Genomic DNA, 115,078 nt, shown 5'->3' on the forward strand with positions numbered 1-115,078 from the left:
CCAAGCCCGGATCACCCTGTACGCGCCGGCCGAGACCGCCGCCGAACGGATCCCGCCCACCGTCGGTGTCATCGAGGCCGTCGACCCGCACAGCTGCCTTCTCCATACCGGATCCAACTCACTCGACCAACTCGCCATCTACGTCGCACTGTTCGGCTTCCGCTTCCGGATACACCAGCCACCCGAACTGATCGCACACATCCGAGACCTCACCGCCCGACTCACCGACGCCATCGACTGACTTCCCATCGCCTGCGCAGGACGCTGGAGCCGGAACGGGCGACCGGCGCTCCGGCCCGGGCGGCGCCGACCCCATGATCACTGTGGGGCGTGGGCCCGGCCCTCGTACTGGCTTGAGCGCCCGCGAGCGGGTCGGCCGGTCAGCCGGCGAAGAGTTGGGTGAGCTTCAGGAGCAGCTGGTAGACGCCGTAGCCGAAGGGCAGAACCACCCAAGCCCAGGCCAGAATCATCAACGGGATGTGCCGCGCCGTCTCTCCCTGGTCCGCCATCATGAGCCTCCCTGTCGCGTGAGCAAAGTCTCCTGTGGGCCCATCTCCGCGACCTGAGGCTCGTGGAAGCGGGGGTTCACCGGGCGGATCAGCTCGTTGGCCAGGAAGCCGACGACCAGTAGCCCGATCATGATGTAGAGGGACGTCGTGTAGAGCGCGGGTCCCGTCCTGCCCGCGGCCTTCTGCGAGTCGGCGATGGCGTTGATGATCAGCGGGCCGAGGACGCCCGCGGTCGACCAGGCGGTGAGCAGCCGGCCATGGATGGCTCCCACCTGGTAGGTGCCGAACAGGTCCTTGAGATACGCAGGGGCGGTGGCGAAGCCTCCCCCGTAGAAGGACAGGATGCCGATCGCGCAGAGGATGAACACGAAGTTGTGCGCGTTTCCGGCGAGCGCGATGGTCAGGTACAACAGGGCGCCGACGCCGAGGTAGACGCGGTACATGTTCTTGCGGCCGATCAGGTCCGAGGTCGAGGACCACACGATCCGGCCCGTCATGTTCGCCAGGGACAGCAGGGCCACGAAGCCGGCCGCCGCGCCGACCGAGACCGGTGTGGCCGTGTTCGCGAAGAAGTCGCGGATCATGGGCGCGGCCTTCTCCAGGATGCCGATGCCCGCGGTGACGTTGAAGCAGAGGACGACCCACAGGCACCAGAACTGCGGGGTGCGGATCGCGTTGCGGGCCGAGACGTTCGCGGTGGTGATCAGTGCTCGCGCGGCGGCCTTCGCGGGAACCCAGCCTCGCGGGACCCAGCCGACCGGCGGGACGCGGACCAGCAGCACGCCCATGGACATGAAGACCGCGTAGACCAGGCCGTGCACCAGGAAGGTCGTGGCTATGCCTCCGGTGTCGGTGCCGAAGGTGCCGAGCATCTGCGTCGACCATGGCGAGGCGATGAGCGCTCCTCCGCCGAAGCCCATGATGGCGATGCCCGTGGCCATGCCGGGCCGGTCGGGGAACCATTTCATGAGCGTGGACACCGGCGAGATGTACCCGATGCCGAGGCCGATGCCGCCCACGAAGCCGTACCCGAAGACGACCAGCCAGTACTGGCTGGTGGACACACCGAGGGCGGCCAGTAGGAAGCCCGAGGAGAAGCAGATCATCGAGACGAACATCGCCCAGCGCGGACCATTACGCTCGACCATCGGTCCGCCGAAGGCGGCCGACAGGCCGAGCATGACGATCCCCAGTTGGAACGGCAGAGCGCTGCCCGTGCCCGAGACGTGCAACGCCGACTCCAGCGGCGGCTTGAACACGCTCCACGCGTAGGCCTGGCCAATGGCGAGGTGCACCGAAAGGGCTGCCGGGGGGACGAGCCAGCGGCTCCAGTTAGGCGGTGCCACCGTACGTGAACGGCTTAGAAAGCCGCCAGGGGCGGCCAATATCGGCTTTTGACCATCTTCGGACATGAAAGTGCAGTATGTCGTAGATAATGTCCGAGTGTCCATAATGGGATGCGGTTGCTCCAGCGCCGCACCTGTGGCCATGCTCACAGTCACGGTCGACCGCTCCGAAGGCCGCACCATAGCAACGTCGCGGGCGACGACCAGGACCGCCGCCATCACGCGGTCATCAAGCCGCACGTGTTCGTCTACCCGAGGTCGGATCATACGATCTCCCGCGGATGTTCCCCTCGGCAGCCGATCGGACGATCGTCACCGGACGACCCTCAGGGGCGAGGACCCCGTCGACCCATCGCCCGGGGATCGCGCAGCGTGCACGATGGCGTATTTTCGGACAGGACTGATGGCCAGGAGTGAGGTATCGGGTGTCTAAAAAGGGTCCGCTGCGGGACGCTGGCGACGAGGATCTGCGGGTCGGATCACCGAAGGAGTGGGCAGCAGGAGTGCCTGCGGTGGTCCACTCGATGGTGATGTCCTACGCGCAGATGGGTGTCAAGCGTACGTTCCTGACCTTGGCACGCGTGAACCAGAAGGACGGCTTCGACTGTCCGGGCTGCGCGTGGCCCGAGGGGCAGCATCGCAGCCCGGCCGAGTTCTGCGAGAACGGCGCGAAGGCCGTGGCCGAGGAGGCCACCCTCCGCCGGGTCACCCGCGACTTCTTCGCCGAGCACACCTTGGACGAACTGGCTCAGCGCACGGACTACTGGCTGGGCCAGCAGGGCCGGCTCACCGAGCCGATGCACAAGCCGGTCGGCTCTGACCGCTATATGCCGGTGACGTGGGACGACGCCTTCGCCATCATCGCCAGGGAGCTTCGCGCGCTCGACAGCCCAGACGAGGCGTTGTTCTACACGTCCGGGCGCACCTCGAACGAAGCGGCGTTCCTCTACCAACTCCTGGTACGCCGGCTCGGGACGAACAACCTGCCTGACTGCTCCAACATGTGCCACGAGTCCAGCGGCTCGGCGCTCACCCAGACACTGGGCATCGGCAAGGGCACGGTCTCGCTGGACGATCTGTACAAGGCCGACCTCATCTTCGTGGTCGGGCAGAACCCTGGCACCAACCATCCGCGTATGCTGTCGGCGCTCGAGAAGGCCAAGGGGAACGGCGCGCGCATCGTCGCGGTGAACCCCCTGCCAGAGGCCGGGCTGCTGCGCTTCAAGAACCCGCAGCGGGCGGGCGGAGTGCTCGGGCGAGGCACGACGCTGGCCGACCGGTTTCTGCAGATCCGTCTCAACGGTGACCTTGCGCTGTTCCAGGCCATGTCACGGCTCCTGCTGGAGGCGGAGGACGCGTCTCCAGGTTCAGCGATCGACCGCGAGTTCATCGAGGCCCACACCCACGGGTTCGACGACTGGGACAGGGACATCCGCGACCTCGACTGGGCGGACGTCGAGGAGGCCACCGGGCTGCCCCGGACGGGCATCGAGGACACGGTCCGAGACGTGCTCGGGGCCAAGTCGGTGATCGTGTGCTGGGCGATGGGCCTCACCCAGCACAAGAACTCCGTCGCCACGATCCGGGAGGTCGTCAACTTCCTGCTGCTGCGCGGCAACGTAGGGCGGCCGGGGGCGGGGGTCTGCCCGGTGCGGGGACACTCCAACGTTCAGGGTGACCGCACGATGGGCATCTACGAAAAGCCCTCGGCGGCGTTCCTCGACGCGCTCCGCGACGAGTTCGGCTTCGAGCCTCCCCGGCACCACGGCGCGGACGCCGTGGAGTCGATCAGGGCTCTGCGAGATGGCCATGCGAAGGTGTTCCTCGCGATGGGCGGCAACTTCGTCGCCGCGACGCCGGACACGGCGGTGACCGAGGCGGCGATGCGCCGGGCCCGGCTCTCCGTACAGGTGTCGACCAAGCTCAACCGGTCCCACGCCGTGTGCGGTGCGGAAGCGCTCATCCTCCCGACGCTCGGCCGCACCGAACGGGACGGCGACCAGTTCGTCACGGTCGAGGACTCCATGGGCATGGTCCACGCCTCCCGCGGCCGGATGCGGCCGGCCTCGCCTGACCTGCTGTCCGAGGTGGCCATCGTTTGCCGGCTGGCACGGAAGATCTTCAACTCGAGTGACCATCCCGGCTCTGACATCCCCTGGGAAAGCTTCGAGGCCGACTACGGCGCCATCCGCGACCGCATCGAGCGGGTGGTGCCAGGGTTCGGCGACTTCAACGCCCGAGTCCGTGCTCCGGGGGGTTTCGCCCTGCCCAACGCGCCACGCGACGAACGGCGCTTCCCCACCGAGACGGGCAAGGCCAACTTCACCGTCAACGCCCTGGAGGTCCTGAGAGTCCCCGAGGGGCGGCTCCTGCTCCAGACGGTACGCAGCCACGACCAGTACAACACCACCATTTACGGCCTGGATGACCGCTACCGAGGCGTGCACAGTGGCCGCAGGGTCGTTTTCGTCAACCCCGAGGACCTCGCCGAGCGCGGCATGGCCGACGGCGAGATCGTCGACCTGATCAGCGAGTGGCCCGACGGGGAGCGCAAAGCGGAGGAGTTCCGCATCATTGCCTACCCGACCGCGCGCGGGTGCTGTGCGGCGTACTTCCCTGAGACCAACGTGCTCGTGCCGCTGGACTCCGTCGCGGAAACCTCCAACACCCCCACGTCCAAGAGCGTCGTGGTGCGGCTCGGCCGACGCACCTCGGTCGGCGGCTGATACCCGTCACTGCCGGGGGCTCGTGGGCGGCGGGCAGTTCCTCGTGCGGACGTCCGGCGAGCCGTCGAACGGCCCGCTCGTGTTCGGGTGCGACCAGTTGCGCTTAGGCAAGCCGCCCCGGTGCGCGCCAGGGGCGGCTCGGTCATCCCGATTCTCGGTCTACCTGTGGCCGGTTTACCTGTACCCGGCGGAGGTGATGTTGGCCTGCACCGCGTTCTCGGTGGCGTCCGACGGATAGCCGGAGGGCATCACGCCTTCGTAGAAGGTGCCGGCGGCACCGATGCTGTTGTCGCCGCCGATGCCGAGGATGATGGCGCCTTCCTTCTTCATCGGGTTATAGCCTGCGACGTTGGGGCGCACCCCGTTGTAGAACGTCGACAGGCCGCCCGACTGCGCGTTGCCGCCCCGGATGGCCCAGTGGTTCGGCTCGCCCTTGATGATCGCGGTCAGGTACCGGTGGCTGATGCTCGGATCGCCGGCGTTGTAGCGCTGGTTGACCCCGGAGAACAGGCCGTTCTCCAGGTCGGCCATGATCCAGGGGCCGTTGCCGGCGCCGTAGCCCCAGACCTTGATGTTCCCGAAGTAGATGGCTTCCATGGTGCCGTTGCCGTTGTCACGGCTGTTGGTCTCGGCGTTGCCGTAGTCGAAGCAGCAGCCGCCGTTGTAATGCGTGCCGTCGAAGATGGCGTACATCCCCTCCGGCTGGTCCCCCTTGGCGATGCCGTTGGTGTTGTTGTTGCGGTACCCGGTGCCAGGAGCCACGAAGACGCCGTAGGCCTTCTGGCCGCCGACCATGGTCGGCGCCGCGGTCGCGTTCGCGAGGTTGTCGTACCCGCCCGCGGCCGGGCCGGAGAACCCGCCGGGAGGCGCCTGGGTGAGGCGGTTACCCCGGCCGGACTGGTCGTAAATGATGGTGATGAGGCAGGTCGTGCCGGCACAGAACGAATCCTGCGCGGCGGCGTTGGCGACTCCACCCACGCTCAGGACGCCGATGTCCCGGGTGGTGCTGTCCGAGGAGCGGCGCACCTGGTACAGCGAGCCGTTGTAGGACGCGTACAGAGCACGGGTCGTGCTGTGCGCCGCCACACACGGCGTGCCACCCCCGGCGTAGATATCACACGGCTGCTTGGACGGCGACGGCGACGGGGACGTGGAGGGCGAGACGGTGGGGGTGGGGGACGGGGAGGTGACGCCGCCGGTGCAGGTGACCCCGTTGAGGGCGAAGCTCGCCGGCTCGCGGTCGAGACCGCCGTCCGCGGTGTGCCTTGAGCGCATCTGTCGCCAAGTGGGTGGGTCTTATAGCGTCGAGCCGCGTGGTCGCCCCTCGACCCCGTGGGGAGGTGAGGATGGTGCGGTCGGGTGCGTGTCCTTAGGGGGTTTGAGAGCGTCGACGAGACGGCCGGTGAAGTATGCGGGAGGGCTGCTGGTGAGTGTCGCCGAGGGCGTGCGGTTCGGGGTGCTGGGGCCGCTCAGGGCCGAGGTGGGCGGCCGGCCGGCAGGACTCGGCGGACTCCGTCAGCGGGCCGTGCTGGCGCTGCTGCTGATCGCGCGGGGCAGGATCGTCTCGGCGGAGCGCATCCTCTCCGAGGTGTGGGCGGACTCCCGGCTTCCCTCCATGACGACTCTCCATGGGTACGTCGCCGATCTGCGCAGGACGCTGGAGCCGGAACGGGCGACCGGCGCTCCGGCCCGGTTGCTGGTGCGCGAGGGACCGGGGTACGCCCTTCGCGCGGCCCCCGCCGCGGTCGACGCCGACCGCTTCACCGATCTGGCCGTTCGTGGCCGGCGCGCACTGGAGGGCGGCGAGCCGGAACACGCCGCGGACCTCCTCGGACAAGCCCTCGCGCTGTGGCGGGGCGCGGCCTATGCGGACTTCGGCGGGGCCGCCTTCGCGGCGCCCGACGCGACCCGGCTTTCAGACCTGCGGGCCGCTGTGCACGAGGACCGGCTCGCCGCCGTCATAGCGTCGGGGCGGCACGCCGCTGCCGTAGGCGAGTTGGAGGCCCTGGTCGCCGAGCAGCCGCTTCGGGAGCGCGGCTGGGAGCTGCTGGCCCTTGCCCTGTACCGGTCGGGGCGGCAGGCCGACGCGCTCGCCGCGTTACGCACGGTGCGCAGACGGCTCGCCGATGAGCTGGGCGTCGACCCAGGACGCGGACTGCGCGAACTGGAGGCGGCCGTACTCGCCCAGGACCCGCGGCTGGCCCCGGTACCTGCGAGGCCCAGCCGTGTGTCCTCCTCCCCCGCGCCGCAGGCCGCGGCTGCGGCACCGTCCTCGGGCAATCTGCCGTTCGCGCTGTCCAGCTTCGTCGGCCGCGGCAGCGATCTCGCGGCCGTCGCCGGTCTGCTCGACGGGCACCGGCTCGTCACGCTCACCGGCCCGGGTGGGGTCGGCAAAACCCGCTTGGCCCTGGAGGCCGCGCGCGCCCGTACCGACGCCGACGGGCCCTGGCTCGTGGAAATGGGCGGTCTGCACACACCCGAACTGCTCACCGCCATCATCGCCGCGGCCCTGGGCCTGCCCGTCGCGTCGTCCCCCGATCAGCTGGCCGGGATGCTCATCGACCGCGACCTGCTGATCGTCCTGGACAACTGCGAGCACCTGCTCGCCCCCGCGGCCATGCTCGTTCACACACTGCTGGCCCGCTGCGGCACCGTACGGATCCTGGCCACGAGCCGCGAACCACTGGGTATCACCGGTGAAACCGTCTACGACGTACCTCCCCTGCATGCCGCCACGGAGGCGGCGGAACTCTTCCTCCGCCGCGCGGCCGCCGTCCAGTCCGGCTGGGCGCCCGGGCCGGACGACAGGGAAAGGATCGCCGCCCTGTGTGCGGGGCTCGACGGCATCCCATTGGCGATCGAGCTCGCCGCCGCGCAGTGCCGGACACTGTCCGTCGGCCAGATCGCCGATGCCCTGGAGGACCGCTTCACCCTGCTGGTGGGCGGGTCGGCCGGACGGCCGGACCGCCATCGGACCCTGCTGGGCACGGTCGCCTGGAGCGACCAGTTGCTGCAGCCGGCCGAACGCCGGCTGTTCCACCGGCTGGGCGTGCTCGAAGCCGGCTTCGACCTCGAGGCGGCCGCCGCCGTCGGAGGAGCCACTCCCGTTCTGGCCCCGCTGTCGGCATTGGTCCGCAAATCGCTGGTCACCGCCGAACCCGGCACGGCGCCACGCCGCTACCGGATGCTGGAGACCCTGCGCCAGTACGCCCTGGACGCGCTCTCCCCGGGCGAGCTGGCCGCGGCCCAGGAACGTCACCGCGCCTGGGCCCTGGCCCGGGCGGAGAGCGCCGAACGCCACCTACGGGGCCCGCAGGGCGCGGCGTTGCTGGACGGGCTGAGCCTCGATCAGCCGGAGTTGCGGGCCGCGTTCGCCTCCGCGCTGGCATCGGGTCACGGCGACTACGCGCTGCGGCTGGGCAGCGCGCTCTTCTGGTTCTGGTTCCGCAGGGGTCATGTCGCGGAGGGACTGGCCTGGCTGTCCGAGGCCTTCGCGGCCGCCCCGCAGGCCGGCGCGGGTACCAGGGCGCGTGCCAGGTTCGCCGTCGCGGCACTGCGCTACCTGGCCGGACAGCCGGCGCAGGCCCACCAGGCGGCCCGTACGGCCCTCGAGGAGGCCCGCGAGGCCGGTGACCCGGTGACCGAGGCGTGCGCGACCGCCTACGCCGGCTACCTGGGCTTGCTGGCCCGAGTGCCGATCGACGCCGCGGCCCTCGCCCGCGCGGCCGTCCAGATCGCCCGGCGCAGCGCCCAGGGCTGGCTGGAGGCCGAGACGCTCATGGTCCAGGGCATGGTGCTCCGGGTGCTCGGGGATCTGCCGGGCGCCGACGCGGTCTTCCAGGAGGCGATCGCCGCCGCCCGCGCCAGTGGCCACGAGTGGGTGGCGGACGGGGCCGCCTGGTGCGACATGAAGACCGCCTCCGACCGCGGGGACGGTTCCCGGGCACTGGCCATCGCGGGGGACATCCTGGCCGCGATGGACCGTTACGGTGACATCTCCTTCTGGCTGGTGACGGTGCACAGCGCGGCCCGCGCCCTCGTGCTGACCGGGCACGCCGAGCAGGCGGCCGTGCTGATGGGCGCGGTGGAGGCCATCGGTGAGCGGGCCGGCGTCTCCCCGGCGCTCATGGACCCGCTGGACGGGCCGCGCGAGGCCGCCGCCGTACGTGGGGCACTGCCGCCGGCCGAGTACGAACGCCATGCGGCCCGCGGCCGCGTGCTGTCCCGGCAGGACGCAAGCGTCCTGCTCACCGCCCTGATCGCCGGCAGCTGACTCTGTCGAGCGCCCTGACCGCCGGCCTGATGGCCGGCGGTGCCCCCTGTCGAACGCCCTGCGCACCGGGCTGATCGCCGGCCGCCGGCCCCTGTGCGCCGGCCTCGAACAGTAGAACGGCCTGTCGAGGAGCATCTGTCCTCACTGAGCACAAAGGTCCAACAAAGAACGCCCTGCCACCTCGTGGGCCTCGGCAGTCCGCCTGCTTCCCGTCCCTGACCGGAACCGGCCCGCTGACGCGCTGCCGCCGCGCCGGCGCCGCCATCCAGGGCCCCGCCGCCGACGTGATCAGCGGCGTGAACATGGGCGCCGGATCGATCGCGTGGATTTCTAAGCGTGTGATCTGATATCCGGATTTCGGGAGCTTGTTTATTTGCTTTGCCATGGCCGCCGGTGACGCATTTCCTGCTTCCCGAAATGGGTATTCGAGACTATGCCGCTAAGGTGCGGCATTACGAAAAGGTCTGATTTCATGGACTTCGAGTAGATATAGGAAGCATGTTGATACCTCGCGAGAGCAAATGGGCTCTGGGCCTGCTCGCCAGGGGACGCCCCTGGCCATGGGTCGTCGCGACGGCGATAGCCGGTGGGCTGGTCATGGCGTCCTGTCCTGCGCTGGCCACCGGCCGGCAAGGGACGGAGACATCCGTCGCCCTGCCGGGGAGGCATGTCCGGCATATCACCGATGAACGGCCCTCGGGACACGGCGACCACGGTTTTGGCGGGCGCCGCCACCAGGGTCTCTCCAAACACCGGCACGATCGGCTTCTCGGGCGTCACGACCACGCCCTCTCCGGGCATCGTCACCAAAGGGCCTCAGGACGTCGCCACTATAGGCTCTTCACTCATCGCCATTATCACCTCCTATCGCGTCGCCACCACGACCTCTACGGTCACGGCATTTTCCACGATAGAGACCATTCCTATGACGATAAGGCGCTGAACGATGGAAAGCGTCTAAAGGGACATACGCGCACCGTCGGCGCGTCTGGGGCTAAGGGACCTCGTGGCAACGCCCGTTCAAAGGGGAATCCAGGCTCGTCGAGACCCGCCGGTCGTCCGCGCGAACACGGCCACCAGGGTGATTCGGAAGCGACCAAGCCTGCCGATCCGCCCGGCGCGCCGAGTCCCGGCAGTGACACGGGAGCGACGGGGCCCGCGGGTCCGATGGGACCACCTGGGGCGAGCGGCCCCGCGGGCCCTCAGGGGGTTCCGGGTCCAGCGGGACCACCCGGAGCGACCGGAGCCACAGGCCCACGAGGAATCACAGGCCCCACCGGACCACCCGGAACCACCGGAGCCACAGGCCCACGAGGAATCACAGGCCCCACCGGACCACCCGGAACCACCGGAGCCACAGGCCCACGAGGAATCACAGGCCCCACCGGACCACCCGGAACCACCGGAGCCACAGGCCCACGAGGAATCACAGGCCCCAGCGGACCACCCGGATCGAGAGGACCTCAGGGGCCGTCCGTCCCGGACCCCCGCTTCGGCACGGACACCGCGGGCGCCATGGGCGGCATGGGGGCCGACTGCACCATGGGCGCCGTGTGGCTTACGGCGGGAGCGAGAGCCGGGGCTACGCTGGCCAGCGGGCAAATACTGTCCATCGGGAGGAACGAGGCGCTGTTCTCGCTGCTCGGTACCCTCTATGGCGGTGATGGCAGGACGACGTTCGCGTTGCCCAGCTTGCAGAATGCCGCCCCGAACGGCCTGACCTATGTCATCTGCACGGAAGGCATATATCCTCGCGAGCGGTAAACCTTGATCATGCTCCCCACGGACGCTTCCAGCCGGGCTCGGGCGACCTGCCCGGGCCCGGCTTGCCGCCCATCTGCGCTACTTCTCCTTGACAGTCAGGGAGGCGGCGGCGAGGTCGGCGGGCACCTAGCTCCTGGGCCTGCAGGAGTGGTCGTCTCCGGCCGTGAGCGGCGTGTCTGGGTAGGCGCAGATCAGGCGCCCCTGTCCTTCACTGTCGGCTTGGACGAAGGACCCCGGCGCGTCGCCGCGTTCGGCCCAGGCTTGCAGCGCGTCGAGCATCTGGTCCTGGGCCGATCCGGTGCCTGCGAGGGTGGGATCGGTATGGGAGACGCCAGGGAAGAAGAAGGTGCGCACGAACGAGCGCGTCCCCTTCACTTTCACTCCGTACCGGTCGAACAATCGCTGCTGATAGTTGTAGGAGCCGAACGGCACGATCAGCGGGTCATTGGTGCCGTGATAGATGGCCTTGGCCTCCGCCGGTGACAGGCCGTCCACCCTGAAGGCGTCGAAGTGACACCGGCGCGGCTCGGCGATGACCTGGTCGACGACGCCGTCGGCGCCGTCGCAGGCCGCGACGGCGGCCGCGTTCGCCGCGTCGCGCTTGGCCTGCGACAGCCCGGCCGATCCCAGCAACTGGCCGACCCAGTAGTTGTGCAGCGCTGGTTTGCCGTAATAGCTCTTGGTGAGCTCGAGCGCCCACAGCGTCTGTGCGTGCAGGCTGCGCCCTCGTGCTGACCGGGCACGCCGAGCAGGCGGCCGTGCTGATGGGCGCGGTGGAGGCCATCGGTGAGCGGGCCGGCGTCTCCCCAGCGCTCATGGACCCGCTGGACGGGCCGCGCGAGGCCGCCGCCGTACGTGGGGCACTGCCGCCGGCCGAGTACGAACGCCATGCGGCCCGCGGCCGCGTGCTGTCCCGGCAGGACGCAAGCGTCCTGCTCACCGCCCTGATCGCCGGCAGCCGATCCGTGTGATCCCAGCGGACCCCGACCGTCGGCGCGGCCGCTGACCGGGGCGCCCCACGCCTTGGGCGCCGCTGGGAAAGCCTGTTCCCAGCGACCGCCAAGCGGCCGCGCACATCCTCGTAGTCGTGAACGCGGCGCCGCCCTTCCGGGGCGGCCCGGACGACCCTGGCGCCCCCTCCCAGTGGGGCTGATCCCAGGAGAGGGTGAGGACACCATGAGCGACACCGGTCACCGGCCCACCGGGCACGCCGTCGTCGTCGGAGCGGGGATCGGCGGGCTGCTGGCTGCCCGGGTGCTCAGCGAGACGTTCGACCGTGTCACGGTGATCGACCGTGACGGGCTGCCGGGCCAGGGCGCCCCGCGGCGGGGCGTGCCGCAGGGCCATCACGCGCACGGGTTGCTGTCCCGGGGCTGCGAGATCCTCGACGACCTCTTCCCCGGGCTGACCGCGGACCTGGTCGCGACGGGCGCCTCCACCTGCGACATGCAGAATGACGTCAGCTGGTACAACGAGGGCCGGCGGTTGCACCCGGCGCCTTCGCGGCTGCGCGGCCTGACGGTGAGCCGGCCTCAGCTCGAATGGTATGTGCGGTCCCGGGTCGCGGCCCTTCCCCGCGTGGTGATCCACGAGCGCTGCGAGGTGGTCGAGCCGATCTCCGACGCGGCCGGCGCGGTCACCGGAGTACGCCTGCTGCGCCCCGGCCACGGGCCCGAGGACGTGGCGGCCGACCTCGTGGTGAACGCCACGGGCCGGGGCAACCGGGGCACGGAGTGGCTGCGCCGGCTGGGGTACGAGCCCGCGCCGGAGGAGCGCATCGATTCCCGGCTGGTGTACGTCTCGCGCGAGTACCGGCGTCGGCCGGGCGACGCCGACGTCGTCGCCTTGATCGTGGGGCACAGCACGTCCGTCCCGAGGGGTGGCGTCGCGCTCAGCGCTGAGGACGACCGCTGGCTTGTCACTCTGTTCGGCATGGGCGACGACGTCCCGCCCGTCGACCCGGACGGATACCACCGGTTCGCCGCCCGGCTTCCGGTCCCGGACCTGCACCGCCTCCTGGAGCGCCTGGAACCGCTCGGGGCGCCCCGGCTGATGCGCATCCCGGTGAGCATCCGCCGCCGCTACGAACGGCTCGACCGCTTCCCCGAGGGCTATGTGGTGTTCGGCGACGCTCTGTGCCAGTTCAACCCCTCCTACGGGCAGGGCATGACAGTGGCCGCCTGCGAAGCCGTCGCCCTGCGCGAATGCCTGGCGGACGGCGGACGCGACGGCCTGGCCCGCCGCTTCTTCCAGCGCGCCGCGCGGATCATCGACGTGCCGTGGGACATGTCGGCCGGCGGCGATCTGCGGTTCCCGTCGGTCGAGGGCCCACGCAGCCTGCGCGTGAAGCTGCTCAACGGCTACATCGCACGCCTCCACACCGCCGCCGAGGCGGACCCGGTGGTCGGGCACGCCTTCCTGAGCGTCGCCAACCTCCAGGCCCCTCCGCAGCGTCTGTTGTCGCCCGGCATCCTCGCCCGTGTGCTCCGGCCGCGTCGCGGCGGAACCCCGACCGGCTCCCGGCTCGCGGCCCGGGAAGAGATCCCGGCCGCTCAGTGACCCCCCGGCCCCACCCGGGCCGGGCACCCCGAACCCGAAAACGGTCCCGAAGGGACCCAGAGAAAGGACATTTCCATGATCAAGCGCATCACCGCCGGAATCGTGCTGGCGACCGCGGCCGTTGCCGCCGGGCTGCCGGCCATCGCGGCCCCGGCCTCCGCGGCGACGGCCGGGGCGGGCAACGCGGTCTGGGTCGAGCCGGGCGCCACCAGATCGTTCCTGGTCATGTGCTACTCGTACGCGCCCACGATGCTGACCGACACGATCAGCATCACGGCGGGGACCGGGGTGTCGGTCTCGACCAGCCTGGACACGACCTCCGACGCCTTCAGCCGCGACAAGCTCACGGTGACGGCCACCAACGGGGGCGCCGTCCGCGTGTACGTCTCGGTCAAGGCCACCTGCGCCAGTTGACCGTTCCAATTCCCCCCTTTTTGGGAGGCGGCTCTTCGGTTACCCTCGCATGAGATCTTCAGAATTGTGCGAGGGGGCCGATGGGCCGGGTCGACGCTGTGCGGTTCGGGGTGCTCGGTCCGCTCCGGGCCGAGCTTGACGGACGGCCGGTCGGTCTGGGCGGTCCGCGGCAGCGGGCGATACTGGCCGTCTTGCTGATCGCCCAGGGCAGGATGGTGTCCGCCGAGCGGATCATGTCCGATGTGTGGGAGGGGTCCCCGCCCCCGTCCCCGACGTCCCTCCATGTGCACATCTCGCAGCTGCGCAGGGCGCTGGAGCCGGAGCGGGCGGCGCGCGCCCCCGCCGGACTCCTGGTCCGTGAGGGGCCGGGGTACGCGCTGCGGGCCGATCCGGCCGCGATCGACGCCGAGCGCTTCGCCGACCTGGCCGTGGCCGGGCGGCGCGCCCTGGACTCCGGCAGCCCCGGGCCCGCCGAGGAGCTCCTCACCGAGGCGCTGGCGCTGTGGCGTGGTCCCGCCTACGTCGACTTCGACGGGGCGGGTTTCGCCTTCTCCGAGGCGGCACGGCTTTCGGACCTGCGTGCCACCGCGCACGAGGACCGGCTGGCCGCTGCCATCGACCTGGGCCGTTATGCCACCGCGGTAGGCGAGCTGGAAGCCCTGGTGGCCGAGCACCCGCTGCGGGAACGCGGCTGGGAACTGCTCACCCTGGCGCTCTACCGGTCCGGGCGGCAGTCGGACGCCTTGGCGACGCTGCGCGGCGTACGGGAACGGCTCGCCGACGAGCTCGGCATCGACCCCGGCCCCGCGCTGCGCGACCTGGAGTCGGCGGTGCTCGCCCAGGATCCGCGGCTCGACCCGCCGCCCGCCCGCACCCGCGTCACCGGCACGACCGCCTCCGCCACCCCCCGCACCGCTTCCACCGCACCGGCCGGCCTCCCGGCAGCGGCCGCGCCCGCCGGCAACCTGCCGTTCGCGCTGTCGAGCTTCGTCGGGCGTACGGCGGACATCGCCGCTGTCGGCGGGCTGCTCGCCGAGCACCGGCTTGTCACGCTCACCGGCCCGGGCGGGGTGGGCAAGACTCGCCTCGCGATGGAGACGGCCAGAGGCCGTACCGACGACGCCGACGGGCCCTGGCTGGTAGAGCTGGCCGCCTTGACCTCGGCCGAACTGCTGCCTGCCACCATCGCGGCCCTCGTGGGCATCCCGGGGGCGGCCTCCGGCGAGGACCTGGCGGCCGTGCTCGCCGGGCGGCGGCTGCTGCTGGTGCTCGACAACTGCGAGCACCTGCTGGAGGCGGTCTCCGCCCTCACCGGCGTGCTGCTCAGCCGCTGCGGGGGGCTGCGGGTACTGGCCACCAGCCGTGAAGCGCTGGGCGTGGAGGGCGAGGCGGTCTACGAGGTCCTGCCGCTCGATCCGGCCGGGGACGGCACCGAACTCTTCCGGAAACGGGCCGCCGCGGTGCTGCCCGCATGGTCCCCTGACCCGGGCGATCTGGACCGGATCCCCGGGCTGTGCGCCGGCCTCGACGGCATTCCGCTCGCCATCGAACTGGCCGCCGCGCAATGCCGGATGCTTTCGATCGGCCAGATCGCCGACGCCTTGGAGAACCGCTTCGATGTGCTGATCGACGGCCCGCTCGACCTGCCTGACCGGCATCGTGCGCTGGAGGCCACCGTCGCCTGGAGCCACCGGCTTCTCGAGCCCGAGGAACGGCGGCTCTTTCATCGGCTGAGCGTATTCGCCGCCGGATTCGACCTGGACGCCGCGGACGCGGTCGGGGGCCAGGCTCCCGTTCTGCCTCCCCTGTCGGCCCTGGTACGCAAGTCGCTGGTCAGCGTCGAGCCCGGCACCGCGCCGCGCCGCTACCGGCTGCTGGAGACGCTGCGTCAGTACGCGCTGCGGGAACTCGAGCAGGACGACCTCGCGCAGACCCAGCGACGCCACCGGGCTTGGGTGCTGGCCCGGGCAGAGAGCGCCGATCGCAGGTTGCGCGGCCCGCAGGCGGCCGAGCTGCTGGGCCGGCTGACCCGGGAGCAGCCCGAGTTCCGTGCGGCCTTCGCCTCCGCGCTGGCCGCCGGGGATGGCGACTACGCGCTGCGGCTCGGCGGCTCGCTGTACTGGTTCTGGTATCGCATGGGCCACATCGCCGAAGGACTGTCCTGGATGTCCAGAGCCTTCGCCGCGGCGCCGGACGCCGAGCCAGGGGTCCGGGGACGGGCCCGGCTCGCCGTCAGCGGGCTGAGCTACCTGGCCGGGAGGCCGGCGCAGGCGTACGAGGCCGTCGTGCTGGCCGAGGGCGAGGCCAGGGAGGCGGGTGACCTGATCGTCCAGGCGTCCGCACGGGTCTACCAGACGCACTTCGGCGTGCTCGCCGGAATACCACTCGACGCCCCGGCACTCGCCCGCAGCGGCGTGGAACTCGCCCGGCGTGCCGGAGAGGACTGGCTGCTGGCCGAAGCACTCATGGTGCAAGGCATGCTCGCCCGGGTCCTGGGAGATCTTCCGGCCGCCGCCACCGTCTTGGCCGAAGCGGTCGCGACCGCCGAGTCGTGCGGCCATGACTGGGCCGCCGGCTCCTCGGCGTGGGCCGCGATGAAGACCGCCTGCGATCGCGGCGAGGGTGGGCGTGCGCTGGACATCGCCGCCGGCATCCTTGACGCGCTCGAACGCCACGACGACGTCACCTCCCGGCTCGTCCTGCTCCACACCGCCGCCCATGCCCTCGCGCTGAATGGAGAGGCGGAGCCCGCGGCCGTACTGATGGGCGGGGTGGAGGCCGTTGGCCGCAGGGTGGGCTTCTCCCCCGAGTTGATGGACCCGCTGGACGGCCCCCGCGAAGCCGCCGCCGTACGCGAAGCCCTCCCCCAGGACAGGTACGAACGCCTGACGGCCCAGGGACGCGAACTGGCCCTGTCGGAACTGACCACCTTCCTGGTCGGCCTGCTCAAGCTCCGCTGACCGCCCGGCCCCGGGCACCAGCTGCGTGGTGACAGTTCAGGTCACGCTGTGGCGGGCATCCAGGGGGTTGCCGAGGATGGCCACGAAGGTCTGGGCGCCTTTGAGCGTGCGGAAGCCGCTGACCTTGGTCTTCGTCTTGATCAAGCGGATGGCTTGCTCGGCGATGCCAGCTGGATGGCCTCCGGCCATCCAGACCAGGTCAGGCTGGAAGAATTTCTGGCGGACGCATATGACCTGCTGGAACCGCGGCTTGAACAGCTGGCTGACCCGCTGACCCTTTGCCTGGATGTTGGCCTTCGGCCAACCATCCCGATTCTTGAACAGCACGATCTCGATAATTACGTCTTCCCGCTCGCGAGTCGGCTCACTAAGCGAAGCGGTCGGCATTTCGTCTCTGTATGGTGCAGCAAGCGACATGCCGAGACGTCGCTGACCTCCATCACACGGGCTACGCCCGCTGCGAGGCTGACGACCGCCAGTTACTCATCCGTGGTTCGCACAAGCGCATCAAGCCAGTCAGCCGCCTACAAGCAGCAAATCCAGGAGCAGCTTGTCGACGCCACCGAACTTCCGGACGGCCCGATCGCGTTACAGCTTTGCTTCTGTGTCGGGCCTCGGCGTAGCTGGCCGAACCTATGGAAACCCACCATTGACGCTCTCGATCGGATTCTCGGTCGCACGATAGGCCAGCAGCAGTGGCACCCCCGCGATGGCCGAATCGTCGAGTTAGGGCTGCACTGCCGTGTCGATCCGATGGTAGGCAACAACGTCACGATTGCCATCGAAGCTGCCGCCATCGAGGGGGCCTCACCTACTCGGTGATTGGGACCTCGTCCTGCAAACGAATCGCGACCTCCTGGACGTGCCCTAGAGCCTGTATCGAAGTCCGCTATGGAGTGGGCGTTGGCCTGATGGTTCGAAGCGTGTCGTCAATCGACAACGAGCGCGGTCTCCGATAGGTGGTTCGTCGACCAAACGAACCGAACACCGGAGACCTCGTGGCCACCTCAGCGGTGACGCGGCGGTTCGACCTGACTGACGCACAATGGGCGGTACTGGAGCCGTTGCTGCCGGTGCCGAAGCGATCAGGCCGGCCGTCGTTGTCCAGCAAGCGGCAGCTGATCCATGGGATCCGCTGGCGGGTACCGGTGCGCCCTGGCGGGATGTGCCCCCCTGCTACGGATCCTGGTCGGCGGTGTATGCGCTGTTCCGGCGATTACAGCGCGATGGCACCTGGTCGCGGATCTTGATCGCGCTGCAGGCGCTGGCGGACGCGGCCGGGCGCATCACCTGGGACGTCAGCGTGGATTCCAGCATCGTCCGAGCTCACCAGCACGCCGCGGGCGCACGGAAAAAGGGGATCTTCAAGCTGAGCCGCCCGGTGGGAATTGGGTAGAGCCGGCTGATCATGGGTTGGGGCGGTCCCGCGGAGGATGGACCACCAAGTTGCATCTGGCGTGTGACCAGGGGCAGAAGCCGCTGTCGATCGTACTGACCGCCGGTCAGCGTGGGGATAGCCCGCAGTTCACCGCGGTCATCGACAGCATCCGCGTACCGCGTCTGGGTGGCGGGCGTCCCCGTACCCGTCCGGATCGGGTGCTGGCTGATAAGGCCTATACCTCCAGGGCCAACCGTGCCTACTTGCGGCGGCGGGGCATCAAAGCGACGATTCCCAGCAAGGCCGATCAGGACGTCAGCCGTCGTAAGAAGGGGTCGATGGGCGGCCGGCCACCGACCTTCGACCCCGAGGTCTACAAGCAGCGCCATGCTGTGGAGTGCGGCATCAACCGGCTCAAACGCCATCGTGCGGTCGCGACCCGCTTCGACAAGCTGGCCGTGCGCTACGAAGCCACGGTCCTCATCGCCGCAATCAACGAATGGCTCTAACCGGCTTCTATACAGACTCTAACCGTGTCCGCTTGCGCCAGGTTGGACGCTTACGCTCAGGAGTCAAGTACGGCGGCGACGGCTTCGATCTCAACGAGCTGGTCGTCGTAACCAAGCACGGTGACTCCCATCAACGTGCTCGGTACGTCATGTTCACCGAACGACTCCCGGACTATCTTCCAGGCAGCCCCCAGATCCTCCTGCCGGGTGGACGCGACGAGAACCCTTGTGCTGATGACGTCCTGCAATGATGCGCCAGCGGCAGTGAGGGCCGTCTGCATGTTCTCGATGGCTTTCGCTGCTTGACCTGCGTAGTCCCCAATCGCTGCCGTCGAGCCGTCCTCGTTCAGGGGACACGCTCCGGCGAGGAAGATGAGTCGTGACTCGGCAGGCGCCGTGGCTGCATAAGCGTACTGAGCGACGTCGGACAGAGAAGCGGAGCGGATCAAAGTGATGGCACTAGGCATGGCCACTCAGGTCCTTTCACATCGGGTACAAAGCGACCATGCTGGCATGGGCATGTGACTGCCGCCTCCTATTTTCGTAGGCCAAGCCGCCTGGACCTCGCGGACCGCCCGCAGTCACTCCGCCGCCCAGATGCGGCATGGCGATCGCCACAGGGTGGCCGATCGCCGTTCGAGGGCGATCGGCGGTCCAGGACTTCGTTTCTCAACCCCTTCTTGATCGCCGTGCGCTACGAAGCCACGATCCTCTTGCCGCGATCAGCTCTGATCGACTTCGATACAGGCTCTAGGACCGAGAAATCGCGCCGATCGACGCGGTGACCTGCCTGTGGGCGCGCTACGAGGAGAACCACCAGGACCGGAACGAGCCGCCCAGGGCGGTGAGCGACGAGAACGGCCCTCTGCTCAACCTCGTCCACCCTTGTTCCCGATGAGCACGAACAGTACCCGGACGCTTCTCTCCGTCACGATCTTGGCATCGCGCTTGCACATCACGAACTTTCGGTGCCGGCGCAGCTCGAAGGCGAAAGGGCACGTGGGGACTCGTGAGGGTCGATGTCATTCCTGGGGGACAACTCTCACCTACCGCCTGAATAGGTACCCCAAGGAGCCGCTGCACACCGAATTGACAGTTCGGGAGTGAGCGTGAGCCCATGCGAGGTACCTCGCCGACTCCCTGTGAGCCGCCCGCACGCGGCGTGCGGGCTCTCACTTCGGCCATTGACGGCGCCGTGGTCAGGATCGGCCGAGATGGCGGAGCACCTGTGCGCGGGTCGTGGCGTCGAGGCCGTTGAGCAGTTGGTCGGCGTGGCTGCCCGGCAGTGACTTCAGCAGCGCGGAGACGGTGGCGGGAGATACGTAGCAAAGGACGCCGCACGCCTGCGTCACCGAACGGGCCGCCATGGCCTCGACCAGTGGAGCGGCGGCGGGGCCTGTGGCGAGGACGCCGATGATGCCGGCCGCGGTCCGGGCGTGGGTGTGCGCGAGAATCCTCGCGGCCTCGCCGGGCCGCATGGCGGTCAGGAGCGCGGCGGCCTCGTCGAGATCCATGTAGTCGACGGCCCTGCCGGCCTGGGCCGCTTTCAGCATCTGGAGCACCGAGGCGGTCTCCTGCGGGCTGGCGGCCATCCTGCCCAGCAGCCCGCCGGTGGCCTTGGCGGGGATCACCGTCAGAATGGACGCCGCCTTGCTTCGAGGCATCGCCAACAGGACCGCTCCCGCGACCCGTGACTCGACCCTGGTCAGCACCTCCCGAGCGGCCTCTGGGGACAGCGAGGCAAAGGACCGGGCTGCGGATCCGGCGGACATGCCGCTGACCAGCCTCGCCGCCTTCTCAGGGTCGAGTCCCGTGAGGTTCGGCGACTCCGGCGCCACGGGCCTGGGCGACTTCGGCGGGACGGGCCTCGGCGACTCCGGCGCCATGGGCTTGTGCGACTCCGGCGGGGTGGGCCTGTACGGCTTCGGCGGGGTGGGCTTCGAGGGCGCGGGCTTCACCGGCACGCGCGGCTCGGGTCCGGCAGGGGTGCCGTCGATGATCGACCGCAGGGTGAGCGTGAGCTCGCGCGCGTTCATCCGCTGGTCCGGGTCCTTGTGAAGCAGCCGTACGATCGCGTCGGCCAGCGGCCCCGGGCGGGCCGCCTCAGGAGGAGAGTGGTCGGTGACGGCTCGCATGGTCGCGAGGAGGTCGTCACGGCGGAAGGGCGAGTACCCCTCGAGGGCGTAGAAGAAGGTGACACCGAGAGACCACAGGTCGGAGGACGGTTTCAGGGGGCGTCCTTCGATCCGCTCGGGCGCCATGAACTCGAGGGTGCCGATGAAGCCGTTCTGAGCGGTGAGGGTGCTCTCGCCGCCGATGCGGGCGATGCCGAAGTCCACCAGGAACACCTTGCCGGCCTCCCCGATCACGATGTTGGCGGGCTTCACGTCACGGTGCAGCACGCCCGCGCTGTGCGTGGCGTCCAGCGCGCCGAGCACCCGGATGCCGATCTCGGCCAGCTCCCGCTCGCCGAGCGTACGGTCCTCGATGAGATCACGAAGCGAGCGGCCCTTGATGTAGGCCATGACGATCCAGGGGCGGCCTCTCTCCTCGAACACGTCGTAGATGTCGACGACGCAGGGGTGCTCGATGCCTGCCGCGGCCCGCGCCTCGCGCAGGGCCCGCTCCCGGCGCACCGACAGGGGCTCGCCGTTCTCGGCCATCACGAGCTCCTTGAGCGCGACGTGGCGCCCGAGTCTCTCGTCGGCGGCCAGCCAGACGTTGCCCATGCCTCCCCTGCCCAGCCGCAGCATGAGCCGGTAACGGCTATTGACCAGGCGGGCCCCCGATCCGGACATCATCGGGGCTCAGTGATCGTCTTCTGGGAACAGCTCGAATCCGCGGGAACGCTCGGAGCTGTGCGCCTCCGCGAGGGTGGCGACGCGCGTGTCCGGCATCTCCCGGAGCGCCTCGTCCTCCAGGGTGCCGTGCTCGTGTTCCAGAGTGATCGGCTCGGACAGGGGCGGCCCGGCCTCCGTACGAGGGTCGAGCGGGGTGGTCGCGGTAAGCGGGGGCTCCTGATCCGGGGTGGGCTGCCTGGTCCAGATATCGCGTATCGCCGAAGATCCTCCCTGCGCACCCAGCCGGGCTCCCAGGTTCAGGGTCTCGCGGGCCTGCAGGAGCTCGTTGCGCGCCACGAGGGCGAGCACCTTCTCGTAGTTGCCGGGCTTCTGCATCAGCTTGACCGCCACCGGCAGGCACTCGATCAGCAGGAACAGCAGGAACAGCAGCGCGCGGGCCACGTTGAGGGTGAAGTCCTTGCCGGAGACCTCGTTGAGAGCCCGCAGCCTGATCAGCAGCCCGTTCAGTGTCTGGTTCTCCGCGTTGAACGACGCCTGCAGGTCGCTCTGCTGCCTCACCGCCGCGTCGAGCTGTGCCTGGACCTTGGGCAGTTCTGCCTTGGCCGCCGCGAGCCGGAGGCCCTTCGCGCTCTCGTCGGTGGCGGTGAGCTGCTTCTTGCGGTCGTCGATCTGCCGGTTGAGCTTGTCGACCAGACCTTTCGCCTTCTTGTAGGAGCTCTCACTGGCTCGCGCCAGCACGCCGTCCCCCTTGCGGGGGCAGTCCCGCCCGCCGTAGAGCTGGCACTGCCATTCGTCGTAGTGCTTCTTGGCCTGGGCCTGCTGGGCGTCACGTTCGGCGATCAGGGCTTTGATCTTCGGATCCTTCGCCGGGTCCTGGGGCACCTCGCCGCCCGAGGCGACGACCTTCTCCTGCTCGGCCACGGCCTGGCGGAGCCGCGCGACCTCCTTGCCGACGGTTCCCCGCGCCTGCTGGTCGGTGAACGCGTTGGCTCGCTCCTGCTTGATCTCGACGATCTGGGCGTCGATCTCGGACTTGAAGATCTGGAGGACCAAGGGCGTGGAGATGACCACGCCGAGCAGCACGGCCATGAGAATCCGGGGCACGGCCAGCCGCCATTGGCGCGGCCCGTCGGGCTGGATGGAGCTGACCAGCCATCGGTCGAGGCTCAGGATGGCCAATCCCCACACGAGGCTGGCGGGTACGGCGATGAGGACGCTGACGCCGAGGGCGCTGTACAGGGCGAATGCCATTGAGATGGTGGCCAGCACGCTGGTGGTGAGGACCGCTCCGCCGATGCCTTCGAACTTGCCTCGGTCGGTAGGGCAGCGTTCGAGGATCTCCGGTCGAGCACCGGACAGGACGATTAGCAACCTTCTCATCTATTCTCCCCGCAATGGCGCCGCGTCTGGGACATCCTATTTCGTCCGCACCAGCATCATCACCAGGTGACTGGATTAACCTGTACATGTATCTGGATATGGTCATACCGCAACGCGCCGTGCGAGTGACCACGCATTACAGCGCATCTGGACTCCAGGTCGAGGGGACAAACGTGGCGTTATGGGGAGTAATAGTCGGTTTGTTCCCTACGCTCAGCCGGAGCCGTATTTGACAGAGTCAGGTGAGGACCTCCTCCGCAAGGCCCTCACCGGGGGGATCGCAGAGCTCACCGGTTCCAAGCGCCTCATCGTGTTCGAGATCGCCGCGGAGGGCATCACCGCCTTCGACGTACGCCGCGACGAGACCGGTACGCCACGCGGCCGGGTCGGGCCGGTGATGCCCTGGAAGGACTCCGTCACGTCCTCGGCCGAGCGGGCGGTCGCCATGACCTCGGCCCTGTCCGGCGAAGCCATGGTCATCCTGGTGTGCCCGTCTCCGGACAGCCCGCCGGTCGATCAGGCGATGGAGTCGCTACGGGCCGCACGCCCGGGGGTGCTCACCTTCGCCGAGTCGGGCGTGAGGGTTGCCGAGCTACTCCGCCAGGTCATCGCCGACGAGCCGCTGTGGCAGTCGTACGACCTGGTCGTGCTGCAGCGGCATCCGGTGACGGGCGGGATCCGGTTCGCCGGCCATCCGATGTTCCGGATCGAAGCGCGTCGTGGAGAGCTCGCCGAGTTCGCCGTGGACTGCGAGCCGGGCGACGAGCACGGCACCATGTTCGCGGTCGCGGCCTGGCAGGGCCCCCGGCCTCGCCTGCTGTCGGTTCACGCGGCGAGTCTCCCGCCCGGGCGGCACCGGATCGTCGCGGAGCTGGAGCGGCCGGGACGGGTCCTGTTCCACGAACCGCCGGGACTCGTCAGGTGCGACCGCACCTGGGACGAGCTGGTCGCCTCGGTGCCGCCCCGGCTGGATCGCCCGGCGGATCCGGCGCACCTGATCTGCGCTGTCGAGGTCGGCGGCCCCAGGAGCCAGGTGGCCGAACGGCTCAGCCGCGTCGGCCAGCTCGTCACGGCGATGGCCGACGACCTGTTCATCGGGCTCCGGGTGTCGCTGATCGCCTATGGCACGCACTCGTTCGAACGGAGAATCCCCGACGAACCGGTCCACGTGGCGTGCTGGCAGGTCTCTCCTGAGCAGGCTCAGGACTCCCTGCGGCGCCTTGAGGAGCGTCATGATCTCCGCATGCCCGCGGGCGGAGCCACGGCGCGGGGGTACGCCTACGCGGCGCAGGTCGAGGACATGCTGGCCGAGGTGACGCGCAGGCTCGACTCCGGCAGCCATGTCCGGACGGTACTGCTCACGGTCGGGGACCGGCCACCGCACCCGCCACGCGCGCACCCGTCGGAAATCCTGCCCTGTCCGCACAGGATCGACTGGGAACAGCATGTGCTCCGGCTCGAACGTCACCCCGCCCTGGTGTTCGGGGCGATCTGCGACCAGCCCCCCGAGCGTGCGCACCCCATCTGGTCCCGGCTCGGGCGGGAAGCGCTGGCCCACCTGGACGCCGTGGACGTTCACGGACTCAGCGCCGACCTGGGCCTCACTCCGCCGCAGGTGCAGCGATTCCCTCTCCCCTTCCTCGCGGTGCCGTGACCAGGCATCGACGAAACAGTTCGAATGAGGTCATACATGCCCCTTGAGCATGGACAACCGGCGCACTCCGATCACAACATCGCGATCTGGGGCGCCCCGGGCAGCGGCAAGACCACGTTTCTCGCCGCCCTGAACATCGCGCTCATCCTCAAAGAGGGTCCATGGAAGGTCATCGGCGCCGACGGCCCCTCCCGCGACTTCCTGATCGAGATGACCAGCGTACTGTCCCAGCATCAACGTTTTCCCGAGGCGACCCTGACTCTCGGCCACTACCGGTGGTTTCTGAGCAGACAGCCCGAGAAGAAAGGCAGAGGCTGGGGGTTCGGGCGAAAGCCGTCCCCCGATCACCGGATCGGCCTCGACGTGCTGGACGCGCCGGGCGGCTTCTACCGTGCCAAACGCACCGGTTCCGGAACCGACCGGGAGGAGCTGCTCAGCAATCTCGAACGCAGCAGAGGAATCGTCTACCTGTTCGATCCGATCCGTGAATTCAAGGACGGCGACGCGTTCAATTACCTGCATGGCGTGCTGACCGATCTCGCCGGGCGAATGCTCGCGAAAAACCGGTTCGGCGACGACATGCTGCCCCACCATCTCGCGGTGTGCGTCACCAAGTTCGACGAGCTCAGAATTCTGGAGACGGCGGAGAAGCTGGGACTACTCGCGCCGGACCCCGACGATCCGCACGGCTTTCCCCGGATCGACGACGACTTCGCGGAGGAGCTGTTCCAGCAGCTTTGCAGCGTGTCCGCCACCGGCAACGCGAGGATGGTCGTGCCCGCTCTCAAGCAGTTCTTCCGGCCGGAGCGGATCAAGTTCTTCGTGACCTCCTCGATCGGTTTCTATCTGGACCCGGCGAAGGGGGTCTACGATCCCGACGACCCTCAGAACCTGGTTCCAGAGGCCCCCACGTCCCCGGGCGATTCCCGGAGTACCGGTATCGCACCTGCCGGCAAGTTCCGGATCCGCGGCCAGGCGCACCCGATCAACGTGATGGAGCCGATGCTCTGGCTCGGACAGCGGATGTCCTCCGACCGGCGACGCGGGGAGGCCGGAGGGTGAGCCGTGAGATGAGGGTCACGGCCGAGTGGGCGGTGTGGGGAAAGCGCCCCGGCACGTGGGACGACTACGAGATCCTGCACTGCAGCGAGGGGCAGTTCAGCCACGACGACTTCCGCGAAATCATGATCAAGTGGGCGCCGGGGACCTTGGCGGACCTGCCACAGGTGACGATCAGCTGGGTCAACGGCCGCGGTGACGTCGCGCACGTCGGATTGGCCATCCAGAGCTGGTCCGGTCAGCTGGACGGACTGGGCAGGCCGATCGCCGTCACCACCTACTACTGCGTCCCCTATGCCCAGATCGCCGGCGGGCCGGTGTCCTACGAGGGGCTGTACCGTGCCTTCAGCGAGTGCGCGCTGCCGGTGGACGCCCCGCTCACGCTGAACATCCCGGTGCTCGAACCCCGTGACATCGCCGGCAGGGTCGACGAGACGGCCATGGGAGCGGCGGCGCTGCTGCTCGCCGACGAACCGGTCTGCGTCGTCGGGGGCGAGTTCCTGCCGCTGCCCGATCGGCTGCGGTACCTGGACACCGTGGCGGCGCTTCTCCCCTACGGCCTGCGGACGAGGCTCACGGCCTCCACCTGGACCGACAGCTCGACCAAACACCGGATCAAGCTCTCGTTCGCCAAGCATCCCCTGGAGGGAGCGCGCTCGGTCACCTGGGGGACCCCCGAGAGCGATTCCCACCGCTGGACCGACATCACTCGCCATTACTTCGACCTGCTGACCAGGCGTTCCCCTGGCGAACTCGTCAGGAGGCTCGCCCGGCAGACAGAGCCGGTGTCGTTCAAAGAGGCTCCGAAACGGGCTCTGGCGCTGCTGGACGACTCCACGCACACGCTGGTCCACAGTGTCCCGTCCTCGCACAGGGGCTACGCCATCGAGGACGACCTGCACCAGTGCGCCGACCTGCTCGAAAAGGGGCGGCTCGATGAGGTCGGCGAGATCGTCGAACGACTCCGGTACAACGGCCGCACCCATGAGGCCACCGAAGACGAGCGGGAACGCTACCGGGAGATCGTCGAAGGACGGCTGCTGGCGAAGGGGCGGGCCCTGCCTGCCGACGTGGTGGACGCCTTCTATGGCATGACGCTGGTCCTCGCCTATGGCCGGGTGCTCACCGTCGAGGCCATGGAGAGGGTCCAGGAGGCGGCCGGGCAGTGGAGCCTGCCGCTGATTGAGGCGATGCGGCGCATGCCGGCCGCCGAGCCCGCCGTCTCGGTACGGCTGGCGATGCTCCTCGGCGGTGTCGGGCAGGCCCAGGTGCTGGAGTCGATGCAGACCCCGGACCTGGTCGAGGCCGCCGCGCGGGAACCCTTCGACCCGGCGCTCATAGGTCTCGTGCACGAGCAGCTCGTCGAGCGAGGCGGCGACGGCGGCGGGGAGGATGGGGAGTTGGCCCCGGCGCTGGGCAGGCACGCCTATCTCGCGTCCGCGTCCGCGGCGCTGCACGCGCGGGACCCTGAAGCCCATTTCCACTCTCTGCGGCAACTGCTGGTCGCGGCGTACGGGCGGGGTCTGGACCAGAAGGCGGTCAACGAGATCGTCTCCGGTGTCCTCGACTTGCGATACGCGACGCTGATCACCGCCATGGCCGCCTTGTACGGAAAGGGCGCCGAGCGGGCGCTGGTGAACGCCGTCCAGAGCCGGGCTCAGCTGGACCGCGAGACCAGGTACTACATGCTGGAGCGGTTGTCCGACCCGGCTCCCGAGGTCGCGCCCGAGCCCGAGCCTAGGCGTGGCCATCGGCTGCTCCTCCGCGGGGACAGGCGGCACGAGCGGTCCGCCCGCGGCCACCGCAGGGCCTCGCCACCCGATCGGCTGATCCCGCCGGCAGGCTGGGTTCTGCTCACCCTCCTCGCGGCCGGGGTGGTCGTGGCCGTCGTCGTGATCGTCATTCTCCTGCAAGCACCCCACGGGTAGCGGTTCTCCTGGTGAGGATCTGTTGATGGTACGAGTGACCGCCGAATGGGCGGTGTGGGGCAGGCGCCCGGGTACCCGGGACGGCGACGAGATCCTGGCTTTCAGCCAGGGGCGGTTCAGCCGTGACGACTACGGCGAGATCATCGCCCGGTACGCGACGGGAGCCCCAGTGAACCTGCCGCAGGTGACGATGAGCTGGGTCGGCGGCGGTGCGAGCGCGCACATCGGCCTGGCCGTCCAGTCGTGGTCGGGCAAGAGGGACGGTCTCGGGCGGGACATCGCCGTCATCCGGTACTTCTGCGTGCCCTACGCTCAGCTCGCCGGTGGGCCGGTGTCCTACGAGGCGCTCTATCACGCGCTCGACGGGCGCACGCTTCCGTTCGACGGCCCGCTCACCGTCGAGGTGCCGTCGCTGGACGCCGAGCCGGTCGCGGCGGCTGTCGACGGCACCGCCAGGAGCGCGGCGGCGCTGCTGCTCACGGGGGCTCCGGTCTGCGTCGTGAACGCGGAGGCGGTGCCGCTGCTCAACCGGCTGCGGTTCCTCGACGCGGTGGCGTCGCTGCTCCCGTACGGGTTCAGAAGCAGGCTGACCGCCTCGACCTGGACCGACAGCGCGTCACGGCATCGGATCAGGCTGTCGTTCGCCAGGCATGCCCCGCAAGGGGCCCATTCCATCTCATGGGGCGAAACTGCGCCGATCAGTAAATATCCGGATATCGCCCAGCATTATCACGAGACCCTGGTGAACTGCCGCGATCTCACCGGACTCGTCAGACGCTTCGCGCGGGAGACCGAGCCACAGTCCATGAGGACGGCGGACCTCTCCCATATCCCCGGCCTGGCCGGCGCGGCACCGGCGGCTCGCCCGCCGTCCGCGGCCACCGCGAGCCAGATGGCTGCGACCCAGCCCGCCGAGGATGTGGAGGAGCCGGCCTCGACGCTGACATCGCTCAGCTCCAAGGAACTGATCAAGGTTGCGGTACGCAAGCCCATGGATCCGGAGGCCGTGCGCACGATGTGTTCGGAGCTCGCGAAGCGGGGGGACGATCCGGCCAATCGCGCGGCGATCAGTGAGGCACTTCGGCGGCGCGGACGGCTCGTGACGGCGATCCACCAACTCCATCCCGCCGATCCGGATGGCCAGGTCCGCCGGTTCCACGCCCTTCTGACCGCCGCCTATGGCCCGATGCTCGATCGCCCCGCGTTGGAGAAGGACTTTCTTTCGGAGTCCGGCCCGCCCTCGGTGTCGCTGCTCACCGCGTTGACGATGATGTGCACGCCGGACGCCCGCGTCGCGCTGGTGGAGAGCGTCTTCATGGACCTTCTCGGCCAGGCGGGCCTCACCCGCGACACCCTCGACCAGGTCCGGGCCGACCGGTTCGACTCTCATCGTCGCTTCATCCTCGATCGCCGGCACTGGAGCATGTGACGCGGCATCACCCCCGCCGCCGGTCGAAGGCGACCCCTGACTTCCGCTATGACGCCGGGTCACGATCTGGCACGCGGGATTATCGCATCGGCCATTGATCCGGTGTTGGCGCGAGCGTATGGTCCTCCCAACATTCGAGTACGCCTCATGTTTTGGGGGTTCTCAACATGCACGCACGTCTCCGGCGGACGATCACGGCGGCCTCCGCGCTCGCGATCCTCGCGCTGGCATCCCCCGTCGTGCCGGCATCAGCGGCCACCTACACCAACGACGACTACTGTCTCGGCCAGTGCGCCGACGTGTTGCCGCCCGGCGAGAACGGCAACGCCACCCTGGTGGAGATCCTCGCCAACCAGTCGCTCGGCACGATGCCGCGGCACAGCGACGACCAGCTCGGCAAGTACGCGAACCTCATCTCCGGCTACACCGGCCTGACCGACGACCAGATCGCCGCGTTCTTCAACGACGGCTCCTTCGGCGTGCCGGCCGGGCAGGTGGAGAGCACGACGAGCCCCCGCTCGGACGTGACCATCGTCCGCGACAAGGCCACCGGCGTCCCGCACATCACCGGGACGACCCGCGAGGGCACCATGTACGGCGCCGGGTACGCGGGGGCGCAGGATCGCCTGTGGCTGATGGACCTCATGCGGCACGTCGGGCGCGGCGAGCTGACACCCTTCGCGGGAGGCGCGCCGGGCAACCGGGCCCTGGAGCAGAGCGTCTGGCGCAACTCCCCCTACACCGAGGCCGACCTGCAGGCGCAGATCGACAGGGTGAGGGACTCCGGCACCCGGGGCGCCCAGCTCTACGCCGACGTGCAGAACTACGTGAGCGGCATCAACGCGTATATCGACCACTGCATGGCGAACCGCGACTGTCCCGGCGAGTACGTCCTGACGGGACATCTGGACGCGATCACGAACGCGGGCGGGCCCCAGGACTTCACCATGACCGATCTGATCGCGGTCTCAGGGGTGATCGGCGGCCTGTTCGGCGGAGGCGGCGGAGCCGAGATGCAGTCCGCACTGGTCCGGGTCGCGGCCCGTGCCAAGTACGGGACGGCCGCCGGCGACCAGGTCTGGGCGGCGTTCCGGGCGCAGAACGACCCGGAGGCCACCCTCACCCTGCACAACGGCCAGAGCTTCCCGTTCGGCGGCGCGCCCGGCGCCACCGGGGTCGCCCTGCCCGACCCCGGCACGACGGCTCCGGTGGACATCACCCAGAACGAGCAGGGATCGGCCACCAGCTCGGCCTCTGCGGCCAAAGGCGTCCTGGACGGGCTGACCGTCGACAACTCCAAGCCCGGCATGTCCAACGCCGTCGTGGTCTCGGCCGCCGAGTCGGCCTCCGGGCATCCGATCGCGGTGTTCGGCCCGCAGACCGGCTACTTCACCCCGCAGCTCCTCATGCTCGAGGAGCTCTCCGGTCCCGGCATCCGGGCGCGCGGTGTGGCGTTCTCCGGGCTCAACCTGTACGTGCTGCTCGGCCGGGGCACCGACTACGCCTGGAGCGCGACCTCCGCCGGCGAGGACATCACCGACACCTACGCGCTGCGGCTCTGCGAGCCCTCGGGCGGCACGGTGACCACCGCGTCGAACCACTACCTCTACCACGGCACCTGCACGGCGATGGAGACGCTGAAGAAGACCAACTCCTGGAAGCCCAACGTCGCCGACACGACCTCCGCCGGCTCCTACGACCTGGTGATCCACCGGACCAAGTACGGGCTGGTGAGCTGGCGGGGCACCGTCGGCGGCCAGCCCACGGCGTTCGCCGACCTGCGCTCGACCTACCAGCACGAGGCCGACTCGGCCGTCGGGTTCCAGATGTTCAACGAGCCCGCACAGATGGGGGACGCCGCCTCCTTCGCCGCCGCGGCCTCCGAGATCGGCTTCGCGTTCAACTGGTTCTACGTCAACTCCGCGGACGCCGCGTACTTCATGTCGGGCGACGTCCCGGTGAGGCCGGCGGCCGCGGATCCCAACCTGCCGATGACGGCCGACCAGGCGCACGAGTGGAGCGGCTTCGACCCCGCCACCAACACCGCGACCTACCTGGCGCCCGCCGCCCACCCGCAGACCGCGAACCAGGACTACCTGGTCAGCTGGAACAACAAGCAGGCCAAGGACTTCGGAGCGGCGGACGGCAACTTCAGCTTCGGGCCGGTCCACCGCGTGGACCTCCTCGACGCTCCGGTGAAGGCGGCGCTGGCCGGGACGGGCAAGCTGGACCGCGCGGGCACCGTCAAGATCATGGCCGAGGCCGCGACCACCGACCTGCGCGGCAAGGAGGTGCTGCCGCACCTGCTGCGGGTGATCAACAGCTCGGCCGTGACCGATCCCGCCCTGGGCTCGGCGGTCGCCAAGCTGTCGGCGTGGGCCACGGGCGGCGCCAGAAGGCTCGAGACCTCGCCCGGCAGCAAGACCTACGCGCACGCGGACGCCATCCGCGCGTTCGACGCCTGGTGGCCGAGGCTCGTCCAGGCGGAGTTCAAGCCCGGCCTGGGCGACGGCCTGTACCAGTCGCTGGTCAACGCCCTGCAGATCAACGAGTCGCCCTCCGGCCATCAGCAAGGCGACCTCTCCAGCGTGCCCACCTCGGCCAACGAGGCCCAGACGCACAAGGGCTCGTCCTTCCAGTACGGCTGGTGGGGGTATGTGAGCAAGGACGTCCGGTCGGTGCTCGGCGACCCGGTCGCGGGGCCGCTGCCCGCGAAGTACTGCGGCAACGGCACGGTGGCCGGTTGCCGCACGGTCCTGCTGGACAGCCTGTCGGCGGCGCTCGCCGAACCCGCCACCACGACCTACCCGGCCGACGACGCCTGCGCGGCGGGCGACCAGTGGTGCGCGGACGCCATCCGCCACTCGCCGCTCGGCGGGATCAAGCAGTCGCTGATCTCCTGGCAGAACCGGCCGACCTACCAGCAGGTGGTGTCGTTCCCCGCCCACCGCGGCGACCCGATCGCCAACCTCGCGGCCGGAGGGAGCGCGACCGCCTCCAGCTCGCAGCTCTTCCTGCTGTACCCGGCGAGCAAGGCCGTCGACGGTGACCCGACCAGCCGCTGGTCCAGCGCCTCCAGCGACGACCAGTGGCTGCGGGTCGACCTCGGGTCGTCGAAGCCCGTGGCCCGGGTCGTGCTGCGCTGGGAGGCGGCCTACGGGGCGGCGTACCGGATCCAGATCTCGCCCGACGGCTCCGCGTGGACCACGGTGTACTCCACCACCACGGGAAACGGCGGCGTGGACAACGTGACCTTCGCCCCGGCCACCGCCCGCTACATCCGCATGCAGGGCGTCACCCGCGGAACCTCCTACGGCTACTCCCTCTACGAAATGGAGGCCTACTCCCGCTGACTGGGCGCCCCACCGAGCGGGATAGGGGCGGCCACCCGGCGGAGGTAAGCGATCGCCCCACCAGCCGCAATGCGGGTGGTGGCCCACCAGCCGATCGGGGCCACAACGCGAACAGGGGCTGCAGTGGATCGACTCCACTGCAGCCCCCTGTCCGATTTCACCGCCCGGCCGCCCGGCGGCACCGCTCACACGGCACCCCGGCCGAACCGGGCTAGGCGGCCCCCCTGGGGTTGGGTCAGGCGGTGTTGGGTCAGGCGGTGCGGAGTCGGGCTCCTGTGCGGTCGGCGGCCAGGGCTACGGCGGCGTCGCGGGCGGCGGTGGTCTCCTCGACGATCAGGGTGCGGTCGGCGGCCCGGAAGCGCAGGGTGTACGCCAGGGACTTCTTGCCCTCGCCCACCTGCGACCCGGTGTAGACGTCGAACAGCCGCACCGACTCGAGCAGGGCACCCGCCCCCTCGCGCAGCGCCGCCTCCACCTCGGCCACCGGGACCTCGGCCGGGACGACCAGCGCGACGTCCTGCGTGGCGACGGGGTAGGCCGAGACCGGCTCGGCCTGGATCGGGCCGGGCAGGGCCGCCTCGAGGACGGTCAGCTCCAGCTCCATCGCGCAGGTGCGCGCCGGCAGGCCGTAGGCCTCGACGACACGCGGGTGCAGCTCGCCTGCGTGACCGAGCAGGGTCTCCCCGGCGTACAGCGCGGCGCACCGGCCCGGATGCCAGGGCTCGTGCCGGTCGGCGCGGATCGTGATCTCGACCCCGGCCTCGCGCGCGATCACGCGTGCTGCCTCGATGGCGTCGGCCCAGCTCGCCGGGCGGCCCTCGCCCCACCAGCCGGAGCGGTCGTACTCGCCCGCGAGCACGACGCCCACCCGCAGGGGCTGCCGGGGCAGCGCCGCCGCGATGGTCGCCAGCTCCTGCTCCGAGGGTCTGCGGTCGACCCCGAGCACCGGCGCCTTGGCCGGGGCGTCCGGCTCGGGCCGGTAGACCAGGCCGGACTCGAACAGCGCCACGTCGACGAACCCGCGCCCGACGTTGCGGACCAGGGTCTTCAGCAGCCCCGGCAGCAGCGTGGTGCGCATCAGCGGCTCGTCCTCGCTCAGCGGGTTCGCCAGCCGGACGGTCCTGCGCCGCGCGTCGCCGGCGGGCAGCTGGAGGTCGTCCAGGTCGCGCGTGCTGATGAACGGGTAGGCGAGCGTCTCGACGTAGCCGGCGGCGGCCAGCGCGCGGCCCACGCGGCGGCGCAGCCGCTGGACCTCGGTCAGCCCGGCCCCCGCGGGAGCGGCGGGCAGCACCGAGGGCAGCCGCTCGTAGCCCTCGAGCCGGATGACCTCCTCGGCCAGGTCGTTGGGGTCGGTCAGGTCGGGACGCCACGACGGCGGCGTCACGACGAGCAGCTCGGCCGGGTCGGGCCGGGCGGGGGCCTCGAGGACGTCGGCCGGGATCGCCGAAGGCGCCTCGGCGCCGTCCTGCCCGCCCGCCGCACCCTGGGCGACCACCGTGCAGCCGACCTGCTCCAGGCGGTGCACGACCGCGTCGCGACCGTAGGCGACGCCCGCGACCCGGTCGGGGTGGTCGGCCCGGATGACGATCGACGGCGGCTCGACGTCGGCGAAGGCGTGGGTGACCCCGGCGTCGGCCGTGCCGCCGCCGAAGGCGACCAGCATCTGCACCGCGCGCCAGGAGGCGTAGAGCGGGAGCTCGCGGTCGACGCCGCGCTCGAACCGGCGGGAGGCCTCGCTCACCAGGTTGTGGCGGCGGGACATGCGCGCCGTGCCGGTGGCCGAGAAGTGGGCGGCCTCGATGACCAGGTCGGTGGAGTCGTCCGCGATCTCGGTGTTGAGCCCGCCCATCGTGCCGGCCATCGAGATCGCCCCGGAGGAGTCGGTGATCAGGATGTCCTCGGGGTGGAGCTTGCGCACGACGTGGTCGAGGGTCTCCAGCGTCTCGCCCGGCTCTGCCCTGCGCACCACGATGGGCCCGGTCAGCCGGGAACGGTCGAAGGCGTGCAGCGGCTGGCCCAGCTCGATCATCAGGTAGTTGGTGACGTCGACGGCCGGCGAGACCGGCCGCATGCCGGCGCGGGCCAGGCGCACCTGCATCCACATGGGCGTCTCGGCGGAGGGGTCGAACCCGGACACCGAGCGCAGCACGAACCGGTCGCAGGCGGTCGGGTCGGCGATCGAGGCGGGGTAGGACTCCTCGGTGAACGATGGCGGCTCGATGTCGGCCGGGTCGCGCCACGGCACGCCGAAGGCGGTGGCGACCTCGCGCGCGACGCCCCGGATCGACAGGGCGTACCCGCGGTCGGGGGTGATCTCGAGCTCGATGACGTCGTCACGCAGGCCTAGCAGCTCGACCACGTCCGCGCCGAGGTGGGTGTCGGCGGGCAGGATGAGGATGCCGCTGTGGTCCTCCCCGATGCCCAGCTCGCGTGCCGAGCAGATCATGCCGTCGGACACGTGGCCGTAGGTCTTGCGGGACCCGACCTCGAACCCGCCGGGCAGCACGGCTCCGGGCAGCGCCACGGCCACCCGGTCGCCGACCGCGAAGTTGGTGGCGCCGCAGATGACCCAGCGCGGGGCGGCCTCGCCGACCTCGACCGAGCAGTAGCGGATGGGCTTCTTGAAGCCGGCGAGCTCCTCGATGGACAGCACCTCGCCGACGACGACGTTCTTGATGTCGTCGCCGACCGACTCGATCGACTCCAGCTTGAGCCCGGCCGCCGTGAGCTTCTCGGCGACCTCGTGGGCGGTGGCGGCGGGCAGGTCGACGTACTCCCGCAGCCAGGAGAGCGGGAACTTCATCAGGCCTCCATACCGAACGGGAGCGTGAAGCGCACGTCTCCCTCGACCATGTCTCGCATGTCCTCGGCGTTGTTGCGGAACATCAACGTCCGCTCGACGCCCATGCCGAAGGCGAACCCGCTGTAGCGCTCGGGGTCGACCCCGCAGGCCACCAGCACGCGCGGGTTGACCATGCCGCAGCCGCCCCACTCGATCCAGCCCTCGGACTTGCAGGTGCGGCAGGGCGGGTTGCCGGGGACGGCCGAGGCCCCCCGGCACACGAAGCAGCGCAGGTCCATCTCGGCCGACGGCTCGGTGAAGGGGAAGTAGTTGGGCCGGAAGCGGGTGCTGATGCCCTTGCCGAACATGACCTCGGCGAACCGGTCGAGCGTGCCCTTCAGGTGGGCCATCGTCAGCCCCTCGTCGACCGCCAGGCCCTCGACCTGGTGGAACACCGGGGTGTGGGTGGCGTCGAGCTCGTCAGTGCGGAACACCTTGCCGGGCGAGATGACGTACACCGGCAGGTCGCGCGAGAGCAGCGCGCGGATCTGGACCGGGGAGGTCTGGGTGCGCAGCACCATGCCGGAGTCGACGGAGCCGACGAAGAACGTGTCGTGCTCGGAGCGGGCCGGGTGGTCGGGCGCGATGTTGAGCGCGTCGAAGTTGAACCACTCGCCCTCCAGCTCAGGCCCCTCGGCGACCTCGTAGCCCATCGCGACGAAGGCGTCGGCGATGCGCTCTTGCAGGGTCGTGAGCGGGTGCCTGGCACCGCGCGGCCGGCGGTCCCAGGGGAGGGTGACGTCCACGGTCTCCTCGACCAGGACGCGCTCGTCGCGCTCGGCCGTCAGCACGGCCTGCCGGGCGGCGAGCGCCTCGCCGATGGCCTTGCGCGCCCCGCCGATGCGCTTGCCCGCCTCGGCGCGGGCCTGAGGCGGCAGCGCGCCGATCTCGCGGTTGGCGAGCGCGATCGGGGACCGGTCGCCGGCGTGCGCCAGACGCACTTGCTTGAGTTCGTCGAGGTCGGCGGCCGCGTCGATGGCGGCTACGGCTTCGGCCTCCATGCGCGCCACCTCGTCGGCGTGCAACGGCGTCACCTCGACCGGATCATAGGTGTTCGACAAGAGAGAGCTCCGTATCCAGGGCTTGAGCGGGCACGAGTCTAGTCCGTCCAGAGTGGCGGACCGGCCGGGAGAGAAGGGCTGTGGACAATCCCCGCGATCCAGGAAGAGCGGGAGGCCCTCACCATCTCCGCCGCGACCGCGAGCCCCCGGCCTCGCGGGGCCGGGCGCCGGTCACGACGCGGCCGGGCCGGCGAATGCCGGCGTGGTGCTTGCCCACCGGCCGTCCCGACGCCTCAGGCGAAGTCGGGGGTGCCGGCGGGCATGGTAAATCGGAACTCGGCGCCGCCACCGGGCGCCCGCTGCACGGTGATGGTGCCACCGTGGGCCTCCACGAGGCCCTTGACGATGAATAGGCCGAGGCCCGTGCCGCCGCGGCGACGCCCGTTGCCGCGCCAGAACTGCCGGAAGACGCGCGAGGCCAGCTCGGGTGCGACACCCTCGCCCTGGTCACGCACGGACACGGCAACTCCCCACTCGACAGGCTCCACCACTATGGTCACCGTACCTCGTCCGTGACGCACCGCGTTTTCCAGGAGGTTGCCGAGAATCTGGTCGATCTTGTCCTGGTCGAGCCACACCTCGGGCAGATCGCCACGGACCTCCAGCCGGAAGCGGTCCTCCGGCTCGCCCGCCGCCACCCGGCCCGCGATGATCTTACGCGCCCGGGCGGGGACGTCGACCACCTGCCGGTGGACCTGCAGCCGGCCCGACTCGATGCGGGACACGTCGAGCAGCTCGGTGATGAGCCGGGTGACCCGGTCGGCGTCGGCGTTGACCGTCTCGAGCATCACGCGCTTCTGGTCGTCGGTGAAGCGGCCCCACTTCGCCAGCAGGGTGGCGGTGAACCCCTTGACGCTGGTCAGCGGTGAGCGCAGCTCGTGGGCGACGGTGGAGACCAGGTCGGCGCGGCTTCGCTCCAGGCGGGCGCGCGCCGCCGCGTCACGCAGGGTGACCACGACCCGGACGACGTCGCCGCTCCGCGCGGGCGTGCGCACGAACCGGGCCGCCACCAGCAGCTCGTGACCGCCGGGCAGGTAAAGGGAGCACTCGGGCTGGCGGCTGCGGATGCGCAGCCCTCCGTAGGCGTCGAGCCACTTCCACCAGTCGCGGCCGTCGTCGTCGCGGAAGGGCAGGACATCGGGAAGGTATCTGCCGAGGGCGGCGTCGCTCCCCACCCCGGTCAGGCGGCTGGCCGCACGGTTGAAGGCGACCACCCGCCCCCGGCCGTCGGCCACGACGACGCCGTCGGGTAGGTCGTCGACCTCGATCGAACATGCGGCATCGGCGCCCCTTTGATGGGTTTGTCCGCCGCGCACTATCGCCTCCCTCGACCCCTACAGCGCCGACAATAGCGGGTTTCCCGTGCCGGACGGCAGCCCCGCGCCCGCGCGGGACCGCCTACCGTGTCCGGAAGCAGACTTGTTGTCCGGTAAGGATTCCGCCGGCGGCTCGCGGGGTCATCCGGAGCGCTGAGCCCGCGCGGAGGCGTACAGGCAGACCGCGGCCGCCGTCGCCAGGTTGAGGCTCTCGGCGCGCCCGTAGATGGGCACCCGGACGACCTCGTCGGCCAGGGCGAGGATCTCCTCGGGCAGGCCCCACGCCTCGTTGCCGAAGATCCACGCCGTGGGGCCCTTCAGGTCCACGTCGTCGAGCGTCTTGCTCCCCGCGCCGTCCGCCGCCAGGACGCGCAGTCCCTTCTCCTTCAGGTGGCGCACGGCCTGGGCCACCGGAGCCGAGGTGACGACGGGCAGGTGGAACAGGCTTCCCGCGCTGGCCCTGACGCACTTGCCGTTGTAGGGGTCCACGGAGGCGTCGGTGAACACCACCGCGTCGGCGCCCGCCGCGTCGGCGGTCCGCAGGACCGTGCCGGCGTTCCCGGGGTCGCGCACGTGGGCGAGCACGGCGACCAGGCCCGCGCCCTCGGTGACGCCCTCGGTCAGCGGGACGTGCACGAACCGGCAGACCGCGAGCAGCCCCTGCGGGGTGACGGTCTGGGCGAGCTCGGCCATGACCTCGCCGCTGGCGCCGAACACCGGCACCCCCGCCAGCCGGGCGGCGGTCACGATGTCTGCGTGCCGGATCTCGGCGTCGGCGGTGGTGAACAGCTCGACGGCCACGCCGGGCAGCGCCAGCGCCTCCCGCACGGCCTGCGGGCCTTCGGCGAGGAAGGCGCGGTCCCGGTCCCTGAAAGCCCGCTTGGTCAGGCGCTTGGCCGCCTTGACCCGCGGAGACTTGATGTTGGTCAGCTCGGACCCGGCCACGTGCCCCCCTTTCGAACTCCCGAACCGTTACAGCCCCCGTGCGGTTCGATCACGGAGACGGCCCCGCAAAACAGTGGACGACCCGCTCCGCGAGAGAACGAGTCGTCCACTTGAGCCGTGCGCCGGATCAGCTGGCGACCGGCGCGTTCACGTCGGCCGGAAGCGCCTTCCTGGCGGTCTCGGCGAGCGACGCGAAGGTCTGGCTGTCGTTGACGGCCAGATCAGCGAGGATCTTGCGGTCCACCTCGACACCGGCGGCCTTGAGGCCCTGGATGAACCGGTTGTAGGTGATGCCGTTCGCGCGCGCCGCGGCGTTGATCCGCTGGATCCAAAGACGCCGGAAAGCGCCCTTCTTGTCCTTGCGGTCACGGTAGGCGTAGGTCAGTGAGTGGAGCATCTGCTCCTTGGCCTTGCGGTACAGCCTCGACCGCTGACCCCGGTAACCACTCGCCCGCTCGAGGACGACGCGGCGCTTCTTCTTGGCGTTGAGCGCCCGCTTTACGCGTGCCATTGTTCTATCTCCCCGGGGGTTCGGTTACTTGCCGAGCAGCTTCTTGATCTTCTTGGTGTCGGCATCGGACATGACGACCTCAGGCTTCAGACGGCGCGTCACCGTGGACGCCTTGTGCTCGTTGTAGTGGGCACGGTTCGCACGCCGGCGAATGATCTTGCCGCTTCCGCTGAGGCGGAATCGCTTCTTCGCACCGCTGTGCGTCTTCATCTTCGGCATGTCAGCCGTCTCTCCCTCGTTCGTCCGTGCCGATATCCCGGGTCAAGGTACCCCAGCCAGGCGCATGCCCGGCTGTGGCACCCCACCCGGTCTCGGTGTCCAGTCGCTTCCCGCCGGGTCGTCAGGCGGGGGGCGTCACTCCTGCGGTTCCGATGCCCGCGCCATTTCCGCGTCGAGGTCCATGTCGCCCTCTGCGGCGTCGCCGGTCCTCGCGCGAGCCGCGGCCCGCTCGGCCTTGGCCTCGGCCTTCTTCTTGTGCGGCCCGATCACCATGATCATGTTTCGGCCGTCCTGCTTGGGCTGGGACTCGACGAAGCCGAGCTCCGTCACGTCCTCCGCCAGCCTCTGCAGCAGCCGGAAACCCAGCTCGGGACGGGACTGCTCACGTCCACGGAACATGATCGTGACCTTGACCTTGTCCCCCGCTTTGAGGAACCGCACGACGTGACCCTTCTTGGTCTCGTAGTCATGCGGGTCGATCTTCGGCCGGAGCTTGATCTCCTTGATGATCGTGTGCGCCTGGTTGCGGCGCGCCTCGCGTGCCTTCATGGCTGACTCGTACTTGAACTTGCCGTAGTCCATGAGCTTGCACACGGGCGGACGAGCCGTGGCCGCGACCTCTACCAGGTCGAGGTCGGACTCCTGGGCCAGCTTCAGCGCGTCCCCGATGGAGACGATGCCGACCTGCTCGCCGTTCGGGCCGACGAGGCGGACCTCGGGCACACGAATACGCTCGTTGATGCGGGGCTCAGTGCTGATGGGACCTCCTAGGTACCTGGCATTTTCCGCGTATGTGCTCGACCGTGCGTGGGGTTTGTCGCCAAAAGCGAAAAGCCCCGCACGTCGCGCATGCGGGGCCACCGAGCTCTCAGATCGATCAAGAGCTCCCCGGAGAAGTCCGGTAGTGATCCTTGACCCGTCGACCTTCCGGTCGAGCAGGTGGGAGGAAGACCTCCGCTTGCGCGTCCAGCAGCCATGCCGGACCGATCAAGCAGCTACGTTACCACAACACCGGACACCGGCCGAATCATCCCCCGCGCGTCTCACTCTTCGTGATTAACCGGACACGAAACAGGATCGGCTGCTAAAGTTGATCCTGTAAATCTAGACAGACTAGACGGAGGGTGGGGGTCTCATGGGCCAGTGGCAACTGCAGGAGGCGAAGCAGCGCTTCAGCGAGGTCATCCGCCAGGCGCACGACGAGGGGCCGCAGATCGTCACCCGGCACGGGGAGGAGGTCGCCGTCATCATCGACATCGCCGAATACCGTCGCATGGCGCACGGCGCGCCGGACTTCAAGGAGTTCCTGAGGTCCGCACCCGACCTGAGCATGCTCGACATCCGGCGATCGGACGACCCGATCCGCACCGTGGACCTGGACGGCTGACCATGGCATTCCTTCTGGACACCAACGTCGCGTGCGAGGTCACCAAGCGGCGGCCGAATCCCCGCGTCGAAGAGTGGCTCGATGTCGTACCCGGTACGACTCTGTACATCAGCGTGATGGTCCTCGGCGAGATCCGCCAAGGCATCGAACGTCTGCGAGCGCGCGACCCCTCCCAGGCGGCCGTCTACGAGACCTGGCTGGCACGCCTGCGGCACGAGTTCATCGACCGCATCGTCCCTGTCACTGCCGACATCGCAGAAGAGTGGGGATCACTGAACGCGCCCGATCCGCTGCCGCTGGTGGACGGCCTGCTGGCCGCGACCGCCAGGGCGAATGGCTGGACCATGGTCACCCGTAACGTGAAGGACTTCGAACGCACCGGGGTGCGGGTGCTCAATCCGTTCGAGCCGATCGTCTGAGGAGCTCGGCCTCGCCGGCGGCGCGTACGGCCACTACCGGGACGCCCGTCCGACCCGTGTACAGCTCCACCTGGCGCACGGCCTGGTGGAGCAGCATGGCGAACCCGCCGACCACCGTGCCGCCCTTGTCATGCACGGCGCGCGCCAGCCGCGTGGGCCAAGGGGCGTAGACCACGTCGAAGACGGCCGGGACGACGGCCAGCGCCTCCGCGTAGGCGTCGGCGGCGCCCGACGGCAGCGTCGAGACCACCAGGTCCGTGTCGAGGGCGGCGGCGAGATCGTCGAAGGTGCGCACGGCCAGGGCCATGCCGAGCCGGTCGGCGACCTCCTCGGTCTCCCTCGCCCGCGACCGGTCGCGGACGACCAGCGTCGCCTCCGGAAGGCCGAGTTCGCGCAGCGCGGCCAGCGTGGAGCCGGCCGTCGCGCCGCCGCCGAGGATCGTCGCCGCGCGCGGGGCCGTGACCCCCGACTCGGCGAGGGCGCACACGATGCCGTGGACGTCGGTGTTCTCGCCGTGCCTGGCGCCGTCGCGGAACACCACGGTGTTGACCCCACCGACCTGCACGGCGAGCTCGGCCACGGTGTCCAGCAGCGGCAGCACAGCCCGCTTGAGCGGCATGGTCAGCGACAGCCCGGCCCACTCGGGACCCATCGTGGCCAGCAGCCCGGCGAGGCCCCGCTCGTCGCACTCGATCGCGTCGTACCGCCAGCCCCGCAGGCCGAGAGCCTGGTAGGCGGCGCGGTGCAGGCACGGCGAGAGCGAGTGGGCGATCGGGGACCCGAGCACGGCGGCGCGCCGCTCCATCAGTTGGCCGCCTGGTTCCTGTTGAACTCCTCGACGTACTTGTCGTGCTCGGCCTGCGAGTCGGTGAACTTGGTGATGCCCCGCTTGGTGTCGGTGGTCACGAAGAACAGCCAGGGGCCGTCGGCCGGCTTGAGCGTGGCCCTGATGGCGTCGACTCCGGGGTTGCAGATCGGGCCCGGCGGCAGGCCTGGGCGTGCGTAGGTGTTGTACGGGGACTTGCTCTTGAGCTCTTCGTGGGTGGCCGCGACGTTGAACTTCTTCAGGCCGTACATGACGGTGCTGTCCATCTGGAGCAGCATCGGCGGCGTCCGGTTGAGCCGGTTGTAGATCACCCGGGCGACCTTGGCCATGTCACGCTTGCTGCCCGACTCGGCCTGCACGATGCTGGCGATCGTCAGCACCTCCAGAGGGGTGTGGCCGATCCGCCTGGCGCCGGCCTCCAGGTTGGTGTCCTCGGCGGCGCGGTCGAAGCGCGTGACCATCGAAGCCAGCAGGTCGTCGGGGGCGGCCTTGGGCGAGACCTCGTAGGTCGCCGGGAAGGCGAAGCCTTCGAGCTTGCCCTTGGCGTAGGACGGCAGGCCGAGCTCCTTGCCGTTCATGGCGGCCTTCTCGAACTCCCGCACCGGCCGGCCGGTGGCGGTCGACAGCTTCTCCAGGATCTGGGAGAGCCGCAGCCCCTCAGGCACGGTCAAGGTGGTCTGCAGCCGCCGCTTGGGGTCCAGGAGGGGGACGGCGCTGGCGGCGGCCATGCCCTTGCGCAGCTTGTACTCCCCCGGCTGGAGGGAGGCGCTCTTGCCCGCGGCGCCGATGGCGTTGATGAACGCCCGCTCGCTCGCGACCACACCCTGGTCGACGAGGGTCTGGGCCACCTCGGTGGCGCTCTGGCCTTCCTTGATCTCCACGAGCACCTCGCCGGAGCCCTGCCCGGCGAAGTCCTTGGGCACCGCCACGCCGCGGATCCATTGGTAGCCGTAGTAGCCGCCGACGCCGAGGACGCCCACGATGATGACCATCGCGAGGAGGAACGCCACGAAACCCTTGCGGCGCTGCCGGCGCTGGCGCTTCCTGCTGCGGCTGCGGGCCGTCCTGGAACCACGGGACCTGCGCCGGGGACCTTCGTCGTCCCCGGCACCCAGCAGACTATCGAGGTCGAGATCGTTCATAGGTGCGCTCGCCAATCTCCCGGTCGGACCGGCCTGTCGTCAAGCGAGTGCCCCAAATTGGTGGGACCTCCCGGACAGGTGGTCACTGCCACGCCCGGGGTCGCGCCGGCCCGGGTCACCGGGCGCGTACGGGAGGAGGTGGCTGTCCCGCCGGGCATCAGTGCTGCCCGAGCCGTTTGTTCAGCTCTTCTCGGTATTTCACGAACTCACTCTCTTTGTCAGTGAATTTCGTGATTCTATGCTGTGGGTCGATCGTGACAAACCAGTACCAATCACCCTTAGCCGGATGAAGCGCCGCACGGAGCGCCGCCTCGCCGGGGTTGCTGATCGGCCCGGGTGGCAGCCCGGGATGCATGTAGGTGTTGTACGGGGTGTCGCGCTTGATCTCGGCGTTCGACGCCACGATGCCGTGCTTGCCCAGGCCGTACATCACCGTGCTGTCCATCTCCAGCTTGGCTCCGGACGCGAGGCGATTGTAGATGACTCTGGCGATCTTCGGATAGTCGCTGTCCCTGCCTCCTTCCGCCTGCACGATGCTCGCGACGACGACCACGTCACGCGGAGTGAGACGGTGCTGGGCCGCGCCCGCCTCCAGCCCCACGTGGGTGGCGGCCCGCTTGAACCGGCGGACCGTCGAGCGCATCAGGTCGCGTGGCGTCGTCGAGGACTCGATGTCGTAGGTCGCGGGGAACAGGAAGCCCTCGACGGTGTTCTTGGCGTAGGCGGGCAGCCCCAGATCGGCCGGGCGGGCGATGACCTTGGCCAGTTCGGCGGCCGGCAGCCCCGAGCCCTGGGCCAGGCGGGCGACCGTCTCCACCGCGCGCAGCCCTTCGGGAACCGTCACCCGCTTGCGGATACGCGACTGCGGCGCGAGCAGCAGGTCCAGCGCCGAGGCGGCGGCCATGCGCTTGCGCAGCAGATAGCGGCCCGGCCGCAGGCTGCCCGCCTGGCCGCGCTCCTCGACCACGCGGATGAAGGAGCGGGGGCCGGCCACGACCTCCGCCTTGGTGAGGACGTCGGCGATCTCCGCCGCGCTGGCGCCGGGGACGATCTCCACCGCGACGGGCACCGACCCGTTGCCCTCGAAGTCCTCCGGCGCCATCAGCGGCCCGAACAGGGCGAGCGCGCCGGCCAGCCCGGCCGCGACCAGCACCGCGCTGCCGCCGCCGATGAGCATCAGCAGCCCGCGCCGGCCGCGCCCGGCCCGGCGCTCGTCGTCGCCCTCCGGGGCGTCGTCCTCGGTGAACGCGATCAGGTCGCCCGGGTCGTCGGCGTCGTCTGGGCTGTCGGGGCCTCCCGGAGGGGCACCGGGCCGCTCACGGCCACCGGGGCCGCCGTCCGGGCCGTCGAAGTCGTCGGGACGCTCAGGCCCGTCCTGCGCGTCGGGACCGTCCGCACCCGGCCCCGCGGGCCGGCTCACCTCGCCGGCCCGGCGCTCGATTCCCCACCGGGGCGCTGCCCCGGCGGCTCGACGGGTCTGCCCGGCGGGGCGCCGCTCGCCCGCTCGGCGTCCAGGGCGGCCTGCAGCAGCACCACGGCCGCGGCCTGGTCGACCACCCCTCGCTGGTTCTTGGCCTTGACCCCGCTCGCCCGCAGCCCCTGCTGCGCGGTCACGGTGGTCAGCCGCTCGTCGTACAGGCGGACCGGCGTCGGCGCGAGCCGCACGGCCAGCCGGCCGGCGAACTCGCGCGCGGCGGCCGCCGCGTGGCTCTCACGGCCGGACAGGGAGGTGGGCAGGCCGACGACGATCTCCATCGCCTCGTGCTCGCCCGCGATCGCGGCGATGCGGTCGAGGTCGCCCTTTCCCCGGCGCACGGTCTCGACCGGGGTCGCCAGCAGCCCCGACGGGTCGCTGCGGGCCACGCCGACGCGGACCGATCCCACGTCGACGCCGAGGCGGACGCCGCGCCTCACCACGGCCTCCGGCCGTGCCACGCGGATGAGCGGGCACCCTGCCGCCGCCTGCCGGCGTGGCACGGTGCCCGCTGGGCGTCCATGTTCAGGAGAGCGCCTCCTGGATCGCGTGCTCGACGGCGCCGAGCGCCTCGCCGATCGCCTCAGGCCGCGCTCCACCGCCCTGCGCGACGTCGTCCTTACCGCCACCGCCACCCCCAAGTGCCTTGGCGGCGACGCCGACCAGTCTCCCGGCCTTGAGTCCCCGGGCGCGCCCCGCATCGTTCACAGCGGCGACCACGACCGGCCGGTCGGCGGGAACCCCGGCGATCACGATCATCGCAGCGCGGTCACCGGGGAACCGGCCGCGCACGTCTAGGGCGAGTTTACGCAGGTCATCGGCCGAAGTGCCGTCAGGCGCGCGGTGGGTCACGACCGAGACGCCCTCGACGTCGCGGGCGGAGGCCGCCAGCTCGCCCGCCACCGCGAGCACCTGGGCCGAGCGGAGCCTCTCAAGCTCCCGCTCGGCCGTGCGCAGGCGGGTGACGATGCCCTCGACACGCTCGGGCAGCTCCTCGCGCCGGGCCTTGAGCTGCTCGCTGATCTGGGCGACCAGCACGCTCTCGCGGGCGAGGAACCGGAAGGCGTCGATGCCGACCAGGGCCTCGACCCGGCGCACGCCGGCGCCGATGGAGGCCTCGCCCAGCACCTTGACCAGGCCCAGCTGGCCGGAGCTCGCGACGTGGGTGCCGCCGCACAGCTCGCGGGAGTAGTCGCCGACCTCGACGATGCGGACCTCGTCGCCGTACTTCTCGCCGAAGAGCGCCAGCGCGCCCATCGAACGGGCCTCGCTGAGCGAGGTGTGGTAGGCGTGGACCTTCAGGTCGTTGATCAGGATCGCGTTGACCTCGTCCTCGACGTCCCGCAGCACGGTCGGGGGGACGGCTCCGGCCGCGGTGAAGTCGAACCGGAAGCGCCCAGGGGAGTTCTCCGAGCCGGCCTGGGCCGCGCTCTCGCCGAGCGCGTTGCGGAACCCGCGGTGCACCAGGTGGGTCGCGGTGTGGCTGCGCGAGATCGCCCGTCGGCGCTCGATGTCGATCTCGGCCTGCGCCTGGTCTCCCACGCGGATCTCACCGCCGGTGACCTTGCCGCGGTGCACGACCAGCCCGGCGAACGGCGACTGCACGTCGACGATCTCGACCTGGGCTTCGCCGGTGCGGATGATCCCCTGGTCGGACAGCTGGCCGCCGCCCTCGGCGTAGAAGGGGGTGCGGTCGAGCACGATCTCCACGGTGGTGCCCGCGCCGGCCGCCGGGACCGAGACCCCGTCGACGAGCACGCCGATGACGCCGGCCTCGGCCGTGGTCTGGTCGTAGCCGAGGAACTCGACCTTGCCGGCCCGGTCGAGCATCTCGCCGAGCACGGAGATGTCGGCGTTGCCGGTCTTCTTGGCCACGGAGTCGGCCTTGGCGCGGTCGCGCTGCTCGTTCATCAGGCGGCGGAAGCCGTCCTCGTCGACCTGCAGGCCCTGCTCGGCGGCCATCTCCAGCGTCAGGTCGATCGGGAAGCCGTAGGTGTCGTGCAGCTGGAACGCCTGGCCGCCGGCCAGCGTGGTGACGCCCTTGCGCTTGTTCTCCTCGACCGCCGCGTCGAAGATGGCGGTGCCGGTGCGCAGGGTGCCGAGGAAGGAGACCTCCTCGGCGTCGATCACCATGTGGATGTTGGCGGCGTCGCCCTTGAGCTCGGGGTACTGCTGGCCCATCGCCTCGATCGTCGTGGCGGTGAGCTCGTGCATGTAGCGCTCCTCGCCCGAGCCGAGCAGGCGCAGGTTGCGGATCGCGCGGCGCAGCATGCGGCGCAACACGTAGCCCCGGCCCTCGTTGGAGGGCAGCACGCCGTCGCCCACGAGCATGACGCCGGCCCGCAGGTGGTCGGCGATGACACGCAGCGAGACGTCCGCGCGGGCGTTCCGGCCGTAGCGGGACTTGGTGAGCTCGGCCGCCCTGTCGAGGATCTTGTAGGTGGTGTCGATCTCGTAGATGTTGTCGACGCCCTGCAGGATCGCCGCCATGCGCTCGAGGCCCATGCCGGTGTCGACGCTCTTGGCGGGCAGCTCTCCGGCGACGTCGAAGTCGACCTTGCTGCGCACCGTGCTGAGCTGGAACTGCATGAAGACGTTGTTCCACACCTCGAGGTAGCGGTTCTCGTCGGCGACCGGGCCGCCTTCCTTGCCGTACTCGGGGCCGCGGTCGTAGTAGATCTCGGAGCAGGGGCCGCCCGGACCCGGCACGCCCATGTGCCAGTAGTTGTCCGCCAGACCGCGGCGCTGGATGCGCTCGGCGGGGATGCCGACCTTGTTGTGCCAGATGTCGTAGGCCTCGTCGTCGTCGTGGTAGACGGTGACCCAGAGGCGCTCCTCGGGGAAGCCGAAGCCGCCCTCGGACTCGGGCTTGGTCAGCAGCTCCCAGGCGTACGGGAGGGCCTGCTCCTTGAAGTAGTCGCCGAAGGAGAAGTTGCCGAGCATCTGGAAGAAGCTGGCGTGCCGGGTCGTCTTGCCGACCTCGTCGATGTCGAGGGTGCGCACGACCTTCTGGGCACTGGCCGCCCGAGGGTACGGCGGCTTCTTCTGACCGAGGAAGTACGGCTTGAAGGGCACCATGCCCGCGTTGACCAGCAGCAGCGTCGGGTCCTCTGCGACAAGACTGGCCGAGGGCACGACAGTGTGACCGCGCTCCTCGAAGAAGCGCAGGAAGCGGCGGGCGATCTCTGCCGACTCCATCTCAGCGGCCGTCCTTTACGTCGTAGTGGGTTTCTTTGAGGGTGTCGAGTCCGAACCGCGCTCGCAACTCGGTTTCCCTGCCGGCCGAAAGGCGGCGGACCTCGTCGGCGAACAGGCGGGCCTCGCCCGCCAGGCCCACGGCGCGATCGGCCGCGCGGCGGGCGATGTGGTCGGGCTTCAACGCTTGCAGCTTACGCATCACCCAGACCGCGATGTACGCGCCCAGGGCCATGTAGAACAGCCGGCGGATCACGGGCGCCACCGCCCGCCGCCCGAGTGGGACACCGCGCGTCCGCGGCGCCCGGTGAGGGCCGCGCGCAGGGCGTGCAGCAGAGCCGCGACCCTGATCAGCGGACGGGCCAGCAGCGCCGAGGCGACGCCGGTGACCTTCACCATGTTGCCGCTGACCTGTTTCATGTCGACCGCGATGGCCTCGACCGCGACCAGCTGGCGGTTGGTCTCCGCGACCGTGACGCTGACGTCGTCCAGCAGCGGGATGACCCGGTCGTTGAGGTCGGCGACCATCTTGGTGGTCTGGGTGAGCAGCCGGGCCAGCCTCACCAGCACCACTGCAAGAAAGCACACCAATATCGCCCAGAACATGGCGACGATGAGGCCGGCGACCTCTCCCGCGGTAAGCATGTCGATGCGTCCCCTCGTAGGTGACCTACGGATGTCCGGCCCGGCTGGGGCGGTGGAATGCAGAGACCCTATCGCGCCGGGGCGCGGTGCCCGCGCTCAGCGCGCCACTTCGCGAGGTCGCCAAATGGTCACTGGCGGCCGCGCAGGAACTCGCGGATCTTGGCCCACCGGTCGGCGAAGTGCGCCTCGGCACCGTGGCGGGTCGGTTCGTAGTAGCGGCGGGCGCGGATCTCCTCGGGCGCGTAGTCCTGCCGTACCAGGCCGTGCTCGAAGTCGTGGGGGTACTGGTAGCCCTTGCCATGGCCGAGTTTGGCCGCGCCCGGGTAGTGGGCGTCGCGCAGGTGGCCGGGCACCTGGCCGATCAGGCCCTTGCGGACGTCGTCCGCGGCGGCGCCGATCGCCTTGATGACGGCGTTGGACTTCGGGGCCAGCGCGCAGTGGATGACCGCCTGGGCCAGGTTGAGCCGGCCCTCCGGCAGGCCGATCATCTGCACGGCCTGGGCCGCGGCGACCGCGACCTGCAGGCAGGTGGGGTCGGCCATGCCGACGTCCTCGGAGGCGAAGATCATGATGCGGCGGGCCAGGAACCGGGGATCCTCCCCCGCCTCGATCATGCGCGCGAGGTAGTGCAGGGCCGCGTCGACGTCGGAGCCGCGCATGCTCTTGATGAACGCGCTGATGACGTCGTAGTGCTGGTCGCCCTGCCTGTCGTAGCGCACGGCCGCCTTGTCGACCGCCTTCTCGACGGTCTCCACGGTGATCTCGCCCTCGGGGACGAGCAGCGCCGCCGCCTCCAGATAGGTGAGCGAGCGGCGCGCGTCTCCCCCGGCCAGGCGGACCAGGTGCTCCATCGCCTCCGGCGCGAGGCTCACCCGGCCGGACAGGCCGCGCGGGTCGCCCACGGCGCGGTCGAGGACCACCCGGACGTCGGCCTCCGACAGCGACTCCAGCGTCAGCAGCAGCGAGCGGGACAGCAGCGGCGAGATCACCGAGAAGAAGGGGTTCTCCGTGGTGGCCCCGATGAAGGTGACCCAGCGGTTCTCCACGGCGGGCAGCAGGGCGTCCTGCTGGGCCTTGTTGAAGCGGTGCACCTCGTCGACGAACAGGACCGTCTGGCGGCCGGTCATGCCGAGCTCCCGCTTGGCCTGGTCGATGGCCGCCCGGACCTCCTTGACCCCCGCCGAGACGGCCGACACCTCGACGAACCGGCGCTTGGTGACGCCTGCGACGACGTAGGCGAGCGTGGTCTTGCCGGTGCCCGGCGGGCCCCACAGGAACAGCGACATGGGGGCCTCGCTCTCGACGAGCCGGCGCAGCGGCGTGCCCTGGCCGAGCAGATGGCGCTGGCCGATCACCTCGTCGAGGGTGCGCGGCCGCATGCGCACCGCGAGCGGCTCCTGGCCCTTGTGGGCCTCCTCCGCCGCCGAGTCGAACAAACTCTCCACGCGTCGACACTACCGCCGGTGCGGGAGGGCCCACGGCGCCCGTGGCGGGGGCGCGGTCAGCGGGCCCAGGCCGCCGTGGCGCCGGAGTGGCCGGCCCGCGCGACGTAGTACCCGGCGGCGAGGGCGAGCACCACGGTCACCACGGTCAGGATCGCGGTGGTCGTCTTGCCGAGCTTGCGGGAGGAGTAGACGAGCAGGAGCGAGCTGACCGCGAGGCCGAACGAGCTGAGGACCAGCGGGCCGGCGTAGCTCTCGTGCTCGGTGATCCGCTGCCCGAGCGCGCCCTCTGGCAGTCCGGCCGCGAACATCCTCTCCAGGAACGCCTCGCCGCTCTCCTTGGCCACGAAGGCGGTCACCGGGGCGGCGATCGCCAGGAGCACCACGGCCCAGGCGATGGAGGGACGCACCCGGGGGACGACCCCGTACACCACCGAGCCCAGGGCGAGCAGCGGGATGAAGATCACTGCGGCGTGGATCATCAGGGGGTGGGCGGGAAGCCCGAGAATCTGGTCGAACATGTCATGACTCCTGTCGGTGGCTCGTCTCCTATACGGATACGGCCGGCAAGGGGTTCTCCAAGAACGGGTCGCGCGGTCCCCCCGGCCCACGCACACGCCCTCATGCTCGCGAAGGGGGCATCAAGCCATCGTAAAGAATTCCCCGTAGCAACTTTCCCCGCAGCAATGACACCCCGTCCGGACGGCCGCCGACGGAGGAGCGCCAACTCGGCGTTTTATACGGGCTCGACGTAAAGGCCGGTACGATTCCCGAGCACATCAAGTCATCTATCGGCAAATGGAAGGCATACCGTGACCGACGTGGATCGCCAGACCCAGCTGGCACGGGAGCACCGCGAGCGGCAGGAACAGCGCGCCAAGACCACCGGCACGTCCAAGCGGAACACGTTCATCGGCGCCGGCGTGGGGCTGGTCATCGTGGCCGGCGGCATCTTCGCCGCCACCACGCTCATGGGGAACAAGGAGGACACCAAGCCGGCCGCCGCCGCCAGCCCGTCCGCCTCCGCCTCGGCCGATGTCTCCGCTCCGGCCGCGCTGCCCAGCACGACGGCCAACCCGACGGGCGTGACCTGCACCTACCGCAAGGACGACAGCGGAGGCCTGGCCAAGAATGTGGGCCGTCCGCCGTCGAAACCGGATCTGAAGGCGAAGAACATGACCGTCGTCACCAACCAGGGGACGATCGTCATCGAGCTCGCCACCGCGCAGGCGCCGTGCACGATCAACTCCTTCGAGTTCCTCGCCAAGAAGAACTTTTTCGACAACACGCGCTGCCACCGCCTGGCCACACCGGAGACCGTCGGCCTCGGCCTGCTGCAGTGCGGCGACCCGCTGGCCAAGGCCGACGGCAAGAGAGCCGCGGACGGCACGGGCGGCCCGGGGTACCTGTTCGACGACGAGAACCTCGGCGGCATCCCGCTCGGCAGGGGCACGGTGGCGATGGCGCAGGCCTCGGAGGACGCCAACTCCAACGGCAGCCAGTTCTTCTTCTCCTTCTCCGACGAGAACACCCAGCTGACCGCGTCGGGCGCCGCCTTCACCCCGTTCGGCGTCGTGGTCAAGGGCATGGACATCGTGGACAAGATCGCCAAGGGCGGCATCATCCCCTTCAACGGCGACCCCCTGGCCGACGTCAGGGGCGAGGGATCCAACGCCCCCAAGCTCCCGGTGATCATCAAGGACGTGAAGGTCACCCGCTAGAACCCGCGGAACGGAACGAGCCCCGGCGCGCCACGCGCGCCGGGGCTCGGCCGTCGGAACGGCGCGCCGGTCAGGCCTCCGCGGCCTTCCCCGCCGCCGAGGCGGCCGCGGGGGCGCGCACGGCGTCGACCCCGGCCTCCTTGCGCTGTTCGGGGGTGATCGGCGTGGGAGCCGCCGTCAGCGGGTCGAACCCCGAGGCGGTCTTCGGGAAGGCGATGACGTCGCGGATCGACTCGCCGCCCGAGAGCAGCATGCAGACGCGGTCCCAGCCGTAGGCGATGCCGCCGTGCGGGGGCGGGCCGTACTTGAACGCCTCCAGCAGGAAGCCGAACTTGCTCTCGGCCTCCTCCTTGGAGATGCCCAGCACCTCGAAGACCCGTTGCTGCATCTCGGCCCGGTGGATACGGATCGAGCCGCCGCCGATCTCCATGCCGTTGCACACCATGTCGTAGGCGTACGCCAGGGCCTCACCGGGGTGGTCCTGGAAGGTCTCGGCCCACTCGGGCTTCGGACCGGTGAACGGGTGGTGCACGGCCGTCCAGCCGATCTGCCGGCCCACCTCGTCGAGCACCGGCTCGAACATCGGCGCGTCGACGACCCACAGGAAGCTCCACTGGGACTCGTCGATGAGGCCGCAGCGCCGCCCGATCTCCAGGCGCGCGGCGCCCAGCAGCTCGCGCGAGGGGCCCTGCGGGCCCGCGGCGAAGAACACCGCGTCGCCCACGGAGGCGCCCGCGGCCTCGGCCAGCCCGGCGCGCTCCTTCTCCGAGAGGTTCTTGGCGACCGGGCCGCCGAGCTCGCCGTCCGGCAGGACCAGCACGTACGCGAGGCCCCTGGCCCCGCGGGCCTTGGCCCAGTCCTGCCAGCCGTCCAGCTCCTTGCGGGTCTGGGACGCGCCGCCGGGCATGACGACCGCGCCGACATAGGGCGCCTGGAACACCCGGAACGGGGTGTCGGCGAAGTAGCCGGTCATCTCGACCAGCTCGCAGCCGAACCGCAGGTCGGGCTTGTCGGAGCCGAAGCGGGCCATCGCGTCGGCGTAGGTCAGCCGGGGAAGCGGCGTGGGCAGCTCGTACCCCACCGTCTCCTTCCAGATGCGGCCGATCAGCGCCTCGCCGAGGGCGATGACGTCGTCCTGGTCCACGAACGACATCTCGACGTCGATCTGGGTGAACTCCGGCTGCCGGTCGGCGCGCAGGTCCTCGTCGCGGAAGCAGCGGGCCAGCTGGTAGTAGCGCTCCAGCCCGCCCACCATGAGCAGCTGCTTGAACAGCTGCGGCGACTGCGGCAGCGCGTACCAGCTGCCCGGCTGCAGCCGCACCGGCACCAGGAAGTCACGAGCGCCCTCGGGCGTGGACCGGGTGAGGTCGGGCGTCTCGACGTACACGAAGCCGTGCTCGCGCATGACATCGTGGGCCAGATAGGTGGCCGTCGAGCGGGTGCGCAGGGCGTTGCCGACCTGCTGGCGGCGCATGTCCAGGTAGCGGTACTTCAGCCGCGCCTCCTCAGAGACGCCCGTGCCGCCCTCGATCGGGAACGGCAGCGGCGCGGACTCGCTCAGCACCTCGACCTCCGAGGCGACGACCTCGATCTCGCCGGTCGGCAGATCGGGGTTCTCGTTGCCCGCGGGGCGGGTGCGGACCTCTCCGACGATCCTGACGCAGTACTCCGAGCGGAGGTCGTGCGCGTGGTCCTCCTCGCGGAAGACCACCTGCGCAGAACCGGACGCGTCGCGCAGGTCGATGAACACCACGCCGCCGTGGTCCCGGCGGCGTGCCACCCATCCGGCCAGCGTCACCTGCTGGCCGGCGTGCTCCTTGCGCAGCGATCCGGCGGTGTGCGTGCGGATCATCGAAACTCCTTGAGCGTGGAGAGCCCCGCCTTCAGGCAGGGAGAAAAACGCGGCGTGGTGCCGCATGATTCGTTAATGTGTTCGGCGGTGGCGACAACCAAGCCGCCACATGCATGACCGGCACTCCCCTCGCCGCCGGGCCGGCGGAGAGGTGAAACGCCTGTGGAGCTGGTGTAAGACCTCAAGGAGAGTCCTCTCTGGCGGGCAACCGGCAGGGAAGCAGGAAAGCTCACGGGTGACCGTGGGAATCTCCCTCGTTCACGAGGGGAGGAGGTCAAGTGGTCAGTTTCTCCTTCAACGTCGCGACGATCTCGGCGAGTGGTACGGCGGTCTGCTCGCCGCTCGCCAGATCCTTCAGTTGTACGGCTTCCGCCTCGAGATCTCGCTCGCCGAGGATCAGGGCGTAGCGGGCGCCGCTCCGGTCGGCGGCCTTCATGGCGCCCTTGACACCCCGGCCGCCGAAGGCCATGTCCACCGAAACGCCTGCCCGGCGCAGCTTGCCGACCAGCGGGAAGATCCGCCGCTTGGCCTCTTCGCCCAGGGGGATGGCGAATACGTCGATGTGCCTGGCCCGCTCCGCGAGCAAACCTTCGGCCTCCATCGCGAGGACCGTACGGTCGACCCCGAGCGCCCACCCGACGCTGGGCAAAGGCGGGCCGCCGATCATCTCGCTCAGGCCGTCGTAGCGTCCTCCCCCGCCGACCGCGGACTGGGCTCCGAGGCCGTCGTGCAGGAACTCGAACGTCGTCCGCGTGTAGTAGTCGAGCCCGCGGACGAGCTTGGGATCGTCCGTGTAGGTCAGCCCGGCGCTGGTGAGCAGGCCGCGGACCTCCTCATGGTAGGCCTTGCAGGCCCCACAGAGGTGGTCGGTCACGAGGGGCGCGTTCACCAGCTGCGCCTGGACCTCGGGACGCTTGTCGTCGAGCACCCGCAGCGGGTTGATCTCGATGCGCTGGCGAGTGGCGTCGTCAAGGTCGAGCCCGCGCAGGAAGTCCTGCAGGGCCGCCCGGTACGCGGGGCGGCACTCCTTGCAGCCGAGCGAGTTGAGCAGCAGCCGCACATTCTTCAGGCCCAGCGAGGCGTAGCCGTCCGCGGCCAGGACGATCAGCTCCGCATCCAGAGCCGGGTCCTCAGCGCCCAGCGCCTCCGCGCCCACCTGCGAGAAGTGGCGGTAGCGGCCGGCCTGGGCCTTTTCGTAGCGGAAGTAACTTCCCGAGTACCAAAGCTTGATCGGGAGCGCTCCACCGTACAGGCCGTGCTCGATGACGGCGCGCACGACGCTCGCCGTGCCCTCGGGGCGCAGCGTCAGGGACTGGCCGCCCCTGCTCTGGAAGGTGTACATCTCCTTGCTCACGATGTCGGTCGACTCGCCGACCCCGCGCGAGAACAGGCCGGTGTCCTCGAACGCCGGCGTCTCGATGTACTCGTAGCCCGCACGGCGGGCGGGCGCGGACAGCGCGTCGCGCACGATGAGTGCCCACTCGGAGCGCGGCGGCATCCAGTCGAAGGTGCCCTTGGGCGCCTGAAAGCTCATTTACATTCCCCTGGTTGGGCCCGCGAACGGCACCGCCTCGGCGAGATACGGATTCGTGGCGCGTTCGCGGCCGATCGTCGTCTGTGGTCCGTGACCGGGCAGCACCGTCGTGTCGTCCGGCAGCGTCAGGCAGACGCCGCCCAGACTCCGCAGGATGGTCTGGTAGTCACCGCCCGGGAGGTCGGTGCGGCCGATGGAGCCGGCGAACAGCAGGTCACCGGAGAACATCACCTGTTCCCCTGGAAGCCTGAACGTCACCGACCCCCTGGTATGCCCGGGAGCGTGGTCGACCGTGATGGCCATGCCGGCGATGTCGAGCACCGCGCCGTCCGACAGCTCGCGAACGTCGTCGGGCTCGGTGAACCTCAGCCCGCCGAAGAGCTGCTGGCGGGCCATGAGCGACAGGCCCTTGCCGGGGTCGGTCAGCAGCTCGCGATCCTCGGGGTGGATCCAGGCGGGCACATCCCGCGCTCCGCAGACCGGCGCGACCGACCACACATGATCGATGTGACCGTGCGTGAGCAGCACGGCGACCGGCTTCAGCCGGTGCTCGCGCAGCAGGTCGTCCAGGTCCTTGACAGCGTCCTGACCTGGGTCGACGATCACGCACTCCTCCCCCGCCGCGGGAGCCACGACGTAGCAGTTGGCCTGGAAGGAGCCTGCGGGAAAGCCGTCGATGAGCACGGAAACGGTCCTCGGTGTGATCGATCTCGTCAAGGAAAGCGGATGGGAATGTAACCGAAGGGTACCGGTGCGGGTCGCCGGGCTGCGAACCATTACCCCGGGGCCGATACGATTCGCCCACTCCATAAAGGTGGCGGTCGTCCAGTGAGGCGGCCAAACAGGATCAACTCGGACAGTCGGGAGGGCGCAACGGTGGCGACCGGCAAGGACCGTCAAAAGCAGCTGGCACGAGAGCATTACGAACGGCAGATGCAGCGACGCGCCGAGCGGCAGGCTCGGCAGAAGCGCGTGGCGATCTTCGGCACGACCGTGGGCGTGCTCGTGGTGGTGGGCGGCATCTTCGCGGCCGTCGCGCTGGTCGGCGGCGGCGGCTCCAAGACCGAGGCGGCGGCCTCGCCTTCGGCCTCGGCCTCGGCCTCCGCCGCCCCTTCGGCGGCGGCGGGGCCCAAGCCGTACGACGCGGCCACCGGCACGTGTGACTACGTCGCCGACACCAACGGCGCACCGGCGAAGAACGTCGGCATGCCGCCGGCGAAGCCGGACAAGTCCGCGAAGACGATGACCATCGCCACCAACCACGGCGACATCGTGGTGGCTCTGGCCACCGACAAGGCACCCTGCACCGTCAACTCCATGGCATTCCTGGCCAAGAAGAAGTTCTTCGACGGCTCCAAGTGCCACCGCATGGGGCCGGCCAGCTTCCCGATGCTCCAGTGCGGCGACCCGCTGGCCAAGGCCGACGGCAAGAGCCAGACCGATGGTCAGGGCGGGCCGGGCTACCGGATGGCCGAGGAGAACCTCTCCGGCGCCAAGTACACCCGCGGAGTGGTGGCCATGGCCAAGAGCCAGGCGCCCGGCAGCACCGGCAGCCAGTTCTTCATCATCTTCGGTGACCTCCAGCTCCCCGCGGAGTACACCCCGTTCGGTACCGTCACAAAGGGGCTCAAAATCCTCGACGACGTGAGCAAGAAGGGCGTGCTGCCGGGCGGCCTGGGCGACGGCTCGGGGGCTCCCAAGGACCCGGTCGAAATCAAACACGTGACAATCTCTGGCAAGAGCTGACGTAATACAACCAAGGACGCACAGCGTCCTGGAGGCTGATTCGAGTGCGGGAGGACACGGTGAGCACCGACCCGTGGGGCCGGGTAGACGACGACGGCACCGTCTACGTACGTACGGCTGAGGGAGAACGGGCCGTCGGGTCCTGGCAGGCCGGTGAACCGGAAGAGGCCCTCGCCTACTTCCATCGCAAGTACGACGAGCTGGCGACCCAGGTGGAACTGCTGGAACAGCGGCTCCGCGGCACCGACCTGCCACCCGCCCAGGCGGAGGCGACGATCGTCAAGCTGCGCGAGTCGATCGCGGAGGCGCACGCGGTCGGCGACCTGGCCGCGCTGGAGGGCCGTCTCTCGGCGCTCAGCGAACTGGTCGGCAAGCGCCGTGAGGAGGTCAAGGCCGCCCGCGACCAGGCACGCGCCCAGTCGCGGGAGATCAAGGAACGCATCGTCGCCGAGGCCGAGCGCATCGCCGAGGACACCACTCACTGGAAGTCCGGCGGTGAGCGGCTGCGCCAGCTCGTCGAGGAGTGGAAGGCCGCCGAACGCATCGACCGGGTCACCGAGGCGGCCCTGTGGAAGCGGCTGTCGGCCGCCCGCACGGCCTTCGCCAAGCGGCGCAAGTCCTACTTCGCCGGCCTGGACGAGCAGCGGGAGTCGGTGCGCAGCGTCAAGGAGCGCATCGTCGCCGAGGCCGAGGCCCTGGCCGCCTCCACCGACTGGGGCGAGACCGCCTCGGCCTACCGCGAGCTCATGCGCCAGTGGAAGACCGCCGGGCGGGCCTCCCGGGAGGCCGAGGACGACCTGTGGACCCGCTTCAAGGGGGCCCAGGATCTGTTCTTCCAGGCCCGCTCCGCGGTGTTCGCCGAGCGTGACGCCTCGCTCCGCGAGAACGCCGAGGCCAAGGAGCGCATCCTCGCCGACGCCGAGCGCATCCTGCCGGTCACCGACGCCCGGGCCGCGCGCGCCGCGCTGCGCGGCGTGCTCGAGCGCTGGGAGTCCGTCGGGCCGGTGCCGCGCGAGTCCAGGGACAAGCTGGAGGGCGGGCTGCGCCGCATCGACGAGGCCGTGCGCAAGGCCGAGGAGGCCGAGTGGAAGCGGTCCAACCCCGAGGCCCGCGCCCGCGCGCAGAACACCGTCGACCAGCTGCGCAGGTCCATCGAGCAGCTCGAAGGACGCCTGGCCAAGGCCGGCGCCGCAGGTAAGGACAAGGACGTCAAGGAGGCCGAGGAGGCCATCGCCGCCCGCCGCTCGTGGCTGGAGGAGGCCGAGCGCACCCTCGCCGAGTTCTCCTGACCGGCCCGATCCCGGGTCCCGCCCATCGGGGGGGCGGCCCCGGGCCTCACCCGGCGGGGACCTTGCCGGTCCCGCCAGAAACGCCCCGAGCTCTTCCCCGCGCCCCGATCGGCTCCTTCTCCCCGCCCCCGGCCCTCCTGACCGCCCCGCGAGGGCCCTCCTGACCGCCCCGCGTGATCAGTTGGTGACGCGGTAGACGTCGTAGACGCCCTGGATGTTGCGGACCGCCTTCAGGACGTGACCCAGGTGCTTGGGATCGCCCATCTCGAAGGTGAACTTGCTGACCGCGGTGCGGTCGCGCGAGGTGGTCACCGAGGCCGACAGGATGTTCACGTGCTGGTCGGACAGCATACGGGTGACGTCCGACAGCAGGCGGGGCCGGTCGAGCGCCTCCACCTGGATGGCCACCAGGAACACCGAGTCGTCGCTGGGCGACCAGCTCACCTCGACCAGCCGGTCCGGCTCGGACCTGAGCTGCTCGATGTTGGGGCAGTTGGTGCGGTGCACCGACACCCCGTGCCCCCGCGTCACGAACCCCACGATCTCGTCGCCGGGCACCGGCGTGCAACAGCGCGACAGGCGTACCCAGACATCGGAGTCACCCGCCACGATCACCCCGGCGTTGGTGCCGGTGCGCGGGCGGCCCCGCATCTTGGTCGGCACCGCCGCCTCGGCGATGTCCTCCTCGGCGGCGTCCACTCCGCCGAGCGACTGGACGAGCTTCTCGACGACCGACTGCGCGCCTGTGTGGCCCTCTCCGACGGCCGCGTAGAGCGCCGAGACATCGGGGTAGCGAAGGTCCCTGGCGAGCGCCAGGAGGCTCTCTCCGGACATCAGGCGCTGCAACGGGAGGCCCTGCTTGCGCATGGCCCGGCCGATGGCCTCCTTGCCCGCCTCGATCGCCGTCTCGCGGCGCTCCTTGGAGAACCACTGACGGATCTTGTTGCGCGCCCGGCCGCTCTTGACGAACTTCAGCCAGTCACGGGAGGGGCCCGCGTCGGGTGACTTGGAGGTGAAGATCTCGACGGCGTCGCCGTTGCTCAGCCGCGACTCCAGCGGCACCAGCCGGCCGTTCACGCGGGCGCCGATGCACCGGTGGCCGACCTCGGTGTGCACGGCGTAGGCGAAGTCGACCGGCGTGGCGCCCTCGGGAAGCGCGATCACCTGGCCGCGCGGGGTGAAGACGAACACCTCCGACACCGACAGGTCGAACCTCAGCGACTCCAGGAACTCGCCAGGGTCGGAGGTCTCCTTCTGCCAGTCGAGGAGCTGGCGGAGCCAGGCCATGTCCCCCGCGGTCTTCATGCGGGCTCCGGCGGGGCCGGAGGCGCCGATCTCCTCCTTGTACTTCCAGTGGGCCGCCACGCCGTACTCAGCGCGGTGGTGCATCGCCCGGGTGCGGATCTGCAGCTCCACCGGCTTGCCCTCGGGCCCGATGACCGTCGTGTGCAGCGACTGGTACATGTTGAACTTGGGCATCGCGATGTAGTCCTTGAACCGGCCGGGCACCGGGTTCCACCGCGCGTGGATCGTTCCGAGCGCCGCGTAGCAGTCGCGCACCGTGTCGACCAGCACGCGGATGCCCACCAGGTCGTAGATGTCGTCGAACGCGACCTCACGCGCGATCATCTTCTGGTAGATCGAGTAGTAGTGCTTGGGCCTGCCCTTGACCGTCGCGCGGATCTTGGCCTCCCGCAGGTCGGCGGAGACCTTCTCGATCACCTCCTGCAGGAACAGGTCGCGGCGGGGCGCGCGCTCGGACACCATGCGGGCGATCTCGTCGTACCGCTTGGGGTAGAGCATCCCGAAGGCGAGATCCTCGAGCTCCCACTTGATGGTGTTCATGCCGAGCCGGTGGGCCAGCGGCGCGAAGATCTCCAGCGTCTCGCGGGCCTTCTGCTCCTGCTTGTGCCTCGGCAGGTAGCGCAGGGTGCGCATGTTGTGCAGGCGGTCGGCGAGCTTGATGACCAGCACCCGGATGTCGCGCGACATCGCCACGACCATCTTGCGGACGGTCTCGGCCTGCGCGGCGTCGCCGAACTTCACCTTGTCGAGCTTGGTGACCCCGTCGACCAGCAGCGAGATGTTCTCTCCGAAGTCCGCGCTCAGCTCATCGAGGCCGTAGGCGGTGTCCTCGACGGTGTCGTGGAGCAGCGCCGCGCACAGGGTCTCGTCGTCGGTGCCGAGCTCGGCCAGGATCGTCGCCACCGCGAGCGGGTGGGTGATGTACGGGTCGCCGCTCTTTCGCTTCTGATCGCGATGGTGGTAGGCGGCCACGTCGTAGGCACGCTCGATCAGGCGCAGGTCGGCCTTGGGATGGGTGGCCCGGACCGTCTTGAAAAGCGGTTCCAGAACCGGATTCATCGCGCCACCCCACTGCCCCCCGAACCGGGAAAGCCTGCGGCGTACGGCAGGCGCCGGTTTGTCGTCCGTGCCTGCGGACGTGGCTAAACCCGTTTCGTCCGCGGGCGCGGAAACCGGCTCAGGGGTGTCGGTCACTTCGGGCAAGGCCACATCACGGGGCACTCAGACTCCTCACGTCGAGTCCAGATCCTCCAGTGTATCCACGCTGGGGACGCCGACCTCGCGGAGGAGTCGATCAGACGGCCACCAGGGCGCGCACGTCGACGTCCGGCAGACGGTCGCGCCCCTTGAGGAAGGCTAGTTCCATCAGCACGGACACGCCCACGACGTGGGCGCCCGCCCGGCTGACCAGCTCCACCGTCGCCTGGGCGGTGCCGCCCGTGGCGAGCACGTCATCGACGATGAGAACCCGGTCGCCCGGAGAGAAGGCGTCGCGGTGCACTTCGATGACGGCGGAGCCGTACTCCAGATCGTAGGACGCTTCGAGCGTCTCGGCAGGGAGTTTGCCCTTTTTACGGACAGGCACAAATCCCGCGCCGGCCCGGTACGCGACCGGCGCGGCCAGGATGAAGCCGCGGGCCTCGATGCCGACGACCTTGTCGACCGCGAGTTCGTCGGCCAGGGCGTCGATCACCGCGCAGAACGCGACGTGGTCGCCGAGCAGTGGCGTGATGTCCTTGAAGACGACACCGGCCTGGGGATAGTCCGGGACGTCCCTGATGCGGTCGAGGATCGTCGTGGTGAGGTCGGTCATAGGGGGCTTTCCTTCCAAACGGCAATGAAGCGCCCCCGTGATACCAGCTCACGGGGGCGCCGTGGGGAACCGCCTCGGCTGCTAGCGCTTCTTGCGCTTGTCCGTGGCCACCGCCCCGTTCGCCGAGCCCGTGGTGGCGGCGGCGTGCTCCTTGCCCTTGCCCTTGCCGCCCGCGGGGACGGCGTCCTTCACCGGCGAGGACTTGCCGGCGAGCCGCTTGGCGATCGCCATGTACTTCGGCTCGCGCTCCTTGAGGTTCACCAGCAGCGGGGTCGCCACGCACAGCGAGGAGTACGTGCCGACGATCATGCCGACGAACAGGGCCAGCGACAGGTCCTTCAGCGTGCCCGCGCCGAACAGCGTGGTGCCGATGAACAGGATCGCCGCGACCGGCAGGATCGCCACCAGCGAGGTGTTCAGGGAGCGGATCAGCGTGTGGTTCAGCGCGTTGTTCGCGGCCTCGGTGTAGGTCATCTTGGCGGTCGTGCCGAGCTTGGCGGTGACCTCCTTGATCATGTCGAACACGACGACCGCGTCGTACAGCGAGTAACCGAGGATCGTGAGGAAGCCCAGCATGGTCGCCGGCGTCACCTCGAACCCCGACCACGCGTAGATGCCGGCGGTGATGATCAGGTCGTGGATCAGCGCGACCACCGCGGCCAGCGCCATTTTCCACTCGAAGGCCATCGTGAGGTACAGGATGATCGCGATCATGAAGACGATCAGGCCGATGACGGCCTTGTTGAGCACCTCACCACCCCAGGTGGCGCCGATGATCTGCTTGTCGACCTCGTGACCGGCGATCTTGTACTTCGCGGAGATGGCGTCCTGGACCTTGGTCACCTCCGCCGCCGGCAGGCTCTGGGTGGTGACCCGCCAGCGCGTTCCGGCCTCCTGCACGATCACCTGGTGCGCGCCGGCGCCCTCCACCGTGGAGCGGACGTCCTCGATGGAGGAGGCCGCCGGCTTGGTGAAGCTGAACACCGAGCCGCCCTTGAACTCGATGCCCAGGTTGAGCCCCTGGACCAGCAGGCCGACGATCGAGATCAGCAGCAGCGTTCCGGACAGGACGGACCAGAGCTTGTACCGGCCGACGAAGTCGATGTTGACCTCGCCGCGGTAGAGGCGGCGCCCGATCGTACCGATGCGCGACATCAGCCCTCCTGCGGAACGGTCGTGCGGGCGGTGGACGTCTCGCGTCCCATGCGCTCGGCGTCGATGCCCGAGAGCTTGTGCCCCTTGGCGAAGAACGGCAGCTTGGCCATCAGCGCCACGAACGGCTTGGTGAACAGGAACACCACGGCGATGTCGATCAGCGTGGTCAGGCCCATCGCGAAGGCGAACCCGGCGACGCCGCCGACGGCCAGGAAGTAGAGCACCACCGCGGCGATGAACATGACCGCGTCGGCGATCAGGATCGTGCGCCGCGCGCGCACCCAGGCGACCTCGACCGCCACCCGGAGCGACCGCCTGCCTTCCTTCATCTCGTCGCGCATGCGCTCGAAGTAGACGATGAAGGAGTCGGCGGTGATGCCGATCGAGACGATCAGGCCGATGATGTGCGGCAGCGAGAGCCGGAAGTTGGCGTTGTGGCCGAGGATGACCACGGTCCCGTACGTCAGGATCGTCGCCACCCCGAGGCTCGCCACCGCGACCAGGCCGAGGCCCCGGTAGTAGAACAGCGAGTAGAGCACCACGAGGATCAGGCCGATGGCGCCCGCGAGCAGGCCGCCCCTGAGCTGGTCGGCCCCCAGCGTGCCGGAGACCTCCTCGATCGAGCTCTGCACGAACTTCAGCGGCAGCGCGCCGTACTTGAGCTGGCTGGCCAGGTCGGTGGCGGTCTTCTGGGTGAAGCTGCCGGAGATGCGGGCCTGGCCGCCGGGGATGGGCTCCTCGATGACGGGAGCCGAGATGACGACGCCGTCCAGCACCATGGCGAGCTGGTTGCGCGGCTGGGGCGCGCTCGTGATCTCACCGGTGATCTTCGCGAACTGGCTGGCGCCCTGGCTCTTGAAGTTGACCGAGACGATCCACTCGCCGGTGGTGGAGTCGACGCCGGACTGGGCGCCGGAGACCTCCGTGCCCTTCACCGCCGCCTTCTCCAGGATGTACTTGGCGGTGCCGTCGTCGCTGCACGCCGCGAGCTGCTTGTTCGCGTCGTCCTGGACGCCCTGGCCGCGGTCCTTCTTGGTGCAGTCGAGCTTCTTGAACTGCTCGGCCACGGCCGGGTCGACGCCGGTGAAGTCGACGCCGGCGAGCGGGTCGTCCGCGGAGTCGGTGGGCTGCACGCTGGGCTGGCCCGACGGAGCCGAGGCGCTCGGCTCGGGGGTCGCCTTGCCCGTCGCCTTGCCCGACGAGGACGCGGACGGAGCGGGCGTCGGAGCGGTCAGCGCCGACGACAGCGCCCGGCCCGCGGGCGTGCCGCTTGGCGCCGGCTTGGCGGTCGACGACGGCTGGGCGGTCGCGGTCGGCTTGGCCGAGCCCTTGCCCGTGGGCGCCGGGCTGCCGCTGCCGGACGGCTGGGGCGTCGCCGGCGAGGTCGGCAGCTTGTCCGGCACGGGGGCGGCCGCGGCCACCGCGAGCACTTGACGGAAGCGCAGCTCGGCCGTGGTGCCTACGAGCCCGACGACCTCGTCCTGCCCGGCGCCGGGAACCGAGATGACGATGTTGTCACCCGACTTCGCGACCTCGGCGTCGGAGATGCCCGTGCCGTTCACCCGCTCGCGGATGATGTTGACGGCCAAGTCGAGGCTCTCCTGGGAGGGAGCCGCGCCGCTCTGGGTCTTCGGTGACAGCGTCACCGTGGTGCCACCGGCGAGGTCGAGGCCGAACTTGGGCACGAAGGCCTTCTGCAGGAGCATCACCCCGCCCATGGCGAGAATGAGCGCCAGGAGCGCCAGGAGCACACGTCCCGGCTTGCTCTGGCTACTGGTCGATGGGGCCACTGGTGGTCAGTTCTTTCGTCAAGGGGTTTGCGGTGAGCCTACTCAGGACTTCTTGTCGGTCGAGCCTTCGTCTCCCCGGACCTCCGGGGCGTCCATCGGCTTCACGTCGGTGACCGTGTCCGGCTCGCCGTCTTCATTGTCCACCGTCTCCTCCTCGACCGGGACGAGCACGCGGCCGATGGCCCCCTTGGTCCACCGGGTCTCGACGCCCGGCGCGATCTCCATGAGCACATCGTCGTCCTCGACGGCGGTGACGGTCGCGAACAGGCCGGTGGTGGTCATCACCCGGGTGCCGGGGGTCAGGCTGCTCTGCATCTGCGCCTGCTCCTGCTGCCGCTTGCGCTGCGGGCGGATGAGCAGGAAGTAAAACACCACGACCAGCAAGATCAGTGGCACGAACGATCCAAGGCCCTGCACGGGGCTTTCCTTCCGGTTAAGAACTGACCGGCCTGGCGCCGGAGGTCTGGCGGCTCGATCGGCACGGCCACACTCTGATCATGTCAGCGTACACAGCCAGCCAAGCCACGGAGTTTAGGCGAGCTTGTCAAAGCCCGGCAACGAACCCACGCTCCGGCACGCTGGAAAGTTCCCGTTGTCACCGATCTGTGACCGCGTGATACAGCGAGCTTGAAACTTTCAGGGACTTCCTGCCGCCCGTGCCCGCCACCTCCCCGGGAGCGGCTCACCGGGCACGGCGAGGGCCCCCGCCAGGGTCGCCGCGGCGCTGGATCCGCCCGGAACCGTTGTCAAGACCCGCAGTAAGGATACCGCCGGCCCCGGTGGAGACGACCGGGACGACGCGGCCGGCGGCGACCGCGGTGACCCGCCGACCGCCGGGCGTCCGGGCCCGCCGCCGGATCAGGGCCCCTGCCCGGGATCGTCGAACAGCGCCCGCTGGGCCGTCGCGCCGAAAGCGTCCGGCGGAGGGGTCAGGCCGAGATGCGACCAGGCCGACGCCGTCGCCACCCGCCCGCGCGGCGTCCGGGCGAGCAGGCCCTGCCGTACCAGGAAGGGCTCGGCGACGACCTCCACGGTCTCGGGCTCCTCGCCCACGGCCACGGCCAGCGTGGACAGCCCCACCGGGCCGCCGCCGAACTTGCGCAGCAGCGCGCCGAGGACGGCGCGGTCGAGCCGGTCGAGCCCTTCGGCGTCCACCTCGTAGAGGTTGAGCGCGGCGGAGGCGATGTCCCTGGTGATGACGCCTTCGGTGCGGACCTCCGCGAAGTCGCGCACCCGGCGGAGCAGGCGGTTGGCGATGCGCGGCGTGCCCCTGGACCTCCGGGCGATCTCGTGCCCGCCCTCGTCGGGAAGACCAAGCGCCAGCAGCCGCGCCGACCGGCGCAGTACCTGCTCGAGCTCCGCCACGTCGTAGAAGTCCATGTGGGCGACGAAGCCGAACCGGTCGCGCAGCGGGGCGGGCAGCAGGCCGGCGCGGGTCGTGGCCCCGACCAGGGTGAAGGGGGCGATCTCCAGCGGGATGGCGGTCGCCCCCGGCCCCTTGCCGACCACGATGTCGACCCGGAAGTCCTCCATGGCGAGGTAGAGCATCTCCTCGGCGGGGCGGGCCATGCGGTGGATCTCGTCGATGAACAGCACCTCGCCCTCCGACAGGGTCGACAGGATCGCCGCGAGGTCGCCCGCCCGCTCCAGGGCCGGCCCGGAGGTCAGCCGCAGGGGCATGCCGAGCTCCGCTGCGATGATCATGGCGAGGGTGGTCTTGCCGAGACCCGGCGAGCCGCTCATCAGGACGTGGTCGGGCGGCCGGCCCCGGCGCACCGCGCTTTCGAGCACCAGGGACAGCTGCTCGCGCACCCGGCCCTGGCCGATGAACTCGCTCAGCCGCTTGGGCCGCAACGCGGACTCGATCGCCTGCTCGTCCGGCTCCGCGTCCGGGGACACCAGATGATCTCGCTCAAGGCTCATCGCGCGGCTCCCATCGCCTGCGCACCGCTCACCGGCGGGCCTCCATCACACACTGGCGTCACAGGCAGGGCCTCGTCGCACACCCGGCTCATCAGCCCGCCCCTATCGCACACCCGGCTCATCAGGCGGCGCCTGTCGCGCACCCGGCTGATCGCGCGGCGCCCTGTCCACACTCGGCTCATCGGGCGGCGCCTATCGCACGCTCAGGGCCCGCAGGGCCGCCTTCAGCAGGGCCGCGACCGCCGGGGTGCGCCCCGCGGCGAGCTCCGCGTCGGCCTCGGGCGTCACGATCGCGATCGCCTCGTCGGCGTCCCTGGCCGAGTAGCCGAGCCCGACGAGGCCGGAGTGCACCTGCTCGCGCCAGGCGGGCTTGCTCGCCTGGCCGTTGAGCGCGGCGGCGACGGCCGCGTCCGGGGTGCCGAGCTTGTCCTTCAGCTCCAGGATGATGCGCTGCGCCCCCTTCTGCCCGATGCCGGGGACCATGGTGAGCGCCTTGACATCGGCGGCGGCGACCGCGACCCGCAGAGCGTTCGGCGCGTGGACGGCGAGCATCGCGAGCGCGAGCCTCGGGCCGACGCCCGAGGCGGTCTGCACCAGCTCGAAGACCACGCGCTCGTCGTCGGTGGTGAAGCCGTAGAGGGTCAGGGACTCCTCGCGGACCACCAGCGAGGTGGCCAGCCGGGCCTGCTCCCCCACCCGGAGGGTCCCCAGCGTGCCGGGCGTGCAGTGGACCAGGATGCCGACGCCGCCCACCTCGACCACCGCCGAGTCGGGGGCGAGGGCCGCGACGCGGCCGGAGACCGACGCGATCACAGGGCCGCTCCCTTCGAGGGCCGGGCGGGACCGCCGCCCGGCACGTCACCGGCCGCGGCGGCCTCACCGGTCGGGGAAGGCCTCCTCGCCGGGCGGGCCCCGGGCAGACGTGAGGCGCCCGGCCTGGCCTTGGCGAGGGCCTCGGCCAGGCGGTTCTGGGTGCCGCCCCGCCAGATGTGGCAGATGGCCAGGGCCAGCGCGTCGGCGGCGTCGGCCGGCTTGGGCATGGCGTCGAGCCGGAGCAGGCGGGTCACCATCGCGCCCACCTGGGCCTTGTCGGCGTTGCCGTACCCGGTGATCGCGGCCTTCACCTCCGACGGCGTGTGCAGCGCGACGGGCAGGCCCCGGCGGGCGGCGCAGACGATCGCCACGGCGGAGGCCTGGGCCGTGCCCATGACGGTGCGCAGGTTGCTCTGGCTGAAGACCCGCTCGACCGCGACGGCGTCGGGTCTCACCTCGTCGAGCCAGCGCTCGATCTCGGCCTCGATCGCGACCAGGCGCGCGCCGATGTCGTCGCCCGCGGGGGTGCGGGCGACGCCCACCTTGACCAGCGACAGCGGGGCTCCCGCGCGTCCTTCGACGGCGCCGAGCCCGCACCGGGTCAGCCCGGGGTCGACCCCCATCACCCGCAGCTCCGGCAGCCGCACCGGCACGCACGCCTCCCAAGAACGCCGAACACCTGTTCGGCCCGCACTCTACCCCGGCCGCCGCGGCGGCGCACCACCGACACGCCCGGCCTGAGGCCCGGTCAGAAGTAGTCGATCATGTACGGCTTGGCGGCGAAGGCGGCGCCGAGGAGGTCGTCTGCGGCGGGGGTGCCGCCGGTGAGCAGCCCGGCACGGCGCAGGGCGCTGGTCTGCACGCCCGCGAACAGGGCCGACATGCCGCCGATGGTGAGGCGGGACGTCTCCTGCCCGGCGGGCGCGGTCGTGGCGGTGGCCGTGCCGGCGCCGCCGGAGATCGAAAGGCGCCAGGCGCCGGAGTTGGCCGGGCGCTGCGGGTCGTTCACCTCGACGACGGTGTCGGCCTCGACTCCGGCCGGGTACCCGCGCCCGGCGACGGCGGAGGCCAGGTCGACGATCCGGAACATCCAGCGGGTCTGGTCGACCGTGTCGTACGAGCGCTCGCGCAGCAGCCACAGCATCGGGTCGTCGGGCTCGACGCTGGCGGTCACCGTGGTGGCGATGGAGGAGGCCGTGCCGACCAGTGACCACAGCGCCCTCGCCGTGGTCTCCGAGCCGGCCACCAGGTTGTCCACGTCGATGTTCCCCTCCTGCCAGCGGTAGAGGACGAAGCCGTCGTCGGCCAGGTAGCCGAAGTCGTCCTCGTCCGACAGCCGGCGCCGGACGGAGCGCTCATCCCAGCCCAGCGGGCCGCAGGCGCGCGTGGCGGCGTAGACGCGCCGGAGGGTGCCCATCAGCTCGGGGGCGTCGTCGGGGACCGATCTGCGCAGCTTGACGCCGCCCTCGCGGGCGCCCAGCCCCCGGAGGGCCTCCGTGCGCAGCGTGACGCGGTTGCGGGCGCCGGCGTGCTCGTAACCGAGGCTCCGGTACAGCGGGGTGGTCGCGGGATAGAGCGCGGAGACGACGTGGCCGAGCTCGGCGCAGCGCTCGATCGTGCCTTGCATGAGGAAACGCCCCACCCCGCGCCCGCGGTCCTCCGGGGCGACGGTGACGCTCGCGACGCCGCCCATCGACACCGCACGGCCATGCCACCACTGCTCGTAGTCGTTGATCCTGCTGGTGGCGATCAGGCGGTCGCCGTCGAAGACGCCGAGGTAGCGACCCTCGGCGAGCACCGGCGCCACCATCTCGCGCCACTGCTCGACGCTGCTCGGGGGCAGGGGGCCGAAGGCGCGCTTGCGGTTGTCGAGCACGGCGTCGAGGTCGCCGGCCGTCACATCACGGATTTCCACAACGGTCCAACCTATGGCGACCGCCCCGACCAGGTCGAACCGTTTTCCCGGCCACCGGCGCCGCCGCACGGCGGCGCCGCGTCCACCGCGCCGCGATCCGCCGTACCGGCGCCGGCGAGCACGTCGGCGGCGAACGGAGAAGACCGTCCCCCGCCGGACATCCCGCGTCCGAGGATCTAGTCGAGCTTGGCCAGCACGTCGTCGGAGACCTCGAAGTTGGCGTAGACGTTCTGCACGTCGTCGCTGTCCTCCAGGGCGTCGATGAGGCGGAAGACCTTGCGCGCGGCGTCCTCGTCGAGGGGGACGCTCAGCGTCGGCATGAAGCCGCTCTCGGCCGAGTCGTAGTCGATGCCGGCGTCCTGCAGCGCCTTGCGGACCGGGACGAGGTCACCGGCCTCGGACACGACCTCGAAGGAGTCGCCGAGGTCGTTGACCTCCTCGGCGCCGGCGTCCAGGACGGCGGTCAGCACGTCGTCCTCGCTCAGCTCGCCCTTGGGGACGATGACGACGCCCTTGCGGTTGAACATGTACGACACCGAGCCCGGGTCGGCCATCGAGCCGCCGTTGCGCGTCATGGCCACGCGGACCTCGGAGGCCGCGCGGTTGCGGTTGTCGGTGAGGCACTCGACGAGCACCGCGACGCCGCCGGGCGCGTACCCCTCGTACATGATGGTCTGCCAGTCGGCGCCGCCCGCCTCAAGACCGCCGCCCCGCTTGCGGGCGCGCTCGATGTTGTCCACCGGCACCGAGCTCTTGCGTGCCTTCTGGATGGCGTCGTAGAGGGTCGGGTTGCCCTCAGGGTCGGGGCCACCGGTACGGGCCGCCACCTCGATGTTCTTGATGAGCTTCGCGAAGAGCTTGCCGCGCTTGGCGTCAATCACGGCCTTCTTGTGCTTCGTCGTCGCCCATTTGGAGTGGCCGGACATCGGCTAGAGCTCCCTCACCATCTCGACAAAATACGAATGAACCCGCGTGTCCCCGGTCAGCTCAGGGTGGAAGGACGTCGCGAGCAGAGGTCCCTGCCGGACCGCGACGATCCTATCCCCCGGCTCGGCCAGACCCAGCACCTCGACATCCGCGCCGACGGACTCGACCCAGGGGGCCCTGATGAAGACGGCGCGCATCAGACCGCGTCCCGCGAAGTCCAAGGATGCCTCAAAAGAGTCGACCTGGCGGCCGAAGGCGTTACGGCGCACCACCATGTCGAGGCCGCCGAGGGTCTGCTGGCCCTCGATGCCGCCTTCGATGCGGTCGGCCAGCATGATCATCCCGGCGCAGGAGCCGTAGGTCGGCATGCCCGACTTCACGCGCAGCCGCAACGGTTCGAGCAGCTCGAACGCCTCGGCGAGCTTCCACATGGTCGTGGACTCGCCGCCGGGCACGACCAGCGCGTCCACGGCCTCAAGCTCCGCCGGGCGGCGAACGGTCACGGCCCTGGCTCCGGCCGCCTCGAGGGAGCGGGCGTGTTCACGCACGTCGCCCTGGAGGGCGAGCACGCCGATCGTCGGCGCAGAGGTCACCGGTCTTCCTCTCGATCACTTTCGTTCGTCGCTCGGACGCCCAAGGTCGCGCCAGGCACGGCCTCGCGCCGTCCCCTGGCGCTTCGCGGAGGCGATCGGCGATCCACGGGGGACACGGGCACGCGGCCTGGACGGGGGTACGGCGCATGCGGTTCCGCTGGACGCATACGACCCGAAGCGTACGGCCATGCGGAACAACGTCCCAAACGGCCCCGGGCTTCCCCTCGGGCCTCAGGCCTGCCGGATGAGGCCGGGCAGCTTGTCGGCGACGGTGAAGCCCGCGGCGGTGAGCGCCGGAGCACCGGGGGTGCTCACGTAGCGCACGATCTTGAAGTCGGCGGCGATCGCGGTCGGCTCCACTTTGAGCAGGAGATATCCCCGCCGCCGCAGGTGGAACTTCAGGTGCGGGTTGGTGTCGAGCAGCGCGTCCCTGGCCCGGTCGTGGTCGTGGCCGTCGCCGCCGCTGCTGATCGAGGTGACGGCCAGCTCGGAACCCACGAGAGGCGAGTCCTCGTCGTCGTAGTCCAGGGCGAGGTCGCCGGCCCAGTGGGAGTGCACGTCGCCGGTCAGCACCACGGCGTTGCGGACCCCGGCGTCCACCCAGCCGCGCGTGACCCTGGTGCGCGATCCGGAGTAGCCGTCCCAGGCGTCCTGCCGCACGACCAGTTCCGGCGGGGGGTACTTGGTGCGCCTGCCGAAGAAGACCTGCTGGCCGATGATGTCCCAGCGCGCCTTGGACTCGCGGAACCCTTCCAGCAGCCACCGTTCCTGCTCGGTCCCGGTGATCGTGCGGCCGGGGTCCTCCGACTTCGGGCACTCGCTGAAGCCGGAGCCGCAGAGGGCGCGGTCGCGGTACTGGCGGGTGTCCAGCAGGTGCAAGGTGGCGAGGCTCCCCCACCTCAGGCGCCGGTAGAGGCGGATCGAGGGGCCCTGCGGCATCGCGCTCCGGCGGAGCGGCATGTGCTCGTAGTAGGCGCGGAACGCGGCCTCGCGCCTGGGCGCCTCCAGCAGGCCCGTCCAGTTGTTGCGGACCTCGTGATCGTCCATGATCGGCACCCATGGCGCCGCCGCGTGGGCCGCCCGCAGATCGGGGTCGGTCTTGTACAGGGCGTGCCTGCGCCGGTAGTCCGTCAGCGTCTTGGCCTCGGGTCCTTCGTGCTCGCGCACGTTGCCGCCGGGGCACGGCTGCTCGTCCTTGCCGTACTCGTAGATGTAGTCGCCGAGGTGCAGGATCAGGTCGGGACGCTCCTGCGCCATCCTGGTGTAGGCGGTGAAGTGCCCGTGCTGGTAGTTCGCGCAGGAGGTCACCGCCATGGTGAGCGTCTTGACGGGCGCGCCGGCGGCGGGGGCGGTCACCGCGCGGCCGATCGGCGAGATGTACGGCCCGGCCTTGAAGCGGTACCAGTATTCGCGGGCCGGCTCCAGTCCGCCGACCTCGACGTGCACGGCGTGGGCCCACTCGCGTACGGCCTCCTCCGTGCCGCGCCGTACGACTTTGGCGCAGGCGGGGTCGGTCGCGACCTCCCAGTAGACCGGCACGGGCACCGGGGGCATGCCACCGAAGCCGTCCTCGGCGAGCGGGACCGGGGCCAGGCGGGTCCATGCCACGAAACCGTCGGGGGCCGGATCGCCACAGGCCACGCCAAGCGTGAAGGGCTCGCCGTAGGGGGCGCGCAGGGGTGGTACCCCCGGCACGCCCGATGCCAGCCCCATCACGAGGAACGATCGCCTGTCGATCACATGACGATCATCAACTATCCACAGCAAACGCCGGGTATAGCCACACCCAGGTCAGAGGGGATATTTCCGGACGATCAGCGCCGATCGGCGCAACGCCTTCCCGGCGGCCGCGGAAGGCGGCACCGGGAAGACGGCACCGGGAAGGCGTGAAGGCTACCAGCCCTGGGTGGCCGGGCGCCGTGACCCGGAGTGGCGTGGGCCGACCCGGGGTGGCGCAGGCCGACCCGGGCCGACCCGGGACGGCTACCAGCCCCGGGTGGCCAGGCGCTCCGACTCGGGGAGGGTCGCCAGGTTGATGCCGACCATGGCCTCGCCCAGGCCGCGGGACACCTTGGCGATCACGTCGGGGTCGTCGTAGAAGGTGGTGGCCTTGACGATGGCCGCGGCCCGCTTGGCCGGGTCGCCGGACTTGAAGATGCCCGAGCCGACGAACACGCCCTCGGCGCCGAGCTGCATCATCATCGCGGCGTCGGCCGGGGTGGCGATGCCGCCCGCGGTGAACAGCACGACGGGCAGTTTGCCGGTCTTGGCGATCTCGGCGACGAGCTCGTACGGAGCGCGCAGCTCCTTGGCGGCGGCGTAGAGCTCGGCCTCGTCCAGGGCGGCCAGGCGCTTGATGTCGCCGCGGATCTGCCGCATGTGGCGGGTGGCCTCCACGACGTTGCCGGTGCCGGCCTCGCCCTTGGAGCGGATCATCGCGGCGCCCTCGGCGATGCGGCGCAGGGCCTCGCCGAGGTTGGTCGCCCCGCAGACGAAGGGAACCGTGAAGGCCCACTTGTCGATGTGGTTGGCCTCGTCGGCCGGGGTGAGCACCTCGGACTCGTCGACATAGTCGACGCCGATGGCCTGCAGGACCTGCGCCTCGACGAAGTGGCCGATGCGGGCCTTGGCCATGACCGGGATCGAGACGGCGGCGATGATGCCGTCGATCATGTCGGGGTCGCTCATGCGCGACACGCCGCCCTCGGCGCGGATGTCGGCCGGAACACGCTCGAGGGCCATGACGGCGACCGCGCCGGCGTCCTCAGCGATCTTGGCCTGCTCCGGGGTGACGACGTCCATGATGACGCCGCCCTTGAGCATCTCGGCCATACCGCGCTTCACGCGGGCGGTGCCGGTGACGGCGGTGTCGGTGACTTCGGGGGTGCTGCTGGACACGGTCTTACCTCACGAGCGCGACAATGGGTTCCCGTCCCATGTTAGGCGCTGATCAGCCCGGCCCTTGACGCTCCAGATCGTCACAAGTTGACGTCGTCTTTGGACATGTTGGACGATCCGGCCCGGCCGGCGGTCCGCCGGAGCGGCGGTCACAGGGAGCCGATCACCGCCGATCATGGCCGGTCGCCGCCGGTCGGACGCGGGGCCGGGCGGCGGCTAGGGCTGTACGGGCTTGGGCGCGGCCAGCACGATCCACACCTGGCCCCGGCTGAAGGTCATCGGCTCGCCGCCCTCGGTGGTGAACATCGTGCCCACCTTCTCCGACGAGCGCGACCATTCCGCCTTGTAGGCCTTGCCGTCGCGCAGGACGACCGCCTTGCCGGTGCCGGTCGTGTGGATCAGCGGCGTGTAGCTGCCGGTGAAGTCGTGGAACTCCGACCTGGTGGTCTTGGCGTACTGGACCACGATGGTGGGGGCGCCCAGCTGGCCGCCCTCGGCCGCCATGTCCTTCTTGCCGTCCTGCGTCACCAGCCAGCGCTTCTGGTCGGCCGACCAGGTGAACGTGAAGCGCGCCGCCGGATATTTTACGTTAAATGACTTTTTGGGGGTTCCGCCAGCGGGCGCGTCCCCGAAGGTGAAGCCGATGTCGTCCGCCTTGCTGGCCTTCGGCGCCTTCGCCAGCAGCTTCTTGGTGTCGGCGAACAGGTTGTAGGGGGCGACGCGGCCCGACTGGCGGAAGTAGGCGCCCGGCGCGGCGCTGTCGGAGACGTCGAACAGCGAGGCTCGCTGCACCAGGGGGACCATCTTGCTCTGCACGCCCGAGTAGGCCAGGGCCGGCTTGCCGAACATCGGCAGCAGGTGCAGGTCGGAGATGCGGGCGCTGCGCACCGGGCCGATCTTCGCGGGGAACTTCGAGGAGAAGACCGCCATGAGGCGGGTCAGGCCGCCCTCGACCTGCTCGATGTATACCAGGTCGGCGCTGCGCAGGCCGAGCTGCGGCTTGCCCGACGAGGTATTCTCGATCTTGACCGCGAGCACCGGCCTGCGGCCCGCCACCGGCTGGCCGGTGAACGGATGCTCGGGCGGCGGGGCAGGCGACGCCGAGGCGGAGGGGACGGGCTCCGCCCCCTGAGCGGCGGGCGAGGCGCCGCCGCCCGAAGACGAGCAGGCCACGGCGGGCGCTAGAACGGCGGTTCCCGCAAGCGCGATGCCAATCACCCGTTTTACCTGCACAGCCCGGCTCCTCCCGATTCTGCATGAAATCGCCATGAGCTTACCGATGGTCGGCAACAGGTTTCCGCAGGTACGGCCAAACTTTCGGTGATTCACAGCTTGATCGGAGCCGGGCCGCCTTTGGAGCGATCCCGGTCACTGACGAACCGCCACCGGCCGAGCCCGCCACCGAGCCCGCCTCCTGCCCTGACCGGATCAGGCCCGGGTCCACGACCTGAAAGGCTGATAGGTCGGGAGCTGAGGGAGTGACGTCAGATACCGATCAGCCGGACTCGGCCGCCGCACAGCTTTGCCATGTCATCGATATCGGAGGTCAGCATCGCCACTGGGCCCGGCTGGCGAAGCGCCGCCTCGGCGACGGTCGCGTCGACCGCGTACTTGTGTCCGTGCAGTCCAGCGCTCTTGAGCAGCTCCGCCGACGCCTTCGCGGCCTGCTCGGTGACCGGCTCCACCTTGACCCGGGACAAGACCCACTGCAGCCGGGGCAGGTTCACCCGTGCGTGCACGACCTCCACGATGGTGTTCGCGCTGACGACGAGGTCCGATCCCATCGCATGGAAGATCTGCAACATCGCGAGCAGCTTACGATCTTGGTTGATCCAGGCCGAGACGCCTTGAGAATCGAGGACGACCGTCTCGACGTGCTCATTCACGCAGCGCTCGCCGGTCCGGTGGCCTCTCCGGCACCGAAGATCCTGCCCTTGGCCGCCGACAGTTCCTCGTCGGTGAAGGCACCGTGCTCCTCCTGGTGCCGGCGCAGGTCGGCCGCGAGGAGTTCGTGCCGGATCTGACGGGCCACCGCCTCGGCCACGTAACCGGACACGTTGTCGGTCAGCTTCCTCAACTCGGCCACCTGCTCTGACGGCAGGGTGACCGTGATGCGCGTGGTACCGGACATGGCACAAGCATACTCCGGTATGCGCCATCCCGGCATAGAGCAGCGATACGCGCCACAAGCCGAACATATGGCGTTGGGCGGCCACGGGGGGAGGGTGTTCAGGCCTGCTGGGCGAAGGAGGTGGGTTCGGCGTCGTCGATCTCGAAGTAGGACGGAGTGTCGGTGTGGCCGGCCAGGCGGAGGGTGCGGGCGAGCCAGCGGCGCTGGGCGCGGCGGGTCACGTCGACGGCGTTGTTGTAGAAACGGCGGGAGTAGATCACCTTGGTCACGGCGGTGTCCAGCTCGGCGATCAGGTCGGACCCGTCCGGGGTCTCGACGAGGCGTTCCCGGAAGCGTTCCTGGTCCATCACGGCCCTGATCGTGCGCGACAGGTCGCTCTCGGCGTGCTCGCGCTCCTCCGGCCCCGCCGTGCGGGCCTCGTGGGTGGCCGCGGCCAGCACCAGGCTCGTCGCGGGGTCCAGCACCCGTGAGGCGGCCAGCTCCATGCAGACGGCGGCCCGGCTGATCAGCGCGGCGTCCAGGGCGGCCCGGGCGGTCTCCAGGCGGATGTGCATCCGGTCGAGCCGCCCGGCCCGCCAGGAGATGTAGACGGCGGCCAGCACGACGACCGCGCCGACCAGCAGGCTGATGGTCATGGTGGTCATGGGTCCTCACCCGGCACGATGAAGTCGATCACGGTCACAGGGCGCATAGGGATCATAGGACAGCGCCGCGCCGTTCTTCTTCGACGCCGCCCGTCGCGGTCGCCGTGACCGTTTCGTAGACGCGCACGACGTCGCGGGCCACGGTGGACCAGTCGTACTTGCGCACGGCCACGCGGGCCTCGTCCGCGAGCTTGACGCGCCGCCCGGGATCGTCGAGGAGGGCCGCGGCCTCGCGGGCGAGGGAGCCGGCGTCGCCGGTGGTGAACAGCGCACCCGCCTGGCCCTCCCCGAGCACCTTGCGGAAGGCGGGGATGTCGCTGGCGAGCACGGTGGCCCCGGCCGCCATGGCCTCGGCGAGCACGATGCCGAAGCTCTCGCCGTGGGTGTTCGGGGCGCAGAAGACATCGACGGAGTGATAGGCGCGGGCCTTGTCCTCCTCGCTCACCATGCCGAGGAGGCCGACCCGGTCGCGCAGCGGCGCGGGGACCTTGGCGAGCACCTCGTCGGCGTCGCCGGGCCCGGCGACGAGCAGCCGCAGGCCGGGACGCTCCGGGGCGATCAGCGCGAACGCCTCCAGCAGCACCGGCAGGCCCTTGCGCGGCTCGTCCATGCGGCCGAGGAACCCGATGACGCCGCCGTCGGGGCCCCACCCGGGCAGGGGCTCGGCGTCGGCGTACCGGCTCACCGTGACGCCGTTGGGGATGAGGACGGCGTCGCCGCCCATGTGCTCCACCAGCGTCTTGCGCGCGGCGTCCGACACGGCGATGCGGCCGGTGATCTTCTCCAGCGCGGTGTGCAGCACCGGCGCGGTGACCGACACGGCGCGCGAGCGCTGGTAGGAGGCGTGGAAGGTGGCGACGATGGGGCCGCGCGCGGCCCAGCAGGCGAGCAGGCCCACCGATGGGACGGCGGGCTCGTGGACGTGGAGCACGTCGAACCCCTCGCGCAGCCACTTGCGCACCCGCCCGGCCGACAGGAAGCCGAAGGCCAGGCGTGCCACCGAGCCGTTGTACGGCACGGGGACGGCCCGGCCGGCCGAGGTCACGTAGTACGGCAGGGGCGCGTCGTCGGAGGCCGGGGCGAGCACCGACACGTGGTGGCCGTCGGCGATGAGCGCCTCGGACAGGTCGCGGACGTGGGCCATGACGCCGCCGGGGACGTCCCAGGTGTAGGGGCAGACCATGCCGACCCTCATGGCGCACTCACCGCGGCCGGCCGGGCCGCCGTCACCTGCACCGCGGCCCCGGATCGGGGCCTCACTTCGGCTTCGGCTTGGCGGAACGCGAGTGCCGTCACCGGGGCTCCAGGTCGTCGAGCCACAGGCGCTGGAGCATGTGCCAGTCCTCGGGGTGCTCGGAGATGCCTTCCTGGAAGACCCGCGCCATGGCCTGGGTCATGATGGCGACCTTCTCCTGACGGCTGCCCTCGGCGGGGACGGGGATCTCCTCGTGGATGCGCACCCCCCAGTCGTCGCCTTCGAACCACAGCGTGGCCGGGTGGAGCGCGGCGCCGGTCTGGATCGCCAGGAGCGCGGGGCCGGCGACCATGCGGGTGCGGCCGTCGAAGAAGTCGACCTCGATGCCCTTCTCGGTGAGGTCGCGTTCGGCGGGCAGGCAGACCGGGCGGCCGGCGCGCAGCCGCTGGGCGAGGGTGCCGAAGGCGTGGGCGGTGCCGCCTCCCTTGGCCGTGAGCGGCAGCACCTCCATGCCGAGGCTCTCGCGGAACGCGACGAACCGCTCGTACAGCGACTCGGGCTTGAGCCGCTCCATGACGGTGGCGAAGGGGTAACCCTTGTGGATCAGCCAGGCGCCTGCGAGGTCCCAGTTGCCCATGTGCGGCAGGGCCAGGACGATGCCCCGGCCGCCGTCCACGGTGGAGAAGATGCGCTCGCCGTCGATGTCGTGCATGCCGGTGAGGATGCGCTCCTTGCTGATCACCGGCAGGCGCAGCGCCTCCAGCCAGTAGCGGAAGTAGGACCGCATGCCGGCCCTGCTGAGGTCGCGGATCGAGGGGTCGGCGACATCCTTGCCCGTGACCCGGGCCAGGTTGGATTCGAGGCGGCGCACAAGCTTGCCGTGCCGCCACCACATGAAGTCGGCGATGGAACGGAAGACCCACGCGGCCACCGGCTCGGGCAGCTTGGGCACGAGCACCCAGCCGAGGTGGAAAGCCCAGGCGACGAGCCGATCAATCAACGCGAGGTCACCCCCAGAAGTGGGTCAGGAAGTCATCGTCGGTGCGAGAGCACGTACGTTCATGTTGGCACCGTCTGGCGGTAAACGTGGAGAATCCGCTGCCCGGCGGTGAACGCGCTCGCGGCGGCGAGGAGCCACAGCCCCGCGGCCAGGATGTAGGGCACCCCCAGGCCGCCGAGACCGGCGGCCACGAGCACGACCAGCAGCCGTTCTCCCCGTTCGGCCAGGCCGACGTCGCAGTTCAGGCCGAGGCCTTCGGCGCGCGCCTTGGCGTAGGACACGACGGCCCCGGCGACCAGGCAGAACAGCGCGACGCCCGCGAGGACGCTCTGGCCGCTGGACATGAACCAGAGGATCAGCCCGGAGAAGACGGCGGCGTCGCCGACGCGGTCGAGGGTCGAGTCGAGGAACGCTCCGAAGGTGCTTCCGGTGCCGGTCATCCTCGCAAGGACGCCGTCGAGCAGGTCCGCCAGGACGAAGACGGTTATGACGACCGAGCCCGCGAACAACTGGCCGCGCGGATAGAAGCCCAGAGCCCCGGCCGCGACCCCGAGCGTGCCGAGGACGGTGATGAGGTTCGGGCTGATCCCCCGGCGGGCGAGCGCCCGGCCGAGCGGGGTGAGCACACGGGTGACGGCGGGGCGCAGGAGCTTCAACATCGCCGTCCGATCGTAGGCCACGTGAGGCAGGTGGTTCGAACGAAGCCCCCCACCCGGCCCCACCAGTGGCTCGACCAGGTTCGGGCGAGCCCGCGGGAGCGCATCGGGTGGCGGAGCCGTGAAACGGGGAAGGTAAGGAGACGAGAGGGGAACGCGCCGTCGAACACACGGGCAAGTTCAGGCGTCATTTCGCGAGCACTTTTGCCTGTTGCCTCTTGTGATCCGCGCCATGGGGGTGAAGGGTGAATGCACCGCGCTCTCTCGGGCGGCGGGCGCGGCGGCGGACGATGTGGCCGCGTGCGGCCGCATCCCACGGCGAGACGCGGGAGGCGACGTGCCGGAGAGAACCACGGGCGGACCATCGGGAGCCGCGGGCAGGGCACCCTCGGCCGACCGGCCGGATGCGGTACGCAATGTCGTGCTGGTCGGCCATTCCGGATCGGGGAAGACGACGCTCGTCGAGGCCCTGCTGGCCGCGACGGGCACCATCCAGCGCACGGGCCGGGTGGAGGAAGGCACCACGGTCAGCGACTTCGACGAGGTCGAGGTACGCCAGCAGCGCTCGGTCAACCTGTCCGTCGCACCGGTGACGCACAACGGCATCAAGATCAACCTGCTGGACACCCCCGGGTACGCGGACTTCGTCGGCGACCTGCGGGCGGGCCTGCGCGCGGCCGACGCGGCCCTGTTCGTGGTCTCGGCGGCCGAGGGCATCGACGGGCTGACGCGCATGCTGTGGGAGGAGTGCGCCGCCGTCGGCATGCCGCGCGCGGTCGTCATCACCAAGATCGACCACCAGCGCGCCGACTTCGACGACGTGGTGGCCACCTGCCAGGACCTCTTCGGCGACGGCGTGGCGCCCCTGTACCTGCCCGTGGTGACCAACGGGCACGTGAACGGCCTGATCGGGCTGCTCTCGCAGAAGTTCTTCAACTACGCCACCGGCACGCGCACCGAGAACGAGCCGGGCGCGGGCTACCAGGAGCAGATCGAGGCCTACCGGGGCACGCTGATCGAGGGCATCATCCAGGAGAGCGAGGACGAGTCCCTCATGGACCGCTACCTCTCCGGGGAGGAGATCGACACCAAGGTGCTGATCGACGACCTGGAGAAGGCCGTGGCCAGGGGCGGCTTCTATCCCGTGCTCGCGACGTGCGCGATGCCGGGCTCCGGCGCGGTGGTCGGCATGCAGGAGCTCCTTGAGGTGATCACCTCGGGCTTCCCCTCGCCGATGGAGCACCCCCTGCCGGAGATCACGACGATCGACGGCCGGCCGGTGCCCGGCCTGGCGTGCGACCCCGACGGGCCGCTCGTCGCCGAGGTCGTCAAGACCACCAGCGACCCCTACGTCGGGCGCATCAGCCTCGTCCGGGTCTTCTCGGGCACCCTGCGGCCCGACATGGTGGTCCACGTCTCGGGCCACGGCCTGGCCGAGCGCGGGCATGAGGACCATGACGTGGACGAGCGCATCGGCGCCCTGTCCTCGCCGCTCGGCAAGCTCCAGCGCACGACCACCAAGTGCGTGGCCGGCGACATCTGCGCGGTCGCCAAGCTCAGCAGGGCCGAGACGGGCGACACCCTGTCCGACAAGGACCACCCGCTGCTGGTGACCTCCTGGGCGATGCCCGACCCGCTGCTGCCGGTCGCCATCCGGGCCAGGTCCAAGGCCGACGAGGACAAGCTGTCGCAGGCCCTCGGGCGGCTGGTGGCCGAGGACCCGACCTTGCGCCTTGAGAACAACGCCGAGACGCGCCAGCTCGTCCTGTGGTGCATGGGCGAGGCCCATGCCGATGTGCTGCTGGACCACCTGGCCAAGCGCCACGGCGTCGAGGTCGAGCGCATCGAGCTGCGGGTCCCGCTGCGCGAGACCTTCGGCGGCAAGGCCCAGGGCATGGGACGCAACGTCAAGCAGACCGGTGGGCACGGGCAGTACGCCATCTGCCACGTCGAGGTCGAGCCGCTGCAGTCGGGCGGCGGGTTCGAGTTCGTCGACAAGATCGTGGGCGGGGTGGTGCCGAGGCAGTTCATCCCTTCGGTCGAGAAGGGCGTGCGGGCCCAGATGGAGCGCGGCGTGCTCGCCGGCTACCCGGTCGTGGACATCCGGGTGACGCTGTACGACGGCAAGGCGCACTCGGTGGACTCCTCCGACATGGCCTTCCAGATCGCCGGGCAGCTCGCCTTGAAGGAGGCCGCGGCCAAGGTGCCCGCGCTGCTGCTCGAACCGGTGGACGAGTTGTCGGTGCTCGTCGAGGACGAGCACGTCGGCGCGGTGATGTCCGACCTGTCCTCGCGCAGGGGGCGGGTCCTCGGCACCGAGCCGGTGGGCACCGGGCGCACGCTGGTCAAGGCCGAGGTGCCCCAGCTGGAGATCACCCGGTACGCCATCGACCTGCGGTCAATGTCGCACGGCACGGGCACCTTCCAGCGGAGCTTCCTGCGGTACGAGCCCCTGCCGTCCCACCTGGCCGACAAGCTCAGGTCGGCCGCGGACTAGTGCTGAACCGATCGCTCCGTTCCCGTCGCGCGTGTCGCGGCGGGAACGGGGCGGGTAAGGCAGTTGTCACCTCGTCCTGGTGGGCGTTCCATGGGCCAGGACGCGCACCGCGGGCCAGCGCGGGGATGCGGGAGCGAACTCCCTGCTCCCGGCGCGATCACGGAGCGGCGGGAGCAGGCCCCGGCTGCGGGACCGGCCGGTTCACCCCCGCCACATCGGCCCCAGAGATCCCGCGAGTCACCCCCGCATCACAATACGATTTCTTTTATCGGGCATTACCATCGCTTTGCCGATGCCAGACTGATGTCCCATGCGAAACGGACATCGGCCTCTGCTCGCCGCCACGACCATGGCGGTGGTCACCACCGGCGTCGCCTACTTCTTCGGTCAGGGCACCGCTCCCGCGGGCGGTGAGGCCAAGCCCGCGGCGCGGGCGGCGGCCCGTCCCGCCGCAGCGGAGGCGTGCCAGGTGAGCCCCAAGTATCCCAAGCGGCAGCTACGCGGCGTGTGGATCGCGACGGTGCACAACATCGACTGGCCGTCTAAGACCGGCCTGGACGCCGCGCACCAGCAGGCGGAGTACGTCCGCATCCTCGACAACGCGGTCAAGCGCAACCTCAACGCGGTGTTCGTCCAGGTCCGCCCGGCCTCCGACGCGATCTACCAGTCCCCCTACGAGCCGTGGTCGCAGTGGCTGACCGGCACCCCGGGCGGCGACCCGGGCTGGGAGCCGCTCCCCTTCCTGATCGCCGAGGCGCACAAGCGCGGCCTGGAGTTCCACGCCTGGTTCAACCCCTACCGCGCGGCCGACAAGGACGACCTGGCCAAGCTGCCGGAGAACCACCCCGCGCGCCTGCACCCCGAGTGGGTCGTCCGGCACGAGGGCAAGGTGTACTACAACCCGGGCCTGCCGGAGGTGCGGTCGTACACCGTCAAGGTGATCAAGGACGTCGTGCAGCGGTACGACATCGACGGCGTGCACTTCGACGACTACTTCTATCCCTATCCCGGCAAGGGCACGAAGTTCGCCGACGCCGAGGCCTTTACAAAGTACGGCAAGGGGATGTCGCTGGCCGACTGGCGGCGCGACAACGTCGACAAGCTCGTCGCCCAGGTCGGCAAGGCCGTCCACGCGGCCAAGCCGTACGTCAAGTTCGGGATCAGCCCGTTCGGCATCTGGCGCAACAAGTCCGACGACCCGTCGGGCTCGGACACCAAGGGCCTGTCGGCCTACGACGCGATCTACTCCGACGCCCGGGCATGGATCAAGGCCGGGTCGGTGGACTACGTCATGCCGCAGCTCTACTGGCCGCGCGGCTTCGCCGCCGCCGACTACGCCAAGCTGGTGCCGTGGTGGGCGGACCAGGTCAAGGGCACCGGGGTGCACCTGTACATCGGCCAGGCGCTCTACCGCGTGGGCACCAAGGACAGCCCGGCCTGGACCAGGGCCGGCGAGCTGCCCGCCCACCTGACGCTCAACCGCGACCACCCCGAGGTCAAGGGGGACGTCTACTTCAGCGCGGCCCAGCTCGGCAAGAACCCGCTCGGAGTGCTCGACAGGATCGTCAGGGACCACTACTCCCGTCCCGCGCTGCCACCCCTTATGAAGGACCGCGGGGGCAGGGCCCCGGCCACGCCGGCCGGACTGCGCCGGTCCGGCGAGGCGCTGCTGTGGCAGGCCTCCGCGGGCGCCCGCGCCTACGCCGTCTACCGGGTGGCGGGGGCGAAGGCCGGCGACTGCGCGACCGCCGACGGCCGCAACCTGCTCGCCGTGGTCCCCGCGACCGGCGCGGCGGAGCAGTCCTACGCCGTCAGGGCCGGCGGCACTTACCTGGTGACCGCCCTGGACCGCCTCGGCAACGAGAGCAAGCCCGCCACCGCCGTCCTTCCCTGACCCCGGCGCGCGTCCCCCGCCCACTCCGGGGGGCGCCGCACGCCGCGGCTTCCAACGATGTTCAACGCGATTCCCTGGACCGGGCGACCTGGTTTCCCGTACGGTTCCAGGGTTCTCAGGTGGAGTCAGGGGAGGTCGTCAGTGGTGAGGCGGGCGCTGAGCGCATTGGCGGTGATCATGTTCGGGCTGATCACGGCCTCCGCCGCCGCGCGGGCGGACGCTCCGGCACAGGCGAATGACGCTCCGGGCCGGGTGGCGTTGATCGGCGTGCCCGGGCTCCACTGGCACGACGTGAACGCCACCGACACCCCGAACCTGTGGCGCCTGGCCGCCCAGAGCGCGGTCGGGTCGCTGTCGGTGCGCACCGTCGGCCGGACGACCTGCCCCTACGACGGGTGGCTGACGGTCTCCTCCGGCGTGCGCTCCTCGGTCGGGTCCCGGTGCGGGCCGCCGCCCGCCGTGGAACAGCAGGGCGGCAAGGGGGTCGTCCCCGGGTTCGACTGGCTGTGGACCGTGCGCGAGGCCACCTACGCCGGAACGCTCGGCACCGCCCTCCACGCCGCCGGCCGCTGCACCATGGCGGTCGGCCCCGGCGCGGCGCTCGCGCTGGCCGACCGGTCCGGAGGCGTCGACGTCTACGCGCCCTCACCCGGCGCGGTCACCGACTGGACGGCCTGCCCCGTGCTGGCCGTCGACGTCGACGACCTGGTCCGTCCCTACATCGACGGGGAGCGGCTGGCGGAGGTGCCGGAGAAGCTCTCCCCCGCCCAGCGCGAGACCGCGATCCAGGCGGCGGACGCCAAGACCGGCGCCGTGCTCGGCGCGCTGCCCCCCGGCACCACCGTGCTGCTGGCCGGGCTGGCCGACCACGGCTCCGAGCCGCACCTGCGGGTCGCCATGTGGCGGGCCGACGGCGCCGAGGGCCACCTGCTCGGAGCGGCGTCGACCCACCGGGACGACATGGTCATCCTGCCCGACGTCACCGCGACGATCCTCAAGGCCGCCGGAGCGGCCGTCCCGGCGACCGTCATCGGGGCGCCCTGGAGCGCGAGCCGCACGTCGACCGTCGAGGACGGCGCCGCGGAGCTGCGCCAGGCCGACATCGCCGGGCAGACCATCCGGGGCGTCGGGGGGCCGTTCTTCACCGGCCTCGCCGTGCTCCAGGTGCTCTTCTACGCGGTCGCGTTCCTGCTGCTGCGCCGCCGCCGCGGCCTCGGCGGGGTGCGGGTCGCCGCGATCGGCCTGGCGTCGCTGCCGGTCTCGACCTACCTGGTGAACCTCACGCCATGGGAGCGCGCGGCCGTGCCGGCGTTCACGCTGGTGTCGGGCGTCCTGCTCTGCGCCGCCGCGCTGACCGGGATCGCCCTCGCCGCTCCGGCCCTGTGGTCGCGGCTGCGCGGCCGCCCCGGAGCGGCCGGCGTGCTCGGGCCGCCCTCGGTGGTGGCGGGCGTCACGGCCGCCGTGCTGGTGGGCGACCTGCTGACCGGCACGCCGCTGCAGCTCAACAGCATCATGGGCTACACCGGCGTCGTCGGGGCGCGGTACTACGGCCTCGGCAACATCCCCTTCGCGCTGCTCGCCACCGCCGTGCTCCTGCTGACGACGGCGGTCGCCGACGGGCTCGTGCGGGCGGGCCACCGCCGGGCGGCCATCGCCCTGGTGGCCGGGCTGGGCGGCTTCGCGATGATCCTCGGCGGCTGGCCCGGGGTCGGCAGCGACTTCGGCGGCGTGATCGCCTTCGTGCCGGGCATCGCGGTCACGGCGCTGCTGGTGGCCGGCAGGCGGGTGTCGGTGGTCAAGCTCGGGGCCTTCTGCGCGGCGGGCGGCGTGCTGGTGATGGGCATCGCCTATCTCGACCACCTGCGGCCGCCCGCGTCCCAGACCCACCTCGGGCGGTTCGCGGGTCAGGTGATCGACGGGACGTTCCTGCCGGTGATCCTGCGCAAGCTGGCGGCCATGCTCAGCACGCTGCTGTCGCCCAACCTCATGCCGATCGTCATCGCCGCCTTCGCGTTCCTGGTCTTCGCGCTGCTGCGCCCGGGCACCGCCAGCGCCGGAGTGCTGCCGGTGGCGTTCGAGCGCGCGCCGATGCTGCGCGCGGGCCTCATCGGAGCCCTGGTCAGCGGCGTGGTCGGCATGCTGGTGAACGACTCGGGCGCCGCGGTGCTGTCGATGGCGCTGGCGCTGGCCGTCCCGCTCGTGCTGTCGGCGGGCATCCGCGCGCTCGCGCCGGGGTCGTCGCCGCGTCCCGCTTCTCCGGTGCTGAGCCCCCTGACGACCTGAGCTCTGACGACCTCACACACTGGCGGCCTGAGACCCATGAGACCGCTCAGGCCCGGAGCGGGCCCTGATCGCGGGTCCGGCGGTCAGCCGGCCGGCCAGGCGTCGGCGAGCAGGTCGCGGGTGTCCTTGAGGAGCTGCGGGAGCACCTTGGTGTGGCCCACCACCGGCATGAAGTTCGTGTCGCCGCCCCAGCGGGGCACGACGTGCTGGTGCAGGTGGTTGGCGATGCCGGCCCCGGCGACGTGGCCGAGGTTCATGCCGACGTTGAACCCCTGCGCGCCGCTCGCCTTCCGCAGCGACAGCATCGCGCGCTTGGTGAAGTCGGCCAGCTCGGCCGTCTCGCCCGCGTCCAGATCGGCGTAGTCGGCGACGTGGCGGTACGGGCACACCATCATGTGCCCGGAGTTGTACGGGTAGAGGTTGAGCACCGCGAACACCGAGGAGCCGCGAGCGACGATGAGCCCGTCCTCGTCGCTCATCTCGGGGATCTCGCAGAACGGGCAGCCGTCACCCGGGCCCGTTCCGGTGGGCTTGTTCTCTCCCTTGATGTAGGCCATGCGATGCGGGGTCCACAGACGCTGGAAGTTGTCGGGATCTCCGGCACCGGGCTGCTCAATCGGCTCCTGCATGCCTTGCAGCATAGGGCGCGGCATCGGGACGGTGACGACCGGGCACGTCCCGCAAGAGGCGACGAACCGGGCGGGTTTCCGGCAGAATCCCACACGGGCGGCAAGCCGGACAGGCAGGACGGGGAGCCGCCGCCTGGACCCCGCTGGCATCCACCACCGTCACGTTCGGCTGCTCCAACGAGCCGACGGCTACGGCCACACCACCCACCCCGAAGCGCGGCACCGTACCGCGTCTCCTCCCGCCGGAAGGCGGGGGGCATCCACGCCGGAGGTACTCAATGACCGACACCGTCTCCACCGAGGAATCGGAAAACGGCATTCACGAGGGGTACGCGGAGTCCTCGCAAGCGGCTCCTGATGACGTGCTCGCCTCGTCCTTCCCCGAGAACGGGCGTTCCCTCCAGGAGTCGCCGCTCGGCGGATCCACCAGGCCCGCGGGCGCCGGCGCGAGCGGCCCCGGCCTGATCGTCGACGAGTCCGACAGCGGGGCCGGAGTCAGGGGACGCATCAAGGTCGCCGACGAGGTCGTGGAGAAGGTCGCCGCCCTCGCCGCGCTCGAGGTCATGGGGGTCGCCGACCTGGGCGGGGACTTCGAGCGGGCGCTGGAATCGGTGCGCGACCGCATCGGCATCGGCGCCAAGCGCCCCAACCAGGGCGTGCGGGCTCGCATCGACAACCGTCAGGTCGCCGTCGACGTCACCATCGTGATCGAGTACGGCCACATCGTCATGGAGGTCGCCGGCGACGTCAAGGTCAACGTGGCGCGCACGGTGAGCCACATGCTCGGGATGCGGGTGGTGGAGGTCAACGTGACCGTGGACGATGTACGGCTTCCGGACGAGGAGCGGCCGGCCGGGTCCGACGACGAGCACGCCGAGGCCTTCTAACGGAGCGGCGGCCGAACGCCCGGACGTCGGACGCCCGGGCGTTCGGTCACGCGGTCAGACCTGGACGCGCCGCTCGACGGCGTCGACGATCTCGGCGATCGCCTGCTCCACCGGGACGCCGTTCTTCTGCTCGCCGCTGCGGTAGCGGAAGGAGACCGCGCCCGCGGCGATGTCCTCGTCGCCGGCGAGCAGCATGAAAGGCACCTTCGCCTTCTGCGCGTTGCGGATCTTCTTCTGCATGCGGTCGTCGGAGGAGTCGACCTCGACCCGGATGCCCCGCTCGCGCAGCTTCTTGGCCACGTCGCCGAGGTAGGACACGTGGGCCTCGGAGATCGGGATGCCGATCACCTGGACGGGCGCCAGCCAGGGAGGGAACGCCCCGGCGTAGTGCTCCACCAGGACGCCGAAGAACCGCTCGATCGACCCGAACAGCGCACGGTGGATCATGACGGGACGCTGGCGCGACCCGTCGGCCCCCTGGAACTCCAGCTCGAAGCGCTCCGGCAGGTTGAAGTCGAGCTGGATGGTCGACATCTGCCAGGTGCGGCCGATGGCGTCGCGGGCCTGCACGGAGATCTTCGGCCCGTAGAAGGCGGCGCCGCCGGGATCGAGCACCAGCTCGAGCCTCTCGGACTCGGCGACCTCGCGCAGCGTCTCGGTCGCCTCCTCCCAGTCCTCGTCGGTGCCGACGAACTTGACCGGGTCCTTGGTCGACAGCTCCAGGTAGAAGTCGTCGAGCCCGTAGTCGCGCAGCAGGGCGAGCACGAAGCGCAGCAGGGACTTCAGCTCGTCGCGCATCTGGTCGCGGGTGCAGTAGATGTGCGCGTCGTCCTGCGTCATGCCGCGCACGCGGGTGAGGCCGTGCACCACGCCGGACTTCTCGTAGCGGTAGACGGTGCCGAACTCGAACAGGCGCAGCGGCAGCTCGCGGTAGGACCGCCCGCGCGACCTGAAGATCAGGTTGTGCATGGGGCAGTTCATCGGCTTGAGGTAGTAGCGCGCGCCCTCGAGCTCCATGGGCGGGAACATGCCGTCGGCGTACCAGTCGAGGTGGCCGGAGATCTGGTAGAGGTTCTCCTTGGTGATGTGCGGGGTGTTCACGAAGGAGTAACCCGCCTCCTCGTGCCTGCGCCGGGAGTAGTCCTCCATGATGCGGCGGATCACGCCACCCTTGGGGTGGAACACCGCGAGACCCGAGCCCAGCTCGGTGGGGAAGGAGAACAGGTCGAGCTCGGCGCCCAGCTTGCGGTGGTCGCGCTTCTCGGCCTCCTCCAGCCGCTTGAGGTACTCGTCCTGCTTGTCGCGGGACTCCCAGGCGGTGCCGTAGATGCGCTGGAGCTGCGGGTTCTTCTCACTGCCCCGCCAGTACGCGCCGCCGGAGCGCATGAGCTTGAACGCCGGGATCCCCCGGGTGGAGGGAAGGTGCGGGCCGCGGCACAGGTCCTTCCAGCACAGCTCGCCCGACTTGGGGTCGAGGTTGTCGTAGATGGTGAGCTGGCCGCCGCCGACCTCCACGCTCTCCTCGGCGTCGGCGCCGCCCTTGAGCCCGATGAGCTCCAGCTTGTAGGGCTCGGCGGCGAGCTCCTCGCGCGCGGCCTCGTCGGAGACGGCGCGCCTGGCGAAGGTCTGGCCCTGCTTGACGATCTCGCGCATGCGCTTCTCGACGCGCTTGAGGTCGTCGGGGGTGAACGGCTGCTCGACGTCGAAGTCGTAGTAGAAGCCGTTCTCGACCGGCGGCCCGATGCCGAGCCGGGCGCCGGGGAAGATCTCCTGCACGGCCTGGGCCATCACGTGGGCGGTGGAGTGGCGCAGGATCGCCCGCCCCTCCTCGCTGTCGATGGCGATGGGCTCGACGATGTCGCCGTCGGCGACCAAGGTGGCCAGGTCGCGCGGCTCCCCGTTGATCTTCGCGGCGATGACGGTGCGGCCGTCGGCCGCAAGCGCCTCGCCGGCCGTCGTACCGCCCGCCACCACACGCTCGGCTCCGGCGAGGGTGATGCGTATTTCGAGGGCGGCAGACACGATTGCTCCAAGGAAGTCGTGGACGGGATTGCTCCGGTTGTCGTGCCCGATGCTACCGGGAAACCGGCTCCGGTCATCTCCGGTCCCTACGCCTTGCGGCGGCGGTCCAGCGGCTGCGCGCCGAGCGCGGTGAGCTGGGCGCGGGTGCCCCGGAAGACGTTGCGGTCGATGGGGCCGTGCGCGTACTGGTGGATCGTCCACCTGTTCCAGGGCGGCGGCACGAGGGGGCGGCCCTTGGGGTGGCTCGGCGCGGCGATCCACAACGGGTAGTCCTCCAGCCCCTGGCAGTACCCCTTCTTGGCGAACGACAGGAACGTGTAGATCAGCGGCCGGACGCCGGTGCACAGGGTCAGCACCCGGCACCAGCGCCGGGCGAACGCGGCGACCTCCTGGGGCGGCAGGTGCCCGGAGTGCTCGAGGTCCAGGGCGATCAGGTCGCCCCGGCGCAGGCCCCCCGCCGCGTCGAGGACGTCCAGGAAGTGGCGCACCTGGTCGTCGGGGTCGCCCTTGGGGTGCCCGAAGTGGTAGGCGCCGCAGACCAGCCAGTTCTCCCGCATGGCCGCCCAGTTGCGGGCGAACCACTTGTCGGTGAAGCGCGTCCCCTCCGTCGCCTTGGCGAAGCCGAAATCGACGCCGTCGCCGGCGTGTTCCGCCCAGTCGACGGCGCCCTGCCAGTTGGACACATCTATGCCGTGCAGCATGAGGGTTCCCACACTCCCCCGAGATTCGGCCCCCGGGGGAGTTTAGTGATGACCGCCCCCGCGAGCGGCCGGGACACGCCCGGGGAGCCCTCCCGGGCGGGCGCCGGGAGGGCCACGGCCGCCGGGCGGGCCACCGATAGGGTTGCGGAATGGAGCCCGATGGAGTGGCCAGGCTGCTGGCCGAGGCAGGGGTGGACGCCAGACGGTTCCGCGCGGCTCTGGCGCTGCTGTGCGACGGCGCCTGGTGGACCCTCGCCGACCTGGTACGGGAGAGCGCGACCTCCCGGCGCGGCGTGGAGGCGCTCCTGCGCGAGATCGGGCCGCAGCGGTCCGGTGAGCGGTTCCGGCTCACGCCCGCGCAGGCCGGCGCGTGCCGCGCCCTCCTCCAGGACGGCTCTCCCGGTCCCGCCGACCCGGTCGCCCACCTGCTCCCCGCCCACGCCGAGGTCGTCGAGCGCATGGAGCGGCTGATCGAGGGGGCGCCCCGGGCACGGCAGGCGCTCGACCACGTGGCCGCGACGCCGGAGACGGTCGTGCGCAGGGCGCTCCTGCTCGGCGCGCGGTTCTGGCTGCCGGGGGCGCGGCTGCTGTGCGTCGGCGATCATGACCTGACCTCGCTGGCGGTCGCGATGATCCATCCGGGCGTCCAGGTGACCGTGGTGGACGTCGACGACCGCATCCTCGCCTACATCGACGACCAGGCGCGGAGCCTGGACCTGGACGTGCGCGCCCGCTGGGGCGACCTGCGCCTCGGCCTGCCGCCGTCGGCGCGCGGCCAGGCCGATCTGGCGATCACGGACCCGCCGTACACGCCCGAGGGCGTCGGGCTGTTCGTGGCCAGGGCGGCCGAGGGGCTCGCCGATCCCGAGCGGGGCCGGGTGCTGCTCGCCTACGGGGCGAGCGAGCGCACCCCCATGCTGGCGCTGAAGGTGCAGAGCGCCCTGCACGACCTCAACCTCGTCCTGGAGGCGATGTATCCGGACTTCAACCGGTACTTCGGGGCGGAGGCCATCGGCTCGGCCGCCGACCTCTACGTGCTGCGCCCCACCACCAAGACCCGCCCGGCGATCGCCGCCCGGGCCGACGGCTACGGCACGGCGATCTACACCCACGGCCCGCAGTCGGTCGAATCCCGCCCGGCCGGCTCGCCACAGGGCGCGGGACCCGATCGGTCCCCCGGGGCGCCGGGCCCGGCGTCCGGCCCCCCGGCGGCCCCGGAGCAAGGGTCAGGTCCCTTCCTGGAAGAGGGCTTCGCGCCGGAGGTGCTGGTGGGCGACTGGCCGAAGGACGTGCTCCCCCGGGTTCCAAGGGCCAGGCACTCCACCTGGCTCGCCAAGCCCTACGCCGCCTCCCCCGCCCGGGTCGCGATCACGGTGCCCGCGGGGCTGGAGGCGGCGCTCCCCCGCCTGCTGCTCGCCACCCGCGCCCGCCAGGTGCGGACCTTCCTCGCCGGGCCCGCGCCCGGCCTGCGCGCCCTGTCCCCGCTGTACGAGATCACCGTCACCGGGCAGGCCGTGGACGCCGTACGGCTGCCGGCGCCGCAGGACGAGGCGGGCCGGCTGCTGCGGGGCATCCTGGACAACGCCCACGGCAAGCTCGCCAACACCTGGCGGGAGGGCCTGACCAGAGCGCGCGGGCACCTCACCAGGAAGCAGGCCAGGGCGCTGGTCTCGCGGGCGGCCCCCTGGGCGGGGGAGGTCACGCTTCTCGAGCTTCCCGAGCACCGCCTCCGGGGCCTCGGCGAGGCGGTCGCCGCCTCGCTGCGCCTCGCCGATGAGGTGCCCGAGGCCCCGCACGACCCGGCCGATGAGGTCACGGCGGCCGTCCACCAGCCGGCCGCCGCCCGCGAGGGCCACCGCCGCTGACAGTGGCCGGGGCCGGGTTCCGGGCACCTCGCCGCGTGAGAGATGGTTGAGGGAGGAGACCGGCAGGAGGTGCTGTCATGCAGGCCAAACAGTGGACCGTGGAGATCTACATCACCGAGGACGACAACGACGACCGCACAGTCGCCCGCGCCGTCCTGCTCACTCGTGGAGGCAGAAGGCACGAGAGCGTCGGGTACGCCCGGCGCAACCCCGTCGACCGGCCCGTGCCGGAGATCGGTGACGAGCTGGCCGCGGGCCGGGCGCTCGCCGACCTGGCCGACAAGCTGACCGGGGACGCCGCCGAGGACGTCGCCCAGCTCGCCGGGCAGGCCAGGCGCATGTGACCCACCGCCGCAGGGGCGAATGTCCTCCTCATTCGGGACCTACGGCCTGTGTCCGCGGCGCATGCCGTGGCATCAGATGAAGGTGAAGGTTCGACAACCCAGGGAGGTTCTCATGGCCATGCCGACGCGCAGGGAGTCCAGAGGCCTGGTACCGGATCTACTGGACTGGCTGGAGGCGCCCTTCGCGGGAGCCGGCCGGCCGTACTCGGGCGCCCAGATGGTGCGGTTCGAGGACACCGTCAGGGACGGTCACTACATCGTCCGCGCGGAACTGCCCGGCATCGACCCCACGAAGGACGTCGAGGTCGTCGTCTCCAATGGCGTGCTGACCATTCGTGGCGAGCGCAAGGAGGAGCGGTCCGAGCCGCACCGCACGGAGTTCAGGTACGGCGAGTTCAGCCGGTCCGTGCCGCTGCCGCCGAACGCCGGGGAGAAGGACGTCAAGGCCGTCTACCACGACGGGATCCTGGAGGTGGACATCCCGCTGGCGGAGGAGAAGCAGGAGACCAAGCGCGTGCCGATCGAGAAGACCGGCTGACGTCAGGCCTCGTCCCGGGCCCGGCCCGCCTTCGCGCGCCGGGCTCTGCGGGCGTCGCGACACGTCCTGACCAGGGACTTTCGTCCCTTCCAGAACGGCGAGCCGGCGGTTACGGTCCCAATATGATTCGGGTGTTCCTCCTGGACGACCATGAGGTGGTGCGGCGCGGTGTGGCCGCCCTGCTGTCGTCCGAGGGCGACATGGAGATCGTCGGCGAGGCCGGCACGGCGGAGCAGGCCGTGGCCCGCATCCCCGCGCTGAAGCCGGACGTCGCGGTGCTGGACGTGCGACTGCCCGACGGCGACGGCGTCGAGGTCTGCCGCGAGGTGCGTTCCAAGACGCCCGGGCTGGCCTGCCTGATGCTCACCTCCTTCGCCGACGACGACGCCCTGTTCGACGCGGTCATGGCCGGGGCGGCCGGCTACGTGCTCAAGCAGATCCACGGGTCCGACCTGGTCGGCGCCGTGCGCACGGTGGCGGGCGGCCAGTCGCTGCTCGACCCCGAGACCACCGCCTCGATGCTGCGGCGCCTGCGCGACCAGGCCGACCGGAAGAACCCGCTGGCCGCGCTCACCGGCCAGGAGCGCCACATCCTGGAGCTCATCGGCGAGGGCCTGACCAACCGGCAGATCGGCGAGCGGCTCTTCCTGGCGGAGAAGACGGTCAAGAACTACGTCTCGAACCTGCTGGCCAAGCTCGACATGCAGCGCCGCACCCAGGCGGCGGCCCTGGCGGCGCAGCTCAAGGCCGACCGCCGCGGCTGAGGCGTGCCTCAGGGCCCGGCGGAGGCGCCCTGCCGGGCGAGCGGGACGCGCCAGCACACCCGCGTGCCGCCTTCCTCCCCGGTCCGGACGTCCAGGGACCCGCCGAGCAGCGCGGCCCGTCCCGCCAGCGTGCGCAGGCCGTGGTGGCCGGCGGGTGAGGGGCCGGCGCCGTTGTCGCGGACGAGGAGGGTCAGCCAGCCGCCGGCGGCCTCCACCCGCACGTCGGCCCGGGACGCGCGGGCGTGGCGCACCACGTCCGACAGCGTCTGGCGCAGGACGGCCAGCAGCAGCTCGGCCGGCTCCGGCGGCACCACGTTGTCGATCGGCCCCTCCATGCGAAGGCCCGGCATGAAGCCGAGGTGCCGCCGCGCCACCGCGACGAGCTCGACGATCCGGCCGCGCAGGCACGGCGCCGTCACGCCGGGCGGCGTCTGGAGCGCGAAGATGGTCGAGCGGATCCGCCGGATGGTGCCGTCCAGCTCGTCGATGGCGTGCCGGATCCGGGAGGAGGCCTCCGGCCGGTCGACCAGGCGGACCGCGCCCATCAGCGTCATGGCCACGCCGAACAGCCGCTGGATGACCACGTCGTGCAGGTCCTTGGCGATGCGGTCGCGGTCCTCCAGCAGGATCAGCCGCTCGGCGTCCTCGCGGGCCTCGGCCAGCTCCAGGGCGAGGGAGGCCTGCCCGGCGAAGGAGTGCAGCATCCGCACGTGGGGCCGGTCGAACGGCGCCCGGCCGGGGCGCCTGCCGAGGGACAGCACTCCTCGCACGGCTCCCGCGGCTCCCAGCGGCACCGCCACGGCCGGCCCTCCGCGCACCCGGTCGCAGGTCACGGCGGTGGTCTCCGTCTCAGCCCGGTCCACCACGACCGGCTCGCCCCCGGTGAACGCCCGTCCGGCCGGTGAGCCGGCGACCGCGACCTCCACCGGTGTGATCTCCTCTGCGGCCACGCCTTCGGCGACCGTGACGCACAGCCTCGCGCCGTCGGGCGAGGGAAGGAGCACCACCGCGATGTCGGCGCCGGTCATCTCGCGTGCCCGGCGGGCGACCAGAGTGAGGACCTGCTGGGAGCCGGCCCCCGACAGCAGGGTGGTGGTCACCTCCGAGGACGCCTGGAGCCACACCTCGCGCCTGCGGGTCTCCTCGTACATCCTGGCGTTCTCGATGGCGACACCGGCCGCCGTGGCCAGGGTGACGACGACGGCCTCGTCCTCCTCCTCGAAGTCGCCGCCGCCGCGCTTCTCGGTCAGGTAGATGTTGCCGAAGACCTCGTCGCGCACCCGGATCGGCACGCCGAGGAAGGAGCCCATCGGCGGGTGACCAGGCGGGAAGCCGTAGGACTCGGGGTGCTCGGCGATGTGGTGGAGCCGCAGGGGCCGGGGCTCCTTGATCAGCAGCCCGAGCAGGCCGAGCCCGTGGGGCCAGTGCTCGATCCTGGCGATCTCCTCCTCGGTCAGTCCCACCGGGACGAACTGCACCAGGGTGTTCTCCTGGCCGATCAGGCCGAGGGCGCCGTAGGTGGCGTCCACCAGGGTGGTGGCGGTCTCCACGATGCGGCGCAGGACGGTCTGCAGGTCCAGGTCGCTGCCGACGGAGACGACCGCGTCCAGCAGCGCGTGGACGCGGTCGCGGGTGGCGAGCACGGTGTCCAGCCGGACCCGCAGTTCCGCGAGCAGCTCGTCCAGCCGCATCTGCGGCATGAGCGAGTGCGGTCGGTCATCCGCCATACAGGAAGTGTCCCCACCGCACCTCCGCCTCGAATCTGGACGACAGGCATGTTCGGAACATTTATCTATAAATCGGATGGTCCTTGACCGTTGCCCTGCGGGCCGCGGGCGATCATCTCCGGGTTCCCGGCGCTCGCCGGGCGCCAGGCGTACGGTCCCCGGGGCCGGACCACCGCGACGGGACAGCGGGCATGCTGGAGCACGCCGTACCCGACCGAGCCCCGCAGGGCCGGACCGCGCCGCGCGCGCGCGCCGGAACCGACGACCACCAGGTCGGCCTCCCGCGACGCGTCCGACAGGGCCGGGACCGGATGCCCTCGCACGGCACACCCGTCGATCCGGACGCCGGGATGTCTCTCCTGCCAGACCGCGAGGCTACGCCGCACCTCCTGGGACACCTCCACCAGCGCCTCGGCCACACCGCCCGCGTGCGCGGTCGCGTAGGGCGCGAACGGCGGCGTCCGCCAGGCGTACAGGACGCGCACCCGCGCCCCGCGCAGCCTGGCCTCCTGCACGGCGTACTCCATGGCGGCCTCCGACAGCCGCGATCCGTCGAAGCCGACGACGATCTCGCCGTGCCGGGTCGGCGGGGAGCGCCGCACCACGACCACCGGCCCCACGGCGTGCCAGGCGACCGACCTGCCGACCGAGCCGAGGACCACCCCGGCGACGCCGCCGAGCCCCGTGCTGCCGAGGATGAGCTCGTCGGCCTCCTCCGACTCGGTTCGCAGCCTCTCCGAGGCGGAGCCGGTGACCATGGCGGCGCTCACGTCGATGCCGGGCGCGTAGCTGTGCACCCAGTCGACGGTGGCGGCCAGCACCGCCAGCCAGTACGCCGGCAGCGAGTCCTGCGACCTCGGAGCCGCCTTGAACGGGAAGTCGTAGGACCACGGCTCGCGCACGTGCACGATCCGCAACCGCGCCCCCCTGCGCATGGCGTCGTCGGCGGCCCACTCCACCGCGGCCGCCGCCGACGGCGAACCGTCGACCCCGACGACGATCTGTCCGGCCATGCCGCACCTCCCCCACGCACCCGTCGCTCGCCGCCCCCCGGCCGGGCGGGTGCTCCTTCCACCATCACACGGCCCCACGCCGCCCGGCACCCCACCCCGCGGGCCGGGCACGCCGCTTCGCGGGCGCGGGGGAGGTGCGCGAGGTCCGGCGCGGGAGGTGTCAGATGTACAGCGGTGGCACGGTGATCAGGTCGTCGGTCTCGTAGCCCAACCGGTCGTCGACCTCGATGACGCCATCGATCCCGTGGATGCCCTGGACGACCAGCGCGATCTGCGAGCGCCGCGGGACGGTGCCGCCGATCGACACCAGGCCGTGATCGACCACGACCGACAGCGACTCCGGCTCGACGCCGGCCCGGCGGATCGCCTCCTCGACGTCGGCGCGCACATCGGAGGGCGGCCGGACGAAGATCCTGAGCAGGTCGGACTGGTGGACCGTACCGACGATCTTGCCGGTGACGCCGTCCACGACGGGAAGCTGCCTGATCCGGTGCTCGTGCATGATCCGGGCCGCGTCCCTGACGGGCGTCGCCTCGGTGACGGTGATGGCCGGACTGGTCATGACCTGGGCCGCCGTGCTGCCCGCGGCCTTCGCGCGCTCCCTTCGCCTGCCGAGGCCGCCGAACACGGTCCCGCCGCCCGGCGCGTCGATCTCCTTCAGCAGCAGGTCGTCCGCGGACACCACCCCTACCGGCCGCCGGTCCGGATCGATCACCGCGACGGCGCCGACCTTGAAGCGGCGCATCGTCTCGACGAGATCTGCGAACGAGGTGTCCAGCCGTACCGCGATGGCCACCTTGCCCATGACGTCACCGACATTCATGATCATGGCTGCCTCCCCTGCCCCCCGGCTCCGGTTCCGATTCCAGCATCCCGCTCCTCGCGGCGGGGCCGTCAGCGACGAAAGTCCCAGGTGGCGGGGACCTTCGCCTCGCCGCCCCCGCCGCCCGCCCGCCTCGCCGCCCTCCGTCCGGCCACCCCCGCCGGGTCCCCTTCTTCGCCGGGCTATCCCTGTCCGGTTCTTCGCCGGGCTATCCCTGCCCGGCGCGCACGACGCCGGACTCGTAGGCGTACCGGACGAGCTGGGCGCGGTCCCGCAGCGCGAGCTTGGCGAGCAGCCGGTTGACGTGGGTGCCGACCGTCGCCTCGCCGATGAACAGCGCCGCCGCCATCTCGGCATTGGACAGCCCGCGCGCGATGAGCCTCAGCACGTCCAGCTCACGGGGCGTGAGAACGTCCGCCGGCCGCGCCTTTGCCGCGTACCCGGCGCCGCCGGTGTCCGGCGCGTTCCCGGTGACCCCGGCGTATCCGGCGATCACCCGGGAGGTCACCGCCGGGTCCAGCAACGCCTCGCCACGCGCCGCCGCGCGGACGGCGGCGAACAGCTGCTCCGGCGGCGAGACCTTCAGCAGGAACCCGCTCACGCCGGCGGCGAGCGCGGCCCGCAGGTTCTCGTCGGTGTCGAACGTCGTCAGCATGATCACGCGCGGCGGCGTCGTGCCGGACAGGATGCGCCGGGCGGCGGCGAGCCCGTCCGCGCGCGGCATCGCGATGTCGAGCAGCACCACGTCCGGCCTGAGCCGCCGTGCCAGCTCGACGGCCTCGTCGCCGTCCCCGGCCTCCCCGACGACCTCCAGGTCGTCCTGGGTGGAAAGGACGAGCCGCAGGCCCGTGCGTACCATGGCCTGGTCGTCGGCGATCACGACCCGCACGCTCATCGCGCCCTCAGCGGCAGCACGGCGCGCACGCGGAACCCCTCGCCCGGGACGGGCCCGGCCGTGAACGTCCCCCGGAACAGCGCCACCCGCTCCCGCATGCCGATCAGCCCGTGTCCTCCGGGCATCGCGGCCGGCCGGGCGCGGTCCTCCGGCGGGCCCTCGTCGAGGATCTCCAGCGCCAGCTCGTGCGGGCGGTAGGCGATGGCGACCGTCGCCCTGGTCGGGCCCGCGTGCTTGAGGGTGTTGGTCAGGGACTCCTGGACGATGCGGTAGGCGGACAGGTCCAGTCCCGCCGGGAGCGGGACGGGGTCGCCCTCGGTGGCGACCGTCACGGTGAGGCCGGACGCCCGCATCTGTTCCACCAGGTCCGCGAGGCGGGCGAGGCTCGGCTGCGGGGTGAGCCCGTCGGTGTCGCGGGCGCGCAGCAGCCCGAGCATGCGATGGAGCTCCTCCACGGCGCCCCGGCCGGTCTCCTCGATGACCGCGAGCGTCTCGCACGCCTTGGGATGCGCCCCCTGGAGCGTCAGCCGCACGCCGCCGGCCTGCATGACCATCACGCTGACGCTATGGGCGATGATGTCGTGCAGTTCCAGGGCGATGCGGGCGCGCTCCTGGGCGACGGCCTCGCGGGCGAGCAGCTCGCTCTGGGCGGCCAGCAGCTCGCTGCGCTCGTCCGCGCGGACAGCGTGCAGGCGGTGGCGCCGCACGGCGACGCCGGCCCCGCCCGCGATGGCGGCCATGACCGCCGCGACCGCGTACTCGGCGACCTGGGCGGTCTCCGACATCGCGAGGCCGGTGAGGAAGAAGAGCGCCATCACCACGCTGAGGACGCCTCGGACCGAGCCCAGCGGCACCCGCGTGAGCAGGGTGAACAGGAAGAGCAGCTGGGTGTACCACTGCCAGGCGCCCGGAGCCTGGTGGCCGGCGAGAAACGCGATCACGTTCACCGCGGTGAACACGCTCATCACCCCGAAGGGAACGGACCGCCGCAAAAGGACCAGCACCGCGGTCGCCGCCGCCCCGGCGACCCACAACGCCGGGCTCGGGCGCGCCGGCAGGCCACTGCCGCCGCTGAGCTCCTCGGCGACCGCGAACGTGCCGAACGCGAGCGCGATCAGGACGTCGACGGCGCCGAGCTGACCGGCGAGCCGCGACAGGCCCGCACGAGGCGACATGGCCGCGAGCCGGGGAGACCGGGAGGTGGGCGGGCTCGGGACACCGGGGTCGCCGGAGGCGGCGAGCGGGGCGCGGCGGAACATGGGCAGAGCGTAAAGGCCGGGGCCGTGAAAGGCATCCCCCCGGCATCCGACTTCGCCTCCCCCGCGCGGCGGATCCCGGTTCAAGGCCTGCCTTGACGACGGGGAGCAGCGTCCGCTCCTAGCGTTCGGCGCCATGATGACCGACGCGAACTCCTTCCGCCGCCGCGCCGCCGGCGTGGCCCTCATTCTGGCTCCCGCCCTGCTCCTGCTGTCCATGATCATCGACCCGACCGGCGAGAGCGGCCAGGCCGAGGGCCTGGCCTACGCGGCCCATCCCGGCGCCATGAGCGTGGCCGCCACGCTGCTCCACTACTGCTGGGTCCTGCTGGTCCCCGGCGTCCTCGGCATGCTGCACCTGGTCAGGCGGCGCGGCGTCGTCCTCGCGCACGTCGCCGGCGTGCTCTCCGTCCTCGGGCTGGTCAACTTGTCGGGGCTGATGCTGGTGGACTTCTTCGAGTCGGCCGCCTACCTGCGGCTCCCGCCCGAGCAGGCGGCCGCTTTGATCGACGCGGCCGGGATGCCGGCCGTGATCGCCGGGTGGCAGCTGCCCGGGATGGCGGGCTCGCTGCTCGGGCTGGTCCTCGCCGCCTTCGCCGTCGTGCGCGCCGGCAAGGCGGGCTGGTGGCTGCCCGCCGGAACGATCACCGGGCTCGCCGGCTTCGTGGCCGGGGCCCAGAGCGCGAACCTCATACCGGCCCTCGCGGGCCCGGCCGTCCTGGTCGCGACCTTCGGCGCGATGGGCCTGTCGCTGATCCGCATGAGCGACGAGGAGTGGGCCTCCCACCCCGCCGCCTCGCCCTCCGCCTCCGCGGTCCCGGCGCTCTGAGTCATGCCGCTCGACGGCATCCGCCGCAAGGATGACGTGGTCCTCCCCGCTTCGACCTTCCCGGCATCGACCCCGACTCGATCGAGGTGACCGTCGACCGCGGCGTGCTCACCGCGACACCAAGGCGATCCGCGCCTGACCCGGCACACGAGAGACGATGCGGGCCCGGTGCCGCCCGAGGCGGCGCCGGCCCGCTTCGGCTCCCTCCTCCGCGGCTAGGCCCAGGGGCGGAAGACCGCGCGCACGCAGCCGTCCTTCTTGTTCTTGAACATGTCGTAGCCCCTCGGCGCCTGGTCGAGCGGCATCGTGTGCGTCGCCAGGTGGGCGGTGCGCAGTTCTCCCCGGGCGACCAGGTCGAGCAGCTTCGGGATGTACCGCTGCCCGTGCTGCTGGGCGGACCTGACGGTGAGCCCCTTGTTCATCATCGCGCCGAGCGGGAACTTGTCCACCAGGCCTGCGAAGACGCCGAGGATGAAGACCGACCCGGCCTTGCGGCACGCGTAGATGGCCTCCCGCACCGCGATCGGGCGGTCGAGCGTCATGCCGAGCCGCTGCTTGGCCTTGTCGTAGAGGTGTCGCCGCCCGGCGCCTTCGGCCTCCAGGCCCACCGCCTCGATGCAGACGTCCGGCCCCCTGCCGCCGGTCCGCTCCTTGAGCTCCTCGATGATGTCGGTGCGGGTGTAGTCGAGCGTCTCGCACCCGACGTAGCGCTCGGTCATCGCCAGGCGTTCGGGGTAGCGGTCGATGGAGATCACCCGCTCGGCGCCCAGGAGCATCGCCGCGCGCGCCGCCATCTGCCCGACGGCGCCGCACCCCCACACGGCGACCACGTCACCGGGCCTGACCCCGGCGAGGTCGGCCCCCATCCATCCGGTGGGCGCGGAGTCGGAGGTGAACAGCGCGTCCATGTCGTCGACGCCGTCGGGCACGTGGAAGGCGCCGTAGTCCACGAAGGGGACCCGGATGTACTGGGCGTGGCTGCCCTTGTACCCGCCCGTCACGTGCGAGTAGCCGTAGATCCCGCCGATGGGCTGGCCGTAGAGCATGTCCGCGAACGCGGGCTTGGTGTTGGAGTTGTCGCAGGCGGACCACAGGTCGTTCTCGCAGTACCAGCAGCGCCCGCAGCCGATGATGGAGGCAACGACCACGCGGTCGCCCACCTTGTGCCTGCGCACCTCCGTGCCGACCTCGACGATCTCGCCGAGGAACTCGTGGCCGATGACGTCGCCCGCGCGCATGGCCGGGATGTAACCGCCCAGCAGGTGCAGGTCGGATCCGCAGGTGGTGGTGAGCTTGACCTTGACGATGGCGTCCTGGGCGTTGAGGATCCGAGGGTCGGGGACGTGCTCCACCGACAACTCGTTCACGCCCTGCCAGCAGAGTGCCTTCACAGCCGTCCCTCCCCGCCCGCGCGCTGCGCCGCGAGATCCAGAATCCTTCCCGCGGGAGTGGGCCGCGTCGTCGGCGGCTCGTCCGGCCGCAGCACCTCCCCGGTCTCGATCAGGCACTTGGACTCCCGCAGGGCCCTGCGCACCGCCTGGCGCGGATCCTCGTCGCCGAGACGGGCGAGGACCCCGGTGACCCCGGCGGGCACCGGCGTGATCGGCCGGGCGCCGAGCTCGGTGCCCCGGTCGCCGGGCGCCTCGCGCACCTGCACCTCGATCGCGTCGCCGAGCCTCGCCAGCGGCTCGGGCAGCCGCCCGTCGGGCACCACCTCCTCGGGCCGGCGGTTGATGGTGACCATCAGCCAGCGGCTCGCCGCCTGCCGCGTCCGGACCTTGGTGCGGCGCGACGAGAGCCAACGCATCACGCCCAGACCGATGCCCCCGAGCGTCAGTCCGCCCAGAACAGCACGTTTCATTGCCCTCTCCCCCTTGATGGACAACTGCTCGAATGGCTACCCATTCCCACCCACGGCTACCTCGGGCCCACGACCACTTGAGGAGGAGTTGACGGCCGCCTGATCGCGTCGTGGCCACCGGAGGGGCCGGGATGGCCGTCCTCGCCCGGCACCGTGACGGGCGGACACGCCGCTCGCTCCTATCCCTTACAGGAGCCAGAAAGTCACGACATACCGCCATAGGACGCTTACCCAAGGTCACAAAATGGCTCCCGGGATTCCCGCCCGGCACGGCCCGGAGGGCCGCCAATACGGCCGGCGCGGGCATTGCGTTATCGGGATCGTATGTAACGCCGTGGTTTGGGCAGGGGACGGCGGTGGCGAATGACCGCATGCGGCCAGGGACGCGCGGGGGCCGGGATTGTCCTCACCCCGGGAAATGCCCGGGCAATCCTCGCCGCCCGTGGCCATTACAAAGCCGGCCGGCGGGACGGGGCCCGGTTCGGCGGTGCCGGCACATGACCAGGCCGGCCGCCTCGGCCGCGGAGAGGATCCAAGATAGTGGCGCGGTATCGCCCGCGCGGCAAGTCACAGGCCGGCCGGATGAGTTCGGATTGCCGTGGACGCCGGTCGGCGGCATACCTGCCACCGGGACGCCGGAAGACTCAGGGGTCGCTTGCGAAGCGGTGATGGCGTCGTCTCGCACCTGTTATGCGCGGAAAGCCGCCCCGATGACGGGTGTGCGGCAGGCACGTGTTTTCCCAGGAACTCTCCAGGTCGGCCGTTGGCACGGGTAACACGATGGCATGGTAAGGAATAGTGCTCATAGTGACATACTTGCTGAAGTGAGCACTACTTCGCGGGAATCACGAACCGCGAACCGGCGGCCGCGAACGCCGAGGACCTGCAGGCCAGACCCATCGCCTGCGGGCGACATCGATCGGGCTGGGGCCGTCCTCCCCACTCGGACGGCCTTTGCCCGGTGCGAGCACGGCCGCCACAAAGGCGGTCCGCGTGAGACGATCCAGGCGGCGGATCTCGTGCTCGTCGGGCGACTAATCCGGGCGCGACGGGTTAATCATTCACTGTGCCGCTTCGTACTGGGCCACGATGTGCGAGGCGATGCGGCCCCGCTCGCTGACGTTCAGCCCATGCGCCTTGGCCCAAGCGCGGATCTCCGAGCTTTTGTCGCGAGAGGGACGCTGGGAGCCGCCGCGCTTGCGACCCCGGGCAGGGACGCCCTCGGCCCGGCGCGCGCTGGAGACGAAAGGCGAAAGAGCCTCGCGGAGATTCCTGGCGTTTTTGTCGTTCAGATCGATCTCGTAGCTGGTGCCGTCAATCGCGAAGACCACGGTCTCTTTTGCTTCGCCGCCTTCCAGATCGTCGATGAGAAGCGTCTGGATCTGTGTCGCCATCTCCCACTCCTTTCACAGGGCTTAGTTTGACACCTCAAGAATATACCCGGTTTCCGTCGCTTCCCACGCGGAGAACAGGGCGATGCATTGGCGGTCCCTTGGTGTAACTTAGCCGTTTCCGGCCGCCGCCTCCGTTTATCGGAGCGCCGGTCGGCCGGTCATCTGGCCCCACGGTCGCACGCTGAGCCACAAACTGGTGTCAGCACCACCTAAAAGGGCGATCGCGGATAGTGTCGGCTACAGATTCACCAGGGTGGCGACGGCCTTCTCGCGGTGCGGCGCGACGCCGGAACGCCGCACCCGCCCCTCCCCGCTGCGGCCACGGGCGGCGCCGGTGGTACCCCGGGCCCGTACAGTTGCCTCATGGGCATGGTCAAGACCGTAGGCCTGGTACTGCATCCGAAACGCGACTCCAAGCAGGCCATCGACACGATCGTCGAGTGGGCCCGCACCAGGAACGTCACGGTGCTCGGCCTGCCGGACGAGGTGGACCGCATCGACTGCAGCGCCGTGCGCGTCGACGCGGCCACCCTGGTGGACCGCGCCGACCTGCTGGTCAGCCTCGGCGGCGACGGCACGATGCTGCGCACCATGCGGCTGGTCTGCGGGCGTTCCACCCCGGTCCTCGGCGTGAATCTCGGCAAGCTCGGGTTCCTCGCCGAGATCGACGTCGACGAACTGCCGCCGGCGCTGTCGGCCATCGACAACCACGACTTCACCGTCGAGCCCCGTATGGCGGTCCGCGCGTCGCTGCCGGCCGGCCCGGCCGTCACCGCGTTCAACGACATCGCCCTCGTGCGGATCCCCGGCGACCGGCTCTCCGCGGTGGCGATCTCGGTGGAGGGCCACCCGTTCGTCCGCTACGCCTCCGACGCGGTCATCGTGGCGACGCCCACCGGGTCGACCGCCTACAACTTCTCCGCCGGGGGACCGATCGTCTCCCCCCTGGTCGAAGGGTTCCTCGTGGTGCCCGCGGCCGCGCACTCCTCGTTCAACCGGGCCCTGGTGCTGTCGGCCGACGAGGAGGTCACCCTGGAGCTGCTGCCGACCAGCGGGCAACTGGCCGTCGAGGTGGACGGCTCGATCGGCGGGCGGCTGTCCCCCGGCGACCGGGTCACCGTGACGGCGGTGCGCGCCGCCGGCCAGGTCGTCCGGCTCGGGACCACCACGTTCTACGAGCGGGCCCGGCGCAAGCTGCGGGTCAGCGGCAGCGCCGAGGTCGACTGACGGCGATGGCGGACAGGGGCGCCTCCCGCCGGAGTGCGCCCGCCGGCCGGCGGGCGCGCCGCAGGTCCGTCACCCGCCGCCGCTAGTACGCCGTGTGGTCACTGATGTCGATCTTCGACCGGTCGGGCAGGAGGGCGGCGGAAAGCTCGCTGCTGGGGAGCACCTTCTCCTCCTGACGAAGCAGGGATGGTGACTGCGATCTTCACTCGCTGACAGCGCGGCCGGCGTTCGCGCCTTCGCGCGACGGTCGTAAGGTCGGACCCATGGAACGGCTAGGCGCTGCGTGGTCCACCTTGGGGGTGATCTCCGCCGGCGGGGTGATCGGGACCCTCGCCCGGTACGGGCTGAGCACGGCCTTCCCCCATCCGCCGGGGAGCTTCCCGTGGGCCACGTTCGTGACGAACGTCACCGGCTGCCTGCTGATCGGGGTGCTCATGACCATGATCAGCGAGGTGGGCCAGGTCCACCGGCTGCTCCGCCCCTTCCTCGGGGTCGGCGTCCTCGGTGGGTTCACCACCTTCTCCGGCTACGTCATCGACATCGGCCGCGCCGCCGCGGCCGGGGCGCTCGGCACCGCGCTCGCCTACCTGGCCGGCACGGTGATCTGCGCGGTGCCCGCCGTGTACGCCGGGGCCGTCGCGGCCCGCGCGACGCTCCGCCTCCTGCGGAAGGGACGGTCATAGTGAAGATCGAAGGCCCCGCCGTACGGCTGTCCGTCTTCATCGGAGAGTCCGACCAGTGGCACCACCGGCCGCTCTATCACGAGATCGTGCGCCGGGCCCACGAGGCGGGGCTGGCCGGGGCGAGCGTGATCCGCGGCATCGAGGGCTACGGGGCCTCCTCGCGCATCCACACCACCCGCATCCTGTCGCTGTCCGAGGACCTCCCCGTAGTGATCATCATCGTGGACGCCGAGGAGCGGATCCGCGCCTTCCTCCCCCGGCTCGACGAGCTGGTCACCGAGGGGCTGGTCGTCCTGGACCCGGTGGAAGTGATCCGCTACGCGGGGCGGCAGGGCGAGGCGGCTCCATGATCTTGCTGCTCGTCGCCGCCGGAGCCGCCGTCGGCGCGCCCTTGCGCTACCTCACCGATCGCGCCGTCCAGAGCAGGTACGAGACGACCTTCCCCTGGGGCACCCTCATCGTGAACGTCGCCGGGTCGGCGCTGCTGGGCTTCCTCGCCGCGCTCCCCGCCGGCGAGGGGATGATGGCGCTACTGGGCAGCGGCTTCTGCGGCGCGCTCAGCACGTACTCGACGTTCGGCTACGAGACGCTGCGCCTGATCCAGACGGGGGCCAGGCTGGTCGCCGTCCTCAACGTCGTCGCCGGCATCGCGGCCGGTCTCGCCGCCGCCGGCTGCGGCGCGCTCCTCGCCCACCTCGTGGCAGGGTGAGGTCAGCGGTCCGGGGCCAGCGCCCGCTTGAGTGCCGCCACCCGGTCCGCCGCGGCCCTGCGGCTCAGCTCGGCGTCCGGCACCATGGCGTCGAACCCGTGGAACGCCCCCGGGTACAGGTGGAACTCGGTCGACACCCCCGCCTGGACGAGCCGCCGGGCGTGGTGCAGGCACTCGTCGCGGAAGATCTCGAGCTCGCCGACGTCGATGTAGGCCGGCGGCAGCCCCCTGAGGTCGGCCGCCCTGGCCGGCGCGGCGTACGGCGACACCCCGTCGGTGCCGGCCGCCGTCCCGAGCAGGGCCGTCCACCCGAAGGCGTTGGCGGCGCGGTTCCACGTCAGCGCCTCCTCGAACTCCCGGCTGGAGGGGGTGATGCCGCGATCGTCCAGCATCGGGGACAGCAGCAGCTGGAAGGCGACCGCCGGGGTTCCCCGGTCGCGCGCCAGCAGGACGGTGCCCGCCGCGAGCCCGCCCCCCGCGCTCGCGCCGCCCACGACGATGCGGTCGGGGTCGGCGCCGAGCTCGCCGGCGTTCTTGGCCGTCCACACCAGGCCCGCGTAGCAGTCCTCGACGGGAGCCGGATGCGGGTGCTCAGGGGCCAGGCGGTACTCGACCGAGACGGCCACGCATCCGGCGTCCCGGACGAAGGACGCCATCCGGGCGTCGTCCATCTCCACCATGCCGAGGATCATCCCGCCGCCGTGGATCCAGTACAGGCAGGGCGACTGGCCACGTGCCGCCGGCGGCCGGTAGATCCGCAGCCTGATGTCGGGCTCGCCGTCCGGCCCTGGCACCTGCCGGTCCTCGATCTCCACGGCCGGCCCGGCGGGCGGCGGCATGGCCGCGAACCCCGCGGCCATCCTGCGGCGCAGTTCGGGCAGGTCCTGCGGTGACAGGCGGGCGAAGTCGATGGGCGGGATGAAGGCCCGTTCGAGCCCTGCGGCCAGTTCGGGGTCCAAGTTGGGGTGAAGCGGCATGTCATTCACCTCGTGCGGTCTGTCGTGGCGGGCGCGGCGGAAGCCGGTGGCGATGCCGGGGGGCACACCACGAGCCTCCGCCGGACCCCACGCCCCCACAACCGCGACATGCGTGGATGACCTGCTCTTTCCCTCCCGTTCGGCACTCCGAGGTCAGTGGTGCCGGCGCGTCGTCCGGCGGGCGGTGCGGGTGGTCGCGCGCGAGGTCCTGGCCGCGGACCTCGTACGCGTGCCGCGCCGTTCGGCCCAGTTGAGCAGGCCCGCTCCGACCATGGTGGCCGCGCCGATCGCGATGACCACGGCGGGGCGGCGCCTCGCCTGCGTGGACACCTGTCCGGCGACGTCCTTGAGCCGCACCGGGACCGCCTCGCGGGTCGTTCCGGCCTTCTCCGTGGCGGTCCTGGCCGAGTGCGAGGCGACGCCGCGCAGCCGGTCGGCCACGCCGGCGGCCTTCTCCCTGGCGGCGGCCTTCGTGTCCGCCATCTTCTGCTGCGCCCTGGACTTCACGTCCACCTTGTGCGCCAGCGCCTCCACCGTGCGCCCGAGCTCCTCGCGGGTGCGGACGATGTCGTCGCGCAGCCGGTCGGCCTCGGAGCCGCGCTTCCCGTCGTGCCGGCCGCGCGGCGGGGCCTTCTGCGACTCCGCCACCGTGTGGACGGAGGGCGGTTCCGCGGCGGCCTGGACGGTGGTCGTCTCGGACAGACCGGCGAGAGGATCGCCCCTGCCGTGGCTCACCACGGGTTTGACGTACGGCTTCGGAGGCACGTGGACCTCCGGGACGTTGAGCGAGGGGCCGGCGGACTCGGGCGTCGCGGTGCCCGGCTCCTGCCTGTGCAGGCCCACCTCACCTGCGGTCGGGCGCTCCGGGGCGCCGATCGGGTCGGTCTCTGTCATCGAATCTCCTTGAGCGTGGCCGCGGGGAGGAGGTCAACGATGTGCGCTCTCCTTCACGGCATCGACATCGGCCTTGATGTTGCGGATGGCCTCCTCGGGAAGCGGCGGCGTGGCCCTGGCCACCTGCCGCTTGCCGACGAGGGCGAGCACCGCGGCGACGATCAGCAGCACCACCCCCACGATCAGGGCGGCGATCCACGGCGTGAGCACCTGTGCCACCAGCAGGATCAGCGCCGCGACCAGCGCGCCGCCGCCGTAGAGGGCGATCACTCCCGCGCCGCCGAACAGCCCGGCCCCGAGGCCGGCCTTGCGGCCCTTGCGGGTGAGCTCGAGGGTGGCCAGCCGGATCTCGTCCTTCACCAGCCGGGACACGTCCTCGGACAGGTGCTTGACCAGCTCGGCGGTCGAGAGGGAGGCGTACGGCTTGGTGACGGGCGGGGCTTCCTTCAGGTCGGTCATCGCTTTACCCCTTTCCTTCCCCGGCGCCGGCGGGCGGCACCGGCCGGAATCGGCTGTGAACGGCGGAGCAGGGCGACCACCGCGCGCTCCACGCCACCGTGCGTGGCGAGCTGCCCGAAGCCGGCGTCGGCGCCGAGCTCGACTAGCGCCCTTTCGATCGTGCGGCCCTTGTCGAACGCGTCGATCACCCGCGGATCCACGTAGGACGTCCGGGCGACGGCCGGGGTGTTGCCGAGGTAGTCGGCGACCTCCTTCATGACGCGGCTCACCGCCCGCTTCCTGCCGGTCCTGTTACGGGCCCGGGAGGAGACCGCGAGGCCCACCGCGGCGAGGACGGTGGCGTGCCAGGTGCGGAAGTCCTTGGCCGTCGCCTCGAAGTCCATGACGTCGCGCAGGTAGGCGTTGATGTCCTCGCTGCGCACGTCCACCCACACAGATCCCTCCTGGTAGCGCAGCAGCTCGCCTCCGTCCGCGTGGCGGTGGAGCGCGGAGACGACCTCGCAGACCTGCTCGTCGATCAGGCTCACCTCGCGCATCTTGCCGCCCTTCGCGGGGTAGGCGCACGTGATCACCCCCTTGCCGCAGGTCACGTGCTCGGTGCGCAGGGTGGCCAGCCCGTAGGACTCGTACGCCTCTCCCCCGACCCGGAAGAATCCGATGTCGAGCATCCGGGCCGCGGCGGCCAGCACGCGGTCACGGGTGAGACACCGCTGCTCGAGGTCCTTCGCGACGCGTTCACGGAACGCCGGGAGCCGCTGCGCCATGTCGCACACCCTGTCGAACTTCGCGACGTCCTGCTCTTCCCGCCACACGTCGTGGTAGCGGTACTGGCGCCGTCCGGCCGTGTCGGTGCCGACGGCCTGGATGTGGCCGTCGCCGGACCGGCAGATCCACACGTCGGTCCAGGCGGGCGGGATAGCGAGGTCTTTGATCCTGGTGAGTACGCGGCGGTTCTTCACCGGCCGTCCGTCGGGCCAGTGATAACCGAACCCGCGTCCCCGGCGCCTGCGGCGGATGCCCGGCTCGGCGGGATTGCTCTCTCGAAGCTCCACGACGACCCCATACCCGTGCTGAGGGCGGCAAACGGCCAGGCCACCGTGGCCGGCGCCCGTCCGCTGGACGGGGCCGCGAAGTGGGTGTGGCGGGCAGGCCGCCACACCCGGCCGGCCGCTCCTCTACTGCCTTATCGGCATCTTCCGGTTTCCCACCGCCATGGCCCCCAACCCGAGGAGCAGGATGACCAGGCCCGTGATGACGTTGTTCCAGATCGAACCGGTCGTATGCGACCGGATGATCCACGGGGACAGGATCGTCCATACTCCGAGGATCGGCGCGATCCAGGTCAGCCCGTAGGTACGGCCGAACGCCGACGCGAAACCAAGGGCCAGGGCGGCCAGCGCCAGCCCGGTGACCATGTTGCTCACCGCGAGCCGGGACAGGCCGTTGAACCCCACCACCCACGGCGATATCGCCAGGTAGAGCCCTGCCAGGAGCGTGAGCCCGTCTATCACCTGTGCCACCGTGCTGGAACTCGCCCGTTCGTACTTGGCTCGCATCGCGACGATGTCGGGGTGCGCTTCCAGGCCGGTCGGTCTAGTCATGACCTCACCGCCTTCCGTTTTCCTTCGCGGAACGGATCAATTTCGCCATACCCCTGCCGGGGAGCCGGGTCACGGTGGGCAGGGCAAATATTTCGGATGTTCAGCACCGATCATCCACTTACCGGACGTATCTGGATATATCAGGACATGCTGACCTCGGCGCAACGGCCGACCCATACCCCCGAGCGCCGGCCGCCGACCCCCAGCGCGACGCCGGTGACCCCGATGCCCGCGAGGGACACAAGGCGCGCGGCGAAGACGTAGCGGAAGTCGCGGCTGGTACGCAGCGGCGAGATGTCGATGGCGAACCGGCCCGGACTCATGCGCCGGAGGGGCGGTCTCCCAGAGCCTCACCCGCAACCCGCTGGGCAGTCCCGACATCGTCGGCCTGGACCGCGGAGCGGCCACCGGCGCGCTGGTCGCCCTCCTGGTCCTCGGCGGCGGGACGGCCGCGATCGCGGGCGCGAGGTTCCGGTCCCCTGCTGGTCACCATTTGGTGCGCCACTGCATGGGCGGCGAGCCGCGCCCGCCGAGGACCGGCGGCGAGAAGCGCGTCAGGTCGGGTTCGGCCGAGCCGGGGGCGCGGGCGGAGCCGTCGGCCACCAGGGCTCCGAGCAGGCCGAGGGCGTACTCCGAGGCGCTGCCGGGGTCGGCCTGGAAGATGAGGAGTTGCTGGCCGGGCGCGCTGTTCACGGTGAACGACTCGTAGGAGAGGTCCAGGTCGCCGACGTCGGGGTGGTGGAAACGCTTGCGTTCCCTGGTCTTGGCGCCCACGTCGTGGCGTGCCCACAGCCGGCGGAACTCCTCGCTGTGGGCGGAGAGCTCCTCGACCAGCGAGGGCAGGTAGGGGTCGTCGGGGTCGGTCGCCGCGGAGCGCAGGTGCGCCGTCTTGTCGCGCGCGATCTTCTCCCAGTCGGGGTACAGGTCGCGCGCCCCCGGGTCGAGGAAGGTCATCCGGATCAGGTTGTCGCGGTTGGCCAGCCCCGCGTAGAGGGCGTCGGCCAGCCGGTTGGTGGCGAGCACGTCCATGTACCGCCCGTGGACGACCGCCGGTGTCGCCTCCCAGCCCATCAGGAGCCGCAGCAGGTTGGGGCTGACCCGCTCGGCGCGGCCGTCCGTCAGGCGGCGGCGTGGCCGGGGATGGGCGAGTTCGTACAGGTGCTCGGTGGCGTCGGCGTCGAGGTCCAGGACGCGCGCCAGGGCGTCCAGCACCTGCTCGGAGGGACGGCGCTCGCGCCCCTGCTCCAGGCGGACGTAGTAGTCGGTGCTGACACCGGCCAGCATCGCGACCTCTTCGCGGCGCAGCCCGGGCGTCCTGCGCCGGCCGCCCCCGGTCAGCCCCACCATCTTCAGATCCGTGGACTCACGCCGAGCGCGGAGGAAGTCTCCCAGGAGACGGTCACGTTATGACATAAATGGGCGGTTAGGGGGGGACTATTACACCCAGCTTAAATACTCCCGGGTAGAGCGCGTCCTGGCAGGTCAGAGGCATATGGCAACGATCCCCCGCGCGCCGGCAGGCGCGCGCCGAGAGAAGAGAAGATCATGCAGATGTACCTGTACGGCTCCGCGGCGGCGAGATCGACGACGACGAGTACCGCCGCAACCGCGAAGCCCTGCGAGGCATCCCGCGGCCGACGGCCGTGGCCACGCCATGCGCCGGGTCCTCCGGGAAGGGCGTCCGGTAGACGTCCATGACGACGCGACCGCCTGCGGGCGCCCGAAGGCCGGCCGCGCCGCCGTCACAGCTCGCCGAGGATCCGCCTCAGGGTCCTGGCGGTCGCGGCGGGCGGCTCGGCCTCGACGCTCAGGCGGTTCATGACGTCCCAGTAATGCTGGATCTCAGCGGGTTTGTCCGGGTAGAGGGCCGTGATGAGCTGCTCGAGATAGACCACGTCCGGCAGCGCGCCGGCCGGCAGGCGCAGAATCGCGATCGGCCCGCCGCCCGCCGAGTGCCCGCCGAAGCTGAGCGGCATCACCTGGACGGTGACGTTGGGAAGCTCGCCGATCTCCAGCAGATGCTCGACCTGGGCGCGCATCGTCCCCGGCCCGCCGACCGGGCGCCGGAGCGCCGCCTCGTCGATGACGGCCCACAACTTCACGGCGTCCGGCCCGCTGAGGATGCGCTGACGCCTCATCCGCAGGCGCACGCGGCGCTCGACCTCGGCTTCGGTGACGTCGAGCCCGAGCCGGATGACGGCGCGCGCGTAGTCCTCGGTCTGCAGCAGGCCGGGGACGAACTGCACCTCCCAGGTGCGGATGACGGCGGCGGCCTGCTCGAGCCCGATATAGGCCTCGAACCAGGAGGGCACCACATCGCTGTAGGCGTGCCACCAGCCAGGGGTGTTGGCCTGCTCGGCCATGGCCAGCAGGGTCTGGCGCTCGGCGTCGCCCGTCACGCCGTAAAGGGTCAGCAGGTCGGCCACGTCGCGTGGCTTGAAGCCGGTGCGCCCGAGCTCCAGGCGGCTGATCTTGGTGTCCGACGCCCGGATGGCGTAGCCCGCCTTCGCCCGGCTGATCTCCGCGGCCTCGCGCAGGCGGCGCAGCTCGGAGCCCACGAGCATCCGGAACACCGTGGGACCCGCCTCCCGCTGGTCCAGAATGTGATCGTCCTCTAGGTCACCCCAGGCCTGAGAAGTGCTCATGTTCCCTCTCCGCTAGACCACCGGCTCCCGAGCATTCCCCAGCCTCTCATTTCACCGGCGTCTCGAGGGACGATATCCGATGGGCGGCTCCACGCGAAGACGTCGCCGGCCCGCCGTAGCCCGGCCGCCGCGGCCGACGGCCTTCCCGGCCACGCCGCATATGCGGGTAGATCAGGGTCGTCTCAAACTACTCGTGCCCGAGCGCTTCCTGGATCTCGCGCGGCTTCGCCCCAGCCTCCTCGGCGAGCGTCGCCCAGGTGTGCCGCAGCCCGTGCGGCGTCACCTTCGACTCGATGCCCGCCTGCCGAGCGATCCGCGCGACCAGCTCCCACGCCCTGCCCCGCGGCAACGCCTGGCCACCGGACGTCGTGAACAGCGGCCCGCGAAGGTCCCGCAGCTCCACTCCGGCCCGCGCCGCCCTGTCCGCCAGGTACTGGTCCAGGGCGTACGTCGTCTCCACCGGCAACCGGCGGACCAGCTTCTTGTCGCCCTTCAACCTGACGCGCAACGTCCGATACCCGCGGCTGTAGCCCAGGTCGTCGATCTGCGCGTTAACGGCCTCGGTCACCCGGATCCCCAGCTGCAGCAGCCGGATCAGCGCCGCCGTGCGCAGCCGCGCCGGCCCGTGGTCGGCGTCGGCCGCCTCGATGAGCGCGTGAGCTTCGGCTCGGGTGAGCGCCACCGTCTCCGGCTGCTTACGCGCGACCTTCGGCCGGTCCGCCTCCGCGAACGGGTTCCGCGTCGCGGCGTCGTTCTTGATGAGGTACCGGTACCAGGCCGACGCCACCGACATCCGCCGCGCGACCGTCCGCTTCGTCGGCGGCTTCTCGTCGTCCTCGGCGGCCTGTTCGACCATCCACCGGGCGTACAGCTCGGCATGCCGGACCTTCATCTCCAGCGGATCAAGGCGCGTCCGCGCGCAGTAGGTGAACCACAGCCGGATGTCGCGCCGGTAGGCGTCGCGGGTGTGCGGCGACTTGCGGGACGCCAGCCACATCGCGGTGATCTCCATGACGATGGGCGGCAGGTCGAGCAGGAGCGCGACGTCGCCTCCCGGGCGGACCGCGACCTCGACGGTCACCCGTCTGCCTCGCCGGCGCCGGGCCTGATGATCAACGTTATCGGGTCGTGGCCTCGTAGTCAGCGCTGTGCGTATCGAGCGCCTGCCGGAAGACGACTTCCGCCCGATAGTTGCCCTCGCGCTCCGGGTCCTCTTCGACGTCGGCGCTCATCACGTCGAGTTGCGCGTCCTTGCCGAAGAATCGCGTTGCCGCGAGCAGCGCCCGAGCCCGGATATCGGCGGGTGAGTGCCCTTCGACTCTTACCCGCAGATCGAGGCGGAAAAAGGGGTTGGCCATGGCGGGCCTTTCGCGAGGGTCTAAACGATCTCTCGTGAGAGTAACACGCGACCGTAACATAACGTGGATTATGTTACGGTCCTAGCGATCTTGGACACAAGATCAACCTGTATGCGATTCAACCTTCCGCTCCAGCAGCAGACAACGCGAACTCCACCAGTTGCTCACGCGGAAGGGCGGGCCGTGGAGCCGCGGATGACCAGGGAGACCGGCAGCAGGAGCGAATGGGACTGGCGCTCGGGGCCCTCGATGCAGTCGAGCAGCATGCGGGCGGCCTCGGCTCCGATGTCGCCGTGCGGCACGCCGACGGTCGTCAAGGGAGGGCGCAGCTTGTCCAGGAAGGGCATGTCGTTGAAGCCGACGACGCTGATGTCCTCCGGGCAGGAGATGCCTCGCTCCGCGAAGACGTCGTAGCAGCCGAGCGCGATGAGGTCGTTGCCGGCGACGACCGCGGTGAACGGGGTCCCGCGGTCGAGCAACCCGCGCATGGCGTCGGCGCCGTCGGCCTCGTTCCAGTACGCGCACTCGGCGATGAGGGCCGGGTCGTCCTCCAGTTCGTGGTCGCGGATGGCGTGCCGGAACGCCCGTGCCCGCACCACTCCGGAGGAGGTGTTCCGCGGTCCGGCGAGATGGGCGATCCGCGTGTGGCCGAGGCCGGCGAGATGGCGCACGGCCAGCGCGATCCCGCCGGCGTCGTCGGCGGTGACGAAGGGGATCTGGAGGTCCTCGACGCGGCGGTTGACCAGGACCATCTTGACGCCCTGCTCGTGCAGGCTCCCGAGCAGAGGATGGTCCAGCCGTGCCGTGGCGATGATGAGGCCTTCGACATGACGCGAGCGCAGCGAGTCGATGCGGGTGCGCTCGCGCTCGCGGTCGTTGTCGGTGTTGACGATCCAGGCGCTGTAGCCGGCCACCTCCAGAACGTTCTCGATGCCGCGGACGATCGGGGGGAACAGCGGGTTCGTCAGGTCGGGGACGACCACCCCGACCGTGCTCGACTTCGAGGTCTTCAGGCTCCGGGCGATCGGGTTCGGCTGGTACCCCAGGGTCTTGGCGGCCTTCATCACGCGCCGCGCCGTGTCGGCGCTGACGAGCCGCCGCGTCTTGGGGTTGAGCGCCCGCGACGCCGTGGCGGCGTGCACCCCGGCGGCTTCGGCGACGTCACGCAGCGTGGGCGGCTGCTGCGCGGAGGTACGCCTGACGGTTCCCTCCTGCGAGGGAACGGGAGGCTGGTCGGGTCTCAACGGCCTGGCTCTCCTTCAGGTCGGATCCAGCGCGTGCGTCCCAGGGTGGCGAACAGGCCGAGCGGAATCGCCAGCACGGTCGCCCAGCCGAAGATCTCAGCGTACCTGTGGCTCTCCGCGAGCCCTCCGACGAGAACGGCGGCGACGGCGCTGCCGAGGAACAGCGCCCCGGCGAAGGCGGAGACCACGGTGGCCCGCGCCGACGGCAGCACCTCGGTGGCCCACGTCTGCAGCGACGAGTGCATCGAGGCCCAGGCCAGTCCGAGGAGCCCGGCGGCGGCCAGCGCCACGCCGGGCGCGCGCGACAGGGCCGTAAGCCCGCACGCCACCGCGGCCGCGACGGCGCCGAGCGCGATGAGCCTCGACGCGTGCATGCGCTGCGACAGCGCCCCGACGACCCTGGCGAATCCCAGGACCGCGACGCCGTACACGGCGGTGACCGCTCCGGCGACGGACGTGCTGGCGCCGGAGGCCTCGACGGCCGCGGGGAGCAGGGTCAGCACACCGAGCAGCACCGCTCCCTCGGTGAAGGCCAGGGCCAGCACCAGCCTGGTCGGCCCGGAGCGGACGACGTCCAGCAGCGGGGCGAGGACGCTCGTGTGCGCTCGCGCGCGCGGCGGCCGGGGGAGGCGGCCGAGCGCGACGGCGAGCACGACCGCGGCGAGGCCGGTCAGGAGGAACGCGGCCCGCCAG

Annotated in this window: 101 protein-coding genes and 2 pseudogenes (1 of these 103 cut by a window edge); 33 read left to right on the forward strand and 70 right to left on the reverse strand. The window is 70.8% G+C overall.

The window, feature by feature from the left end; genetic code table 11:
• Positions 1–241: WCX domain-containing protein (locus MYF83_RS10485; protein ID WP_372500128.1), on the forward strand; the 241-nt coding region annotated here is incomplete at its 5' end.
• A gap of 139 nt (positions 242–380) precedes the next feature.
• Here MYF83_RS10485 and MYF83_RS42545 read toward each other — a convergent pair.
• Both MYF83_RS42545 and MYF83_RS10490 read right to left on the reverse strand, forming a co-directional pair.
• Positions 381–512: an MFS transporter small subunit gene (locus MYF83_RS42545; protein WP_279339380.1), complete on the reverse strand. Its 132-nt coding sequence runs from the start codon at positions 510–512 to the stop codon at positions 381–383.
• Positions 509–1,804, reverse strand: a complete 1,296-nt coding sequence (locus MYF83_RS10490) for an OFA family MFS transporter (protein WP_372500129.1) — start codon at positions 1,802–1,804, stop codon at positions 509–511. Before MYF83_RS10490 ends, MYF83_RS42545 begins: the two co-directional genes overlap by 4 nt.
• A 476-nt stretch (positions 1,805–2,280) precedes the next feature.
• On the opposite strand from MYF83_RS10490, the gene MYF83_RS10495 reads away from it, so the two are divergent.
• On the forward strand, positions 2,281–4,581 hold the full coding sequence (locus MYF83_RS10495; protein ID WP_248960056.1) for an FdhF/YdeP family oxidoreductase: 2,301 nt from the start codon (positions 2,281–2,283) through the stop codon (positions 4,579–4,581).
• Positions 4,582–4,755: 174 nt separating this feature from the next.
• Here MYF83_RS10495 and MYF83_RS10500 read toward each other — a convergent pair whose 3' ends face one another.
• Positions 4,756–5,856 carry an arabinofuranosidase catalytic domain-containing protein gene (locus tag MYF83_RS10500; RefSeq protein WP_248960057.1) on the reverse strand — a complete coding sequence of 367 codons (1,101 nt, stop codon included), beginning with the start codon at positions 5,854–5,856 and terminating at the stop codon, positions 4,756–4,758.
• Between the two features lie 127 nt (positions 5,857–5,983).
• Here MYF83_RS10500 and MYF83_RS10505 point away from each other — a divergent pair, with 127 nt between their 5' ends.
• Both MYF83_RS10505 and MYF83_RS44240 read left to right on the forward strand, forming a co-directional pair.
• The gene (locus MYF83_RS10505; RefSeq protein WP_248960058.1) at positions 5,984–8,854 is read left to right on the forward strand and encodes an AfsR/SARP family transcriptional regulator; all 2,871 of its coding nucleotides are present in this window, start codon (positions 5,984–5,986) and stop codon (positions 8,852–8,854) included.
• A gap of 1,542 nt (positions 8,855–10,396) precedes the next feature.
• Complete coding sequence (locus tag MYF83_RS44240; protein WP_372500134.1) at positions 10,397–10,618, forward strand: phage tail protein; 222 nt, start codon at positions 10,397–10,399, stop codon at positions 10,616–10,618.
• Positions 10,619–10,744: 126 nt separating this feature from the next.
• Here the strand turns inward: MYF83_RS44240 and MYF83_RS10515 are convergent, their stop codons facing one another.
• The gene (locus MYF83_RS10515; protein WP_248960059.1) at positions 10,745–11,251 is read right to left on the reverse strand and encodes a tannase/feruloyl esterase family alpha/beta hydrolase; all 507 of its coding nucleotides are present in this window, start codon (positions 11,249–11,251) and stop codon (positions 10,745–10,747) included.
• Positions 11,252–11,346: 95 nt separating this feature from the next.
• Between MYF83_RS10515 and MYF83_RS10520 the strand changes: the two genes are divergently transcribed.
• The 4 genes from MYF83_RS10520 to MYF83_RS10535 all read left to right on the forward strand — a co-directional run bounded on the left by MYF83_RS10520 (position 11,347) and on the right by MYF83_RS10535 (position 16,551).
• Positions 11,347–11,589, forward strand: a complete 243-nt coding sequence (locus MYF83_RS10520; protein WP_248960060.1) for a hypothetical protein — start codon at positions 11,347–11,349, stop codon at positions 11,587–11,589.
• Positions 11,590–11,794: 205 nt separating this feature from the next.
• Complete coding sequence (locus MYF83_RS10525; protein WP_248960061.1) at positions 11,795–13,177, forward strand: FAD-dependent oxidoreductase; 1,383 nt, start codon at positions 11,795–11,797, stop codon at positions 13,175–13,177.
• Between the two features lie 75 nt (positions 13,178–13,252).
• On the forward strand, positions 13,253–13,591 hold the full coding sequence (locus MYF83_RS10530) for a hypothetical protein (RefSeq protein WP_248960062.1): 339 nt from the start codon (positions 13,253–13,255) through the stop codon (positions 13,589–13,591).
• Positions 13,592–13,671: 80 nt separating this feature from the next.
• Complete coding sequence (locus tag MYF83_RS10535; RefSeq protein WP_248960063.1) at positions 13,672–16,551, forward strand: AfsR/SARP family transcriptional regulator; 2,880 nt, start codon at positions 13,672–13,674, stop codon at positions 16,549–16,551.
• Between the two features lie 36 nt (positions 16,552–16,587).
• Here the strand turns inward: MYF83_RS10535 and MYF83_RS10540 are convergent, their stop codons facing one another.
• Positions 16,588–16,938, reverse strand: a complete 351-nt coding sequence (locus tag MYF83_RS10540) for a hypothetical protein (RefSeq protein ID WP_248960064.1) — start codon at positions 16,936–16,938, stop codon at positions 16,588–16,590.
• Between the two features lie 626 nt (positions 16,939–17,564).
• On the opposite strand from MYF83_RS10540, the pseudogene MYF83_RS10545 reads away from it, so the two are divergent.
• Positions 17,565–18,438: pseudogene (locus MYF83_RS10545) on the forward strand (IS5 family transposase).
• Positions 18,439–18,494: 56 nt separating this feature from the next.
• On the opposite strand, the gene MYF83_RS10550 reads toward MYF83_RS10545, so the two are convergent.
• From MYF83_RS10550 to MYF83_RS10560, 3 genes are all read right to left on the reverse strand, one after another.
• Positions 18,495–18,905 carry a RidA family protein gene (locus MYF83_RS10550; protein WP_214641625.1) on the reverse strand — a complete coding sequence of 137 codons (411 nt, stop codon included), beginning with the start codon at positions 18,903–18,905 and terminating at the stop codon, positions 18,495–18,497.
• A gap of 732 nt (positions 18,906–19,637) precedes the next feature.
• Positions 19,638–21,239, reverse strand: coding sequence for a protein kinase domain-containing protein (locus MYF83_RS10555; RefSeq protein ID WP_248960065.1), 1,602 nt, complete (start codon positions 21,237–21,239; stop codon positions 19,638–19,640).
• Positions 21,240–21,245: 6 nt separating this feature from the next.
• Positions 21,246–22,619: a DUF4407 domain-containing protein gene (locus MYF83_RS10560; RefSeq protein WP_248960066.1), complete on the reverse strand. Its 1,374-nt coding sequence runs from the start codon at positions 22,617–22,619 to the stop codon at positions 21,246–21,248.
• Between the two features lie 229 nt (positions 22,620–22,848).
• Here MYF83_RS10560 and MYF83_RS10565 point away from each other — a divergent pair, with 229 nt between their 5' ends.
• From MYF83_RS10565 to MYF83_RS10585, 5 genes are all read left to right on the forward strand, one after another.
• On the forward strand, positions 22,849–24,273 hold the full coding sequence (locus tag MYF83_RS10565; RefSeq protein ID WP_248960067.1) for a hypothetical protein: 1,425 nt from the start codon (positions 22,849–22,851) through the stop codon (positions 24,271–24,273).
• Between the two features lie 36 nt (positions 24,274–24,309).
• Entirely contained in the window at positions 24,310–25,335 is a 1,026-nt protein-coding gene (locus MYF83_RS10570; protein ID WP_248960068.1) for a hypothetical protein, read from the forward strand.
• A complete protein-coding gene (locus tag MYF83_RS10575; protein ID WP_248960069.1) occupies positions 25,332–27,260 on the forward strand; it encodes a hypothetical protein in 1,929 nt (642 codons plus the stop codon). The genes MYF83_RS10570 and MYF83_RS10575 overlap by 4 nt, the downstream gene beginning before the upstream one ends.
• Positions 27,261–27,285: 25 nt before the next feature.
• Complete coding sequence (locus MYF83_RS10580) at positions 27,286–28,689, forward strand: hypothetical protein (protein WP_248960070.1); 1,404 nt, start codon at positions 27,286–27,288, stop codon at positions 28,687–28,689.
• A gap of 167 nt (positions 28,690–28,856) precedes the next feature.
• On the forward strand, positions 28,857–32,042 hold the full coding sequence (locus MYF83_RS10585; RefSeq protein ID WP_248960071.1) for a penicillin acylase family protein: 3,186 nt from the start codon (positions 28,857–28,859) through the stop codon (positions 32,040–32,042).
• A gap of 250 nt (positions 32,043–32,292) precedes the next feature.
• On the opposite strand, the gene MYF83_RS10590 is transcribed toward MYF83_RS10585, so the two are convergent.
• From MYF83_RS10590 to infC, 7 genes are all read right to left on the reverse strand, one after another.
• The gene (locus MYF83_RS10590) at positions 32,293–34,845 is read right to left on the reverse strand and encodes a phenylalanine--tRNA ligase subunit beta (protein WP_248960072.1); all 2,553 of its coding nucleotides are present in this window, start codon (positions 34,843–34,845) and stop codon (positions 32,293–32,295) included.
• Positions 34,845–35,885, reverse strand: coding sequence for a phenylalanine--tRNA ligase subunit alpha (gene pheS / locus MYF83_RS10595; protein WP_248960247.1), 1,041 nt, complete (start codon positions 35,883–35,885; stop codon positions 34,845–34,847). Before pheS ends, MYF83_RS10590 begins: the two co-directional genes overlap by 1 nt.
• A gap of 293 nt (positions 35,886–36,178) precedes the next feature.
• Positions 36,179–37,261 (reverse strand): sensor histidine kinase, encoded by a 1,083-nt coding sequence (locus MYF83_RS10600; protein WP_248960073.1) that lies wholly within the window; start codon positions 37,259–37,261, stop codon positions 36,179–36,181.
• Positions 37,262–37,402: 141 nt separating this feature from the next.
• Entirely contained in the window at positions 37,403–38,206 is an 804-nt protein-coding gene (locus MYF83_RS10605; protein ID WP_248960074.1) for a TrmH family RNA methyltransferase, read from the reverse strand.
• 127 nt (positions 38,207–38,333) lie between these two features.
• Positions 38,334–38,717 carry a 50S ribosomal protein L20 gene (rplT, locus tag MYF83_RS10610; protein ID WP_248960075.1) on the reverse strand — a complete coding sequence of 128 codons (384 nt, stop codon included), beginning with the start codon at positions 38,715–38,717 and terminating at the stop codon, positions 38,334–38,336.
• 24 nt (positions 38,718–38,741) lie between these two features.
• A complete protein-coding gene (gene rpmI, locus MYF83_RS10615) occupies positions 38,742–38,936 on the reverse strand; it encodes a 50S ribosomal protein L35 (protein ID WP_248960076.1) in 195 nt (64 codons plus the stop codon).
• Between the two features lie 135 nt (positions 38,937–39,071).
• The gene (gene infC / locus MYF83_RS10620; protein ID WP_248960248.1) at positions 39,072–39,695 is read right to left on the reverse strand and encodes a translation initiation factor IF-3; all 624 of its coding nucleotides are present in this window, start codon (positions 39,693–39,695) and stop codon (positions 39,072–39,074) included.
• Positions 39,696–40,071: 376 nt separating this feature from the next.
• Here infC and MYF83_RS10625 point away from each other — a divergent pair, with 376 nt between their 5' ends.
• Together MYF83_RS10625 and MYF83_RS10630 are read left to right on the forward strand one after the other, a co-directional pair.
• Complete coding sequence (locus MYF83_RS10625) at positions 40,072–40,323, forward strand: type II toxin-antitoxin system Phd/YefM family antitoxin (RefSeq protein ID WP_248960077.1); 252 nt, start codon at positions 40,072–40,074, stop codon at positions 40,321–40,323.
• Positions 40,324–40,325: 2 nt separating this feature from the next.
• Entirely contained in the window at positions 40,326–40,742 is a 417-nt protein-coding gene (locus tag MYF83_RS10630) for a type II toxin-antitoxin system VapC family toxin (protein ID WP_248960078.1), read from the forward strand.
• Here the strand turns inward: MYF83_RS10630 and MYF83_RS10635 are convergent.
• The 9 genes from MYF83_RS10635 to MYF83_RS10675 all read right to left on the reverse strand — a co-directional run bounded on the left by MYF83_RS10635 (position 40,717) and on the right by MYF83_RS10675 (position 49,987).
• Positions 40,717–41,547: a shikimate dehydrogenase gene (locus MYF83_RS10635; protein WP_248960079.1), complete on the reverse strand. Its 831-nt coding sequence runs from the start codon at positions 41,545–41,547 to the stop codon at positions 40,717–40,719. The two genes, MYF83_RS10630 and MYF83_RS10635, sit on opposite strands and share 26 nt — an antisense overlap.
• Entirely contained in the window at positions 41,547–42,710 is a 1,164-nt protein-coding gene (gene mltG, locus MYF83_RS10640) for an endolytic transglycosylase MltG (RefSeq protein WP_248960080.1), read from the reverse strand. The genes MYF83_RS10635 and mltG (MYF83_RS10640) overlap by 1 nt, the downstream gene beginning before the upstream one ends.
• Before the next feature lie 157 nt (positions 42,711–42,867).
• The gene (gene mltG / locus MYF83_RS10645; RefSeq protein ID WP_248960081.1) at positions 42,868–44,130 is read right to left on the reverse strand and encodes an endolytic transglycosylase MltG; all 1,263 of its coding nucleotides are present in this window, start codon (positions 44,128–44,130) and stop codon (positions 42,868–42,870) included.
• Positions 44,127–44,624 (reverse strand): Holliday junction resolvase RuvX, encoded by a 498-nt coding sequence (ruvX, locus tag MYF83_RS10650; RefSeq protein WP_248960082.1) that lies wholly within the window; start codon positions 44,622–44,624, stop codon positions 44,127–44,129. The genes mltG (MYF83_RS10645) and ruvX overlap by 4 nt, the downstream gene beginning before the upstream one ends.
• Before the next feature lie 85 nt (positions 44,625–44,709).
• Positions 44,710–47,382 (reverse strand): alanine--tRNA ligase, encoded by a 2,673-nt coding sequence (gene alaS / locus MYF83_RS10655; protein ID WP_248960083.1) that lies wholly within the window; start codon positions 47,380–47,382, stop codon positions 44,710–44,712.
• Between the two features lies 1 nt (position 47,383).
• The gene (locus tag MYF83_RS10660) at positions 47,384–47,635 is read right to left on the reverse strand and encodes a DUF6167 family protein (protein ID WP_248960084.1); all 252 of its coding nucleotides are present in this window, start codon (positions 47,633–47,635) and stop codon (positions 47,384–47,386) included.
• Complete coding sequence (locus MYF83_RS10665; protein WP_248960085.1) at positions 47,632–48,024, reverse strand: DUF948 domain-containing protein; 393 nt, start codon at positions 48,022–48,024, stop codon at positions 47,632–47,634. Before MYF83_RS10665 ends, MYF83_RS10660 begins: the two co-directional genes overlap by 4 nt.
• Before the next feature lie 128 nt (positions 48,025–48,152).
• Entirely contained in the window at positions 48,153–49,469 is a 1,317-nt protein-coding gene (locus tag MYF83_RS10670) for a replication-associated recombination protein A (protein ID WP_248960086.1), read from the reverse strand.
• A gap of 56 nt (positions 49,470–49,525) precedes the next feature.
• A complete protein-coding gene (locus MYF83_RS10675) occupies positions 49,526–49,987 on the reverse strand; it encodes a DUF2231 domain-containing protein (RefSeq protein WP_248960087.1) in 462 nt (153 codons plus the stop codon).
• Between the two features lie 291 nt (positions 49,988–50,278).
• Here MYF83_RS10675 and MYF83_RS10680 point away from each other — a divergent pair, with 291 nt between their 5' ends.
• Positions 50,279–51,187: a peptidylprolyl isomerase gene (locus MYF83_RS10680; protein WP_248960088.1), complete on the forward strand. Its 909-nt coding sequence runs from the start codon at positions 50,279–50,281 to the stop codon at positions 51,185–51,187.
• A gap of 70 nt (positions 51,188–51,257) precedes the next feature.
• Here the strand turns inward: MYF83_RS10680 and aspS are convergent, their stop codons facing one another.
• The 3 genes from aspS to MYF83_RS10695 form a co-directional block, all read right to left on the reverse strand.
• Positions 51,258–53,039 carry an aspartate--tRNA ligase gene (gene aspS / locus MYF83_RS10685; RefSeq protein ID WP_248960089.1) on the reverse strand — a complete coding sequence of 594 codons (1,782 nt, stop codon included), beginning with the start codon at positions 53,037–53,039 and terminating at the stop codon, positions 51,258–51,260.
• A 274-nt stretch (positions 53,040–53,313) separates the two neighbouring features.
• Entirely contained in the window at positions 53,314–54,573 is a 1,260-nt protein-coding gene (gene hisS / locus MYF83_RS10690) for a histidine--tRNA ligase (protein WP_248960090.1), read from the reverse strand.
• Complete coding sequence (locus MYF83_RS10695) at positions 54,574–55,257, reverse strand: MBL fold metallo-hydrolase (RefSeq protein ID WP_248960091.1); 684 nt, start codon at positions 55,255–55,257, stop codon at positions 54,574–54,576.
• 249 nt (positions 55,258–55,506) lie between these two features.
• Between MYF83_RS10695 and MYF83_RS10700 the strand changes: the two genes are divergently transcribed.
• Positions 55,507–56,319 (forward strand): peptidylprolyl isomerase, encoded by an 813-nt coding sequence (locus MYF83_RS10700; protein ID WP_248960092.1) that lies wholly within the window; start codon positions 55,507–55,509, stop codon positions 56,317–56,319.
• Between the two features lie 59 nt (positions 56,320–56,378).
• The gene (locus MYF83_RS10705) at positions 56,379–57,608 is read left to right on the forward strand and encodes a DUF349 domain-containing protein (protein ID WP_248960093.1); all 1,230 of its coding nucleotides are present in this window, start codon (positions 56,379–56,381) and stop codon (positions 57,606–57,608) included.
• Positions 57,609–57,785: 177 nt separating this feature from the next.
• On the opposite strand, the gene MYF83_RS10710 is transcribed toward MYF83_RS10705, so the two are convergent.
• The 20 genes from MYF83_RS10710 to pgsA form a co-directional block, all read right to left on the reverse strand.
• Positions 57,786–59,972, reverse strand: coding sequence for a RelA/SpoT family protein (locus tag MYF83_RS10710; protein WP_248960094.1), 2,187 nt, complete (start codon positions 59,970–59,972; stop codon positions 57,786–57,788).
• A gap of 235 nt (positions 59,973–60,207) precedes the next feature.
• Positions 60,208–60,726: an adenine phosphoribosyltransferase gene (locus MYF83_RS10715; RefSeq protein ID WP_248960095.1), complete on the reverse strand. Its 519-nt coding sequence runs from the start codon at positions 60,724–60,726 to the stop codon at positions 60,208–60,210.
• An 81-nt stretch (positions 60,727–60,807) separates the two neighbouring features.
• The gene (gene secF, locus MYF83_RS10720) at positions 60,808–61,881 is read right to left on the reverse strand and encodes a protein translocase subunit SecF (protein WP_248960096.1); all 1,074 of its coding nucleotides are present in this window, start codon (positions 61,879–61,881) and stop codon (positions 60,808–60,810) included.
• Positions 61,881–63,632 carry a protein translocase subunit SecD gene (gene secD, locus MYF83_RS10725; RefSeq protein ID WP_308201430.1) on the reverse strand — a complete coding sequence of 584 codons (1,752 nt, stop codon included), beginning with the start codon at positions 63,630–63,632 and terminating at the stop codon, positions 61,881–61,883. The genes secF and secD overlap by 1 nt, the downstream gene beginning before the upstream one ends.
• Positions 63,633–63,713: 81 nt before the next feature.
• The gene (gene yajC, locus MYF83_RS10730) at positions 63,714–64,067 is read right to left on the reverse strand and encodes a preprotein translocase subunit YajC (RefSeq protein WP_248960097.1); all 354 of its coding nucleotides are present in this window, start codon (positions 64,065–64,067) and stop codon (positions 63,714–63,716) included.
• A gap of 462 nt (positions 64,068–64,529) precedes the next feature.
• The gene (gene ruvB, locus MYF83_RS10735; protein ID WP_248960098.1) at positions 64,530–65,594 is read right to left on the reverse strand and encodes a Holliday junction branch migration DNA helicase RuvB; all 1,065 of its coding nucleotides are present in this window, start codon (positions 65,592–65,594) and stop codon (positions 64,530–64,532) included.
• 192 nt (positions 65,595–65,786) lie between these two features.
• Positions 65,787–66,407 carry a Holliday junction branch migration protein RuvA gene (gene ruvA, locus MYF83_RS10740; RefSeq protein WP_248960099.1) on the reverse strand — a complete coding sequence of 207 codons (621 nt, stop codon included), beginning with the start codon at positions 66,405–66,407 and terminating at the stop codon, positions 65,787–65,789.
• Positions 66,404–67,039 (reverse strand): crossover junction endodeoxyribonuclease RuvC, encoded by a 636-nt coding sequence (ruvC, locus tag MYF83_RS10745; protein ID WP_248960250.1) that lies wholly within the window; start codon positions 67,037–67,039, stop codon positions 66,404–66,406. The genes ruvA and ruvC overlap by 4 nt, the downstream gene beginning before the upstream one ends.
• Before the next feature lie 116 nt (positions 67,040–67,155).
• The gene (locus MYF83_RS10750) at positions 67,156–68,322 is read right to left on the reverse strand and encodes a GNAT family N-acetyltransferase (RefSeq protein ID WP_248960100.1); all 1,167 of its coding nucleotides are present in this window, start codon (positions 68,320–68,322) and stop codon (positions 67,156–67,158) included.
• Positions 68,323–68,498: 176 nt separating this feature from the next.
• The gene (locus MYF83_RS10755) at positions 68,499–69,248 is read right to left on the reverse strand and encodes a YebC/PmpR family DNA-binding transcriptional regulator (RefSeq protein WP_248960101.1); all 750 of its coding nucleotides are present in this window, start codon (positions 69,246–69,248) and stop codon (positions 68,499–68,501) included.
• Between the two features lie 3 nt (positions 69,249–69,251).
• Complete coding sequence (gene pdxT, locus MYF83_RS10760) at positions 69,252–69,842, reverse strand: pyridoxal 5'-phosphate synthase glutaminase subunit PdxT (RefSeq protein ID WP_248960102.1); 591 nt, start codon at positions 69,840–69,842, stop codon at positions 69,252–69,254.
• Between the two features lie 231 nt (positions 69,843–70,073).
• Positions 70,074–71,582: an alkaline phosphatase D family protein gene (locus MYF83_RS10765; RefSeq protein ID WP_248960103.1), complete on the reverse strand. Its 1,509-nt coding sequence runs from the start codon at positions 71,580–71,582 to the stop codon at positions 70,074–70,076.
• A gap of 243 nt (positions 71,583–71,825) precedes the next feature.
• Positions 71,826–72,740 (reverse strand): pyridoxal 5'-phosphate synthase lyase subunit PdxS, encoded by a 915-nt coding sequence (gene pdxS, locus MYF83_RS10770; protein ID WP_308201431.1) that lies wholly within the window; start codon positions 72,738–72,740, stop codon positions 71,826–71,828.
• A gap of 216 nt (positions 72,741–72,956) precedes the next feature.
• The gene (locus MYF83_RS10775; RefSeq protein ID WP_248960104.1) at positions 72,957–73,958 is read right to left on the reverse strand and encodes a DUF3048 domain-containing protein; all 1,002 of its coding nucleotides are present in this window, start codon (positions 73,956–73,958) and stop codon (positions 72,957–72,959) included.
• Between the two features lie 266 nt (positions 73,959–74,224).
• Positions 74,225–74,626, reverse strand: coding sequence for a PIN domain-containing protein (locus MYF83_RS10780; protein WP_248960105.1), 402 nt, complete (start codon positions 74,624–74,626; stop codon positions 74,225–74,227).
• Positions 74,623–74,871, reverse strand: coding sequence for a type II toxin-antitoxin system CcdA family antitoxin (locus tag MYF83_RS10785; protein ID WP_248960106.1), 249 nt, complete (start codon positions 74,869–74,871; stop codon positions 74,623–74,625). Before MYF83_RS10785 ends, MYF83_RS10780 begins: the two co-directional genes overlap by 4 nt.
• Before the next feature lie 98 nt (positions 74,872–74,969).
• Positions 74,970–75,515, reverse strand: coding sequence for a hypothetical protein (locus tag MYF83_RS10790; RefSeq protein ID WP_248960107.1), 546 nt, complete (start codon positions 75,513–75,515; stop codon positions 74,970–74,972).
• A gap of 52 nt (positions 75,516–75,567) precedes the next feature.
• Positions 75,568–76,710 carry a glycosyltransferase family 4 protein gene (locus tag MYF83_RS10795; protein WP_248960108.1) on the reverse strand — a complete coding sequence of 381 codons (1,143 nt, stop codon included), beginning with the start codon at positions 76,708–76,710 and terminating at the stop codon, positions 75,568–75,570.
• 97 nt (positions 76,711–76,807) lie between these two features.
• Positions 76,808–77,710: a phosphatidylinositol mannoside acyltransferase gene (locus MYF83_RS10800; protein ID WP_248960109.1), complete on the reverse strand. Its 903-nt coding sequence runs from the start codon at positions 77,708–77,710 to the stop codon at positions 76,808–76,810.
• Between the two features lie 59 nt (positions 77,711–77,769).
• Positions 77,770–78,369 (reverse strand): phosphatidylinositol phosphate synthase, encoded by a 600-nt coding sequence (gene pgsA, locus MYF83_RS10805; protein WP_248960110.1) that lies wholly within the window; start codon positions 78,367–78,369, stop codon positions 77,770–77,772.
• A gap of 334 nt (positions 78,370–78,703) precedes the next feature.
• Here pgsA and MYF83_RS10810 point away from each other — a divergent pair, with 334 nt between their 5' ends.
• The 3 genes from MYF83_RS10810 to MYF83_RS10820 all read left to right on the forward strand — a co-directional run bounded on the left by MYF83_RS10810 (position 78,704) and on the right by MYF83_RS10820 (position 85,040).
• Positions 78,704–80,863 (forward strand): elongation factor G-like protein EF-G2, encoded by a 2,160-nt coding sequence (locus MYF83_RS10810; RefSeq protein ID WP_248960111.1) that lies wholly within the window; start codon positions 78,704–78,706, stop codon positions 80,861–80,863.
• 310 nt (positions 80,864–81,173) lie between these two features.
• Positions 81,174–82,757: a glycoside hydrolase family 10-like protein gene (locus MYF83_RS10815; protein WP_248960112.1), complete on the forward strand. Its 1,584-nt coding sequence runs from the start codon at positions 81,174–81,176 to the stop codon at positions 82,755–82,757.
• Positions 82,758–82,901: 144 nt separating this feature from the next.
• Positions 82,902–85,040, forward strand: coding sequence for a hypothetical protein (locus MYF83_RS10820; RefSeq protein ID WP_248960113.1), 2,139 nt, complete (start codon positions 82,902–82,904; stop codon positions 85,038–85,040).
• Between the two features lie 83 nt (positions 85,041–85,123).
• Here MYF83_RS10820 and MYF83_RS10825 read toward each other — a convergent pair whose 3' ends face one another.
• Positions 85,124–85,669 (reverse strand): HIT family protein, encoded by a 546-nt coding sequence (locus tag MYF83_RS10825; protein ID WP_372500130.1) that lies wholly within the window; start codon positions 85,667–85,669, stop codon positions 85,124–85,126.
• A 278-nt stretch (positions 85,670–85,947) separates the two neighbouring features.
• Between MYF83_RS10825 and MYF83_RS10830 the strand changes: the two genes are divergently transcribed.
• A complete protein-coding gene (locus tag MYF83_RS10830; RefSeq protein WP_248960114.1) occupies positions 85,948–86,556 on the forward strand; it encodes an Asp23/Gls24 family envelope stress response protein in 609 nt (202 codons plus the stop codon).
• 54 nt (positions 86,557–86,610) lie between these two features.
• Here the strand turns inward: MYF83_RS10830 and thrS are convergent, their stop codons facing one another.
• Complete coding sequence (thrS, locus tag MYF83_RS10835; RefSeq protein WP_248960115.1) at positions 86,611–88,578, reverse strand: threonine--tRNA ligase; 1,968 nt, start codon at positions 88,576–88,578, stop codon at positions 86,611–86,613.
• Positions 88,579–88,664: 86 nt separating this feature from the next.
• Complete coding sequence (locus MYF83_RS10840; protein ID WP_248960116.1) at positions 88,665–89,279, reverse strand: glycoside hydrolase family 25 protein; 615 nt, start codon at positions 89,277–89,279, stop codon at positions 88,665–88,667.
• 149 nt (positions 89,280–89,428) lie between these two features.
• On the opposite strand from MYF83_RS10840, the gene MYF83_RS42550 reads away from it, so the two are divergent.
• The 4 genes from MYF83_RS42550 to MYF83_RS10860 all read left to right on the forward strand — a co-directional run bounded on the left by MYF83_RS42550 (position 89,429) and on the right by MYF83_RS10860 (position 92,790).
• A complete protein-coding gene (locus tag MYF83_RS42550; RefSeq protein WP_279339384.1) occupies positions 89,429–91,144 on the forward strand; it encodes a bis-aminopropyl spermidine synthase family protein in 1,716 nt (571 codons plus the stop codon).
• Between the two features lie 77 nt (positions 91,145–91,221).
• A complete protein-coding gene (locus MYF83_RS10850) occupies positions 91,222–91,488 on the forward strand; it encodes a DUF1876 domain-containing protein (protein WP_248960117.1) in 267 nt (88 codons plus the stop codon).
• A 112-nt stretch (positions 91,489–91,600) separates the two neighbouring features.
• On the forward strand, positions 91,601–92,026 hold the full coding sequence (locus tag MYF83_RS10855; protein WP_248960118.1) for an Hsp20/alpha crystallin family protein: 426 nt from the start codon (positions 91,601–91,603) through the stop codon (positions 92,024–92,026).
• A gap of 122 nt (positions 92,027–92,148) precedes the next feature.
• The gene (locus MYF83_RS10860) at positions 92,149–92,790 is read left to right on the forward strand and encodes a response regulator transcription factor (RefSeq protein ID WP_248960119.1); all 642 of its coding nucleotides are present in this window, start codon (positions 92,149–92,151) and stop codon (positions 92,788–92,790) included.
• Between the two features lie 8 nt (positions 92,791–92,798).
• Here the strand turns inward: MYF83_RS10860 and MYF83_RS10865 are convergent, their stop codons facing one another.
• The 5 genes from MYF83_RS10865 to MYF83_RS10885 form a co-directional block, all read right to left on the reverse strand.
• On the reverse strand, positions 92,799–94,517 hold the full coding sequence (locus MYF83_RS10865) for a GAF domain-containing sensor histidine kinase (RefSeq protein ID WP_248960120.1): 1,719 nt from the start codon (positions 94,515–94,517) through the stop codon (positions 92,799–92,801).
• Between the two features lie 65 nt (positions 94,518–94,582).
• Positions 94,583–95,530, reverse strand: coding sequence for a universal stress protein (locus MYF83_RS10870; protein WP_248960121.1), 948 nt, complete (start codon positions 95,528–95,530; stop codon positions 94,583–94,585).
• 160 nt (positions 95,531–95,690) lie between these two features.
• Positions 95,691–96,359, reverse strand: a complete 669-nt coding sequence (locus MYF83_RS10875; RefSeq protein ID WP_248960122.1) for a CBS domain-containing protein — start codon at positions 96,357–96,359, stop codon at positions 95,691–95,693.
• Positions 96,360–96,561: 202 nt separating this feature from the next.
• The gene (locus MYF83_RS10880; RefSeq protein WP_248960123.1) at positions 96,562–97,248 is read right to left on the reverse strand and encodes a response regulator; all 687 of its coding nucleotides are present in this window, start codon (positions 97,246–97,248) and stop codon (positions 96,562–96,564) included.
• The gene (locus MYF83_RS10885; RefSeq protein WP_248960124.1) at positions 97,245–98,507 is read right to left on the reverse strand and encodes a sensor histidine kinase; all 1,263 of its coding nucleotides are present in this window, start codon (positions 98,505–98,507) and stop codon (positions 97,245–97,247) included. Before MYF83_RS10885 ends, MYF83_RS10880 begins: the two co-directional genes overlap by 4 nt.
• 133 nt (positions 98,508–98,640) lie before the next feature.
• Between MYF83_RS10885 and MYF83_RS10890 the strand changes: the two genes are divergently transcribed.
• Entirely contained in the window at positions 98,641–99,333 is a 693-nt protein-coding gene (locus MYF83_RS10890; protein ID WP_248960125.1) for a hypothetical protein, read from the forward strand.
• A 215-nt stretch (positions 99,334–99,548) separates the two neighbouring features.
• On the opposite strand, the gene MYF83_RS43675 is transcribed toward MYF83_RS10890, so the two are convergent.
• The 3 genes from MYF83_RS43675 to MYF83_RS10905 form a co-directional block, all read right to left on the reverse strand.
• On the reverse strand, positions 99,549–100,724 hold the full coding sequence (locus MYF83_RS43675; RefSeq protein WP_248960126.1) for a zinc-dependent alcohol dehydrogenase: 1,176 nt from the start codon (positions 100,722–100,724) through the stop codon (positions 99,549–99,551).
• Positions 100,721–101,194 carry a hypothetical protein gene (locus MYF83_RS10900; protein ID WP_248960127.1) on the reverse strand — a complete coding sequence of 158 codons (474 nt, stop codon included), beginning with the start codon at positions 101,192–101,194 and terminating at the stop codon, positions 100,721–100,723. The genes MYF83_RS43675 and MYF83_RS10900 overlap by 4 nt, the downstream gene beginning before the upstream one ends.
• Before the next feature lie 1,061 nt (positions 101,195–102,255).
• Entirely contained in the window at positions 102,256–102,588 is a 333-nt protein-coding gene (locus tag MYF83_RS10905; RefSeq protein ID WP_248960128.1) for a histone-like nucleoid-structuring protein Lsr2, read from the reverse strand.
• 363 nt (positions 102,589–102,951) lie between these two features.
• On the opposite strand from MYF83_RS10905, the gene MYF83_RS10910 reads away from it, so the two are divergent.
• From MYF83_RS10910 to MYF83_RS10925, 4 genes are all read left to right on the forward strand, one after another.
• On the forward strand, positions 102,952–103,815 hold the full coding sequence (locus MYF83_RS10910) for an NAD(+)/NADH kinase (RefSeq protein WP_248960129.1): 864 nt from the start codon (positions 102,952–102,954) through the stop codon (positions 103,813–103,815).
• A 263-nt stretch (positions 103,816–104,078) separates the two neighbouring features.
• Positions 104,079–104,498: a fluoride efflux transporter FluC gene (locus MYF83_RS10915; RefSeq protein WP_248960130.1), complete on the forward strand. Its 420-nt coding sequence runs from the start codon at positions 104,079–104,081 to the stop codon at positions 104,496–104,498.
• Positions 104,498–104,848 carry a DUF190 domain-containing protein gene (locus tag MYF83_RS10920; RefSeq protein WP_248960131.1) on the forward strand — a complete coding sequence of 117 codons (351 nt, stop codon included), beginning with the start codon at positions 104,498–104,500 and terminating at the stop codon, positions 104,846–104,848. Before MYF83_RS10915 ends, MYF83_RS10920 begins: the two co-directional genes overlap by 1 nt.
• Positions 104,845–105,207, forward strand: a complete 363-nt coding sequence (locus MYF83_RS10925) for a fluoride efflux transporter FluC (RefSeq protein ID WP_248960132.1) — start codon at positions 104,845–104,847, stop codon at positions 105,205–105,207. The genes MYF83_RS10920 and MYF83_RS10925 overlap by 4 nt, the downstream gene beginning before the upstream one ends.
• 2 nt (positions 105,208–105,209) lie before the next feature.
• Here MYF83_RS10925 and MYF83_RS10930 read toward each other — a convergent pair whose 3' ends face one another.
• From MYF83_RS10930 to MYF83_RS10955, 6 genes are all read right to left on the reverse strand, one after another.
• Positions 105,210–106,184 carry an alpha/beta hydrolase gene (locus MYF83_RS10930; RefSeq protein ID WP_248960133.1) on the reverse strand — a complete coding sequence of 325 codons (975 nt, stop codon included), beginning with the start codon at positions 106,182–106,184 and terminating at the stop codon, positions 105,210–105,212.
• A 153-nt stretch (positions 106,185–106,337) separates the two neighbouring features.
• Positions 106,338–107,078: a DUF3618 domain-containing protein gene (locus tag MYF83_RS10935; RefSeq protein WP_248960134.1), complete on the reverse strand. Its 741-nt coding sequence runs from the start codon at positions 107,076–107,078 to the stop codon at positions 106,338–106,340.
• Between the two features lie 33 nt (positions 107,079–107,111).
• Positions 107,112–107,537 (reverse strand): phage holin family protein, encoded by a 426-nt coding sequence (locus MYF83_RS10940; protein WP_248960135.1) that lies wholly within the window; start codon positions 107,535–107,537, stop codon positions 107,112–107,114.
• Complete coding sequence (locus tag MYF83_RS10945; RefSeq protein ID WP_248960136.1) at positions 107,534–108,589, reverse strand: DNA topoisomerase IB; 1,056 nt, start codon at positions 108,587–108,589, stop codon at positions 107,534–107,536. The genes MYF83_RS10940 and MYF83_RS10945 overlap by 4 nt, the downstream gene beginning before the upstream one ends.
• Before the next feature lie 123 nt (positions 108,590–108,712).
• The gene (locus tag MYF83_RS10950; protein WP_248960137.1) at positions 108,713–109,138 is read right to left on the reverse strand and encodes an SPW repeat protein; all 426 of its coding nucleotides are present in this window, start codon (positions 109,136–109,138) and stop codon (positions 108,713–108,715) included.
• Between the two features lie 140 nt (positions 109,139–109,278).
• A complete protein-coding gene (locus tag MYF83_RS10955; protein WP_248960138.1) occupies positions 109,279–109,461 on the reverse strand; it encodes a hypothetical protein in 183 nt (60 codons plus the stop codon).
• A 17-nt stretch (positions 109,462–109,478) separates the two neighbouring features.
• Between MYF83_RS10955 and MYF83_RS10960 the strand changes: the two are divergent.
• A pseudogene (locus MYF83_RS10960) lies at positions 109,479–109,568 on the forward strand (iron chelate uptake ABC transporter family permease subunit); the annotation flags it as partial.
• Between the two features lie 56 nt (positions 109,569–109,624).
• On the opposite strand, the gene MYF83_RS10965 reads toward MYF83_RS10960, so the two are convergent.
• From MYF83_RS10965 to MYF83_RS10990, 6 genes are all read right to left on the reverse strand, one after another.
• Positions 109,625–110,530, reverse strand: coding sequence for a helix-turn-helix transcriptional regulator (locus tag MYF83_RS10965; RefSeq protein WP_279339401.1), 906 nt, complete (start codon positions 110,528–110,530; stop codon positions 109,625–109,627).
• A gap of 350 nt (positions 110,531–110,880) precedes the next feature.
• Complete coding sequence (locus MYF83_RS10970; protein ID WP_248960140.1) at positions 110,881–111,783, reverse strand: Sco1979 family transcriptional regulator; 903 nt, start codon at positions 111,781–111,783, stop codon at positions 110,881–110,883.
• A gap of 187 nt (positions 111,784–111,970) precedes the next feature.
• Positions 111,971–112,864 (reverse strand): tyrosine-type recombinase/integrase, encoded by an 894-nt coding sequence (locus tag MYF83_RS10975; protein ID WP_248960141.1) that lies wholly within the window; start codon positions 112,862–112,864, stop codon positions 111,971–111,973.
• Between the two features lie 37 nt (positions 112,865–112,901).
• A complete protein-coding gene (locus MYF83_RS10980; RefSeq protein WP_248960142.1) occupies positions 112,902–113,141 on the reverse strand; it encodes a hypothetical protein in 240 nt (79 codons plus the stop codon).
• Between the two features lie 164 nt (positions 113,142–113,305).
• Positions 113,306–114,385: a LacI family DNA-binding transcriptional regulator gene (locus MYF83_RS10985; protein WP_248960143.1), complete on the reverse strand. Its 1,080-nt coding sequence runs from the start codon at positions 114,383–114,385 to the stop codon at positions 113,306–113,308.
• A protein-coding gene (locus MYF83_RS10990; RefSeq protein ID WP_248960144.1) for an MFS transporter crosses the window boundary here: on the reverse strand, positions 114,382–115,078 show its 3' portion. Its footprint extends 482 nt past the window's final position; 697 of the gene's 1,179 nt are visible here — the last part of the coding sequence; the start codon falls outside the window, past its right edge; the stop codon is at positions 114,382–114,384. Before MYF83_RS10990 ends, MYF83_RS10985 begins: the two co-directional genes overlap by 4 nt.

Origin of the sequence: Sphaerisporangium perillae, assembly GCF_023276435.1 — a bacterium.
GTDB lineage: Bacteria > Actinomycetota > Actinomycetes > Streptosporangiales > Streptosporangiaceae > Sphaerisporangium > Sphaerisporangium perillae.

What these genes read in the sequence shown, in the direction of transcription:
- MYF83_RS10825 (WP_372500130.1), bottom strand. Translation starts at nt 85,669, where the DNA reads ATGCAGGAGCCGATTGAGCAGCCCGGTGCCGGAGATCCCGACAACTTC.
- MYF83_RS10970 (WP_248960140.1), bottom strand. Translation starts at nt 111,783, where the DNA reads ATGAGCACTTCTCAGGCCTGGGGTGACCTAGAGGACGATCACATTCTG.
- MYF83_RS10890 (WP_248960125.1), top strand. Translation starts at nt 98,641, where the DNA reads ATGATGACCGACGCGAACTCCTTCCGCCGCCGCGCCGCCGGCGTGGCC.
- MYF83_RS42545 (WP_279339380.1), bottom strand. Translation starts at nt 512, where the DNA reads ATGATGGCGGACCAGGGAGAGACGGCGCGGCACATCCCGTTGATGATT.
- mltG (WP_248960080.1), bottom strand. Translation starts at nt 42,710, where the DNA reads ATGAACGATCTCGACCTCGATAGTCTGCTGGGTGCCGGGGACGACGAA.
- MYF83_RS10860 (WP_248960119.1), top strand. Translation starts at nt 92,149, where the DNA reads ATGATTCGGGTGTTCCTCCTGGACGACCATGAGGTGGTGCGGCGCGGT.
- MYF83_RS10935 (WP_248960134.1), bottom strand. Translation starts at nt 107,078, where the DNA reads ATGACAGAGACCGACCCGATCGGCGCCCCGGAGCGCCCGACCGCAGGT.
- MYF83_RS10550 (WP_214641625.1), bottom strand. Translation starts at nt 18,905, where the DNA reads ATGCCTAGTGCCATCACTTTGATCCGCTCCGCTTCTCTGTCCGACGTC.
- MYF83_RS10955 (WP_248960138.1), bottom strand. Translation starts at nt 109,461, where the DNA reads ATGAGTCCGGGCCGGTTCGCCATCGACATCTCGCCGCTGCGTACCAGC.
- MYF83_RS10665 (WP_248960085.1), bottom strand. Translation starts at nt 48,024, where the DNA reads ATGCTTACCGCGGGAGAGGTCGCCGGCCTCATCGTCGCCATGTTCTGG.
- MYF83_RS10870 (WP_248960121.1), bottom strand. Translation starts at nt 95,530, where the DNA reads ATGGCCGGACAGATCGTCGTCGGGGTCGACGGTTCGCCGTCGGCGGCG.
- MYF83_RS10925 (WP_248960132.1), top strand. Translation starts at nt 104,845, where the DNA reads ATGATCTTGCTGCTCGTCGCCGCCGGAGCCGCCGTCGGCGCGCCCTTG.
- MYF83_RS10915 (WP_248960130.1), top strand. Translation starts at nt 104,079, where the DNA reads ATGGAACGGCTAGGCGCTGCGTGGTCCACCTTGGGGGTGATCTCCGCC.
- MYF83_RS10700 (WP_248960092.1), top strand. Translation starts at nt 55,507, where the DNA reads ATGCAGCGACGCGCCGAGCGGCAGGCTCGGCAGAAGCGCGTGGCGATC.
- MYF83_RS10500 (WP_248960057.1), bottom strand. Translation starts at nt 5,856, where the DNA reads ATGCGCTCAAGGCACACCGCGGACGGCGGTCTCGACCGCGAGCCGGCG.
- MYF83_RS10540 (WP_248960064.1), bottom strand. Translation starts at nt 16,938, where the DNA reads ATGCCGACCGCTTCGCTTAGTGAGCCGACTCGCGAGCGGGAAGACGTA.
- MYF83_RS10840 (WP_248960116.1), bottom strand. Translation starts at nt 89,279, where the DNA reads ATGCTGCACGGCATAGATGTGTCCAACTGGCAGGGCGCCGTCGACTGG.
- MYF83_RS10715 (WP_248960095.1), bottom strand. Translation starts at nt 60,726, where the DNA reads ATGACCGACCTCACCACGACGATCCTCGACCGCATCAGGGACGTCCCG.
- aspS (WP_248960089.1), bottom strand. Translation starts at nt 53,039, where the DNA reads ATGATCCGCACGCACACCGCCGGATCGCTGCGCAAGGAGCACGCCGGC.
- MYF83_RS10795 (WP_248960108.1), bottom strand. Translation starts at nt 76,710, where the DNA reads ATGAGGGTCGGCATGGTCTGCCCCTACACCTGGGACGTCCCCGGCGGC.
- MYF83_RS10930 (WP_248960133.1), bottom strand. Translation starts at nt 106,184, where the DNA reads ATGCCGCTTCACCCCAACTTGGACCCCGAACTGGCCGCAGGGCTCGAA.
- MYF83_RS10530 (WP_248960062.1), top strand. Translation starts at nt 13,253, where the DNA reads ATGATCAAGCGCATCACCGCCGGAATCGTGCTGGCGACCGCGGCCGTT.
- MYF83_RS10755 (WP_248960101.1), bottom strand. Translation starts at nt 69,248, where the DNA reads ATGTCCGGCCACTCCAAATGGGCGACGACGAAGCACAAGAAGGCCGTG.
- MYF83_RS10900 (WP_248960127.1), bottom strand. Translation starts at nt 101,194, where the DNA reads ATGAAACGTGCTGTTCTGGGCGGACTGACGCTCGGGGGCATCGGTCTG.
- MYF83_RS10635 (WP_248960079.1), bottom strand. Translation starts at nt 41,547, where the DNA reads ATGGAGCGGCGCGCCGCCGTGCTCGGGTCCCCGATCGCCCACTCGCTC.
- MYF83_RS10580 (WP_248960070.1), top strand. Translation starts at nt 27,286, where the DNA reads ATGGTACGAGTGACCGCCGAATGGGCGGTGTGGGGCAGGCGCCCGGGT.
- MYF83_RS10905 (WP_248960128.1), bottom strand. Translation starts at nt 102,588, where the DNA reads ATGGCGACACAGATCCAGACGCTTCTCATCGACGATCTGGAAGGCGGC.
- MYF83_RS10625 (WP_248960077.1), top strand. Translation starts at nt 40,072, where the DNA reads ATGGGCCAGTGGCAACTGCAGGAGGCGAAGCAGCGCTTCAGCGAGGTC.
- MYF83_RS10830 (WP_248960114.1), top strand. Translation starts at nt 85,948, where the DNA reads ATGACCGACACCGTCTCCACCGAGGAATCGGAAAACGGCATTCACGAG.
- MYF83_RS10980 (WP_248960142.1), bottom strand. Translation starts at nt 113,141, where the DNA reads ATGGCCAACCCCTTTTTCCGCCTCGATCTGCGGGTAAGAGTCGAAGGG.
- MYF83_RS10535 (WP_248960063.1), top strand. Translation starts at nt 13,672, where the DNA reads ATGGGCCGGGTCGACGCTGTGCGGTTCGGGGTGCTCGGTCCGCTCCGG.
- MYF83_RS10560 (WP_248960066.1), bottom strand. Translation starts at nt 22,619, where the DNA reads ATGAGAAGGTTGCTAATCGTCCTGTCCGGTGCTCGACCGGAGATCCTC.
- MYF83_RS10590 (WP_248960072.1), bottom strand. Translation starts at nt 34,845, where the DNA reads ATGAAGTTCCCGCTCTCCTGGCTGCGGGAGTACGTCGACCTGCCCGCC.
- MYF83_RS10785 (WP_248960106.1), bottom strand. Translation starts at nt 74,871, where the DNA reads ATGTCCGGTACCACGCGCATCACGGTCACCCTGCCGTCAGAGCAGGTG.
- alaS (WP_248960083.1), bottom strand. Translation starts at nt 47,382, where the DNA reads ATGGAGTCGGCAGAGATCGCCCGCCGCTTCCTGCGCTTCTTCGAGGAG.
- secF (WP_248960096.1), bottom strand. Translation starts at nt 61,881, where the DNA reads ATGTCGCGCATCGGTACGATCGGGCGCCGCCTCTACCGCGGCGAGGTC.
- MYF83_RS10675 (WP_248960087.1), bottom strand. Translation starts at nt 49,987, where the DNA reads ATGTTCGACCAGATTCTCGGGCTTCCCGCCCACCCCCTGATGATCCAC.
- pgsA (WP_248960110.1), bottom strand. Translation starts at nt 78,369, where the DNA reads ATGTTGAAGCTCCTGCGCCCCGCCGTCACCCGTGTGCTCACCCCGCTC.
- MYF83_RS10875 (WP_248960122.1), bottom strand. Translation starts at nt 96,359, where the DNA reads ATGATCATGAATGTCGGTGACGTCATGGGCAAGGTGGCCATCGCGGTA.
- MYF83_RS10880 (WP_248960123.1), bottom strand. Translation starts at nt 97,248, where the DNA reads ATGAGCGTGCGGGTCGTGATCGCCGACGACCAGGCCATGGTACGCACG.
- ruvB (WP_248960098.1), bottom strand. Translation starts at nt 65,594, where the DNA reads ATGAGCCTTGAGCGAGATCATCTGGTGTCCCCGGACGCGGAGCCGGAC.
- MYF83_RS10525 (WP_248960061.1), top strand. Translation starts at nt 11,795, where the DNA reads ATGAGCGACACCGGTCACCGGCCCACCGGGCACGCCGTCGTCGTCGGA.
- MYF83_RS10815 (WP_248960112.1), top strand. Translation starts at nt 81,174, where the DNA reads ATGCGAAACGGACATCGGCCTCTGCTCGCCGCCACGACCATGGCGGTG.
- MYF83_RS10570 (WP_248960068.1), top strand. Translation starts at nt 24,310, where the DNA reads ATGCCCCTTGAGCATGGACAACCGGCGCACTCCGATCACAACATCGCG.
- pheS (WP_248960247.1), bottom strand. Translation starts at nt 35,885, where the DNA reads ATGGAGGCCGAAGCCGTAGCCGCCATCGACGCGGCCGCCGACCTCGAC.
- rplT (WP_248960075.1), bottom strand. Translation starts at nt 38,717, where the DNA reads ATGGCACGCGTAAAGCGGGCGCTCAACGCCAAGAAGAAGCGCCGCGTC.
- MYF83_RS42550 (WP_279339384.1), top strand. Translation starts at nt 89,429, where the DNA reads ATGGAGCCCGATGGAGTGGCCAGGCTGCTGGCCGAGGCAGGGGTGGAC.
- MYF83_RS10585 (WP_248960071.1), top strand. Translation starts at nt 28,857, where the DNA reads ATGCACGCACGTCTCCGGCGGACGATCACGGCGGCCTCCGCGCTCGCG.
- MYF83_RS10630 (WP_248960078.1), top strand. Translation starts at nt 40,326, where the DNA reads ATGGCATTCCTTCTGGACACCAACGTCGCGTGCGAGGTCACCAAGCGG.
- MYF83_RS10710 (WP_248960094.1), bottom strand. Translation starts at nt 59,972, where the DNA reads ATGAATCCGGTTCTGGAACCGCTTTTCAAGACGGTCCGGGCCACCCAT.
- MYF83_RS44240 (WP_372500134.1), top strand. Translation starts at nt 10,397, where the DNA reads ATGGGCGCCGTGTGGCTTACGGCGGGAGCGAGAGCCGGGGCTACGCTG.
- MYF83_RS10940 (WP_248960135.1), bottom strand. Translation starts at nt 107,537, where the DNA reads ATGACCGACCTGAAGGAAGCCCCGCCCGTCACCAAGCCGTACGCCTCC.
- MYF83_RS10865 (WP_248960120.1), bottom strand. Translation starts at nt 94,517, where the DNA reads ATGGCGGATGACCGACCGCACTCGCTCATGCCGCAGATGCGGCTGGAC.
- MYF83_RS10555 (WP_248960065.1), bottom strand. Translation starts at nt 21,239, where the DNA reads ATGATGTCCGGATCGGGGGCCCGCCTGGTCAATAGCCGTTACCGGCTC.
- MYF83_RS10790 (WP_248960107.1), bottom strand. Translation starts at nt 75,515, where the DNA reads ATGACCACCATGACCATCAGCCTGCTGGTCGGCGCGGTCGTCGTGCTG.
- hisS (WP_248960090.1), bottom strand. Translation starts at nt 54,573, where the DNA reads ATGAGCTTTCAGGCGCCCAAGGGCACCTTCGACTGGATGCCGCCGCGC.
- MYF83_RS10855 (WP_248960118.1), top strand. Translation starts at nt 91,601, where the DNA reads ATGGCCATGCCGACGCGCAGGGAGTCCAGAGGCCTGGTACCGGATCTA.
- MYF83_RS10885 (WP_248960124.1), bottom strand. Translation starts at nt 98,507, where the DNA reads ATGTTCCGCCGCGCCCCGCTCGCCGCCTCCGGCGACCCCGGTGTCCCG.
- MYF83_RS10950 (WP_248960137.1), bottom strand. Translation starts at nt 109,138, where the DNA reads ATGACTAGACCGACCGGCCTGGAAGCGCACCCCGACATCGTCGCGATG.
- MYF83_RS10850 (WP_248960117.1), top strand. Translation starts at nt 91,222, where the DNA reads ATGCAGGCCAAACAGTGGACCGTGGAGATCTACATCACCGAGGACGAC.
- rpmI (WP_248960076.1), bottom strand. Translation starts at nt 38,936, where the DNA reads ATGCCGAAGATGAAGACGCACAGCGGTGCGAAGAAGCGATTCCGCCTC.
- MYF83_RS10910 (WP_248960129.1), top strand. Translation starts at nt 102,952, where the DNA reads ATGGGCATGGTCAAGACCGTAGGCCTGGTACTGCATCCGAAACGCGAC.